General features: G+C 64.8%; 98 protein-coding genes, 1 tRNA gene and 1 pseudogene (1 of these 100 running past the window's edge). 40 read left to right on the forward strand and 60 right to left on the reverse strand.

Features of this window, described 5'->3' with window-relative positions; translation table 11 throughout:
- Positions 1–540, reverse strand: the 5' portion of a protein-coding gene (locus J2R76_RS26445; protein WP_057015392.1) for an ABC transporter permease. 285 nt of this gene lie to the left of the window's left edge; the window shows 540 of its 825 coding nt (coding positions 1–540); its start codon is at positions 538–540; its stop codon lies off the left edge, out of view.
- A complete protein-coding gene (locus J2R76_RS26450; RefSeq protein WP_076824748.1) occupies positions 537–1,343 on the reverse strand; it encodes an ABC transporter ATP-binding protein in 807 nt (268 codons plus the stop codon). The genes J2R76_RS26445 and J2R76_RS26450 overlap by 4 nt, the downstream gene beginning before the upstream one ends.
- A gap of 141 nt (positions 1,344–1,484) precedes the next feature.
- Here J2R76_RS26450 and J2R76_RS26455 point away from each other — a divergent pair, with 141 nt between their 5' ends.
- The gene (locus J2R76_RS26455; protein ID WP_076824632.1) at positions 1,485–2,804 is read left to right on the forward strand and encodes an ActS/PrrB/RegB family redox-sensitive histidine kinase; all 1,320 of its coding nucleotides are present in this window, start codon (positions 1,485–1,487) and stop codon (positions 2,802–2,804) included.
- Between the two features lie 134 nt (positions 2,805–2,938).
- Positions 2,939–3,493, forward strand: coding sequence for an ActR/PrrA/RegA family redox response regulator transcription factor (locus tag J2R76_RS26460; RefSeq protein ID WP_016845514.1), 555 nt, complete (start codon positions 2,939–2,941; stop codon positions 3,491–3,493).
- 326 nt (positions 3,494–3,819) lie between these two features.
- Here J2R76_RS26460 and J2R76_RS26465 read toward each other — a convergent pair whose 3' ends face one another.
- Positions 3,820–4,305: an MmcB family DNA repair protein gene (locus tag J2R76_RS26465; RefSeq protein ID WP_076824630.1), complete on the reverse strand. Its 486-nt coding sequence runs from the start codon at positions 4,303–4,305 to the stop codon at positions 3,820–3,822.
- Between the two features lie 217 nt (positions 4,306–4,522).
- Here J2R76_RS26465 and J2R76_RS26470 point away from each other — a divergent pair, with 217 nt between their 5' ends.
- Positions 4,523–6,223, forward strand: a complete 1,701-nt coding sequence (locus tag J2R76_RS26470; RefSeq protein ID WP_076824628.1) for an alpha-amylase family protein — start codon at positions 4,523–4,525, stop codon at positions 6,221–6,223.
- On the opposite strand, the gene J2R76_RS26475 is transcribed toward J2R76_RS26470, so the two are convergent.
- Complete coding sequence (locus J2R76_RS26475; RefSeq protein WP_076824626.1) at positions 6,211–7,818, reverse strand: alpha-amylase family glycosyl hydrolase; 1,608 nt, start codon at positions 7,816–7,818, stop codon at positions 6,211–6,213. The genes J2R76_RS26470 and J2R76_RS26475 overlap by 13 nt on opposite strands.
- Positions 7,819–7,938: 120 nt before the next feature.
- The gene (locus J2R76_RS26480) at positions 7,939–8,751 is read right to left on the reverse strand and encodes an RMD1 family protein (RefSeq protein WP_057015413.1); all 813 of its coding nucleotides are present in this window, start codon (positions 8,749–8,751) and stop codon (positions 7,939–7,941) included.
- 175 nt (positions 8,752–8,926) lie between these two features.
- On the opposite strand from J2R76_RS26480, the gene J2R76_RS26485 reads away from it, so the two are divergent.
- Positions 8,927–9,595: an MBL fold metallo-hydrolase gene (locus J2R76_RS26485; protein ID WP_076824624.1), complete on the forward strand. Its 669-nt coding sequence runs from the start codon at positions 8,927–8,929 to the stop codon at positions 9,593–9,595.
- On the opposite strand, the gene J2R76_RS26490 is transcribed toward J2R76_RS26485, so the two are convergent.
- A complete protein-coding gene (locus tag J2R76_RS26490; protein WP_057015412.1) occupies positions 9,596–10,771 on the reverse strand; it encodes a PHB depolymerase family esterase in 1,176 nt (391 codons plus the stop codon).
- A gap of 210 nt (positions 10,772–10,981) precedes the next feature.
- Complete coding sequence (locus J2R76_RS26495; RefSeq protein WP_076824622.1) at positions 10,982–12,388, reverse strand: MFS transporter; 1,407 nt, start codon at positions 12,386–12,388, stop codon at positions 10,982–10,984.
- 272 nt (positions 12,389–12,660) lie between these two features.
- On the opposite strand from J2R76_RS26495, the gene J2R76_RS26500 reads away from it, so the two are divergent.
- A complete protein-coding gene (locus J2R76_RS26500) occupies positions 12,661–13,902 on the forward strand; it encodes an LLM class flavin-dependent oxidoreductase (RefSeq protein ID WP_076824620.1) in 1,242 nt (413 codons plus the stop codon).
- A gap of 481 nt (positions 13,903–14,383) precedes the next feature.
- Here J2R76_RS26500 and J2R76_RS26505 read toward each other — a convergent pair whose 3' ends face one another.
- The gene (locus tag J2R76_RS26505; RefSeq protein WP_076824619.1) at positions 14,384–15,226 is read right to left on the reverse strand and encodes an SDR family NAD(P)-dependent oxidoreductase; all 843 of its coding nucleotides are present in this window, start codon (positions 15,224–15,226) and stop codon (positions 14,384–14,386) included.
- Between the two features lie 179 nt (positions 15,227–15,405).
- On the opposite strand from J2R76_RS26505, the gene J2R76_RS26510 reads away from it, so the two are divergent.
- Positions 15,406–16,368, forward strand: coding sequence for a sensor histidine kinase (locus J2R76_RS26510; RefSeq protein ID WP_057015384.1), 963 nt, complete (start codon positions 15,406–15,408; stop codon positions 16,366–16,368).
- Between the two features lie 204 nt (positions 16,369–16,572).
- The gene (locus J2R76_RS26515; RefSeq protein WP_057015383.1) at positions 16,573–18,345 is read left to right on the forward strand and encodes a bifunctional diguanylate cyclase/phosphodiesterase; all 1,773 of its coding nucleotides are present in this window, start codon (positions 16,573–16,575) and stop codon (positions 18,343–18,345) included.
- Between the two features lie 167 nt (positions 18,346–18,512).
- Here the strand turns inward: J2R76_RS26515 and J2R76_RS26520 are convergent, their stop codons facing one another.
- Positions 18,513–19,151 (reverse strand): carboxymuconolactone decarboxylase family protein, encoded by a 639-nt coding sequence (locus J2R76_RS26520; protein ID WP_076824616.1) that lies wholly within the window; start codon positions 19,149–19,151, stop codon positions 18,513–18,515.
- 219 nt (positions 19,152–19,370) lie between these two features.
- On the opposite strand from J2R76_RS26520, the gene J2R76_RS26525 reads away from it, so the two are divergent.
- Entirely contained in the window at positions 19,371–19,775 is a 405-nt protein-coding gene (locus J2R76_RS26525) for a YccF domain-containing protein (RefSeq protein ID WP_016843571.1), read from the forward strand.
- A gap of 180 nt (positions 19,776–19,955) precedes the next feature.
- Here the strand turns inward: J2R76_RS26525 and J2R76_RS26530 are convergent, their stop codons facing one another.
- The 3 genes from J2R76_RS26530 to J2R76_RS26540 all read right to left on the reverse strand — a co-directional run bounded on the left by J2R76_RS26530 (position 19,956) and on the right by J2R76_RS26540 (position 22,539).
- Complete coding sequence (locus J2R76_RS26530) at positions 19,956–20,213, reverse strand: GCG_CRPN prefix-to-repeats domain-containing protein (protein ID WP_156436045.1); 258 nt, start codon at positions 20,211–20,213, stop codon at positions 19,956–19,958.
- A gap of 110 nt (positions 20,214–20,323) precedes the next feature.
- Positions 20,324–21,364 carry an alpha/beta hydrolase gene (locus J2R76_RS26535; protein ID WP_253625176.1) on the reverse strand — a complete coding sequence of 347 codons (1,041 nt, stop codon included), beginning with the start codon at positions 21,362–21,364 and terminating at the stop codon, positions 20,324–20,326.
- A 95-nt stretch (positions 21,365–21,459) separates the two neighbouring features.
- Positions 21,460–22,539 (reverse strand): LLM class flavin-dependent oxidoreductase, encoded by a 1,080-nt coding sequence (locus J2R76_RS26540; protein ID WP_076824612.1) that lies wholly within the window; start codon positions 22,537–22,539, stop codon positions 21,460–21,462.
- A gap of 130 nt (positions 22,540–22,669) precedes the next feature.
- On the opposite strand from J2R76_RS26540, the gene J2R76_RS26545 reads away from it, so the two are divergent.
- Positions 22,670–22,746: transfer RNA gene (locus tag J2R76_RS26545), tRNA-Arg, on the forward strand.
- A 53-nt stretch (positions 22,747–22,799) separates the two neighbouring features.
- On the opposite strand, the gene J2R76_RS26550 is transcribed toward J2R76_RS26545, so the two are convergent.
- The 3 genes from J2R76_RS26550 to J2R76_RS26560 all read right to left on the reverse strand — a co-directional run bounded on the left by J2R76_RS26550 (position 22,800) and on the right by J2R76_RS26560 (position 30,280).
- A complete protein-coding gene (locus J2R76_RS26550) occupies positions 22,800–23,120 on the reverse strand; it encodes a hypothetical protein (RefSeq protein ID WP_076824610.1) in 321 nt (106 codons plus the stop codon).
- Positions 23,121–23,191: 71 nt separating this feature from the next.
- Positions 23,192–28,015, reverse strand: a complete 4,824-nt coding sequence (locus J2R76_RS26555; protein ID WP_253625177.1) for an NAD-glutamate dehydrogenase — start codon at positions 28,013–28,015, stop codon at positions 23,192–23,194.
- 321 nt (positions 28,016–28,336) lie between these two features.
- The gene (locus tag J2R76_RS26560; RefSeq protein WP_076824606.1) at positions 28,337–30,280 is read right to left on the reverse strand and encodes a sigma-54-dependent Fis family transcriptional regulator; all 1,944 of its coding nucleotides are present in this window, start codon (positions 30,278–30,280) and stop codon (positions 28,337–28,339) included.
- Between the two features lie 284 nt (positions 30,281–30,564).
- Here J2R76_RS26560 and J2R76_RS26565 point away from each other — a divergent pair, with 284 nt between their 5' ends.
- Positions 30,565–32,373 carry an NAD(P)/FAD-dependent oxidoreductase gene (locus J2R76_RS26565; protein WP_076824604.1) on the forward strand — a complete coding sequence of 603 codons (1,809 nt, stop codon included), beginning with the start codon at positions 30,565–30,567 and terminating at the stop codon, positions 32,371–32,373.
- Between the two features lie 191 nt (positions 32,374–32,564).
- On the opposite strand, the gene J2R76_RS26570 is transcribed toward J2R76_RS26565, so the two are convergent.
- From J2R76_RS26570 to J2R76_RS26600, 7 genes are all read right to left on the reverse strand, one after another.
- Positions 32,565–32,984: a CBS domain-containing protein gene (locus J2R76_RS26570; RefSeq protein WP_057015376.1), complete on the reverse strand. Its 420-nt coding sequence runs from the start codon at positions 32,982–32,984 to the stop codon at positions 32,565–32,567.
- Positions 32,985–33,235: 251 nt separating this feature from the next.
- Positions 33,236–33,706, reverse strand: coding sequence for an aminoacyl-tRNA deacylase (locus J2R76_RS26575; protein ID WP_200844595.1), 471 nt, complete (start codon positions 33,704–33,706; stop codon positions 33,236–33,238).
- A 120-nt stretch (positions 33,707–33,826) separates the two neighbouring features.
- A complete protein-coding gene (locus J2R76_RS26580; protein ID WP_076824600.1) occupies positions 33,827–34,639 on the reverse strand; it encodes a pentapeptide repeat-containing protein in 813 nt (270 codons plus the stop codon).
- A gap of 289 nt (positions 34,640–34,928) precedes the next feature.
- The gene (locus J2R76_RS26585) at positions 34,929–35,486 is read right to left on the reverse strand and encodes a hypothetical protein (RefSeq protein WP_076824598.1); all 558 of its coding nucleotides are present in this window, start codon (positions 35,484–35,486) and stop codon (positions 34,929–34,931) included.
- Between the two features lie 189 nt (positions 35,487–35,675).
- Positions 35,676–37,469 carry a DUF1963 domain-containing protein gene (locus tag J2R76_RS26590; RefSeq protein ID WP_253625178.1) on the reverse strand — a complete coding sequence of 598 codons (1,794 nt, stop codon included), beginning with the start codon at positions 37,467–37,469 and terminating at the stop codon, positions 35,676–35,678.
- A gap of 232 nt (positions 37,470–37,701) precedes the next feature.
- Positions 37,702–38,940, reverse strand: coding sequence for a CaiB/BaiF CoA-transferase family protein (locus J2R76_RS26595; RefSeq protein WP_076824594.1), 1,239 nt, complete (start codon positions 38,938–38,940; stop codon positions 37,702–37,704).
- Positions 38,927–39,628, reverse strand: a complete 702-nt coding sequence (locus tag J2R76_RS26600) for a haloacid dehalogenase type II (RefSeq protein WP_076824592.1) — start codon at positions 39,626–39,628, stop codon at positions 38,927–38,929. Before J2R76_RS26600 ends, J2R76_RS26595 begins: the two co-directional genes overlap by 14 nt.
- A gap of 94 nt (positions 39,629–39,722) precedes the next feature.
- Here J2R76_RS26600 and J2R76_RS26605 point away from each other — a divergent pair, with 94 nt between their 5' ends.
- Positions 39,723–40,625, forward strand: a complete 903-nt coding sequence (locus J2R76_RS26605; RefSeq protein WP_076824590.1) for a LysR family transcriptional regulator — start codon at positions 39,723–39,725, stop codon at positions 40,623–40,625.
- Here J2R76_RS26605 and J2R76_RS26610 read toward each other — a convergent pair.
- A complete protein-coding gene (locus J2R76_RS26610; protein ID WP_076824588.1) occupies positions 40,622–42,031 on the reverse strand; it encodes an MFS transporter in 1,410 nt (469 codons plus the stop codon). The two genes, J2R76_RS26605 and J2R76_RS26610, sit on opposite strands and share 4 nt — an antisense overlap.
- Positions 42,032–42,329: 298 nt before the next feature.
- Between J2R76_RS26610 and J2R76_RS26615 the strand changes: the two genes are divergently transcribed.
- Entirely contained in the window at positions 42,330–43,481 is a 1,152-nt protein-coding gene (locus J2R76_RS26615; protein ID WP_076824586.1) for a YXWGXW repeat-containing protein, read from the forward strand.
- A gap of 113 nt (positions 43,482–43,594) precedes the next feature.
- Here the strand turns inward: J2R76_RS26615 and J2R76_RS26620 are convergent, their stop codons facing one another.
- From J2R76_RS26620 to bioB, 4 genes are all read right to left on the reverse strand, one after another.
- Positions 43,595–44,857 carry an adenosylmethionine--8-amino-7-oxononanoate transaminase gene (locus tag J2R76_RS26620; RefSeq protein WP_057015366.1) on the reverse strand — a complete coding sequence of 421 codons (1,263 nt, stop codon included), beginning with the start codon at positions 44,855–44,857 and terminating at the stop codon, positions 43,595–43,597.
- On the reverse strand, positions 44,854–45,486 hold the full coding sequence (gene bioD / locus J2R76_RS26625; RefSeq protein ID WP_076824584.1) for a dethiobiotin synthase: 633 nt from the start codon (positions 45,484–45,486) through the stop codon (positions 44,854–44,856). Before bioD ends, J2R76_RS26620 begins: the two co-directional genes overlap by 4 nt.
- Complete coding sequence (locus J2R76_RS26630) at positions 45,483–46,637, reverse strand: 8-amino-7-oxononanoate synthase (protein ID WP_076824582.1); 1,155 nt, start codon at positions 46,635–46,637, stop codon at positions 45,483–45,485. The genes bioD and J2R76_RS26630 overlap by 4 nt, the downstream gene beginning before the upstream one ends.
- A gap of 65 nt (positions 46,638–46,702) precedes the next feature.
- Entirely contained in the window at positions 46,703–47,698 is a 996-nt protein-coding gene (bioB, locus tag J2R76_RS26635; protein WP_168856606.1) for a biotin synthase BioB, read from the reverse strand.
- A gap of 124 nt (positions 47,699–47,822) precedes the next feature.
- Here bioB and J2R76_RS26640 point away from each other — a divergent pair, with 124 nt between their 5' ends.
- On the forward strand, positions 47,823–48,461 hold the full coding sequence (locus J2R76_RS26640; protein ID WP_168856607.1) for a GntR family transcriptional regulator: 639 nt from the start codon (positions 47,823–47,825) through the stop codon (positions 48,459–48,461).
- A 229-nt stretch (positions 48,462–48,690) separates the two neighbouring features.
- On the opposite strand, the gene greA is transcribed toward J2R76_RS26640, so the two are convergent.
- The 4 genes from greA to J2R76_RS26660 all read right to left on the reverse strand — a co-directional run bounded on the left by greA (position 48,691) and on the right by J2R76_RS26660 (position 55,080).
- Positions 48,691–49,173: a transcription elongation factor GreA gene (gene greA / locus J2R76_RS26645; protein ID WP_076824576.1), complete on the reverse strand. Its 483-nt coding sequence runs from the start codon at positions 49,171–49,173 to the stop codon at positions 48,691–48,693.
- An 80-nt stretch (positions 49,174–49,253) separates the two neighbouring features.
- Positions 49,254–52,400 (reverse strand): efflux RND transporter permease subunit, encoded by a 3,147-nt coding sequence (locus J2R76_RS26650; protein WP_253625179.1) that lies wholly within the window; start codon positions 52,398–52,400, stop codon positions 49,254–49,256.
- Complete coding sequence (locus J2R76_RS26655) at positions 52,397–53,632, reverse strand: efflux RND transporter periplasmic adaptor subunit (RefSeq protein ID WP_375166536.1); 1,236 nt, start codon at positions 53,630–53,632, stop codon at positions 52,397–52,399. The genes J2R76_RS26650 and J2R76_RS26655 overlap by 4 nt, the downstream gene beginning before the upstream one ends.
- Positions 53,633–53,943: 311 nt before the next feature.
- A complete protein-coding gene (locus tag J2R76_RS26660; RefSeq protein ID WP_253625180.1) occupies positions 53,944–55,080 on the reverse strand; it encodes a hypothetical protein in 1,137 nt (378 codons plus the stop codon).
- A gap of 657 nt (positions 55,081–55,737) precedes the next feature.
- Here J2R76_RS26660 and J2R76_RS26665 point away from each other — a divergent pair.
- From J2R76_RS26665 to J2R76_RS26675, 3 genes are all read left to right on the forward strand, one after another.
- Entirely contained in the window at positions 55,738–56,850 is a 1,113-nt protein-coding gene (locus J2R76_RS26665; RefSeq protein WP_057015357.1) for a helix-turn-helix transcriptional regulator, read from the forward strand.
- A 153-nt stretch (positions 56,851–57,003) separates the two neighbouring features.
- Positions 57,004–57,309 carry a hypothetical protein gene (locus J2R76_RS26670; protein WP_253625181.1) on the forward strand — a complete coding sequence of 102 codons (306 nt, stop codon included), beginning with the start codon at positions 57,004–57,006 and terminating at the stop codon, positions 57,307–57,309.
- Between the two features lie 3 nt (positions 57,310–57,312).
- Entirely contained in the window at positions 57,313–57,834 is a 522-nt protein-coding gene (locus J2R76_RS26675; protein WP_253625182.1) for a DUF1697 domain-containing protein, read from the forward strand.
- A 139-nt stretch (positions 57,835–57,973) separates the two neighbouring features.
- On the opposite strand, the gene J2R76_RS26680 is transcribed toward J2R76_RS26675, so the two are convergent.
- The 13 genes and pseudogenes from J2R76_RS26680 to J2R76_RS26740 form a co-directional block, all read right to left on the reverse strand.
- Entirely contained in the window at positions 57,974–59,197 is a 1,224-nt protein-coding gene (locus tag J2R76_RS26680; protein WP_253625183.1) for a threonine ammonia-lyase, read from the reverse strand.
- 318 nt (positions 59,198–59,515) lie between these two features.
- A complete protein-coding gene (locus J2R76_RS26685; protein ID WP_225162097.1) occupies positions 59,516–59,671 on the reverse strand; it encodes a response regulator in 156 nt (51 codons plus the stop codon).
- Between the two features lie 54 nt (positions 59,672–59,725).
- Positions 59,726–60,136 carry an aminoacyl-tRNA deacylase gene (locus tag J2R76_RS26690; protein ID WP_253625184.1) on the reverse strand — a complete coding sequence of 137 codons (411 nt, stop codon included), beginning with the start codon at positions 60,134–60,136 and terminating at the stop codon, positions 59,726–59,728.
- Positions 60,137–60,260: 124 nt separating this feature from the next.
- Positions 60,261–61,787, reverse strand: a complete 1,527-nt coding sequence (gene bchE, locus J2R76_RS26695) for a magnesium-protoporphyrin IX monomethyl ester anaerobic oxidative cyclase (protein WP_253625185.1) — start codon at positions 61,785–61,787, stop codon at positions 60,261–60,263.
- A gap of 113 nt (positions 61,788–61,900) precedes the next feature.
- A complete protein-coding gene (locus J2R76_RS26700) occupies positions 61,901–62,641 on the reverse strand; it encodes a di-trans,poly-cis-decaprenylcistransferase (protein WP_057015350.1) in 741 nt (246 codons plus the stop codon).
- A gap of 29 nt (positions 62,642–62,670) precedes the next feature.
- Complete coding sequence (locus tag J2R76_RS26705; RefSeq protein ID WP_057015410.1) at positions 62,671–63,093, reverse strand: transcriptional regulator; 423 nt, start codon at positions 63,091–63,093, stop codon at positions 62,671–62,673.
- Entirely contained in the window at positions 63,080–63,697 is a 618-nt protein-coding gene (locus tag J2R76_RS26710) for a hypothetical protein (protein ID WP_057015349.1), read from the reverse strand. The genes J2R76_RS26705 and J2R76_RS26710 overlap by 14 nt, the downstream gene beginning before the upstream one ends.
- A gap of 128 nt (positions 63,698–63,825) precedes the next feature.
- Positions 63,826–64,182 carry a DUF1428 domain-containing protein gene (locus J2R76_RS26715; RefSeq protein WP_028335567.1) on the reverse strand — a complete coding sequence of 119 codons (357 nt, stop codon included), beginning with the start codon at positions 64,180–64,182 and terminating at the stop codon, positions 63,826–63,828.
- 144 nt (positions 64,183–64,326) lie between these two features.
- Positions 64,327–65,064, reverse strand: coding sequence for a thioredoxin family protein (locus J2R76_RS26720; RefSeq protein WP_076824560.1), 738 nt, complete (start codon positions 65,062–65,064; stop codon positions 64,327–64,329).
- 18 nt (positions 65,065–65,082) lie between these two features.
- Positions 65,083–65,445: pseudogene (locus J2R76_RS26725) on the reverse strand (SRPBCC domain-containing protein); the annotation flags it as partial.
- A complete protein-coding gene (locus J2R76_RS26730; RefSeq protein ID WP_076824558.1) occupies positions 65,430–65,885 on the reverse strand; it encodes a helix-turn-helix transcriptional regulator in 456 nt (151 codons plus the stop codon). The gene J2R76_RS26730 and the pseudogene J2R76_RS26725, both read right to left, overlap by 16 nt.
- 130 nt (positions 65,886–66,015) lie before the next feature.
- Complete coding sequence (locus J2R76_RS26735; RefSeq protein WP_076824556.1) at positions 66,016–66,303, reverse strand: DUF3551 domain-containing protein; 288 nt, start codon at positions 66,301–66,303, stop codon at positions 66,016–66,018.
- A 171-nt stretch (positions 66,304–66,474) separates the two neighbouring features.
- On the reverse strand, positions 66,475–67,446 hold the full coding sequence (locus tag J2R76_RS26740; protein ID WP_057015345.1) for a tripartite tricarboxylate transporter substrate binding protein: 972 nt from the start codon (positions 67,444–67,446) through the stop codon (positions 66,475–66,477).
- A 204-nt stretch (positions 67,447–67,650) separates the two neighbouring features.
- Between J2R76_RS26740 and J2R76_RS26745 the strand changes: the two genes are divergently transcribed.
- Together J2R76_RS26745 and J2R76_RS26750 are read left to right on the forward strand one after the other, a co-directional pair.
- Positions 67,651–68,070, forward strand: a complete 420-nt coding sequence (locus J2R76_RS26745; protein ID WP_057015344.1) for a VOC family protein — start codon at positions 67,651–67,653, stop codon at positions 68,068–68,070.
- 208 nt (positions 68,071–68,278) lie between these two features.
- Positions 68,279–69,859 carry an AMP-binding protein gene (locus J2R76_RS26750; RefSeq protein WP_253625186.1) on the forward strand — a complete coding sequence of 527 codons (1,581 nt, stop codon included), beginning with the start codon at positions 68,279–68,281 and terminating at the stop codon, positions 69,857–69,859.
- Between the two features lie 102 nt (positions 69,860–69,961).
- On the opposite strand, the gene J2R76_RS26755 is transcribed toward J2R76_RS26750, so the two are convergent.
- The 4 genes from J2R76_RS26755 to J2R76_RS26770 form a co-directional block, all read right to left on the reverse strand.
- The gene (locus tag J2R76_RS26755) at positions 69,962–71,251 is read right to left on the reverse strand and encodes a cytochrome P450 (RefSeq protein WP_076824552.1); all 1,290 of its coding nucleotides are present in this window, start codon (positions 71,249–71,251) and stop codon (positions 69,962–69,964) included.
- 151 nt (positions 71,252–71,402) lie between these two features.
- On the reverse strand, positions 71,403–72,500 hold the full coding sequence (locus tag J2R76_RS26760) for an HD-GYP domain-containing protein (RefSeq protein WP_076824550.1): 1,098 nt from the start codon (positions 72,498–72,500) through the stop codon (positions 71,403–71,405).
- A 291-nt stretch (positions 72,501–72,791) separates the two neighbouring features.
- Positions 72,792–75,077: a molybdopterin cofactor-binding domain-containing protein gene (locus tag J2R76_RS26765; protein WP_253625187.1), complete on the reverse strand. Its 2,286-nt coding sequence runs from the start codon at positions 75,075–75,077 to the stop codon at positions 72,792–72,794.
- Positions 75,074–75,565 carry a (2Fe-2S)-binding protein gene (locus J2R76_RS26770; protein WP_026192016.1) on the reverse strand — a complete coding sequence of 164 codons (492 nt, stop codon included), beginning with the start codon at positions 75,563–75,565 and terminating at the stop codon, positions 75,074–75,076. Before J2R76_RS26770 ends, J2R76_RS26765 begins: the two co-directional genes overlap by 4 nt.
- Before the next feature lie 309 nt (positions 75,566–75,874).
- Between J2R76_RS26770 and J2R76_RS26775 the strand changes: the two genes are divergently transcribed.
- From J2R76_RS26775 to J2R76_RS26785, 3 genes are all read left to right on the forward strand, one after another.
- The gene (locus J2R76_RS26775) at positions 75,875–76,663 is read left to right on the forward strand and encodes an alpha/beta fold hydrolase (RefSeq protein ID WP_057015340.1); all 789 of its coding nucleotides are present in this window, start codon (positions 75,875–75,877) and stop codon (positions 76,661–76,663) included.
- Positions 76,660–76,995 carry a hypothetical protein gene (locus tag J2R76_RS26780; RefSeq protein ID WP_057015339.1) on the forward strand — a complete coding sequence of 112 codons (336 nt, stop codon included), beginning with the start codon at positions 76,660–76,662 and terminating at the stop codon, positions 76,993–76,995. The genes J2R76_RS26775 and J2R76_RS26780 overlap by 4 nt, the downstream gene beginning before the upstream one ends.
- Before the next feature lie 134 nt (positions 76,996–77,129).
- The gene (locus J2R76_RS26785) at positions 77,130–77,804 is read left to right on the forward strand and encodes a dienelactone hydrolase family protein (protein WP_253625188.1); all 675 of its coding nucleotides are present in this window, start codon (positions 77,130–77,132) and stop codon (positions 77,802–77,804) included.
- A gap of 131 nt (positions 77,805–77,935) precedes the next feature.
- Here the strand turns inward: J2R76_RS26785 and J2R76_RS26790 are convergent, their stop codons facing one another.
- The 3 genes from J2R76_RS26790 to J2R76_RS26800 all read right to left on the reverse strand — a co-directional run bounded on the left by J2R76_RS26790 (position 77,936) and on the right by J2R76_RS26800 (position 79,970).
- A complete protein-coding gene (locus tag J2R76_RS26790) occupies positions 77,936–78,691 on the reverse strand; it encodes a polysaccharide biosynthesis/export family protein (RefSeq protein ID WP_168856621.1) in 756 nt (251 codons plus the stop codon).
- Positions 78,692–78,865: 174 nt separating this feature from the next.
- Positions 78,866–79,522 (reverse strand): peptide-methionine (S)-S-oxide reductase MsrA, encoded by a 657-nt coding sequence (msrA, locus tag J2R76_RS26795; protein WP_057015336.1) that lies wholly within the window; start codon positions 79,520–79,522, stop codon positions 78,866–78,868.
- Between the two features lie 130 nt (positions 79,523–79,652).
- Positions 79,653–79,970: a hypothetical protein gene (locus J2R76_RS26800; RefSeq protein WP_016842666.1), complete on the reverse strand. Its 318-nt coding sequence runs from the start codon at positions 79,968–79,970 to the stop codon at positions 79,653–79,655.
- A gap of 373 nt (positions 79,971–80,343) precedes the next feature.
- On the opposite strand from J2R76_RS26800, the gene rpsT reads away from it, so the two are divergent.
- From rpsT to J2R76_RS26845, 9 genes are all read left to right on the forward strand, one after another.
- The gene (gene rpsT / locus J2R76_RS26805; protein WP_057015335.1) at positions 80,344–80,610 is read left to right on the forward strand and encodes a 30S ribosomal protein S20; all 267 of its coding nucleotides are present in this window, start codon (positions 80,344–80,346) and stop codon (positions 80,608–80,610) included.
- 1,228 nt (positions 80,611–81,838) lie between these two features.
- Positions 81,839–83,269, forward strand: a complete 1,431-nt coding sequence (gene dnaA / locus J2R76_RS26810; protein ID WP_253625189.1) for a chromosomal replication initiator protein DnaA — start codon at positions 81,839–81,841, stop codon at positions 83,267–83,269.
- Positions 83,270–83,533: 264 nt separating this feature from the next.
- Positions 83,534–84,652 carry a DNA polymerase III subunit beta gene (gene dnaN, locus J2R76_RS26815; protein WP_074126563.1) on the forward strand — a complete coding sequence of 373 codons (1,119 nt, stop codon included), beginning with the start codon at positions 83,534–83,536 and terminating at the stop codon, positions 84,650–84,652.
- Positions 84,653–84,698: 46 nt separating this feature from the next.
- Complete coding sequence (locus J2R76_RS26820) at positions 84,699–84,986, forward strand: GIY-YIG nuclease family protein (protein ID WP_168856622.1); 288 nt, start codon at positions 84,699–84,701, stop codon at positions 84,984–84,986.
- A 46-nt stretch (positions 84,987–85,032) separates the two neighbouring features.
- The gene (recF, locus tag J2R76_RS26825) at positions 85,033–86,169 is read left to right on the forward strand and encodes a DNA replication/repair protein RecF (RefSeq protein ID WP_057015331.1); all 1,137 of its coding nucleotides are present in this window, start codon (positions 85,033–85,035) and stop codon (positions 86,167–86,169) included.
- Positions 86,170–86,654: 485 nt separating this feature from the next.
- The gene (gyrB, locus tag J2R76_RS26830) at positions 86,655–89,090 is read left to right on the forward strand and encodes a DNA topoisomerase (ATP-hydrolyzing) subunit B (RefSeq protein WP_057015330.1); all 2,436 of its coding nucleotides are present in this window, start codon (positions 86,655–86,657) and stop codon (positions 89,088–89,090) included.
- A gap of 163 nt (positions 89,091–89,253) precedes the next feature.
- Positions 89,254–90,546, forward strand: coding sequence for a UDP-N-acetylglucosamine 1-carboxyvinyltransferase (gene murA / locus J2R76_RS26835; protein WP_253625190.1), 1,293 nt, complete (start codon positions 89,254–89,256; stop codon positions 90,544–90,546).
- Between the two features lie 57 nt (positions 90,547–90,603).
- Positions 90,604–92,001, forward strand: a complete 1,398-nt coding sequence (locus J2R76_RS26840; RefSeq protein ID WP_168856624.1) for an MATE family efflux transporter — start codon at positions 90,604–90,606, stop codon at positions 91,999–92,001.
- Entirely contained in the window at positions 91,998–92,471 is a 474-nt protein-coding gene (locus J2R76_RS26845) for a DUF2867 domain-containing protein (RefSeq protein ID WP_076824534.1), read from the forward strand. The genes J2R76_RS26840 and J2R76_RS26845 overlap by 4 nt, the downstream gene beginning before the upstream one ends.
- Positions 92,472–92,485: 14 nt before the next feature.
- Here J2R76_RS26845 and J2R76_RS26850 read toward each other — a convergent pair whose 3' ends face one another.
- Positions 92,486–93,625 (reverse strand): aromatic acid exporter family protein, encoded by a 1,140-nt coding sequence (locus J2R76_RS26850; protein WP_076824532.1) that lies wholly within the window; start codon positions 93,623–93,625, stop codon positions 92,486–92,488.
- 162 nt (positions 93,626–93,787) lie between these two features.
- On the opposite strand from J2R76_RS26850, the gene J2R76_RS26855 reads away from it, so the two are divergent.
- Entirely contained in the window at positions 93,788–95,158 is a 1,371-nt protein-coding gene (locus tag J2R76_RS26855) for an MmgE/PrpD family protein (RefSeq protein ID WP_253588327.1), read from the forward strand.
- Positions 95,159–95,431: 273 nt separating this feature from the next.
- On the opposite strand, the gene J2R76_RS26860 is transcribed toward J2R76_RS26855, so the two are convergent.
- From J2R76_RS26860 to J2R76_RS26875, 4 genes are all read right to left on the reverse strand, one after another.
- Complete coding sequence (locus tag J2R76_RS26860) at positions 95,432–95,722, reverse strand: DUF1330 domain-containing protein (RefSeq protein WP_076824530.1); 291 nt, start codon at positions 95,720–95,722, stop codon at positions 95,432–95,434.
- Between the two features lie 130 nt (positions 95,723–95,852).
- Positions 95,853–97,280, reverse strand: a complete 1,428-nt coding sequence (locus J2R76_RS26865) for a serine hydrolase (RefSeq protein ID WP_253625191.1) — start codon at positions 97,278–97,280, stop codon at positions 95,853–95,855.
- 332 nt (positions 97,281–97,612) lie between these two features.
- The gene (locus J2R76_RS26870) at positions 97,613–98,686 is read right to left on the reverse strand and encodes a helix-turn-helix domain-containing protein (RefSeq protein ID WP_253625192.1); all 1,074 of its coding nucleotides are present in this window, start codon (positions 98,684–98,686) and stop codon (positions 97,613–97,615) included.
- 86 nt (positions 98,687–98,772) lie between these two features.
- Complete coding sequence (locus J2R76_RS26875; RefSeq protein WP_253625193.1) at positions 98,773–99,285, reverse strand: GNAT family N-acetyltransferase; 513 nt, start codon at positions 99,283–99,285, stop codon at positions 98,773–98,775.
- Positions 99,286–99,577: 292 nt separating this feature from the next.
- Between J2R76_RS26875 and J2R76_RS26880 the strand changes: the two genes are divergently transcribed.
- The 3 genes from J2R76_RS26880 (at position 99,578) to J2R76_RS26890 (ending at position 102,576) form a co-directional block, all read left to right on the forward strand.
- Positions 99,578–100,495 (forward strand): pirin family protein, encoded by a 918-nt coding sequence (locus J2R76_RS26880; protein WP_028335539.1) that lies wholly within the window; start codon positions 99,578–99,580, stop codon positions 100,493–100,495.
- Between the two features lie 99 nt (positions 100,496–100,594).
- A complete protein-coding gene (locus J2R76_RS26885) occupies positions 100,595–101,509 on the forward strand; it encodes a phosphoribosylaminoimidazolesuccinocarboxamide synthase (RefSeq protein WP_253625194.1) in 915 nt (304 codons plus the stop codon).
- A gap of 260 nt (positions 101,510–101,769) precedes the next feature.
- On the forward strand, positions 101,770–102,576 hold the full coding sequence (locus tag J2R76_RS26890; RefSeq protein WP_253625195.1) for a crotonase/enoyl-CoA hydratase family protein: 807 nt from the start codon (positions 101,770–101,772) through the stop codon (positions 102,574–102,576).
- Positions 102,577–102,774: 198 nt separating this feature from the next.
- Here the strand turns inward: J2R76_RS26890 and J2R76_RS26895 are convergent, their stop codons facing one another.
- The 3 genes from J2R76_RS26895 to J2R76_RS26905 all read right to left on the reverse strand — a co-directional run bounded on the left by J2R76_RS26895 (position 102,775) and on the right by J2R76_RS26905 (position 105,405).
- Positions 102,775–103,080, reverse strand: coding sequence for an FAD-dependent oxidoreductase (locus tag J2R76_RS26895; RefSeq protein WP_253625196.1), 306 nt, complete (start codon positions 103,078–103,080; stop codon positions 102,775–102,777).
- A 263-nt stretch (positions 103,081–103,343) separates the two neighbouring features.
- Entirely contained in the window at positions 103,344–104,840 is a 1,497-nt protein-coding gene (locus tag J2R76_RS26900; RefSeq protein ID WP_057015317.1) for an NAD-dependent succinate-semialdehyde dehydrogenase, read from the reverse strand.
- Positions 104,841–105,081: 241 nt separating this feature from the next.
- Positions 105,082–105,405 carry a hypothetical protein gene (locus J2R76_RS26905; RefSeq protein WP_092080983.1) on the reverse strand — a complete coding sequence of 108 codons (324 nt, stop codon included), beginning with the start codon at positions 105,403–105,405 and terminating at the stop codon, positions 105,082–105,084.
- 345 nt (positions 105,406–105,750) lie between these two features.
- Between J2R76_RS26905 and J2R76_RS26910 the strand changes: the two genes are divergently transcribed.
- Both J2R76_RS26910 and J2R76_RS26915 read left to right on the forward strand, forming a co-directional pair.
- The gene (locus J2R76_RS26910; protein ID WP_038382584.1) at positions 105,751–106,944 is read left to right on the forward strand and encodes a serine hydrolase; all 1,194 of its coding nucleotides are present in this window, start codon (positions 105,751–105,753) and stop codon (positions 106,942–106,944) included.
- Positions 106,945–107,233: 289 nt separating this feature from the next.
- A complete protein-coding gene (locus tag J2R76_RS26915; protein WP_076824517.1) occupies positions 107,234–108,973 on the forward strand; it encodes an AMP-binding protein in 1,740 nt (579 codons plus the stop codon).
- A 170-nt stretch (positions 108,974–109,143) separates the two neighbouring features.
- Here J2R76_RS26915 and J2R76_RS26920 read toward each other — a convergent pair whose 3' ends face one another.
- A complete protein-coding gene (locus J2R76_RS26920) occupies positions 109,144–110,145 on the reverse strand; it encodes an adenosine kinase (RefSeq protein ID WP_168856634.1) in 1,002 nt (333 codons plus the stop codon).
- 244 nt (positions 110,146–110,389) lie between these two features.
- On the opposite strand from J2R76_RS26920, the gene murJ reads away from it, so the two are divergent.
- The 4 genes from murJ (at position 110,390) to J2R76_RS26940 (ending at position 114,401) form a co-directional block, all read left to right on the forward strand.
- Positions 110,390–111,928, forward strand: a complete 1,539-nt coding sequence (gene murJ, locus J2R76_RS26925; RefSeq protein WP_253625197.1) for a murein biosynthesis integral membrane protein MurJ — start codon at positions 110,390–110,392, stop codon at positions 111,926–111,928.
- Positions 111,929–111,993: 65 nt separating this feature from the next.
- Positions 111,994–113,046 carry a tryptophan--tRNA ligase gene (trpS, locus tag J2R76_RS26930; RefSeq protein WP_076824511.1) on the forward strand — a complete coding sequence of 351 codons (1,053 nt, stop codon included), beginning with the start codon at positions 111,994–111,996 and terminating at the stop codon, positions 113,044–113,046.
- An 88-nt stretch (positions 113,047–113,134) separates the two neighbouring features.
- Complete coding sequence (locus J2R76_RS26935; RefSeq protein ID WP_028335525.1) at positions 113,135–113,629, forward strand: universal stress protein; 495 nt, start codon at positions 113,135–113,137, stop codon at positions 113,627–113,629.
- Positions 113,630–113,831: 202 nt separating this feature from the next.
- Positions 113,832–114,401, forward strand: coding sequence for a NifU family protein (locus tag J2R76_RS26940; protein WP_028335524.1), 570 nt, complete (start codon positions 113,832–113,834; stop codon positions 114,399–114,401).
- Positions 114,402–114,405 lie beyond the last annotated feature (4 nt).

Here is a 114,405-nt window from a genome sequence, read left to right on the forward strand (position 1 = left end):
CGCCCCTAACCCGTTGCGCAGCACGAGGCCCGAGGCGAACACGCCGACCGACCAACTCGTGAAGATCAGATTGCAGAAGAACGCGATCAGCGGCAGCCCGATGGCGTAGAAGTTGAAGCCGAAAAAGAACAGCGCCAGCAGCGTCATCGGGATCACGCCGATGGCGAGCCGGATCAGGCTCATGATCATCAGCGAGAGCAGGAATTCGATCGGCTTCAGCGGGCTCATCATCAGGTTGCCGAGGTTGCGTGCCCACATCTCCTCCAGGAACGAGATCGAGAAGCCGAGCTGCCCCCGGAACAGGATGTCCCACAGGATCACGGCACCGATCAGCGTGCCGCCCGCCTTGGCGAAGAAGCCGGATGCCTGCGAGATGTAATTCTGCAGGAAGCCCCAGGTGATGATCTGCAGTGCCGGCCAGTAGACCAACTCCAGGAGCCGCGGCCATGACGACATCAGGAGATACCAATAGCGCAGCACCATCGCGTTGATGCGTTGCAGTGAAATGGTGTGCTGGTGCTGGCTGACGAGTTCGCTCATGGTGTGTCCTCTGGCGCGCCCTCCCGCACCCGGCCGCGCGCCACGTCGAGAAACACCTCTTCCAGCGTGTCGCGGTTGTAGCGCGCCATGATCCGGTCGGGGCTGTCGTCGTCCTCGATCTTGCCGCGCTTCATGATGATGACGCGGTCGCAGAGGCGCTCGACCTCCAGCATGTTGTGTGACGCCAGCAGGATGGTCGCGTTATGGGTCTTGCGATAGGTCTCGAGATGCTGCCGCACCCAGTCGGCGGTATCCGGGTCGAGCGAGGCGGTCGGCTCGTCGAGCAGCAAGAGGTCCGGCTCGTTGATCAGCGCCTTCGCCAGCGCCACGCGGGTCTTCTGCCCGGCGGAGAGCTTGCCGTTGGAGCGGTCGAGGAATTCCTTGAGATCGAGATCGTCGGCGAGCTGGTCGATCCGCTCACGCAAACGCTGCACGGCATAGAGGCGCCCGAAAATGGTCAGGTTCTGCCGCACCGTGAGCCGCATCGGCATGTCGACGTAGGGGCTTTCGAAGTTCATCCGGCCGAGCACGTCGTAGCGCTGCTCGGGGATTCGTGCACCGAGCACCTCGACGCTGCCCGAGGTCGGCAGCACCAGGCCCATGATCATCGCGATCGTCGTGGTCTTGCCGGCGCCGTTGCCGCCGAGCAGGCCGGTGATGCTGCCGCGCGCGATGCGGAACGAGATGTCGTCGACCGCGCGGGTGGTCTTGTAGACCTTGACCAGATGCGCAACGTCGATCGCGGCCGACTCGCCTTGTTCAGCCGCCGGAGCTTGCCTCTGACCTGTCCCGACCTGTTGCATATGGCCGTCATTGAGCCATTGCGACAATAAGCGCAAGGCTCGGCGGTAATTAAAGGCTTGGCGGTAATTAAAGGCTCGCCCCGCATCGTTGCGCTAAGTCGCGAATTTGTGCGCCGCCCACGGCACAGCTAAGGTCCCGGGATGACCGACGTCGCTTCCGATTTCCGCCAACCCCGCCGCTACGTCCGCCTCGATACGATCCTGCGGCTGCGCTGGCTCGCCGCGCTCGGCCAGCTCGTCGCCATCTTCATCGTGGCGCAGGGACTGGAATTCGACGTTCCGATCGTCCCATGCGTCACCATCGTGACGTTCTCGGCGCTGCTCAATCTGGCGCTGCAGATCGCCTTCAACCCGATGCAGCGGCTGGAGCCGGCCTATGCCGCCGCCCTGCTCGCCTTCAACATCGTCGAGCTCGGCGGGCTCCTGTACTTCACCGGCGGATTGCAGAACCCGTTCTCGTTCCTGTTCCTGGCACCGGTCCTGATCTCGGCCACCGTGCTGCCGATCCGGCTGACGATAGCGCTCGGCTGCCTTGCGGTCGCCTGCGCCTCGGCGCTGTTCTTCTACCATCTGCCGCTGCCTTGGGACGCCGACGATCCCTTGGTGCTGCCGCCGATCTATTTGATCGGCGTCTGGCTTTCGATCCTGCTCGCGATCGGTGTCACCAGTCTTTACGCATTCCAGGTGACGGAGGAAGCGCGCCAGCTCTCCGATGCGCTGGCCGCGACCGAACTGGTACTGACACGCGAACAGCACCTGACTCAGCTCGACGGCCTCGCCGCCGCCGCCGCGCATGAGCTCGGAACGCCGCTGTCGACGATCTTCCTGATCTCGCGCGAGCTCGAGAAGACGGTGCATGACGCGGCGATCGCCGGCGACCTCAAGACCCTGCGTGAGCAGGCGCAGCGCTGCCGCGACATCCTGAGCAAGATCGCGCAATTGTCATCGAGCGGTGCGCCGTTCGACACCATGAAGCTGTCGACCTTGATCGAGGAGGCGGTGGCGCCGCATCGCGATTTCGGCATCAACATCAAGGTGCGGCTTGCTGTCGCAGCAACGCCTGAACCGGTCGCCGCGCGCAATCCGGCGATCCTCTATGGCGTCGGAAACATTCTCGAAAATGCGGTCGATTTCGCGCACCAGACCGTCGAGGTGAACGCGTGGTGGAACGCCGAGACCGTTGAAGTCGTCGTCTCCGACGACGGTCCGGGCATCGCGCCCGACATGCTGAAGCGGATCGGCGAGCCGTATCTGTCGCGTCGCCGAGGTGCGGATGAGGCCCAAAACCCACGTGGGGGCCTCGGTCTGGGCGTTTTCATCGCAAGGACGCTGCTGGAACGCACTGGCGCCAAGGTGTCGTTTACCAATCGCACCTTTCCCGATCACGGCGCCGTGGTGCAGATCGTCTGGCCGCGCGAGCGCTTCGAGGAAGCCGCGCCTGGCGACGAAACCGAATCCTAAGAACGATTCTTAATCGCGACCCTGGCATTACGGATGCATTGCTCTTTCCGGACAAGCACGCGACTTTCGGCTGCCTTGGCAGCGCCGCAGTAGGACCCCATATAATAGGGGTCTGCCACAGGGAAAAATGGATCGTGAACGCCATCACTGAACTGAATGACCATGCCGACCGCTCGCTCCTCATCGTCGAGGACGACAAGCCGTTCCTGGAACGCCTGTCGCGCGCGATGGAGACGCGGGGTTTCGCGGTGAAGTCATGCGACACGGTATCTGATGGTCTCGCCGAGATCGGCCGCGCCGCGCCCGCTTTCGCAGTCGTCGATCTTCGCCTCGGCGACGGCAACGGCCTCGACGTCGTTTCGGCGTTGAAGCGCAAGCGCCCCGAGGCGCGCGCGATCGTGCTGACCGGCTACGGCAACATCGCCACCGCCGTCACCGCGGTGAAGATGGGCGCCGTCGATTATCTCTCGAAGCCCGCCGACGCCGATGACGTCGTCGCCGCGCTGCTCGCGACCGGCACCGAGAAGTCCGAGCTGCCGGCCAATCCGATGTCGGCGGACCGCGTGCGCTGGGAGCACATCCAGCGCATCTACGAGATGTGCAACCGCAACGTCTCGGAGACCGCGCGCCGCCTCAACATGCACCGCCGCACCTTGCAGCGCATCCTCGCCAAGCGCGCCCCGCGGTAAGCGATACTTCATTTGCTTTCGCGATGGCCGGGCTCCTCCCGGCCATTTGCTTTTGTAGGGTGGGCAGCTTCGTAGGATGGGTGGAGCGAAGCGATACCCATCCTCTCTCCCGGTGTCCCGAAGCTGATGGGTTTCGCTTCGATCTACCCATCCTACGGAATCCAACAAGCTGTCCGTCACCCTGAGGAGCGCGCCCTTGCGCGCGTCTCGAAGGGTCGACGGCCACCAGCCCGGCCGAACCATCCTTCGAGGCTCGCTCCGCTCGCGCCCCCGGCGACAAAGGCGAGGCCTTTGCGCGGGATGACGGGGCAACAGCATGTTATTCGCTAAAACTCGGCGTGCCCCTGCGGATCGACCAGCCGGTTGATGCGCTGCGCCGCGGCCATGGCAAAGCGCACCGTCATCGCCTTGCGGGTGGCCGCCGGCAGCCGATGCTCCGGCGCCTCGCAATGCAGATGCGCGCCATAGGCGTCGGCGATGATCAAACCGGTGTCGACGGGAAAGATCTCGCACGGCAGATCCTGCGTGAAGGCGAAGAACAGCCGGTCGCAATGCATCCGGTAATCCTGCCATTTCTGGTCGGCGCGCAGATCCTCGACCGATGACTTGATCTCAACGATCCAGATCTCGCCGCGCTCGTTCAGCGCGACCAGATCGGCTCTTCGGCCGGACGGCAGCGGCAATTCGCTGATGCAGGAAAATCCCAGCGATCTCAGAAGCCTCGCCGTGCCGCGCGCGATCGCAAGCGCAGTCTCCGACTGGCGTCGGTCGGGCGCGGGCACAAGCGCGATCTGGCGGGCGGATGAGTCCATAGAGCGAAGATTAGCCGATTCCACGAGCGCATGATCCGGAAAAGTGGAAGCCGGCTTTCCGCGGAGATCATGCTCCCACCGATAGAGCGCGGCAGCGTCAGGCCGGCACGGAGCGTTGTCCGGCTCCGTTGCGGGACGGCGCTCCACAGGAACCCGTCGCCGCCTCACCGCTTATCCTCCCGGCCGCCGCCACAGGTGGACTGGTGAGGATTGCCTGGTGATCGACGACCTCTGGTACAAGAACGGAGTGATCTACTGCCTGTCGGTTGGCACCTACATGGATGCCAACGGCGATGGCATCGGTGATTTCAGCGGTCTGCTCCGGCGCCTGGACTATTTGCACGGGCTCGGCATCACCGCGATCTGGCTGATGCCATTTCAGCCTTCGCCCAACAGGGACGACGGCTACGACATCTCGGATTATTACGACGTCGATCCGCGCTACGGCACGCTGGGCGATTTCGTTGAATTTACCCATGGCTGCCAGCAGCGCGGCATCCGCGTCATCATCGACCTCGTCGTCAATCACACCTCGGATCAGCACGACTGGTTTCGATCGGCGCGCAGCTCGAAGGACTCGCCGTACCGCGATTGGTATGTCTGGTCGGACAGGAAGCCCGCCAATGCCAACACCGGCATGGTGTTTCCCGGCGTTCAGAAATCGACCTGGACGCGCGACAAGCAAGCCGGCGCCTGGTACTTTCACCGCTTCTACGATTTCCAGCCGGACCTCAACACATCGAACCCGCATGTGCAGGCCGAGATCCTCAAGATCATGGGGTTCTGGATTCAGCTCGGCGTCTCGGGCTTCCGCATGGACGCCGTGCCCTTCGTGATCGCGACCAAGGGCGCCTCCAGGCGCAAGCCGGTCGAGCAGTACGACATGCTGCGATCGTTTCGGGAATTCCTGCAATGGCGCCAGGGCAACGCGATCATCCTCGCTGAAGCCAACGTATTGCCCGAGACGGACATGGAATATTTCGGGCGTGACGGCGACCGGATGCACATGATGTTCAACTTCCATGTCAATCAGCATCTGTTCTACGCGCTGGCGTCGGCGGATACGAAGCCGTTGGCGAAGGCACTGACGGCGACCAAGCCACGGCCCGCGACCGCACAATGGGGCTTGTTCCTGCGCAATCATGATGAACTCGACCTCGGCCGCCTGTCGAAGCCGCAGCGCGAAACGGTGTTCGAGGCATTCGGTGCCGACAAGAGCATGCAGCTCTACGACCGGGGCATCCGGCGACGGCTTGCGCCCATGCTGGGCGGCGACCGCCGACGCATCGAGCTCGCTTACAGCGTGATGTGCACGCTTCCCGGCACGCCCGTGATCCGCTACGGCGATGAGCTCGGCATGGGCGACAATCTCGACCTGCCCGAACGCGGTTGCGCGCGCACACCGATGCAATGGTCGACCGAGCCACACGCCGGCTTCACCGAGAGCGATCGGCCATGTGTGCCCGTCATCGACAATGGACCGTATGGCTATGAGCACGTCAACGCGGCCAAGCAACGGCGCGACCCCAATTCGATGCTGAACTGGACCGAGCGCATCGTCCGCATGCGCAAGGAAGTCCCCGAGGTCGGCTGGGGAGATTTCAAGGTTATCGCAAGCCGCAATCCCGCCATCCTGATCATCCGCTACGACTGGCGTAACAACTCGGTGCTGTTCGTGCACAACTTCGCGGAAAAGCCGCTCGAGATATCGTTCAACGTCGGTCTGCCCGACGACGCCGGCAAACTCCTCGTCAATCTCCTGACCGAGGACCACAGCCGCGCCGACGAGGCCGGTCGCCACAAGCTTCTGATCGAGGCCTACGGCTATCGCTGGTATCGGGTCGGTGGGCTCGACTATCTGCTCAAGCGCAGCGACATCGATACCATGGAGCCCCGCACCCGGCGTCAATCGTCCTGATGTGGTCCGAGGATCACGCCCTCATTGGGGCGCAGATCGAGCACGCCTTCGACCTTCTCGCCCTGCCGGTCCATCAAGGTCGACAGCAGGACCTCATTGCTGAAGCCGATCGCGCTCGAGGAGACCGACGCGGCGGCCGCGCCGAAGTTCAGCGCGATCACGGCGACGCCCTCAGTGCTGCGCCGCCGGTAGAGCAGCACATCACCGTGCGCCGCCACCGGCTCATAGCTGCCATGGACGAGCTGCGGCAGCCTTCGCCGCAGCGCGATCAGCGCCTTGTAGAGATTGAGGATCGACGTCCTCTCGGCTTCGAGACTTGCGACATTGTCGCTGGCAAAATCCTGCGCCAGCGGCAGCCACGGCGGAGCCGTCGAGAAGCCGGCATGGCGCTCGGCGCTCCATTGCATCGGAGTGCGGCAGCCGTCACGGCCGACGCCGATATCCGGCACGTTCTTCTCGAAGGGGTCGCGCACCTGATCCGGCGCAATCGCAACCTGACGCATGCCGATCTCGTCGCCGTAATAGAGCGTAGGCGTGCCGCGCAGCGTCAGCAGCAGCATCGCGGCGACCGGCGCCTGCGCCGGCCCCACCCGGCTCGCCACCCGCGGCCGATCGTGGTTGCCGAGCACCCAGTTCGGCCATGCCCCCGGCGGCAGCGCCTTTTCGTAGTCGGCGATGATCATCTCGACCGATCGCGCGCTCCACAAGGTCGACAGCAGCGCAAAGTTGAACGGCATCTGCGCGCCGCGCAGATCGTTGCCGTAATAGGCGACCAGCCGATGCAGCGGCAGATAGATCTCGCCGATCAGCACGCGGTTGTCGAATTCCTCGGTGACGCCGCGCATCTCGGTGATGACGGTGTGCACCTCGAGCTGATCGGTCGAATATTGCGTCAGCAGCTTCTCGTGCGGCGGTCGGCCCGCGCGATAATGCGGGTTTGTCGGGTTATCGCGGAAGTCGGCATCCTTGATCAGGTGCCAGATCACGTCGACGCGAAAACCGTCGACACCCTTGCGCAGCCAGAAGCGCATCACGTCGTAGATCGCGTCCCTGACCTCGCGATTGCGCCAGTTGAGATCGGGCTGCTGCGCGAGGAAGGCGTGATAATAGTATTGGCCTGAGGCCTCGTCATACGCCCAGGCGCTGCCGCCGAACTCGGACAGCCAGTTGTTGGGCGGGCCGCCGTCCGGCGCCGGATCGCGCCAGATGTACCAGTCGCGCTTAGGGTTATCGCGCGAGCTCTTCGCCTCGATGAACCATTGGTGCTGGTCGGATGTGTGGTTCGGCACCAGATCGAGGATCAGCTTGAGGCCGGAATCGTGCGCGGCCGCGACCAGCGCGTCGAAATCCTCCATCGTCCCGAACAGCGGGTCGATGCCGGTGTAATCGGAGATATCGTAACCGAAATCGGCCATCGGCGACGGGAAGATCGGCGACAGCCAGACCGCGTCGACGCCAAGCCGCGTCAGATAGGGCAGCCGCGTGATGATCCCCTTGAGATCGCCGACGCCGTCACCGTCGCTATCCGCGAACGAGCGCGGATAGACCTGATAGAAAATGCCGCGCCGCCACCAGTCCCTGCTGTCCTGATCCATCCCGTCCCCCCAAGCTCGCAGCCCGGCCCAGGCCGCTCCGCGCCCGGAGTGGCCGATCGGCTCAGGGATGACGCACAATTCGGGACGGAAAGATGGCCGGATTCGGCCGCTGTAGCCCGTTCAATGCCGGGCCATCGCCAGCTGATAGATGGTGATCAGCACCTCGAACAGGATCAGGAAGACGATGATCAGCTCCAGCCGCAGCGAGCGGCTGGTGTCGATGATGTCGGTCAGCACCTGCGCGGTTTCGGCGACGACTGCGAGCTTGCGGTTCAGCGACTCCGCACGCTCCTTCAATTCATACTCGTCCTCGAGCCGTGCGTAGAGGCGCTCGAGCTGCGGCTTGTCCCAGAGGATATCGGGCTTCTCCGACACTTCCACCGGCCCGGCCACGCGATGCCGCACCAGCAGCGCGTTGCCGATGTGCTTGAGGATCGCAACGCGGCCGCGATGGACGCGGCCGCCCTTGGCGAGCTCACGCGCAAGCGGCTCGGTCGTGTCGAAGACTGCCCGGACCTCGCGCTCGTGCCGCGCCAGCACCACGCTTTTCGCCAACGCCTCGCCGACCAGGATCAGCCGCTCCGGCGAGAGGCCCTGCAGATAGATCGGGCCGCCCGGCGGAATCTGATCCTCCTTCTCGGCGGCGAGCTCGATGATTGCGATCTCCTCCTCGCGCCGCGTGAACAGGCCGGTCATGCGCGACTGCAGGCTGCGCAGGAATTCATCCTCCTCCAGCGCATTGAGGCCGATCAGCACGACGACGCCGTAGCGGAACAGGATCGCCACGCCGTTTTCATTGACGCGAAACGCCAGCGGCGTCGTGGCCAGCACGTCGCCGCGCTCGAGGCCCGACGTGTTGATGCGATCCGCGACGAAGAAGGCGCGCGCGGTGGTCCGGGGTCCGCCGAGCGGTGATTTGGAAGCCTGGGTCATGAAGTTCCGGACTGCGAGGACTTGAATCATGATCGAGAGCAGCCGCGTACCGGCCCGCTCACGAACTTCTTCTGCTGGAGGTGACCTTATCACGGTCCGTTTTGGGATCACACGCCGGGGCAGCCGCATTTCCAGCGCGTGTTGACGGCGTTTCCCGGAAGCCTATGGTGCCCCCATGAACGAGACAACCGACACCAAACCGAAGGCCGGCGCGATCATCGTGCCGGTGACGCTGTTCGAGCAGAACTGCACCATCATCTGGCACGAGCCCACCAAGAAGGCCGTGGTGATCGACCCGGGCGGCGACGTGCCGAAGATCCAGGCCGCGATCAAGCAGACCGGCGTGACGGTCGAGAAGATCTGGCTGACCCACGGTCATATCGACCATGTCGGCGGCGCCGCCGAACTGCGCGACGCGCTGCAGGTCAAGATCGAGGGCCCGCATATCGCCGACAAATATCTGCTCGACAATGTCGTCTCGAGCGGCGCGCGCTTCGGCATGACCGGGGTGCGCAATTTCGGGCCTGACCGCTGGCTCGATGAGGGCGATCAGGTCTCGATCGGCGACCTCACCTTCGACATCCTGCACTGCCCCGGCCACTCACCGGGCAGCGTGGTGTTCTTCAACAAGGAGCTGCGCTTCGCCCATGTCGGCGACGTGCTGTTCGCCGGCTCGGTCGGACGCACCGATTTGCCCGGGGGCAGCCACCCGACCCTGATCCAGTCGATCAAGGACAAGCTGCTGCCGCTCGGCGACGATGTCGGCTTCATCTGCGGCCATGGCGCCGGATCGAACATCGGCCAGGAGCGGATGACGAATCCGTTCCTGACCGGCGAGATGTAGCTACTTCATCAGCCCCGCGGCGGTGAGCGCCCGCGTGATGACGCCGCCGACATCGACACCCTTGCTCCGTCGCTTGCGCGGCCGATCGCTCTTGCGGCCGGATGCCACCTCCGGCTCGGCCGCGGGCACCGGTACCGTCATCGAGACCGTGTCAGCGCGCTCGCGCGGAATTCCGGTCGGCGCGATATGCGGCTGACGGACCTTGTCGGTCAGGCCGAAGAAGCTCGCGATGTGATAGGAGGAGGAGATCCCGGCCTCGATCAGGAACGCGCCCTCCACGCCATAGCGCTCGTCATTGTCGGCAAGCCCGAGCGGCGTGCCATGCGCCATGTCGGCGATGGTGTAGGACTCGACCAGCGTTTCGCCGTCGGCGTTCCACCACACCTCGCGCGGATGGCCGTCGACATCCGCCTTCGACATCGCGGCAAGCGGCAGGCCGTGCACGTCGAGCCACTGCCGCACGATTGCATCGGCATTGCCGGGATGCACGGTGCGGTCGGCACTGCCGTGCCACACCGAAATCTTCGGCCAGGCGCCGCCATGCGTCGACGCGTTGCGCACCAGACCGCCGAGCTCGGGCGCGGAGAGCGCGCTGCCATGCATCATCGCGTGCAGCGCTTCGCGCAGATCGGTGGCGACGCCGAACGGCAGGCCGGCGATGATGGCGCCGGCCGCGAACACATCCGGATAGGTCGCGAGCATGACCGAGGCCATCGCGCCGCCGGCGGACAGACCCGTCACATAGATGCGGCGCGGGTCGATCTCATGCGTGCCGACCAGATGCGCGATCATCTGCCTGATCGACGCGGCCTCGCCCTGCCCGCGCGCGATGTCTTGCGGGTTGAACCAGTTGAAGCAGGTGTTGCCGTTGTTCAACGCCTGCTGCTCCGGCATCAGCAGTGCGAAGCCGTAATGCGCCGCAAGCGCCGACCAGCCGGCACCGAGATCGTAGGACGCTGCAGTCTGGCCGCAGCCATGCAGCACCACGACGAGCGCGGGTGACCGCGCCAGCTGCGCGGGCACGAACGAGAACATCTTCAGATCGCCGGGGTTGACGCCGAATTCGGTCGTCTCGACGAGCGGCGTCGGCACGGCCGGCGCGAGTGCGCCAAGGCCGCTGAACGCGTTCATCTTCGGCAGATGACGCAGAAATTCGACGTTGTTGATCAGGGACAACAGCAACTCCTGAGGTGATTTGGTCTTCTGTGTCACCCGATCAGATAATTGCTGCACTGCAAAATGAAAAGGCCGTGTGCTGTCTTTCCCTGCGGAATTTGTGAGAATCGGCGTTAATGCGTGATCGCGCTGCGAGCCGGCCGAAATAGTTGCCATAGCACCTTGTTTGAGCACCAACTTTTCAGGAATGCGCGCCGCGTGGCGCCGGATTCACGCCGTGGCGCGGCGCATCCATGACAGAAATGCGGCTGAAATTGCGATCGACAGCACAAACAATGCGCATGCCGCAAACAGCGCCAGACGTGCTGACATCGTACTCTCGATTGCGAAGAAGACTGCGCCGATCGCGGCAACGCCGGCCGCGTTGCCGATCTGCGTCGTCGTGCCGTACATGCCGGAGCCGGCACCGGCGCTGGCGGGCCGCACGCTCGCGAGCACCGCGCTCGACAATGGCGCCATGACAAGCCCCTGGCCGTAGCCGAAGATCATCAGCGCCAGCGCGAGCAGCAGTGCCGACGGTGCCGCGACCACCTCAATTGTCGCGACGAGCACGGCGAGACCGACGATCTGCAGCGCACAGCCCTCGATCAGCACCAGCGTGCCGCGATGCCTTGCGCGCACGCCGCTGTGACGCGAGGCAACCACGAAGGTCAGCGCCAGCGGCACGAACACCAGCCCGGCCTGTAGCGGCGGAATCTGCAAGCCCTTCTGCATGAACATGGTCATGATCAGGTAGAACGACAGGTTGGCGAAGAAGAAGAAAAACACCGCGACCAGGCCGCGCATGAAGGCGCGATCCGACAGCAGCGACAGATCGATCAGCGGCATGCCGCCGCGGCGCGCGACGGACCGCTCGAGCCGCACGAAGGTCGCGATCACAGCGATGCCCACGGCCATCACCAGCCAGACCCATGCCGTCCAGTTGAGATCATGGCCAAACAGCAGCGGACCGATCAGGCACAGCAGGCCCGCGAACAGCACGATCGCGCCCGGGATATCGAGCCGCGTGCCGGCCCGGCGCGGCACCGTCGGCATGATCTTCAATGCCGCCGCGATGATGACGACGCCGCACGGCACGTTGACGAAAAACACCGCGCGCCAGCCGAGCCCGGCGAGGTCGAGCGTCACCAACACGCCGCCGAGCATGAAGCCGGCGGCGCCGGCGAGCCCCAGCACGATGCCGTAGATGCCGAACGCCCGCGCGCGGGCGGCGCCCGAGAACAACAGATGCAGCGTCGCCAGCACCTGCGGCACCATCAGCGCCGCGGTCGCACCCTGCGCCAGCCGGGCGATGATCAGCTCTGGTCCGGACTGCGCGAGACCACACCACAGCGAGGTCACCGAGAATCCGGCGACGCCGGCGATGAACACGTTCCTGGTGCCATGGATGTCGCCAAGCCGGCCGCCGGTGACCACCAGCGTGGCATAGGCGATCAGGTAGATCGCGATCACGGCCTCGATCTCTGCCGGCGTCGCGTGCAGCTCCGCCGCGATCGTCGGGATCGCGACGTTGACGATGAAGGCATCGACCCCGAACATGAATTGCGCCGACACTACGATCGCCAGCACCCACCAGCGGCGGGACGTGTCCGCTCGCGTCGAAACGATCTGGTGCATGTCCTGTCCTGCCCGAAATGACGTTATAGCGGACATCAGCAGATTCCGGTCATCGCTTCGATTACCTGCGAGGTAAGCCCGGGATCACAGACGCTCGAGCCCCGGCTGCCAATTTGCGTTGACGCGCTAGGAAACATTCCGGACGGCGGCAATCGCCGCCGATTTGCGCAACAACCATGCGACCGCCGCAACCCCCGAGCATTGCCTTGCCCCGGGCCACCCCGTAGGTTGGCGGAAAGCCCCCGATAACAATAGTCCGGAGAGAACGACCCATGGCGCGCCTCAAGTTCGGAGCCTTCCTCGCCCCGCATCACCCGATCGGCGAGCATCCGATGCTGCAATTCCGCCGCGACCTCGATTTCGTCGAGCAGCTCGACGCGCTCGGTTACGACGAATTCTGGTGCGGCGAGCACCACTCCTCGGGCTGGGAGACCATCGCCTCGCCGGAAATGTTCCTGGCCGCCGCCGGCGAGCGCACCAAGCGCATCAAGCTCGGCACCGGCGTGGTCTCGCTGCCCTATCACCACCCCTTCAACGTCGCGCAGCGCATGGTGCAGCTCGACCATATGACCGGCGGCCGCGCCATCTTCGGCTCCGGCCCCGGCGCGCTCGCTTCCGACGCCCACACGCTCGGCATCGACCCGATGACCCAGCGCGATCGCCAGGACGAGGCGATCGCGGTGATCCGCCGCCTGTTCAACGGCGAGCGCGTCACCGCCAAGACTGACTGGTTCGAGATGCACGACGCCGCGTTGCAGATCCTGCCGCTGCAGGAGGACATGCCGTTCGTGGTGGCCTCGCAGATCTCGCCGTCGGGCATGACGCTCGCCGGCAAATACGGCATCGGCATCATCTCGCTGGGCTCGATGTCGACCCAGGGCTTGATGGCGCTGCCGCAGCAATGGCAGTTCGCCGAGGATGCCGCCAAGAAGGCCGGCACCACGGTGAGCCGCGCCAACTGGCGCGTGCTGCTGTCCTGGCACATCGCCGAGACCCGCGAGCAGGCGCGGCGCGAGGCCGGTGCCGGGCTGATGCGCTGGCACAACGAATATAACGTCGGCACCCTGATGCGGCCGGGCCTGACCGCGTTCTCCTCGCCCGATGAGGCCGTCGACAAGACCGCGTTCGTCGAAGGCGCCGCGTCCACCATCGGCACGCCGGATGATCTGATCAAGATGATCAAGAACCTGGTCGATGTGTCGGGCGGCGTCGGCTCGATCATCGGCTTCGCGCACGACTGGGCCAATCCGGAAAATACCCGCCGCAGCTGGGACATGGTCGCGCGCTATGTCGTGCCCGAGATCAATGGCTATATCGACGGCCTGCGCAAGTCGCGCCAGTTCCTGATCGACAACCGCGCCGTGTTCGAGCGCGCCGGCCAGGCTGTCATGGCCAAGATCATGCAGAACGACAAGGCCGCCGCCGCCCTCCAGCAAACCGGCCCCGGCCGCGTCGCGATCCCCGCCGTGAACGCACCGGATCTTACTAAGGCCGCGGCGAAACAGAAGGCGTGATTTGTGATCCTTCCTGGAGGAAGAAAAAGCGCTGGAGGAAGAAAGAACGCCAGCTCGCGCCACACCCACCGCCGTCGTCCCGGCGCAGGCTGGGACCCATACGCCGCGGCGGGTGTTGTGAAAGGGGCTCGTCCTTCCAGCATTGGGCAACAATCACCATTCGTGGTTATGGGTCCCGGCCTGCGCCGGGACGACGGTGGGGATGGTTTGCGCTTCAAACGCCAAACAATGCGGCGTCATCACCCGCACATGCCGCGTGCGAGTGAGACCATTCGGGTGTGTCAAGGTCGTAAGCCCGATGACCGCGCGCAACCAACTCTTCGATCGCGGACGATTTCCCCGTTCCAGACATGCCCGTGATCAAGACGCGCTTCATGCATTTTCCTCGCCCTGAGGGAATCGGCAGCGCACGCTATGGATTACTCCCGCCTTCGCCAATGCTTCTGCGGACAAGTCGCTCCACTCGCAATGACGGATGCTGCTACCCCGCGCCCTGATCGAACGCCTTGCGCAGCGCGACGTAGCCCGCCTGCTGCTGGCTCCAGTTGCGGCCGCCGGTGATGGCGCCGTCGATGACGAGGTCATGGCCGTTGATGAAACTCGATTCGTCGCTCGCCAGGAACACCGCGGCATGCGCGATGTCGTCGGGCAGTCCGGCGCGCGGGATCGGCTGCGCCGCCTTGTAGACCTCGCGCATCACGGCCGCGGTCTTCTCCGCCGCTTCCGTCGACAGCCCGAGCGCCTTGCCGAAAATGCCGGTAGCGATCGCGCCGGGCGAGATCGAGTTGACGCGGATGCCGGACTCGCCGAGCTCCATCGCCACGCATTTGGTGAAATGAATGACCGCGGCCTTCGCGGCGCCATAGACCATCGACGACGAGAAGCCGGCGAGCCGTCCGGCGATGCTGCCATTGTTGATGATGCTGCCGGAGCCCTGTTTGCGCATGTAGGGCGCGGCATGCTTCATGCCGAGCATGACGCTGCGCACCAGCGTCGCCATCGCGGCATCGAACCGCTCGACGTCGAGGCCTTCGATGCCCCCGGTCTGCGCCGGGCCGCCGGCATTGTTGAACAGGCAGTCGATCCGGCCGAACTTCTCAACCGCAAGCGCGATCAGCGCCTGCATCTGTTCCTCGACCGTGACGTCGGTCTGACGGAACACGCAGGTCTCGCCGAGCTGTTGCGCCAGTGCCTCGCCCTCCGGCGCGCGGCGTCCGGCAATCACCACCTTCGCGCCCTCCGCGACAAAGATCTCCGCCGTGCGCAGCCCGATGCCGCTGGTCGCCCCTGTGATCACCGCGACCTTGCCGTTCAGCCGTCCCATGTCGGTCCCCTCAACTTACGTATGATGTTGCGGATATTCCCCAGCTCCTGCTGCCAATACAAGTACTTGCAAGCCGCCACGGTCGCGAGGTCCGCCTGTGGCCAGAAGGCCACTACTGCGGTTTTTCGGTCGCAGCGGCCTTATTTTGGGTCGCCTGTTCACGTGAACTGGAACGACCGATGGCGAAGTGGATCGACGATTTCAGGGCGTGTTGGCGGGGCGATGCCCAGCCGTCGGTGCGGCTTGCGGTCGCCTTCGCGGTGCTTTGTCTCGTTTTGGCCACGGCCGCGCGCTTCGGGCTCGCCCAGATCCGGCCGGATGTGTTCTTCACGCCCTATTTCCCGGCGGTGTTCTTTGCCACCGCCCTTGGCGGTTTCCGGATCGGGATCGCGACCGCGCTGGCGAGCGGCCTGCTCGGCGTCGTGCTCAATTTCAGCGGCGCGCACGCCGATCCGGCACGCTTTGCGCTGCTGATGATCTTCTGGGTTGTGTGCGGCATCGCGATCTGGGGCGTCGAGCATTACCGTTCCCTGGTCGCACAGCAGCGCGAAGTTTCCAAACGGCTGATCGAGGAAGAGCAGTACCGCAAGGTGGTGGTCGACGAATTGCAGCACCGGCTGAAGAACAAGTCCTCGACCATTCACGCCGTGCTGCATCAGGCGCTGCAGGACCGGCCCGATGTCTGGCAGCGCATCGACCATCGCATCCGCGCGCTCTCGGCAACCGACGATCTGATCGCGCGGGTCGACGGCTATGGCTGCGATATCAAGGATTTGCTGCGCTCGGAACTCGGGCCCTACGGCCACGTGCGGTTCAACCTCAATGGCGAGCAGCTGTTCCTGCCCGCCAAGCTCGCCGTCTCGCTGGCGCTGATCTTCCATGAGCTCGCAACCAACGCCGGAAAATACGGCGCCTTCTCCTCGCCGCGCGGATTTTTACAAGTGTCATGGACGGTCGACGACGGACGTCTCAACGTGATCTGGGACGAGACCGAGGGACCAGTGGTCGAGACGATCGGCGAAGCCGGCTTCGGCACCAAGCTGCTCAAGTCGGCGCTGCGGCCGTTCGACGGCAAGACCGAGATCAGTTACCTGAAGACCGGTGTTCACTGCACCATGCAGTGCAAGCTTCCGAGCTGTTGATAAGTCGGCTTTCCGGCACACGCGCATGTGTTGATGCAACCGCGCGCAGCGCAATCGCTTTCACCAGCGGTCGCGGCCGACATTGATACTCTGTTAATGACGATTGCCGCGACGGCTTGCGAAAGCCGTCGCGGTCTCATTCTGTCACGGCATTTCGCAGGTCCGCTTAACCAAAACTACAACGGACTTTGCCAAGGTCGGCGCATGCACAGTCTCACCAGACACGATTTTCAGGCGGGCGCGGCAGTGCCCGGCCAAGACGATATTTCCGGCAATGAATTGCGTATCCTGCGCGACCTTCTCCAACTCCTTCCGGCGGGAGTGACCGTCCAGGACGAGCAGGGCCAGATCATCCTGGTGAATGAAGCAGCCGCGAGCCAGCTGCAGCTGGCCGCCAGCGCGAGCCAGCCGTCCCCGGTCGACGAGCGCCACGCCGCCAACCTGGACCTGCTGCGCAGCGGCCGTCCGGTGGTGCTCGAGGAAACGCTCTCCTGCGGCGCATCCAAATACGTGTTCCTGACCTCGCACCGGCCCGTCCGGATCGCCGGTCGCAATCTCCTGATCTCGACCTCGACCGACATCAGCGAGCAGAAGGCGTTCGAGGACCAGCTGTTCCGCTCGGCCTATTACGACGAGCTGACCGGCCTGCCGACCCGCCGGGTGATCGAGCACCGCGTCAACGGCTTGATCCGCGACGATTCGCAAGGCCATTTCGCGCTCGCCTTCCTCGACGTCGACAACTTCAAGCACATCAACGACTATTACGGCCACGCGATCGGCGATGCGCTGCTCGTTGAGCTGTCGAAGCGACTCGGCCACGCGCTGCGCGACACCGATATCCTGTCGCGCATCTCCGGCGATGAATTCCTGCTGCTGCTCAACCCGATCAGCGGCAATGACGAAGTCGCCGAATTCATCCATGTCATGCAGGAGCGGCTGAAGGCGCCGTTCTTCATCGAGGACTCCGAGATCTTCGCCTCGACCTCGATCGGCGTCAGCCTCTATCCGATGCATGGCCGGAGCTACGAGGCGCTGCGCCAGAATGCCGATATCGCGATGTACCGCGTCAAGAACAACGGCAAGGGCTCGACCGCGTTCTTCGACAACAGCATGGAGCGCGAGGCGCTGGCGCGGATGAAGATCGAGCAGTCGCTGCGGCTGGCGATCCTGGAAAAGCGTTTCTGCTGCGCGTTCCAGGCCAAGGTCGATATCCGCACCCAGGAGGTGAAGGGCATCGAGGCGCTGGTGCGGCTGCGCGACGACGAGGGCGTGATCCAGGCGCCGGGCACCTTCATCGATCTCGCGGTCGAGCTCGGCCTGATCGACGAGCTGACGTTCCTGGTGCTGGCGGAGATCGTCAAGTCGATCGACCTGATCAACGACACGTTCGGTCCGACGGCGACGATCAGCATCAATGTCGCCGCCAAGCAGGCCTCCAACCTCGAATTCATGCGCCGGTTCGCGCGCGCGCTCGAGGAGACCGGCTTCCCCAAACGCTTCATGATCGAGGTAACCGAGGACGCGTTCGTGACGCGGTCGCATTTCCAGGACCAGATCCTGCCGATCCTGCGCGGCATCGGCGTCGGCATCTCGATCGACGATTTCGGCATCGGCTATTCGTCGCTGTCGGCGCTCGCCGATATCACCGCCGACGAGATCAAGATCGACCGCTCCTTCATCACCGACATCCATCAGCGGCCGCGCAGCCAGGGCATCTTGCGCGCAATCGAATCGCTGAGCGAGGCGCTCGGCATGACCGTGATCGCCGAGGGTATCGAGTCCTACGAGGAACTCACCTATCTGCAGGCCGCGACCAAGATCCGCTATGCCCAGGGCTATTACTTCGCCAAACCGATCTTCCTCGAGGATTTGAAGCCGGCGACGCCGGTCGCCAGCGAAACGCGCGCCAGCATGGCCGCGCGCCCCGCCCAGGAAGGCCGCCAGGGCTATTCGCGCGCCAGCGGTTTCCGGCGGTAAGCGCGCGATGTGACTGCGCTCCCTCTCCCGCTTGCGGCGGAGGGTTGGGGTAGGGGTTTCACCACGAGTCAAAACTGGGGAGAGAGCCCCCACCCGCCGCGCGCTGCGCGCACGTCGACCTCGCCCGCAGGCGGGAGAGGTAAGAACGCGAGACCACTGCAGACGCCCTACTTCTCCAGCACCGCCAACGGCTGCACGCCGTTATTCGCGGGACCGGCCTGCATCGTGATCAGCATCATCGAGACCATGTCGTAATAGCCCATGATGGCGATGATATCCGTGATGCCGCGCTCGCCGAATCTATCCAGCGCCGCCTTGTAGACAGCGTCGCTGACCTTCTTGTCGCGATAGAGCGCGATGCCGAGATCGTACAGCGCGGCCTCGTCGTCCTTCATGCTCTCGGGCCGCGTGCCCTTGGCGATCGCGTCCGCGATTTTCGGATCGAGCCCGCCCTTGATCGCCAGCGGATGGTGCGCGGACCATTCATATTGCGCGGTCCAGTGCCGCGCCGTGATCAGGATCGCCATTTCGCTGAGCCGCGCCGGCAGCGAGGTATTCCACCGCAGATACTCCGACAGGTTCGACAGCTTTGGTGCCAGATCGGGATTGCGGATATAGGCGCGGTAGGGCGGCGCGGTGAATTTGCCATTGCGCGGCGGCGCGCTGATCATGTCGGCCCAGGCCTTTTGCGCCGGCGACAGCTCCTCCGCCTTCAGCGGCGCGAAGCGCACGGCGTCCTCAGCCCGCACGGCCGACACCGACAATGCCAGCGCCGCCAAGATCCCTGCTCCGAATATTGTTCTCATTGTTGTTCTCCCTTTTCGGTGCAGGCGTCTTTGCGCCCTGCCCGGTCGCGCGAGATTAATTGCCGTCGCGATGGATGCAATGAGATGCCAGCTGTCGTTCGGTGCCAGCCGCCGGTGAAGCGCCTCGTCACGGCAGGCGCGCGGTTAGGCCACACCTACCGCAGCCCCGGGCGGCGGCGTATATAAAGAGCAGTCCCAAGCGGCGCGAAGGTGTCAGCCATGCAGCCTGTATCTATCCTCCTGAACATCCTCTGGATCCTGATCGGCGGCGCGTGGATGGCGTTCGGCTGGCTGGTCGCCGCCGTGATCATGGCGGTGACCATTATCGGGCTGCCCTGGGCGCGCGCCGCCTTCAACATCGCCGTCTACACGCTGCTCCCGTTCGGCTCGCGTGCGGTGCGCCGCGATGAGGTGACCGGCACGTCCGACATCGGTACCGGACCGCTCGGCGTGATCGGCAATCTGATCTGGTTCATCCTGGCCGGCTGGTGGCTCGCGATCGGCCATGTGATCACCGCGATCCTGCTGGCGGTGACCATCATCGGCATCCCGTTCGCCTGGGCGCATCTCAAGCTTGCCGGCATCGCGCTGTGGCCGATCGGCAAGGTGATCGTGCCGGCGTGACGCTGGTCAGGCCGTCGACGGCTAGTGTCCCGAATCCGAAGTTCGCATCATTTGCCGCACCTTCGGAGCGAACTTCGGATTCGATAAGGACACTAGCAAACTTATGATTCTAGTGCTTTATGAATGCGAAGTTCGTGAAAGTGGCTGCCGCGAAATCGCACGAACTTCGCATTCAGCACACTAGAGCCAATCCTTCGTGGTCTGGCTGCAAGCCTGGTAGTCGCGCCGCCAGACGAAGCCAGCGCCACCACACGGCGGGCGCGGGCGCGAGGTGGCGGGACACTCATTCCTGACCCGCGCGGCGGTGCCCCAGCCGTCGATCACGCAGGCACCTCGTGAGGTCCTGTGGCAACCGTCACCGCATCCCTCTGCGGCGTTGGCCGGGGTCAAGCCGAGGAAGGCACCGGCTGTCAGAAGCGTGATCAAACCTGCTCTCATGATGTTCTCCATCGAGCTGTCGGTCGTGCTGCTCCATTCGCGGCACAAGCGTAGGCGATCTCTGTGCCGCTTGCCACCGTCTCCGCGCACAAATTCTGGTGTCGGGGGGCTCAGCGCGCTGCTTCGCAGCCGGGGATGTCGAATACGGCGGTCAGGCCGCAGGGCGAATTGAGCATCTTGCCGCCGGCATGGCCGACGCCGGGCACATCCCACACGCTGTGGTTTGGCGCGCCGCCGTCGCGGGCCTGCATCACGGCGGCATAGGAATGCCCGCACGCGTAACGGTACGGCCCCTCGGCTTCCGCCATGCAGGATTTGTCGAGCGCGGGATGATTGGGGTTGGTGTCGAGCGTTCCGAGCAGATAGATCACGCGGCGCGCGACATAGGCCTGCTCCAGCGCAGCCGGCGAAGGCTCGGTAAGATAGGGCGGGCGGTCGTCCATACCGAATTTCCAGCTGTTGTAGCCATGGCAGTTCGCCGCGATCGCGGGCTCCGGCCGCTCCTTGGTGAAATAGGCGTAGGAGGACGGATTGGCGACCACATAGCGCACGCCGATGCCCTCGCGCAGCAGCAGCTGATCGCCCTTCACCGCGATCGCATAGCGCTGCACCACCTGGCCGCCGCCGGAATGACCGAACACGACGACCTGCTGCAGGTTCGGAAACAGCTTGCGGTCGCCGAGCTTCGCCAGGATGGCATCGAGCGCCTCGAACGAGCTCGCCGCGCTCGGCGCGAGCGCAGGCTCGCCGCCCTGCCAGCCATAGAGGCTCCAGCGCAGCGTCTCCGCCGGCAGCTTGAAGGCCTCGACGTCGGACTCGATCAGGAATTGCGGCGCGATCATCAGCGCATGCTCGCCGGCATCGCCGGCCGCGGCCTGCGCGCTCAGCGCCGCGCGAAAATAGTCGTCGGCATTGCGCAGCACGCCATGCAGCACGAGCACCGCGCGCGTAACATCCGGCAGCGGGTTGGACCAGTCGGCCGAGAGGTAGAGCGGAAAGCTCGCTTTGCCGACGGCAATCCGCGCATTGGCGATCTCCTTGACCGGTTTCCGGTCGCGCTCGGTCTGTGCCTGCGTCGCGGACGCCGCGGGTCCGTGCGCCGCCGCCACGACGAGCAATGCCGCGGCCGCAAGCCAGGCCCGGTGATGCATGGTTCGACTCCGTTGCTGCCGCGAGCTCGGCTGGATCATGGCGCGTCCGGCGCAGATTCACCCGTGAATTTTCGGAAAGCTTCCGCACCCGCACCTCAGGCCACGAGCCGTCCATGATTGTTGGCGGCGAGGATCGGGCGGATCAGGCGGCCGAACCGCTCGGCCTCCTCGTCGTGCAGATAACCGGACAGGCAGAAGGAGTGGCAACCGGCATCGATGAACTGCTGCAAGGTCGCGGCGCATTGCGCGGGATCGCCGACCACCGCGATGCCGGCGCCGGGCCGCACCTTGGTGATGCCGGTCCACAGATGCGGCATCAGGAGATCGCCGTAGTCGCGCGCGAGCTGCTGCACGCGCTGGTTGGCCTCCGAGCGATTGTAAAGCGTCTTCATCTCCTGCTTCTGCCGCTCGGTGGCGTGGCGCACCAGCTGGTCGGCCGCCTCCCAGGCATCCGTCTCGTTCTCGCGGCAGATCACCTGCAACCGCATGCCGAAGCCGATCGCATCCCCGCGGTCATGCGCCCGCGCCATCCGCCGGATCTCGGCGATATTCTCCGCGATGCGTTCCGGCAGGTCGCCCCAGAACAGATGAACATCGGAATGCTTCGCCGACACCTCCCAGGCCTGCCGCGAGCCACCGCCGAGATAGAATTTCGGGAACGGCTGCTGCAGCGGCCGCGGCCTGATATGCGCGCCGGAGATCGTGTGAAACCTGCCCTGGAAATGCACCGGGCCGCGCGTCGTCCACAGCGCCTTGAGGATCGAGACCTCCTCCTCCATCAGCGCGTAGCGTTCCTCTTTGGCATAGCGCACGCCCTCGGCCTCGACCTCGCTCTCGTTCTGGCCGGCGATCAGATTGATGCAGATCCGCCCGCCCGACATCTGGTCGAAGGTCGAGATCATCTTTGCCATCAGCACCGGGTTGATATAGCCGGGCCGCGCCGCAATCAGCGGCTTGATCCGGCTGGAGCGCGCCGCCATGAAGGCGCCCGTGATCCAGGCCTCCCAGCACACCGAGCCTACCGGGATCAGCAGATACTCGAAGCCGGCGTCCTCAGCGGCCGCGACCACGCGCTCGCAGAGTTCCGGCGAACCGGCGATCTGGGCCTCCATCAGCCCATAGGCCGTGGTGTCGCCATGCGTGGGCAGATACCAGCCGAATTCCAGCGGACGCATGGGCAAACTCCCTCGAAAGACGGCCTTTTTTCGCGGCCTGTCATATTGTCGGGAGGCAGTTTACAGCCCTTAACCAGTTGGACAACGCCGTTGCCGACGCGGAGCCAATCAGCTAAATGAACCCCTGCACGCACCCGTAGCTCAGCTGGATAGAGCGTTGCCCTCCGAAGGCAAAGGTCACACGTTCGAATCGTGTCGGGTGCGCCATTTCCGCTTCGTTGCCGCCGATCAACCGTAGCCTTTGCTGCGATTCCCCCAGCTTAGGGGATTCTTTCCATAACGTTGGGCCGGTTTTTCTCGAGCCAGGCGACGGCCTCGGGTCCATCGACGACACACTCGAAGGTTTCCCAGGTTGGGTCTTCCAAAGACTCCAATTGCAGTCGCTTCGCCGCATACTCAATGAGGTCGTGGAGGCGTTCGTATCCTCGTCTGTGCTCGAGGGAATCTGCAATCGCAGTGCTGGTCCATCCTCGTTGAGCCAAATCGATAATGCTCGGAGCGTCAGCCTCGCTGAACCACGGTGTGGCATCGAACTCGATGCAGCGAACATTGTCGGCGGTATGACAAGTGGCGTGGATCATTGGATTCCTCCGTTTACCGGCTAGCTACCTGCGCCAGCATCGCGCTTCTCACATCGCTGCCTCGCACGCCCTCAGGCCTTGACCAAGTCCCCCAGCAGGTTCGCCGCCACCGTCAGCTTGGCGAGGGTCAGGCCGCTGGCAGCGATCTCCTCCACCGAGCGGCGGATACGCGTCGCCTCGGGGTGAGCCGCGAGCCAGGTCTCGACGGCCTGCTGGCCAGACTGGCCGGTTGCCAGCATATCGGCGGCCAGTCTCCTTTCGGCGCCGGCGATCTGCTCGACGGCGCGATCGATGGCCATGCGTTCGAAATAATCGTTGGCCGGCACACTGCGTGCGGCGGCGATGATGCGGTCGAGACGGAAATTCGCCTCGGCGGCGTAGAAGGTCGCAGCGGCATCGCCGATGGGGCGCGTGGTGCGCTCGGCAACCGTCACGATGTCGGGAGCCGAGACCAAAGCGTCAAGATCGGCGAGCTCTCCGGCGAGGCCGGCCGGGACACCGGCGTCGGCGAGTTCCTGCCGCCGCTTGACGCGCGCGGCTTGCAAGTCCGGCGGCAAGGCAGTGTCGAGCCCGGCGACGATCTGGCGGATCGCCGGGCCGAAGCGCGCGACGACGGCCTCCAACCCGTCCTTGAAATCGGCATTGCGCACGTACCAGACCATGCGGGAGAGCAGGAGATCCTGCACTGAAGCGTAGAGGGATAGCTGCAGCTGCCCGTCGATGCAGGCGTCGAGCGCGTCGATCGCATCATTGAGCCACTTCAGGCCGTAGCATTCATCGACCGCCACATAGGCCATGACGATGGTCGGGATATCGGCGTCGGTCTCGTCGATCAAGCGCACGACGCAGGCCGGGCCGCCGCGATTGATCACCGCATTGGCGAGACTGGTCGCGATGATCTCCCGCCGCAGCCGATGCAATCCGGCGGCGGTCGGGAATTTGTCCTGAACCTCGCGCGGAAAATACTGGGAGAGTTCGCGGGCGAGATAGGGGTCATCGGGCACGCTGGTGACGAGCAGGTCATCGTAGAGGGTCAGCTTGGCGTAGGCGAGCAGCACGGCAAGCTCCGGCCGCGCGAGGGACTGGCCGCGCCGTGTGCGCTCGGTGAGCGCGGCGTCGTCGGGCAAGAACTCCACAGCGCGACTGAGCAAGCCGCGCTGTTCGAGCGACTGCATCAGGCGAGTGAGGAAACCGGTCTCGGCCACACCCTTGCGCTCGGCCAGCGACAGCGCCAGCGTCTGCAGATAGTTGTTGCGCAGCACCAGCACGCCGACCTCGTCGGTCATCGCGGCAAGCAGGCTGTTGCGGTCAGTGGGACTGAGGCGTCCCTCGCGTTCGGGACGCGCCAGCGCGATCTTGATGTTGACCTCGACGTCGGACGTGTTCACGCCGGCCGAATTGTCGATGGCGTCGGTGTTGAGCTTGACGCCCTTCTGCGCCGCTTCGATGCGACCGCGCTGGGTAACGCCGAGGTTGGCCCCTTCGCCGATCACCCGGGCGCGCACGTCGCCACCCGCGATGCGGATCGGATCGTTGGCGCGGTCCCCGACCTGGTCGTCGCTTTCCCCGGAGGAGCGGACATAGGTGCCGATGCCGCCAAACCACAACAGGTCCGCGCGAGCCTTCAGGATCGCCGTCATCACCTCGAAAGGCGTGGCTTGCGGCTTGTCGAGATCGAGCAGCGTGCGCACTTCCGGCGCAAGCGGGATCGCCTTGAGCGAGCGCGAGAACACGCCGCCGCCCTGCGAGATCAGCGACTTGTTGTAGTCCTGCCAACTCGATCGCGGCAGATCGAACAGGCGCTTGCGCTCGGCGAAGCTGGTCGATGGATCGGGTGAAGGATCGATGAAGATGTCGCGATGATCGAAAGCCGCCACTAGCCTTGTCGCCGGCGAGAGCAGCATGCCATTGCCGAAAACGTCGCCCGACATGTCGCCGACGCCGACCGCGGTGAACGGCATGGTCTGAATGTCGGTGCCGAGCTCGCGGAAGTGGCGCTTGACCGCCGTCCAGGCGCCGCGCGCCGTGATCCCCATCTTCTTGTGATCGTAACCCTGGCTGCCGCCAGATGCGAAGGCATCGCCGAGCCAATGGTTCTTCTCGGCCGAGATCGCGTTGGCAACATCGGAGAAGGTGGCGGTGCCCTTGTCGGCGGCGACGACGAGGTAGGGGTCGTCGCCGTCGTGGCGCACGGTGGATTCGGGCGGCACGACGATGTCGCCGTCGAGATTATCGGTGAGTTCGAGCAGCGAGCGAACGAAGATGCGATAGCTTTCGGTGCCCTCCGCGAGCCAGGCGTCGCGCTTGGAAGGCGGCGGCAGGCGCTTGGGCACGAAGCCGCCCTTGGCTCCGACCGGCACGATCACGGCGTTCTTGACCTGCTGCGCTTTCACCAGGCCGAGGATCTCGGTGCGGAAATCCTGCGGCCGGTCGGACCAGCGCAAGCCACCGCGCGCAACCTTGCCGAAGCGCAGGTGGATACCTTCGACACGAGGGGAATAGACGAAGATCTCGTAGAGCGGTCGTGGAGCGGGCAAGTCGTCGATCCGGCGCGCCTCGAACTTGAAGGAGATCACCGGACGCGGGTGTCCATCCTCGCCGATCTGCCACAGATTGGTGCGAACGGTAGCCTGCACCAGATTGGTGAAGCGGCGCAGGATGCGGTCTTCATCGAGCGAGGCGACGGATTTGAGCTGTTCCTCGACCTCGGCAAGCAAAGCCGCCTCGCGCGCCGCGCGCTCGGCCTCCGTCAAGGCGAGGCGCGGATCAAGGCGGGTCTGGAACATCGCGACCAGACTGGCCGTGATCGCGGCGTTCTTGCGCAAGGTCTCCCACATGTAATCCTGGGTGAACGGAGCGCGGATCTGGTGCAAATAACGCGACAGCGCCCGAATGGTCGAGACTTCCCGCCAACTTAGGGCGGTGCGCAGGATCAGGCCGTTATATCCGTCAGATTCGGCGCGATCGGTCACCACCGCCATGATCGAGGCTTCCAGGCGATGGCTGAATTCCGGGTTGATCTCGATGGGCTGGCCGTCACTGGTCTCGATCGTCATGTCGTGCAGCCAGACCGGCGCAGGCCTGGTACCGGGCACGACCTGATAGGTGCGTTCGTTGACCACACGCAGGCCGTGATTTTCGATCACCGGCACGCGGTAGGACAACGACAGTGGTACGGCGTCCGAAAACACCTTCAGGCCGAAGCGCCTCGGATCGTCGCCTTCGATGCGGTAAACCGAAATCGTCACCGGGCGCGCCGGCGTCAACTTTTCGACGGTCGTGATATCGGCGATCGCCTGTTCCGCGCCGAACACCTCGGTATAGCCGCCGCTGAAGGCCTGGGCATATCGGTTGGTGAGCATGCGCGCCCGCATGCCATCGGTCGACGCGGTAAGCGCGGCCTTCAGCTTGTCGGCCCAGGTCGCGGCAATGGCGCTGATCCCGGCTTCGAGCAGGGCGCGGTCGACGACGGGCGTTTTGCCTTCATAGCGTCCGATGATGAAGTGGACGCGCGCAAGCGCCCCTTCCGGGAATGACACGTAGGAGGCGGACAGCTTCCCTTTGTAGGCCTGCGCCAAAAAGGCTCCGACGCGCGTGCGGACGTCGGTGTCGTATTTGTCGCGCGGAATGAAGGTGAGGATGGAGACAAAGCGATCGAACTTGTCGACCCGCGGCAGCGCCCGGACGCGCGGACGCTCGTAGAGGATCAGGATCTCGATGACGAAGTTGTAGAGCGTGTCGACGTCGATCTGGAACAGCTCGTCGCGCGGATAATCTTCGAGAATATGCATCAGCGCCTTGCCGGAATGACCGTTCGGGTCGAAGCCCGCGCGCTGCAGCACCCGCGAAACCTTGTGGCGAACATAAGGGATCTGCCGTACCGAGCGAGTATAGGCGCCCGAGGTGAAAAGGCCGACGACGCGCAACTCGCCTTCGAGCCGGCCGTCGGGCGAGTAGAGTTTGATGCCCACATAATCCATCCGGGTGCGGCGATGGACGCGGCTGGAGACATTGGCCTTGATGACGATCAGCAGGGTCGGCTCGTGCATGAACTCGCGGATTTCCGGTGTCATCACCACCATTTCGCTGCCGCGACGCAGGACCTTCACGTCCGGATCGCGCAGAATGCCGAGGCCTTCGCCGGTTGTAATGTCGTCCGACGCGTCGCTGTCGGGCGAGAAGCGATATTTGCGCACGCCGAGGAAAGTGAAATTGTCCGCGCAGAGCCATTGCAGGAACTGATTGGCTTCGGCGAGTTCGTCGATCGGCAGCGGCGGCGGATTGGAAGAGAACGTCTTGATCGCTTCCTCGACACTGTCACGCATGACGCGCCAGTCGGCAACGCAGGCGCGGACATTGTTCAACGTCCTGGTCAGGCCGTCGATCAGCTTCTGGCGATCGGAATCCGCATCCAGGCGGGTGATGTGGAGATGAATCAGGCTTTCGCGCGCGCCCTTTGCTCCGTCCGGCAGTGCTTCCCCGTAGAATCGCAGCAGCTTGCCTCCATCGTCGCGCTCCACCGCGATGATCGGGTGAGCGACCAGGGTGACCTCGAGGCCCTGCTCGGCGAGCTCCGCCATGGTGGAATCGAACAGGAAAGGCATGTTGTCGTTGAGAATTTCGAGCACGGAAATCTCGCGTCCGTTCGGCAACGTCGGATTGACGACGCGGATATCGGCGCTGCCGGCCGTGCGCCGCTGCACGTGCTCCCAGGCCTGCTCCGCCAGCAGGGCAAGCGAGGCGGCATCGTAATTGGCGAGATCCTCGATATTGGTGTAGCCGAACAAGGGCTCGGCAAAGGCCCGGGGGCTCTTGCCCGCTGGCACGCTGCCCGCTGCATCGCGGATCAGGGCTGCCCGGGCCTTGTCGTCACGCCACGCCATAATGTCCTCCATTTGCCGTGCCGTCCGATCGCAGCCGCGACCATCCGCTTGATTCTGGAGTGCATCTCTTCGTGCGTCGCGATCGAATGCTACGCGAAATCCTAGCTTCGACGGCTGCCGACGACAATACTACGATCCCGCAGCGAACGGCGCACGCTGTCGTGAGGCGTGCTGAATTTCGCTTGCGACAGCGGGTGGGCCGAAGACGGTGGCCGAACGACTGGGGCAGGAAAAATCACATGCAATTTCAATTATGTAATGGGTTCGCGCCACCGTTCGGCAGGGATGTCGTATCAGACGGTGGCAGTCAGCGACGGCGGGCAGCGACTGCGCTCAGGTCAGGTCTTTCGGCATCGTGATGCCGAAGCGGAGAATCTGGCGATGGATGGTCGAACGATCGACGCCGCGTTCGCGTGCCACCTGCGAGACATTCCAGCGATTGTTGCGCAACGCCGCAAGTAGCGCATCGGCTTGCCGCGACGTCGCCGCTCTGCCACGTACCGGCTTTCCGGAGATATCCTCACCCAGGGGATGAGCGATCCGGTCCGGCAGATCGGCAAGATCGATCGTGCCGTCGTTCGACAGCGCGCAACCATGATCGAGCGCATTGATCAGCTCGCGGATGTTGCCGGGCCATTGGTACTTGAGCAGCGCGCTGCGCGCGCTTGCCGTCAGCGCATAGTTGGCCTTGTGCTCCGTCGAAAGCCGATGCAGGGATTGATCGATCAGCCACTCGATATCGGTGCGCTGACGCAGCGGAGGCAGCGCAAGCACCGCGCCGTTGAGGCGGAAATAGAGATCCTCGCGGAACTGCCCCGCCTTCACAAGCGCGACGAGGTCGCGATGGGTGGCAGCGATGACGCGGACATTGAGCGGGACCGGCCGGGTGCGGCCGACCGGGGTCACCTCGCGCTCGGCGAGCACGCGCAACAGGCGCGTCTGCGACGAGATCGGCATGTCGCCGATCTCGTCAAGGAACAGGGTGCCGCCGTCGGCTTCGAGCACGAGGCCCTTCTTGCCCTTGGCCGCCGCTCCGGTGAAGGCGCCTGCCTCGTGGCCGAACAGCTCGCTCTCGATCAGGCTTTCCGGCAGCGCGGCGCAGTTGACGGCGACGAACGGTCTGCCTGCCCGCGCACTGACCGAATGCAGCGCCTTCGTCAGGTGCTCCTTGCCGGTGCCGGTTTCGCCGGTGATGAGCAAGCCCATCTGGGTGTTGATGAGCTTGGCGGCGCGCGTCACCACGTGATGCATCGCGGGATCGCCGCGGAACAGGTTCCGTAGTGGCGCCGGAAGCGCCGACTCACTGCGGGAGGACGCCGGCGCCGCCAGCTTGTTCGGGGGCGGCAAGGTCTGCGCGAACAGCGTCGTGCCGCTGTTGGCTAGTCGTAGCGTGCGTTGGCCGGTGGGGCGCGAATGGGCGAAGCGCGGCAGATCGTCGATGGTGCATTCGAAGATGTCGGACACGCCGAAGCCGTCGGCCCGCAGGCGAAGGTCCGGACGCTTGGCCAGTTCGCGGGCGAGCAGCTGCCTTGCGCGATTGTTGAAGCCGATGATGTGGCCGCTGCTATCGACGGCCATCACATAGTCCGGATCGACATCGGCGAATTCCGCGGAGCCGGACAGCTTGATGATCCATTCCTGCCGGAAACGGTTCAGCAGATTCGCATTCTCGATCTTGTGAGCAAACGACTTGACCAGTTGCAGCGCCAGGAACTGGCTGGCCTTCGGTTCCGGCGAGCGCAGCGCGGAGATATCCAAGACCGCAGCGAGCTTGCCGCTGGGATCGAAGACCGGCGCGGCCGTGCAGGTCAGCGGAATATGGGTGGCGTCAAAATGGTCGGATTGATGCACCGTCAGGGCTTCTTCGGTCGCGATGCAGGTGCCGACTGCGCAAGTGCCGGCATGCGGCTCGTTCCAGTCGGCGCCGAGATAGAGGCCGGCCCTGCGAAGCGTGTTGTTGAATGTCGGGTCGCCGATGAAATCCACCGTGATGCCCCTGGCATCGGTGAGCAGCAGCACATAGCCGAGTCCGGCGATCTGACGATACAGCATCTCGACGCCGAAGCGCGCCGTGTGCAGGAACTCGTCCATGGCGTCGCGATGCTCGCGCAGCCGCCCGGACGTTACGATATGAGCGTCGCGCAGCACCAACGGATCGAGCTTGTGTTCGGAGACGCATCGCACCCACGACTGATGGATGATTGCGTCACGCGCGCTGCTCTGGCCGTCCGCAACGCGAACCAGCTCGTCGATGTGCGCAGCCCGCTCCGTCGTCACGGCTGATGCTCCTGGATGTTTCCCCGCACGTTGTTGCGTCGAGTGTCACTCGGATTGTGCCGCCGATCAAGTTTGTTGCGTGCAACACCTGTTGCATGACGCAACAAGTGAGGCGGCCTGGCGCCGACAGCTAACGCGAGGAAATGCCGAGCGTTTTTCGAGATTCGCCGCAATGGCATGAGGCTTGCTGACACGGTGGTCGAGGCAAGATTCGACCTCGCTAACAAACGCGCCGGACCCACGACGCAAAGGCGATCGACGCCGGCATATGGGAGAATGAAACCATGCTCACGAAGGCCCCGGACGGAAAGATCACCGCGCTGCTCGACGAGTTCAACGTCGCATTGTCGTCGGGTGACATCGAACGCGCGATCGCGCTGTTCCAGACCGATTGCTACTGGCGCGATCTGGTCACCTTCACCTGGAACATCAAAACCATGGAAGGCAAGGATCAGATCCGCGACATGCTTCAAGCGCGGCTTGCGGATAGCAAACCGTCGGGATGGCGCATTGCCGATGGCGAAGCCGCGAGCGAGGCCGGCGGCATCATCGAGAGCTGGATCGAATTCGAGACCGATGTCGCGCGCGGCTATGGTCACCTGCGCATGAAGGATGGACGCATCTGGACCTTGCTCACCACCATGGCCGAGATCAAGGGACATGAGGAAAAGTCCGGCTCCACCCGTCCGCTCGGCGCCAAGCACGGCCATGGCAAGGACCGTAAGAGCTGGCGCGAGGAACGTGACCAGGAAATCACCGAGCTGGGTCATGCAAAACAACCCTATGCGCTGATCATCGGCGGTGGCCAGGGCGGCATCGCGCTTGGCGCGCGGCTGCGGCAATTGAACGTGCCAACCATCATCATCGAGAAGAACGAACGCGCCGGCGATTCCTGGCGCAAGCGATACAAGTCGCTCTGCCTGCACGATCCGGTCTGGTACGACCATCTGCCCTATATCGACTTCCCGAAAAACTGGCCGGTGTTCGCGCCGAAGGACAAGATCGGCGACTGGCTGGAGATGTACACGAAGGTCATGGAGCTCAACTACTGGAGCTCGACCACGGCGAAGTCGGCCAAGTATGACGAGAAGGCCGGGGAATGGACCGTCGTGGTCGAGCGCGACGGCAAGGAGATCACGCTCAAGCCGAAGCAGCTCGTGCTGGCGACCGGCATGTCGGGCAAGGCGAACTGGCCCACCTACAAGGGGCAGGACATCTTCAAGGGTGAGCAGCAGCATTCCTCGACCCACCCGGGGCCGGAGAAATATCGCGGCAAGAAGGTGGTGGTGATCGGCTCCAACAACTCCGCCCACGATATTTGCGCGGCGCTATGGGAAGGTGGCGCCGACGTCACCATGGTGCAGCGCTCGTCCACGCATATCGTGAAATCCGACACGCTGATGGATATCGGGCTCGGCGCGCTCTATTCGGAGCAGGCGGTGGCGAGCGGGATGACCACGCGCAAGGCCGATTTGATCTTCGCCTCGTTGCCCTACAAGATCATGCACGAATTCCAGATCCCGCTCTACGAGCAGATGCGCGAGCGCGACAAGGATTTCTACGCCGCGCTGGAGAAAGTCGGCTTCATGCATGATTGGGGCGACGACGGCTCCGGCCTGTTCATGAAGTACCTGCGCCGCGGTTCGGGCTATTACATCGACGTCGGCGCCTGCGATCTCGTGATCGACGGTTCGATCAAGCTCAAGAGCGGCAAGGGCGCTGCGGTGCGGGAACTGACCGAAACCGGCGTCAGGTTCGTGGACGGCAGCGAACTCCCCGCCGATCTCGTCGTCTATGCCACCGGCTATGGCTCGATGAACGGTTGGGCCGCCGACCTGATCTCGAAGAACGTCGCCGACAAGGTCGGCAAGGTCTGGGGTCTTGGTTCCGATACCACCAAGGACCCCGGCCCGTGGGAGGGCGAGCAGCGCAACATGTGGAAGCCGACCCAGCAGGAGGCACTTTGGTTCCACGGCGGCAATCTGCACCAGTCGCGGCATTACTCCCAGTATCTGGCGCTGCAACTGAAGGCGCGGATGGAAGGCATCCCAACCCCGGTCTACGGCTTGCAGAAGGTTCATCACCTCGGTTGATCGACCGGGCGATAACGAGGTGTCGGGCGGATCGTCGTGCGATCCGCCCCCCGACAGATCGGATGGAGATCGAACTGTGCCGATCGCCGTCCAGCTTCGGGCCGATGCCTGCGAGACAGCCGGCACCGATTGCCTTCCCGGTTGACCACGATACTGGCCGGTCTGCCAGCTTCCCGCAGACCGGCCTCGCCTCAATGATGAGCCGACACGCTCTTCATGCATTGGGACAAGAGATCGGCACCGGCAAAGTGGCCTACATCGCCCAGGCTGATCATGCCAACCATCCGCTTGCTCTTGTTGATCACAGGCAGTCTGCGAATCTTCAGCGTTTCCATGTGATGTATAGCTTTCGTCAGATCGTCGTCTTCCCGGCAGCAGTGGATGCCTTCGGTCATCACATCCCGCGCTGTGGTGCGCGCAGAGTTGAAGTCCTTGCTCGCGAGACCTTTGCAGACGAGGTCGCGATCCGTCACCATCCCGATCAGACGATCGTCTTGCCCGATCGGAATGCAGCCGATGTCGTGCCCTTGCATCAATTTCGCGATTTCGGTGATTGGCGTGTCGGGGCTCACCCAATCGACGCCCTTGTGCATCACGTCCTTGACTTTCATGGAGGACCTCCCGTCCAAGGCAGCACCCCCTCGCTCGCAATTATACAACAGAGCTGGCGCGACTGCATGCGTGCTGCGCCTTAAGGCACGATGAAACCGGGTCGAAGCGTTATCGCGCTCGAGCCCCTTGCTTGAGCATGATCTCCGCGCAAGCGCGTTCCTCCCTTGCCTCGGGGAAGAGCCGCTTCGCACCCCTCCGGATCATGCTCCAGTCGGGGCGCACAGATAGATGGTCCCGCTGTCACGCCGCCTCAGTCATGCGCACTGAAGCTGCCATGCAGGGAACCGGCGGTCAGGCGTGCGAATTGCGCACGACCGAGATGAAGCAACGTCTCATGATCGCCGGCTTCGATATAGATCTCGGGCTGCATCCGGATGCTGTCATCAACGATAACGTCGAGCCCGTAGCAGCTACCGGCGGCGGGAACCGCCCCGTGCGTACAGTCCGTGAACAGCCGATCGATCTCGCCTTCAGCGGCCATGGCGATATCGTCACCGAATCTCGCCCTGAGATCCGCCAGCCTGAGGTGATGCGATGCCGGCAGCACGGCGAGCAGGTACCCGTCGTTGCGGCGCAGCACAATGGCCTTGGCCAAGCGATCGCCCGAGACGTGACAAGCCTGGGCGGTAAGGGCTGACGACATCGTCAGTACGTGCGGGATTTCGTCGTACTCGATGTTTTCTGCAGCGAGATAATTGTGCAGTTTGGAAGAAATGGTCATGGCGTCACCTCCGGTGCGACATGCAACCATCCACCGTGGTCCTGCCCGCCGCACGATGAGCGGCTGCGTGGTTCTCAAGACAGAACATAGGTCTTGTCGCAGGACACTGCAATTCGATCCCTAACGGGGGCGCCGCGCCAAGTTCAAGTTCCGGGCCTTGTCCAGATTGCGGGCCTCGGCCAGCGCCGCCGCGCTCGGCAACAGGGCCGACGCAAGGTCGGCCTCGGTGAAATCTGCGCCGGCGACATTGGCGTCGGATAGGTCGGCTCCCGCAAGGTCAGCTCTATGGAGGCTGCAGTTCGCCAAATTGGCATTCTGCAGTTGCGCAAATTCGAGATCGGCGCGCGAGAGATTGGCGCCGCTTAAATCCGCGTTCCGCAGATCGGCGGATTTGAGCACGCCACGCATCAGGCCCATCGATTGGTTGCGCATATCAGCGCTCAGATCGGCGCCCGCAAGCCTGGCCCCGATCAGGCTGGCACCGGAAAGATCGGCGGTTATCCGAGCGCCGCTCAAGTCGGCGCCGCCAAGCTTGGCGCGTTGCATCTGCGTGCCGAGCAGCGATGCCTTGACGAGGGACGCCCCTGTCAAGTCTGCGTCGATTAGCCAGGCCTGGTTCAAGATAGCCCGATCGAAGCGGGCGCCTTTCAGATTGGTCTGGTTGAGCTTTACGAGATGAAGGTTGCCGCCGGAGAAGTCGAGGCCCGAGAGATCGAGGTGCGACAGTCGCTTTCCATCCAAATCTGCAGTGCGTCCGTCCCCTTGAGGGATCGATTTGAGGAGCGCATCGACCTCGGCGCGCGTCATCTCCGACGCCGTCATTTCCGGACTGTTGAGGTCGACACTCCGCAGCATGTCCTGCGACACGGCGTCAGTCGAATCAACCAGCACCGCCGCTATTGACACAAAGGCAAATGCGAGACGAAACGACATCGCCGTCTCTCCGCCGCTCAGAAACCCGGTATTGTCTCTTGTATTCTCCGGGTTGGCCGCGCCGTCAGGTTAGCTGGCCGGCTCCGGCCTATGCCAGAGTATGAAACCGGATATCGATCCTGGCAATGCCAGTGACCGTCTCAGCCGGAGCAGGACGAGGCGAACCAAGCCAGGCGCGGAATATGGTCGGGCACCTTCATGCCGCCGGAGGAATGGCGCCGGCTCAACCCGAGGCCTTGTCCCGATTGACGGGACGCCGCCAACACCTCGCGATGCATCACCGAGCCAGTTAACGCAGGATCAGCCGGCCGCGCTCGTCAACTAGCGCCGGAAAACGGGCCGCGAGAGTAGCGGTGAGCGGCGCATTCTGCTCGGCCACTTGAAACGTCATTCGGCCGAGCCGGTAGCCCGCCCCGAAGGCGGCGGCGAGATTGTCGGACGAGACCACGACAACGGATTTAGGCTTGCTCGTGTCGGTGAACGTCACCAGCGTCGGATAGTCCTTCGGGCGCAGGACGCCGGATGGCTTGGCTTTGACAGCCGCGCTCATGGTTCTCGCGTTGTCGCCGGACGGAAGTGGCGGCGCCAGCTCGCGATAACCGAGAACCTGGACGACGATATGCGTCATGCTGCTCAGATAGCTGTAATTTCGATCGTAGTTCGTCGCGAACAGAACCTTTCCGTCGCCAAGATCCACAAATGGGGCTTCGCCGTGCATGGTGAAGCCACCACCCCAGTCGGAACCACCGGCGCCCGGCATCGGGATCAGGAATTCCCGCTCAAGGCGCAGTTCCATCACTGAAGAGCCGGACTTCAACCCGCCGGGGGTTTCGACCTCGATGGTCATCCGGTAGCGCAAAGATGCCTGCGGCGTACTGCATCGGACCAACAGCCACGCCAATGCAATGGCCATGACGGCAAGAATGACAGGCCGTTTCAAAAGGACACCTTTGCGCAGCCAGCAATCGGATATTGGCCGTCTTTCGCTTCGCTGATCATTTGGCTGCCACCGGCAACCGCCTTTGCGGCGGATCTGTCAATTCGATACATCCACCCGCACATGTTTGAAGTCGTACCGTTCAAGATCGGAGCGGGAGATCGAGACGACGAGGTCGCTGACGTCGCCGCATCTGAAATGCGTGAGATTGTTGCTCGGAAATTGCAGCAGCATGACCGAGTTCGGCTTGTCTTCGATAAAGTCCGCGCACCAGCCGCGCGGGGCGCCGCCGATCTGGAGCGTGGCTTGCTCGGCGTCGAACGCCCAGTCGGTCTCAAGCGGATGCCGGGCCGCCGGGATCACTGCATCGGGATCGTCGGCGTAAAGCTGCTTGGCGATTTCGGAGCGCAACACCCTGTACCCCGTCGACCAAAACTCCGGCAGCGCCTGATCGGCCGCACGCTCATCGAGCAGCCGATAGAGCGCGGTCCACTCGTCGGGCACGAACGCGGCCTCGCTCTGGCGATCGCGGATCCTGCGCATGACCGCTTCCAGCTCTGCGACGAGCGCCTCGGCCTTCTGCTGCCTGCTCCGTGCGATGGCGGGCCTCTGGCCCTCGCTTGCCTCGGCCGTTCCGAACCTGCGCAATTGCTCATGCGCCCAGTCGCGCTCGCTCTCCGCGCGCCCGCGGGCGTCTGCCCAGCTTTCGGGCGGCGGCAGCCCGCGACCATGCGCCATCGTCGTCTCGAGCGCCGCGGCGTTGTCGATCCAGAACGCGTAGTACAGTTTGCGAATCCCGCGAACCCGCGCCGCATAGGCTTCCCAGTCCTGCGGAAACTTCTCCCTGTATTCCAGCCAGCCGGCGAGATCGGCTGAAACGCCCCTGTCGGGCGACGGCATCCGTACGTCGGCCTGAATATCTCGTTCAAGGTCCTGAATGAGCCGAACCAGCCCGGCATATCTGCGCCCTTGCTCGGTATCGGGCGGAAACAGAGGCGCTTTCGATTTCACCCAGATCGGCGCCAGAAAACCCTCGCCATTGGCGAGCTCGATTTCCGACTTGTCGAGCGCCGCAACGAAGCTGCCGCCACGCTGCAAGGTGATCTCGTTGTGCAGCTCCCTGATGCGCAGGACCAGTTCGGCGTGGGACAGCCAGCTTTGCAACGAGAATGGCTGCTCCGCTTCGGAACGTGCCAACGCCTCGCGCAGCCGTTCCGCTGTTTCAGCGAGTTGCTCGAACGCAGTCACCAGCTCCTTGCGCGGCTGCTTGAGCCGCGCTTCCTGCTGCCGCGCCGCGTCGGTCAGACGCGCCGCCCACGCCCTCGATTGGGCAAGCACCTCCTGCACGAGCAGTTCGAGCGTTCTCCAATCGATCGGCTGAAGCTCCCACGATGCGATGGCGAAAACTGCATCGGCAGAAGGATTGCGCCGCAGCCGGTTTGGAACGCAGCTTTCGCCGTCGACGGGATGCACGAAGTCGAGCGGCCATCTGGGCGGCGGTGCCAGCAGCCCGTCATACTTGTCATCGACCCAATACAGACCCGTGGCGCTCTTCTGCCAGGCGCGTTCGTTGCGACGTTGCGGTCCGAGCGTCGGTTGATGGATCACTTTCACGTCGATACGGCCGGACACGGCTGCGAAAAATGCCAGCCACCCCGCCCTCGGACCGACGCCGCCCCACAGGCTGGGCGGCAAGGACGCGCAATTGATCTGGCAAAGAAACTGATACGGCTGGCCGTCCCTGCTGGGCCATTGGAAGGGATCAGGAAGTTCTGGATTGCCGCCGATCCAACCGATCTCGGCTGCCGCCGGACAAGCCGGAATCGCAGCGCGCAGCCAGACTGCATTCTGGTCATGCGCGGCCGGGTCCTCATCCGAGGCCTTGGCAAGCATCTCCAGATTGTACGTTAGGAACTTGGCAATAAAGTCCTTCATCGCGCGCCGCTCCTCAACCTGGGCCGGAATATTGGCGTCGATTCAGGATTGCGTCATCCAAATTCTGTATCTTGGAAAGCGAGTTCTTAATTCCTGCGGACGGGCGCGCTTGATCAGGTAAAGGCCAGGACTGTGCTACGCGCCATTTCGCCGCACGTTGGGCGGCGCGGCGCGACCGCAGCGGCGCCGCTCACATCGACGATCGCACGAACGTCCGTCCAAAGTCGCCGAACGCGCCATCGACCGCTGACCTCTCGAGCCGATCGTCGCTCCAGCCGAGCCATTCCGTAAACACCTCGCCTGTGTGTTCGCCGAGCATCGGCGGCGGCGTGGAAGGTGGCGGCGGTTCGTCGCCGAACCGCGTCGGCCTCGCGATGAACTTCACATCTCCCGCCGCCGGATGGCTGATGGTCTGGACCATTCCCCGCTGCGTGAGTTGAGGCGTTTCGCAGACCTCGCCGACCGACTTGATCGCGCCGCACGGAATGCCCGCCGCGCCGAGCGCCTGCAGCCAGTCGGCGCGACTTCGCCGGGCAAAGATCGGCGAAAGGATCGCGACGAGCTCGTTGCGGCTCGCCGCACGCTTCGGAGCGGTTGCGAAGCGGATGTCCTCGCGCAGCTTCGGACGGCCGACGACGCCGCAAAACGCCGCCCAGAACTTGTCGTTCGCGACCCCGACATTGATCCAGCCGTCACTCGCCTCGAACGGTTCATACGGGCTGATGGTCGGATGGACATTGCCGCGGCGCTTCGGGCTTTGTCCCGAGGCGAAGTACATGCCGGCGTTGAACGTCAGCAGCGACGCCATGGCGTCGAGCATGGAGACGTCGACCCGGCCGCCCTCGCCGGTGCGGCTCTTGCGCATCAGCGCGGCCAACACCGAATGCGACGCATAAAGGCCCGTGACGAGGTCCGCGATCGACGTGCCGACCTTGGTCGGCGGTCCGTCCGGATCGCCGGTGATGTCCATCACGCCGGATTCGCCCTGCAGAATCAGATCGTAGCCGGGGCGCGCGGCGTCGGCACCGGTGCGACCGAATCCCGAAATGCTGCACAGGATGATGTCGGCCTTTCGGGCGCGCAGCGCGTCGAAGCCGAGCCCCCATTTGTCCAGGGTGCCGGGGCGGAAGTTCTCGATGACGACGTCTGCGACGGATGCAAGATCGAGCACCGCGTCGCGCCCAGCCGGCGACTTCAGATCGATGGCGCAGCTTCGCTTGTTGCGGTTCACCGACAGAAAATACGCACTCTCGCCGCCGACGAAGGGGGGTCCGTAACGGCGGCTTTCGTCGCCTTGACGCGGATCCTCGATCTTGACGATGTCGGCGCCGAGATCGCCGAGCTGCATCGTGGCAAACGGGCCAGAGACCACCCGGCAGAGGTCGAGGACCCTGATGCCCGACAGCGGCTCGCGATCAGACGATCGCATCGGCGAGGTCCTTCATCGACGGCACCAGGATATCGGGCTGATGCGGCGTGATGCCGAACGGGCGGCTGCGCCGATCGATGAAGGCCGTCCGCATGCCGGCGGACTTGGCGCCGATGCAGTCGAAGGCATGATTGGCCACGAACAGCACCTGCGCGGGCTTCACGCCCATGATCTCGGCCGCTTTCGTATAGGTCGCGACATGCGGCTTGAACGAATTGGCTTCGGCCACCGAGATCACGCGATCGAACGGGACCTTGTGGTACTGCTTCGCGGTCTCGAGCATGTCCGGATCGCCGTTCGAGAGCACGACGAGCTTGTACTTGCGTTGCAGCCGCGCGAGTGCGTCCGGCACCTCTGGAAACGGCAACAGCTTCTCGATCTCGCCCACGAGGTAGCGCACATCGTCCATCGTATAGTCGATCTTCGCGCGGTCCATGACGTGGGCAACCGCGCGGTGCCCGATCTCGCGATAGGGCGTGTGCTCGCGATGCAGCAGCGCATCGATCATCGAGTTCTCGAAATGCGTGCGACGCCACCACGTGACGAAGGAATTCGGATCGCCCTTCCAGCCCTTCTTCTCGAGGAACGGCGCCGCGATCCTGGTCAGGCCGCCCTGCATGTCGACGACCGTGCCGTACTGGTCGAACATGCAGATCTTCACGTCGCGCTTGATCGTCTCAAAGCTCATTGGTGCCTCCTTGGTCCTGATCGATTGATACGCGCTGCGCCATCATGGATGAAATGGATTTGTTATCTCTCGTCATTCACGATATGAATGATGAATGAACCTTCGATCCATCGACCTCAATCTGCTCGTCGCGCTGGACGCATTGCTGACCGAGCGTCACGTCACCAAGGCGGCAGACCGGGTCGGCCTCAGCCAACCCGCGATGAGCAATGCGCTTAACCGGCTGCGCGCGATGTTCAAGGACGAACTCCTGGTGCGGACCACAACCGGGATGAAGCCGACGCCCCGCGCCACCGAACTGGCGGAGCCGCTGCGCCAGGTTCTGCGTCAGGTCGAGCGCGTGATGGCGAGCGACGCCGGCTTCGATCCAGACCGGACCGAACGCACCTTCACGATCAGGATGTCGGACATTCTCGCATGCCTGCTGCTGCCGCGGCTCGCCGCAACGCGGCCGCCGGAGGGCCGAATTTCCTACAACACGATCCATCTGCCGCCCGCCCTGACGATCGATGCGCTGGAGCGGGACGAGATCGACGTCGCGGTGAGCATGGGGCTCGAGCATTCCGCATCGATCCGTTCGGAAACGCTGCTGCGAGACCGCATGGTCTGCCTGATGCGACGCGGACACCAGATCAAGCGCGCACGGCTGACTTTTGAGCGCTTCATCGCGCGGGAGCACATGAAGGTCTCGATGAGCCCGACCGATCTTCGCTTCGTCGACGACGTGCTCGCCGAACGCGGCCATCGAAGACGCATCGCCCTGAACGTGCCGCATTGGCTGGTCGTGCCCCATGTCTTGAAGAAGACCGATCTGCTCGCGGTGATGCCGAGGCACCTCGCGACCGTGCTGATGGACGATGATCTGAGGATGGAGGAACTGCCGTTCGAATCCGCGCCGTTTGACTGGATGTTGTACTGGCACCGCAGATACGATCAGAGCAACGCCAACGGCTGGCTCCGCGACCGGATCAGGGCGGCGTGCTCCGACCTGAACTAGGCGCCGAGGTCCGCCGGCCTCCGCGCCATGGGCGATTGACGTGCTGCCTCGGCGTCCGTGACGGCCGATGCGTCCTCTAAAGAGCGCCCCTTGGTCTCGAAACCGAACACGAGGAAGACCACGGCCTGGAAGACGAGGATGCCGGCCAGGGTCGTCAGCACGCCGGTCAGCCCCTGCCAGGCGAAGATCGCAACCACGACGTATTGAACCAGCGCGGTCGCGATGCGTCCGGATGTGGCGCAGATCGCCGTGCCGCGAAGCCGATACCGCGTCGGAAACAGTTCGGGGACGTGCATCGCGAACCCGGTCGCCAGCATCACGTAGATCGCCGTGATCAGCAGGAAGCCCACACCCGCGAGCGCAACACCATCCGGCATGTATGGATAGGCGATACCGAGCGCCGCTGCCGCAATCGACGAACAGACGATCGACAGCCTGCGTCCGAGCCGGTCCGCCAGCACGAGCCCGATCAGCGATCCGACCGGGCCGCCCAGCGCCATCACCGTGGTGTAGCCCAGCGAGGAAACCACGCTGTGGCCGCCCTTGACCATGAAGGTCGGCAGCCAGCCGATGAACCCGTAGAGGCTGAAGCCGACGACGATGTGCAACAGGCTGCCGAGCAGCGTGCGCGCGAGATACGGCGGCTGGAACAGACGCCAGACCGCGCCGGGAGACTCCTGCACCGGCGCGCGGGCAGCGACGGCAGGCAGTGTCGCCTTGCGCGCGGCCTCGACTTCGATCGCCGACAGGATCTTCTCGGCTTCATCGGCGCGTCCGTTGGCGGCGAGCCAGCGCGGCGATTCCGGCATCGACTTGCGCAGAATCCAGACGACCATCGCAAGGCAACCGACAAGGCCGAACATGTAGCGCCATCCAAGCGTCGGGATCACCCACAGGCCGACCATGGAGGATACGAACAGCGAGAAATTGGTGATCACGGCCAGCAGCCCGATCCAGCGTCCACGCGAGGAAGCCGGCACGAATTCCGTCAACGTCGCGTAGCCGACCACGATCTCTGCGCCGAGGCCAATGCCGATGATGAAACGCAGGCCGATCAGGACCATCATGTTCGGCGCGAAGGCCGCGGCGATCGAGGCGAGGCCAAAGATCGCGAGGTTCATCTGATAGGAGAAGCGGCGGCCGAACCGATCGCCGAGGATGCCGGAGCACCACGCGCCGATCGTCATCCCGACGAAGGTCGCGGAGACGAATGCGGCGTTGAGCTCGAGCGTCGACCAGCCTGCCTTGAGCACGGCGCCCAGCACGCCGCCGGCCAGATAGATATCGAACGCGTCGAGGAACATGCCGGCGCCGATCAGGGCCAGGATGCGCCAGTGGAATCCGCAGATCGGTAGCCTGTCGAGGCGCGCGCCCGCGTTGATGTCGATGTCGGCGGATCGCGCCATGCCAAACCTCCCTGCCCGGCCTTTGGCAGCCGGATGCTCCGGGCACCGATTGATGACGCGCAGGGGGTCGTCGTCCAATTCAAATCGAAAATTCGACTATTTGGCGCAGTGATGAAGCTGACGCGACCGCACCGTCGCGTTCCATCCTGACACCGAGCTGACTTGCATTCGCCGTCGTTAACGATCCCGCCGTCGCGCGAACTCGAAATCACGGTGTCAGCACAAACATTCACAACGGGTTCATGTCGCCGCCACTATTCGACTCCAACGCTGGGGGAAGAAGATTGGAGTATGTGCCATGCGCCGCATCGCCGGACTGCCTTTCGCCTTGGCTCTCAGCCTCTGCTGTCTCTCACCGCTCGCGCCAGCACGCGGGCAGCTTGCCATCGGCATCACCGTCAATGCGGCGCCGCCGCCATTGCCGGTCTATGTCCAGCCGCCGATCCCCGCGCCCGGCTACATCTGGACTCCGGGCTATTGGGCATGGAACGACGACACCGGTTACTACTGGGTGCCCGGCACATGGGTGCTTCCGCCTGCGCCCGAATTGCTGTGGACCCCCGGCTATTGGGGCTGGAGCGACGGCGCCTACGCCTTCCACGCCGGATATTGGGGCGCGACCGTCGGCTTCTACGGCGGCATCTCTTATGGCTTCGGCTACACCGGCGTCGGCTATGAGGGCGGCTACTGGCGCGGCGGCAGCTTCTTCTACAACAGCTCCGTCAACAACATCTCGAACGTCTCGGTCACCAACGTCTACAACAAGACCGTCGTCAACAACACGACCAACGTCAGCTACAACGGCGGCACCGGCGGCACCACGGTGAAGCCGACGCCGCAGCAGCTCGCGGCCCAGAGCGGGCACCACATGGCCGCGACCGGCGAGCAGACGCGACACGCGGAAGCGGCGATGAAGAATCCGGCGCTGACGCTCACCAACAACCATGGTCATCCGGCGGTCGCGGCGACCGCGCACGCAGCACGGTTCAGCGGCGCCGGCGTGGTGGCCGCGCGCCCGGGCAAGCCGATCGCGGCGCCGCCGCCCCGACATGCGCAACCCACGGCCGCACACGCCTTGCCAACGGGACATGCTCTCCCGACGGGGAATGCTCCGCCGCCAGGACATGCCCTGCCGACAGCAAATGCTTCGCCGGCCGGACACGCTCTACCGACGGGGAACGCTTTGCCGCCGGGACACGCCTTGCCGACTGCGCATACTCTCCCCGGTGCCGGCGCACATCCCGCACCCGCGCCGCACGTCGCTCCGCCGGCGTCAAGACCGCAGCTCGTGCAGCATGCACCGCCGCAGCCACGCGCGGTCGCGCATCCACCGGCGCCGCGCGTCGCGCAAGCGGTTGTGCATCGGCCCGCGCCCCCGCATGTGTCACGACCGGCGCCGCGGCCTCATCCCGCTGCGAGGCCGCATCCGGCGGCACGCCAGCACTCATGATCGGGCTCATCGGCGTGCCTGCAAGGGCACGCCGATGTCGTATGAGACCCCATCGCGCGCACCACGACCGCGATGCGATCATCATCCCTGACTTTTGGGCGCGAAGCGCGCCGTCAAGCCAGCGCGTCGGCCGCACAGCTGATCCCGTCGTAGATCTCCTCGAGATCCGCCTCGGTGACGCAATAGGGCGGCATGACGTAGATCGTGTTGCCGAGCGGCCGCAGCAGCAGATTGCGGCGTTCGAAGAAGGCCTGAAGCTTTGGGCCGATGCCGGCGAGATAGCCCGCATCGCTCGCCTTCAGATCAAGTGCGGTGACGGTCCCGGTGCGGCGGACGTTCTCGAAGCGCGCGTCGGCACGGAACGCGGCGAGCAGACGCTCCTGCATCGCAGCCACCGCGGAGACGCGCGCGCCTGCACCGTGTTGCCAGAGCTCGAGGTTTGCTTTTGCAGCAGCGCAGGCGACCGGGTTTGCCGTGTAGGAGCTGGAGTGGAAGAAGGTGCGCGAACGATCACTGGAATAATGTGCGTCGTAGATCTCCGCACGGCACAGCGTCACCGCGAGCGGCAGCGAACCGCCGGTGAGGCCCTTCGAATAGCAGGCGATATCGGGCCTGACGTCCGCCTGCTCGCAGGCGAACAAGGTGCCGGTGCGGCCCCAGCCGGTCATCACCTCGTCGGCGATGAACAACACGCCAGCGGCTGCGCAGATGCGTTTCATTTCCTTCAGCACCCAGGGCGGATACATCAGCATCCCGCCCGCACCCAGGATCAGCGGTTCGACAATGAACACTGCCGCGGATTCCTTCCTGCACGCGGCTTCGAGCGCGTCGAGCGTCGTCTGTTCATAGCCAGGCGCCGGAAACGGGATCGACGCGACGTCGAACAGCAGCGGCTCGTAAGCCCTGTTGAAGACGCCGCGCGCGCCGACCGACATCGTCCCGACCGTGTCGCCATGGTAGGAGTTTTCCATCACGATGATCTGCGTGCGCGTCGCGCCGATATTGTGCCAGTAGCCGAGCGCCATCTTCAGCGCCACCTCGACGCTGGTCGAGCCAGAGTCGGAGAAGAACACGTAATCGAGCCCGTCGGGCGCCAGCTTCAACAGCTGCGCGGCGACCTGCTCGGCCGGATCGTGGGTATGGCCCGCGAAGATGATCTGGTTGAGCTGCTCCGCCTGGTCCTGGATCGCGCGCACGATGTGCGGATGGCAATGGCCGTGGGTCACGACCCACCAGGATGCGATCGCATCGATGATGCGGCGATCATCCGCGGTGTAGAGATAGGCGCCCTCCCCACGCACGATCCTCGTCATCTCGCCGTGCAGCGCGTGCTGGGTGAACGGGTGCCAGATCGGCGACTTCCGAGCGGATGTCATGGATTGAAATCTTCCCGCCGGAACGACGCCTTGAACGCTGCCTGCAGCGTGTCTGCCGCAAGCGGAGCAAGCCAGGGCAACCGGCCTAGCCGGCGCACCTGCCCGATCTCGCAGATCGCGCGCTCGCTCTCGGGATTGCTCTCGCCGATGAATGCGATCCCGTGAATGTCGATCCCGCGCGTGCGCAGCGCCTCGACCGACAACAGCGAGTGATTGATGGTGCCGAGCGCGGTGCGGGCGCACAGCACGACCGGAAGGCGCCATCGCGCGAAGATATCGATATAGAGCGTGTTGCCGTCGAGCGGCACCATCAGCCCGCCGGCGCCCTCGATCACCAGCGGACGGTCCCCGGCATCGGGCACGCCGAGCGCGGCAGCGTCGATGCGCACGCCGTCGAGTGCGGCAGACTGATGCGGCGAAGCCGGCGTTCGAAGCCGGTAACGTTCCTGCACGATGCGATCCGCCGGGAGCCCGCCAAGCCGTGCGACCAGTTGCGCATCGGTTTCCTCCTCGAGGCCGGCCTGAACCGGCTTCCAGTAGCGCGCGCCGAGGAAGCCGGCGAGGCCCGCGCAGAACACCGTCTTCCCGATCCCGGTATCGGTGCCGGTGATCACGATCCGGCTCGTCATCGCGACCAGCCTTTGGTCTCGTCGACCAGCGCGTCGAGCAGCGCGCGCACGTCGTCCTCGTCGACATTAAGGGTCAGCGCAATCCGCAACCGGGCAGAGCCTGCCGGCACGGTCGGCGGCCTGATGCCTCTGATATCGAAGCCGCGCGCCTGCAGCGCAGACGCCAGCTGCATCGCACGCGCATTGTCGCCGACGATATAGGGCACGATCTGCGAGCGCGACGGGCTGCGCCAACCGCGCAGGTCGAGCTCGCGATGCGTGAACGCGACCAGTTTTGCCAGGCGCTGCTGATGCAGGGGCTCCTGCTGCAGGATCAGCAGCGCCTCGCGCACGGCGACGGCCACAAGTGGCGACGGTGCAGTGGCGAAGATGAACGGGCGGCAGCGATTGACCATGAAGTCGCGCAGCACGGTCGAAGCGGTGACCAGCGCGCCGGCGGCGCCCAGCGCCTTGCCGCAGGTATGAACGATCACGAGGTTCTCGCGCCCCTCATAGGACGCCGTCAGCCCACGCCCCTGCTCGCCATAGACGCCGGTGCCATGCGCCTCGTCCACCATCAGGAACGCGTCGTGCCGGTCCGCGATGGCGACGAGGTCGTCGAGCGGCGCGACGTCGCCATCCATGCTGTAGACGCTTTCGACCACGATCCAGGCCCGGCCCGTGCCGCCCTCGGCACGCCAGCCGCGAATGGTGTCTTCGACCGACTGGGGATCATTGTGCGCGCTGATCCGGAATTCGGCCCGGCCGGCCCGCGCGCCTTCATGGATGCTGGCGTGCACGAGAGAATCGAGCACCAGGAGATCGCCGCGCTGCGGCAGCGTCGTCAGCACGGCGAAATTGGCGACATAGCCGCCGCCGAAGAACAGCGCCGTCTCGGCTCCAAAGAACGCGGCGGCTTCGGCCTCTAGCCGTTCGTGCTCCTCGCAATTGCCGCGCAGCAGCCGCGACCCACCGGCGCCGATCGGTGTGCCGGCCCCGAGCGCGGCCGAGACCGCATTCTTGATGCGCGGCGCGTTCGCGAGCGCCAGATAGTCGTTCGAGACGAAATCGATGCCCGCGCGCGGCTTGAGACCGCGCAGCCGATCGTCCTTGCTCAGGGCGTGCAAGGCCGCGGCGTAATCAGCGACCTTGGCCGCATGGATTGCGCTCATGCTTCTCTCTCAGATTTGTAGTTGGTCGCGCGGCGAATCCCGCCGCGCGCGTGCCGGAGGTGCGCTCAGGCGAGGGCGGAGTTGATGCCGAGCCGGTCCAGCAGATCGGCGTCGCGATCGCGCTGCGGGTTCCTGGTGGTCAGCAGCACATCGCCGATGAAGATCGAATTCGCGCCGGCGAGGAAGCACAGCGCCTGCAGCTCGTCGGTCATATATTGCCGTCCGGCCGACAGCCGCACCACGCTCTTCGGCATCATGATCCGCGCGGTGGCAACCAGACGCACCAGCGCGATCGGATCGGGCCGTTCCGCGGTGTCGTTGACCGGCACGCCCTTGACCTCGTTCCACAGATTGATCGGAACGCTCTCCGGATGGCTGGGAAGATTGGCAAGCAGCATCAGCATGCCGAGCCGGTCATCGACCTGTTCACCCATGCCGATAATGCCGCCGCAGCAGACCTTGATGCCGGCGTCGCGCACATGCGCGAGCGTATCGATGCGATCCTGCAGGGTGCGGGTGGTGATGATCTTGTCGTAGAACTCGGGCGAGGTGTCGACGTTGTGGTTGTAGAAATCGAGGCCGGCGTCGGAGAGACGCTCGGCCTGCTTTGGCGTCAGCATGCCGAGCGTGACGCAGGTTTCCATGCCGAGGCCCTTCACCGCGCTGACCATGTCGCAGACCTGATCGAGATCGCGGTCCTTCGGGCTGCGCCAGGCCGCGGCCATGCAGAAGCGGGTTGCGCCGGCGTCCTTGGCGCGCTGCGCGACCGCGACCACTTCGTCCCGCGGCATCAGGCGAGTGGCCTTCAGGCCGGTGTCGTAATGCGCGCTTTGCGAGCAGTAGCCGCAGTCTTCCGGGCAGCCGCCGGTCTTGATGCTGAGCAGGCTCGCGGTTTCGACATGGTTCGGATTGAAGTTGGCGCGATGCACGCCTTGCGCCTGAAACATCAAATCCGCGAACGGCAAATTGTAGAGTGCTTCAGCCTCGGTACGGTCCCAGGTCTTGCGGGGCGCTGCACTGGTGCCGCTGTCGGTCCGTTCGATTTCCACGACATCAACCATATGGCTTGCTTTCTCGTTTGCTGTGGATCATAGATAATCTGGTATATTATCTATGATCTGTGGACTTAGAACGATGCTAGCCGAGCCCGAACGCGCGCGCACCCGTTTTTACGATAGATAATCTATGACGAGCGAAGGCGAGAACACGACCACCGCGGGGCGCATCGCCGAAGCGATCGGCGAGCGCATCATCAACGGCGAATTGCTGCCGGACGCGCCGCTGCGGCAGGATCATGTCGCGCGCGAATTCCATTCGAGCCACGTGCCGGTGCGCGAGGCCTTCAGGCAATTGGAGGCGCAGCATCTCGTTGTTGCGGTGCCGCGACGCGGGGTGCGGGTCGCGCCGCTCGACACCAGGTCGGTGAAGGAAATCGCCGAGATGCGCGCCGCGCTCGAGGTGGTGGCGTTGCGCAATGCCGCCCCCAGGCTCACATCGGCCCATCTGGCACGGATCGAACTCGCCATGATCGAAGGCGACAATGCCGAGACGGTGCAGGATTTCGAGATGGCCAATCGCGCCTTTCACCATGCGCTGGTGGCGCCGTGCGCGATGCCGCGGCTGCTTGCCAGCCTCGACGGCCTGCAGCTTGCGAATTCGCGACTGGTGTTCGCGATGGCGCGCAACGCCGGCTGGCGGCCGCGGCCGAGCCAGGATCATCGCGTGATCCTGCAGGCGCTGCGCGCACGCAACATCGAACAGGCCTGCAGCCTGCTGGCGCGGCATATTCAGACCATCGAGCGGCTTGCCCTGCCGGCAGCGTGATCACTTTGCTCCGAATCGAGCGGCGGACTCCGGTTCACCTCGCCCCGCGTGCGGGGAGAGGTCGGAACGCATCGGCAGATGCGTTCCGGGTGAGAGGGGGAGTCTCCGCGAGAGTATCTGTCTCCGCGTGTGCGGAGGCAGCCCCTCACCCCCAACCCTCTCCCCGTAAGAACGGGGCGAGGGGACGCGCCGCCTTTGCGACCGCCATTCAATCTAATGCCATCACTCTCTAAGCGATCGCGACGATCTCCAGCTCCTGATCGCCCGAGCCTGCGACGTCGCCCAGGGCTTTGCCCATCAGCGACCTCGCTACCGGCGAGACAAAGGAAATCGAGCCTGCCTTTGGGTCGGCTTCGTCCTCGCCGACAATGCGATAGGTCTGCACCCGCCCGTCGGCGCGGCTGAAAGTCACCGTGCTACCGAAGGCAACGGTTTCGGTGGAAGCAGGGTCAGGCACGACCTGCGCGGTGCGGAGCCGCTCCGTGAGATAGCGCGCGTCGCGCAACGGAACCGCCGACTGCCGCCGCCGCTCGTTGACGTCGTCGAGCTGCTGCGCGGCCTCAAGGGCCTCGCGTGCCGCCTGGAGCTCACGCTCCAGCGCCTTGCGTCCTGCTTCGGTCACCAGGTTGGGATGCGGCGAAATGGGGCGGTCCGGCAACAGCGTTTCGGACGCGGTCTCGGCACTTTCTTCCTTGGTGAAGGCAACGCTCAATCCAGAACTCCATCGATGAGGCCAGTAGCATAGACCCGCCCCCACGCGCCTCCCTAATGCGCGAAGGGATTAGGCAGGATCTAATGCGAGGCAGGCTGTTCCGCCTTGCTCCGTCTGCCGAAGCGGTTCTTTACACCCTCGCGCCAGCCCTGGAAGGTGACGAACAGCATCGGCACCAGGAAGATGCCGACCGAGCTTGCGGCGAGCATGCCGCCGAACACCGCGGTGCCGACCGCACGGCGGCTGATTTCCGCGGCACCGGTCGCGACCACCAGCGGCACCAGGCCGAGGATGAAGGCAATTGATGTCATCATGACGGCGCGGAAGCGCATTTGCGCGCCCATCGTCGCGGCCTCCGCGATCGGCTTGCCGGCCTCGCGCTGCTCCTTGGCGAACTCGACGATCAGGATGCCGTTCTTGGCGGCGAGCGCGATCAGCACCACGAGGCCGATCTGACCGTAGAGATCGAGGTTGAGGCCCGCGAGCTTGATCGCAAGATAGGAACCGAACACGCCGACCGTGACCGATAGCAGCACGGGAATCGGGATCGTCCAGCTCTCATACAGCGCGACCAGGAACAGATAGGCAAACAGCACCGCGAGGCCGAGAATGATGCCGGTCTGGCCGGAGGCCGCCTGCTCCTGATAGGCCGTGCCGGTCCACTCGTAGGAATAGCCGGAAGGCAGCGTCGACTTGGAGAGCTCGGCCATCGTCGCGATCGCGGTGCCCGAGGACACGCCCGCCGCCGGGCTGCCGTTCACGGTGACCGAACGATAATTGTTGTAGCGCGTGATCACCTGCGGTCCGGTCACGATGCGCAGGCTTGCGATCGAGCGGATCGGCACCATCTCGCCGCCGCTGTTGCGCACATAGATCTGCCAGATGTCGGGAATGTCGCGGCGATCGGTGGCATCGCCCTGCACATTGACCTGCCAGGTGCGGCCGAACAGGTTGAAGTTGTTGACGTAGATGCCGCCGAGCGTGGCCTGCAGCGCGGTGAAGACGTCGGCCATGTTGAGGCCGAGCGCCTGCGCCTTGGCGCGATCGATGTCGAGATAGACCGACGGGTTGGTCGCGGTGAAGGTCGAGAACACGCGGGCCAGATTCGGATTGCGGTTCGCAGCACCGATCAGCCCGCCCATCACGCTGCTGAGCGAGGCCGGATCCTGCCCTTCGAGCGCCTCGAGCTGATATTCGAAACCGCCGGAGGTCGAAAGCCCGATGATCGGCGGCAGGTTGAATGGCAGCACCGAGGCCTGACGGATCTGCGATCCCCCGACGAAGGTCTGCCCGATCGCAGCCTGCACCGAGTCGGTGACAGCCTTGCGATCGGCGAACGCCTTCATGCGCGCCACCATGAATGCCGAATTCGGCTCGCTGGCACCGTCGAGCAGCGAGAAACCGATGATCGACAGCACATGGTCGATCGCCGGATTCTTCTTCAACAGCGCCTCGACCTGCTTGGTGACCTCGCTGGTGCGTGCCACCGACGCGCCGTCGGGCAATTGCACCGCGATGAAGAAGGCGCCCTGATCCTCCTCGGGCAGGAAGCCGGTCGGCGTGATCTTCGACACGCCGAACACCGCGCCGGCAAACACCAGCACCGCAACCAGTGACAGCACCGCCACACGAACCAGCCGTTGCACCACGCCGGCGTAGCGGTCACGTACCCAGTCGATGCTGCCGAGCACCCGTCCCATGATGCCGCGGCGCGGCCCGCCATGACGCAGGAACACGGCGCACAGTGCCGGCGACAAGGTCAGCGCATTCAGCGCCGAGATCACCATCGCGGCGCTGATCGTCACCGCGAACTGGCGGAACAGCGTGCCGGAAATGCCGGGGATGAACGCGATCGGCACGAACACCGAGAGCAGCACCAGCGAGATCGCGATGATCGGCGCCGTGATCTGCGCCATCGCCTTCTTGGTGGCGTCGGCCGGCGATAGCTCCGGCTCCTCCTCCATGACGCGCTCGACGTTCTCGACCACGACGATGGCGTCGTCGACCACGATGCCGATCGCCAGCACCATCGCCAGCAGCGAGACTGTATTGGCCGAGTAGCCCAGCGCCAGCAGCACCGCGAACGCGCCGATCAGGCTGACCGGAACCGCGACCGCCGGGATCACCGTGGCGCGCAGATTGCCGAGGAACAGGAACACCACGATCACGACGAGCACGAAGGCTTCGCCGAGCGTCTTCATCACCTCCTTGATCGTATCGGACACGAAGGTGGTGGAGTCGTACTGTACGAGATAGGTCAGCCCCGGCGGAAACCGCTCCGACAGCCGCGCAAGCGTGGCCTGCACCGCCTTGGCCGTGGTCACGGCATTGGCGCCAGGCGCGAGATAGATGCCCATCGGCACGCCGGGATTGCCGTCGATCCGCGACTCCGAATCCATGTTCTGCGCGCCGATCTCGACACGAGCAACGTCCCGGATCCGCAGCACCGAGCCATCCGGATTGGCCCGCAGCACGATGTCGCCGAACTGCTTGGATGTCGTCAGGCGGCCCTGCGTCTGCACATTGAACTGGAACTGCTGGTCATTGCTGATCGGACGCGCGCCGATGCGGCCGACCGGCGCCTGCACACTTTGCGCCCTGATCGCGGCGATCACGTCCGACGGCGCCAGGTTGAGGCTGGTCAGGCGCTGGGTGTCGAACCAGATCCGCATCGAGTAGTTCAGCTTCGCGAACAGCGAGGCCTGTCCGACACCAGGCGTGCGCGAGATCGCGTCCAGCACGTTGATGATGGCGTAGTTGGTGATGAACAGCGGATCCTGATCACCGCTCTTGCTGTACAGCACGATGAATTGCAGCACCGCCGAGGATTTCTTCTGCACGGTCAGGCCCTGCGCCTGCACCTCGGTCGGCAATTGCGCGAGCGCACTCTGCACGCGGTTGTTGACGTTGACGGTGTTGATATCAGGATCGGTGCCGAGCGCGAACGAGACCGTCAGCGTGTAGCTGCCGTCATTGCCGCTGGTCGACTTCATATAGAGCATCTTGTCGACGCCCACGACCTGCGCTTCCAGCGGCTGGGCGACGCTCGATTCCACCACTTCGGCCGATGCGCCGGGGAATACGGCGGAGACCGTGACCTGCGGCGGCACGATGTCCGGAAACTGCGCGACCGGAATCTGCATCAGCGCCAGCGCGCCCGCGATCGTGATCACGAACGCGATGACGATCGCAAGCCGCGGACGATCGACGAAGACGGCAGAAATCATGGGTTATTACCCGTCGATTTCGGCGCGCTGCTCGCGGCGCCATCCGCCGAAACCTTCATGCTCGACTGGATCAGCGCGCTGACGGGCCCCGGCGCCACCACCTCGCCCGGCTTGACCTTCTGCAACCCCTCGACGACGACCTTGTCGCCGAGCGAGATGCCGCTCGTCACCGCCGCAATCGTTGCGGTCGATTGCCCAAGCTGGATCCGCCTTTGCTCGGCCTTGTTGTCCGCGCCGACGACATAGACATATTCGCCCTGCTGGTCCGACAGCACTGCCGAACGCGGGATAGCCAGCACCTCGACCGGCTGCACGCCTTCGAGGAGAACGGTCACGAACTCATTGTCGGTGAGTTCGCGGAGCGAGCCGCCAGCCGCGACGGAAGTATATGTCGGCGGATTGGGGATGGTGCCGCGCAGGGAGATGGTATCGGTGTTCTGCGCGATCGTGTTGTTGACGAAGTTCAGTTCGCCGGTCTTGTCGAAGAGCCGGCCGTCCGGCAACCGCAGGCGGATGACGACGGCCTTGAAGCCGCCGCGCGTCGCATAACGGTCGCGCAGATCGAGCGCCTCGCGCACCGGCACGGGAAAGGTGACATACATCGGGTCCTGGCTGACGATTGTCGTCAGGGTTCCCGAGCTCGGCGTCACGACGTTGCCCTCGGTGACCGCGGTGCGTCCGATCCTGCCGTCGATCGGCGAGTGGATCATGGTGTAGTCGAGATTGATCTGGGACAGGTCGACCTGCGCCTGCGCGGCCTGCACCTGCGCCTCGAGGCTCTGCTGGTTGGCGACCGCCGCATCAACATTGGATTGCTGGCCGGCCGGGCCGCCCATCAGGGCCTTGGCGCGATCGGTGGTCAGCTTGGCGTTGACCAGCGTCGCCTGCAATTGGGCGACCTGTGCCTTCTTCGATGCGAGATCGGCTTCGAACGGTCCGCGCTCGAGTTGATACAAGAGATCACCGGCCTTGACCTCGGAGCCCTCGACAAAGTTCCGCTTGTCCAGGAACGCGGTCACACGCGCCACCACGTTGACGCGGTTGGGGGCTTCGATGCGTCCGAGAAATTCATTGGTTTCGGTGATCGGCCGCTTCACCGCCTCGAACACGCCCACGGCAGGAGGCCCGGGCGGCCCCGCCTGGGCATGGGCCGCCGATACTCCCGCCGCCATTAGTCCCGCCGATACGAGAAACCCTGCCAAGCCACCGAGCATGCGTTCCGTACCACTCATGCAGTCCAACCCTTCGGCTACCAACAGACGCTACGAGACGGATATGACGTCGAGTTCCCTCAGACCCGAAGGTCAGGATGGGCAGTGCGTTGCAGCAGATCATAACGCGGCCAATCCGACAATGCTGTAAGCTGATCGCGATCGTTGCGCCGATCCCGACGACAGCCAGCTTTGTGAAGCGCTGCGACGCCACCATGACACAGCCATTGCGGCCGCGCGGACCGGCTCAGTGCATGCCGCCGTCGCCGAAAGCTCCCGTCAATGTGATCCCACACGAGCGCACTCTCGGTACCCTCGAGGTCAGGCTGCGCTCACAACGCGATGGCGTTCTTCAAGCGAGAGGTGTCTTGATAGGCTGGCGACGCCAGACGTTCGGATAGCCACGGCCGCGCGCGCTTGCCGCTGACCTCGTGCACACCGTCGAAGATGTCCATGTCGATCAAATGCGGATGGCCTGACGATGCGTAGACCGACTGCATTTGAGAAAACTTTTCATCCCGCCCAAGTTCCAGCGCGTTTGCACCGTCACGGCTCCCGATCTCGACGAACAGCGGACACGGGCAGAGCAAGTACGCCAGCTCCGCGCCGGTGTACTTGGCGCGGCCGTTGCTGAAATGAATGTAAGCCGCAAGTTCGACGCCGAGATTCTTGGTGATCACGGATGACGTCAGAAACCTCTTCTCGTCGCGCATATATCCGGACACAACAGTCGGCCGCATCCGCCCCGTCGCGGCTTCCAGATGCAGCGCGAGAAAGGCGCCCCAGGACACCCCGTAGACGCCGACATTCAAACCCGACACGCCGGTGAGCTTCCTGCAAACGATTTCGCCGGCGTCGAGCGATGCGCATGACACGTTGTGGGCGGAGATGCCGTGAGATGCCAGCATCGCGGCGATGTTGTTCTGGCTCTCCTGATTTCCGATCTGGACGATGTAAGGACACCAGACGACGTAACCGTCCCGACATAGCCGTTTGCCGAGCGCGTTCATGTAGTCCTTGTCGGCATCGTCGAAGCAGCGCTCCGGCGTGCTCGCCATGCCGTGGCCGAGCAGGATCAATCCCTTGAATTCTCCGTCGGGAATTCCAAGACATCCGCGCACCGGCACGCCGCATTCCAGATCGAACTCGACCTTCACGACCGAGAAGCCATCCGCGGGCGCGCGCCAGAGAACCCGGATCTCGTCGTGCGACGGCCGATAAAGCCGCCGCGCGCGGAAGAGAGATCGCATCTCTCCGCGAATCTCCGAACCGGTTGCCACCGCGCGCAGCCTGCCGCTTGCCGCGATATCGAACAACGACCGGCAGAACTGATCGTAGCCAAGGGTCGGCAAGTCGACATTCGCGCATGATCCCTGGCAATGGCCCAGCACCAGCCTGTCGCTGCCGGCCCGCGACGAGGGGCCGACCAGCGTCATCAACAATCCGGAAAGAGCCCTGCGACTGATCATCGACTCTCCCCGAGCCGACGATGGCTCGTATGAATGTCAGAGGTGGCCGCTCAAAGCGCGATCAGACCCGGTTTAAATCGTCATCGCGCCTTAGGCCGCCCGTTAGGCATGATCCTTTTCGAAAAACCGCTTCGCACTTTTCCGGATCATGCCCTAGCTGGCGCCACGGATTGCGCGGATACAAATTAAAGGATGTTCATGCTCGAACGATCGCGTGCAACGTTGCAAATGTGTGACGCCGGCGGGCTTGGCGCAGCGCCAGTCATGCCAATCCGGTTTCGGGATGCTTCGGAATGTTTCCATCTGTCACGTAGCTTCGATTTTGCCGCGCGCGGCGATGATCGTCAGGCCCTGATTATCGAGTCTTCATCAAGTCTCTATCAAGTCATGGGGCCGCCCCGCCGACCTGGCATCGAGCTTCGCCTTCGTCGTCCGTGCGCCGGCGGCCGCGCGCCGGATCGCAGCCGAGCGAGCGAGACCCCGGCCGCCGCGCGAAAATCGCGAAGAAGAGGCGGCGAAAACGTCGGAATTCCCCCTGATGCGCGTGAACGCGCACCGGAATAACCCGGACTCGTGGCTCGGGCTGAATTGCTTTACGCAATATTTCCGAGGTCGCCGGGTTTATCTATTGGGCAACAACGGTTTTTGGGATGGCCGATGGCGAACGACCTGCACGAGCATCTGATTGAACTGGCCTATGAGGCCGCGGTCGTCCCCGAATTGTGGCCGAATGTCCTGCATCAGGTCGGCGCGATCGCGCGTGCGCGCGGTATCGTGCTGTTGACGGCGGCCCCGCACGACGTCCGCTGGGTCGCGTCCCCCGACATGCACGACGACACGGTGGCCTATGTCGAAGGCGGCTGGCACGAGCGCAACGGGCGATTGCCGCGCCTGCTCGCGGCCAACCATGCCGGCTTCCTGCGCGACATCGATGTGTTCGATACGCCCGAGGAGGTGCAGCAGGATTTCCAGATCCGCGAATTCTTCCGCCCGCGCGGGCTCGGATGGGGCGCCGGTACTGCGATCCCGGTGCCGAGCGGCGACGTGCTGATCTACAGCGTCGAGCGCGAATACCAGCACGGGCCGATCGAGCGCGAAGCGATCGAGCAGCTCGACGCGCTGCGGCCGCATCTGGCGCGTGCCGCGCTGCTGTCGGCGCGGCTCGGGATGGAGCGCGCCAGGGCGGCAACCGAATCGCTGGCGATGCTCGGCCTGCCCGCGGCAGTGCTGCGGCGCGGCGGCCGTCTGATGACGGCCAACACGCTGTTCGACCGCTTGGTGCCCGACGTGATGCAGGATCGCGGCGAGCGCCTGACGCTGGCGGCGACCACTGCCGACACGCTGTTCGCCCAGGCGCTGGCCGCGCTTGATCAGGGACTGATCAGCGTGGAGGTGCGCTCGGTGCCGATCGCGGCGCAGGAGGATCGGCCGCCGCTGATCGTGCATCTGGTCCCGATCCACGGCGCGGCGCGTGACCTGTTCGACCGCGCGGCGGCGATCGTGATCGTGACGCCGGTGGTGCCGGCCGAGGTGCCGACCGCGGAAGTGCTGCAGGGCCTGTTCGACCTGACGCCGGCGGAGGCGCGCGTGGCGCGCGGCATTGGCGAAGGACGCACCGTCGAGGCAATCGCGGGCGCTTTCGGCATCTCCCGCGAAACGGTACGCAACCAGCTCAAGGCGGTGCTGGCCAAGACCGGACTGGGCCGGCAGGTGGAGCTGGCCAGACTGCTCGCCGGCGCGAAGGTGCCGCCGGGGTCGTCAGGAGACTAGCGCACGCCGCGCAAGCCTCGGTACAGGGGTCGATGCGATCCTCCGGGAATTCGCAAAACGATCGCATGTTCAAACGGCACCGGTTACGCTAGGGGTAGCTCCCGTCCCTCCGTGCGCCCGCCCGGCGCATGTCCAGTCAATGAGTGCATCTGAATGGCCGAAGCCGACCTCGACGCCGTCATCCGGCAAACCGCAAAAGCGCAGACCAAGGCCGTGATGGCGGCTGCCAAGAAGCGCCAAGCCGCCTGGGTCGCGCGCGCGGCCAAGGCCAAGGACAAGGAGACCAAGGCGCGCTTCCGCTTCCTGGCCAAGAGCACGATGCTGAACGCAACCGCGACCGCCAAGCGGTTGCAGAATTCGGCCGAGAACGCCGCCGACGCCTATGCGCGCGCCATGAAGAAGGCGATGGAAGAGCCGCCGCCGGCCAAGAAGCCCGCGAAGAGGAAAACCGACGGCTAGTCGATGCCGCGTTACGTCGTCCTGCTGCGCGCGGTCAATGTCGGCGGCACCGGCAAGCTGCCGATGACCGAGTTGAAGGCGATGTGCGTCGACGAGGGATTTGCCGACGCGCAGACCTATATCGCCAGCGGCAATGTCGTGTTCTCCTCGAAGCTCGGCGCGGCCAAGGTCAAGGCTGCGCTGGAGCGACGGCTGCAGGCCTATGCCGGCCAGCCGGTCGGCGTCGCCGTCCGCAGCGCGGACGAGATCGCCGCGGTGCTGAAGGCCAATCCGTTTCCGAAAGCGCCGCCGAACTATACTGTCGCGATCTTCCTCGACGAGCCGCCGCCGAAGGACGCCTTGAAGGACATCAAGGGCCAGCAGGACGAACAGGTGCGGCTCGGCAAGCGCGAGATCTATGTCGCCTATGGCAGCGGCATGGGCCGCTCGAAGCTGAAGATCCCCGCCGCCGCCAAGGGCACCGCGCGCAACATCAACACCATCGCGAAGCTCGCCGAGCTGGCGGCGGGTGACAACGAGGGTTAGTTCGCCCATTGAAATCCGTCATCCTGAGGAGCGCGCACTTGCGCGCGTCTCGAAGGATGCACGGCCCGGCTGGTGGCCGATTCATCCTTCGAGGCTCGCTCCGCTCGCGCCTCAGGATGACGGTCAAGCAGTCTGACAGCTAACTCTCCCGCACCGCGAATCCTTCGGCGCTGAGCCTTGCCAGCACCTCCTCCAGATGGGCGCGGTCGCGGGTTTCGATCACGAGCTCGAGCAGCGTCGCCTTCGCCGGAAGATCGGAGAAGGTGCGCTGATGCGAGACCTCGATGATGTTGGCGCCGGCATCGGCAAGCAGGATCGACACCGCCGCGAGCTGTCCGGGCCGGTCGACGATGTCGAGCGCCAGTTGCGTCAGTCGTCCCTCGCGCGCGAGCTCGCGGGTCAGGACCGAGGCAATCAGCCTGGTGTCGATATTGCCGCCGGTCAGCACCAGGCCGACTGAGCTGCCCGCAAAGCGCTCCGGAGCTGCGAGCACCGCCGCGAGACCGGCGGCGCCGGCGCCTTCGACCACCGTCTTTTCGATCGAGATCAGGGTCGCGACCGCGCGCTCGATCTGGTCCTCGCTGACCAGGATGATGTCGTCAACGAGCTCGCGCACGATTTTCGTGGTGATCTGCCCGGGCGCCTTGACCGCAATGCCCTCGGCGAGGGTGTCGCCGCGCATCGGCAGCTGCTCGCCTTTGACCGCATTGTACATTGACGGATAGAGCTGGGCCTGCACGCCGACGACCTGGATCGACGGCTTCAGTGCCTTCGCGGCCGTGGCGATGCCCGAGATCAGCCCGCCGCCGCCGATCGGCACCACCAGGATATCGAGCTCCGGCACCGTCGCGAGCATTTCAAGTCCGATCGTGCCTTGCCCTGCAATGATCAGCGGATCGTCATAGGGATGGATCAGGATCAGTCCCTTCTGCGCAGCATGCGAGCCAACGAACGCGAAGCATTCTTCCAGCGTCTGCCCGGTGATGATGACCTCGGCGCCGTGCCGCCTGGTGTTCTCGATCTTCACCATCGGCGTCCCGATCGGCATCACGATGGTGGCGGGGATGCCGAGCCGCTTGGCGTGATAGGCCACGCCCTGGGCGTGATTGCCGGCAGACATCGCGATCACGCCGCGCTTGCGCTCCTCTGGCGACAGCGCCTGCAGGCGATTCAGCGCGCCGCGCTCCTTGAACGTCGCGGTGAACTGCAGGTTCTCGAATTTGAGGAACAGGCGGCAGCCGCAGATCTCGCCCAGCGTGCGGCTCTCGTTGCAGGCCGTGACCATGACCGCATCCCGGATCACATCCGCGGCACGGCGTATGTCGGCAAGGGTGATGGCGGCGGTATGGGCAGGCTGCGGCATCGGGTTTCGCTTTGGTCCGTTTCGTCAGACGGAACCTAGCGGGTTTCGGCGCCGAACACGACCGCGCTTTAGCGTGCGGTCAACACCCGTTCCTCCGGCCTCGCCGGCCCGGTCAGTTAAACCTCATCACATTTCGGGCATACCAGCGCGGTGCGGAAATGCTTGTCGAGCACAATGGTTCGCGTCCTGCCGCACTGGCAGCGCATCGGCTTATCCATGGAAGACCGGCCCGGGTTCGAGATGCAAGGAAAGCGTGCGCCCGGCTACCCCGGTCCGGTTAACCCAATATGACTTGAGGCCGGATAATTTGTCGCGCGGCTAGAAGAGACCAGCGCTGAGATCGAGGCCGTAGCTTGCCCTGAGCGCCGCGACGAACAGGACCGCGGAGGCAAGCAGCAGGACATGCCGGGCGATGCTGCTCCGAAGCGAATTGGCCGGAAACGCGCGCGCGATCGATTGAGCCAAAGCAGTCATTTGCGACCTCCGGAGCCACGTCCCGAAGGTAGGTCGCGGGCAGCGCAGTGAGGTTCAATGCGGCTCGCGGATCGGCCGGCGGCGCGCCAATGTGCTCTGTTCGGGATCACTCGGTGCCCGCACCCGATTCTTGAAGCGGTGACCGACCACGATCAGCCTGCCCTCGGCGCGGATTAGGGTATCGGCCGATGGCGCGGACGGCAGATTGTCTTGCGTGACCGCTTCCAGTGCACGCAGGAACTCGCGACCGGCCGATGTGATCTCCCAGCCTTCGACGTCACGGAGCACATAGCCATGGCTAAAGATGTCGAGTTCGGGGACCCGCGACGCCAGACGTTTGATCCGCGCATGCCAATCGTCGCCGCTCGATGAGAGCACGGCGAGATCGTGCTTAAGTGAATTGATTGTGGCTTTGCCGCGGACGTGACTGGCCAATATTTTTAAGATCGCAACCTGTATGCTCAACTCGACGCCTCGACCGCCACGGTTCTTTTTGTTCTGCGCAGCCGACCTGGAAATTATCGCGCTGATGACTGAGGCGTCCAGTCATCAGCGCCAGATATCCAGAACCCGACAAGACGGTATCGACTTACGCCGCGCGTGATGGGCCGACGCGGCGCTCGGGCCGGTGCGACGACATCGATTCCTCCTCCATATCCTGCGGCGCGCCCCAAAATTCCTGCACGGTGGGCCCGTTCTTCAGCCTCTTGTCGCGCAGGAAGCCGAGGATTTCGTGCGGCCAGACCCGGCGGCCCATCTGCGTGTACCAGCGCATCGCGTGACGAAGTCCGGCGTCGCGGTGGAGCAGCACGCGGAGCAGCGCCTTCGGGCGGCACTGCAGCACCATCTCGGTGAACTTGAACCAGAGCAGCACGCGCCATGGCGGCATGTGCCGGGTCGCCAGCACCTGATGCTTGTAGTCCCAGAGCCTGCGATCGGTCTGGATGACGCGCCGCTCCGCCGCGAGACGGAAATACGGCGTCCAGCGATGCGGCGTGACGTAGAGCATCTGGATCTGGTCGGGATCATAGGACAACAGCTGCCTGAGACCACGCCAATGATCGCGATCGGTCTCCTCCTCGAAGCCGACCACCCACGTCGCCATCGACAGGATGCCGTGCTGGCGCATCAAACGGATGGCTTCGCGATCGATCGTGGTGGTCGCGCCCTTGCGGATCAGCTCCAGCGTCTTCTCGTCGGTGTTCTCCATGCCGAGCAGGAAGCGCTGCCAGCCCGCCTTCCTGTAGAGATGCAGGATATCGGCGTCGCGCACGATGTCGTCGGCGCGGGTCGAGCCGACCAGGATCAGATCGACATCCTCCGCGATCAGGGCCTCGAGAAAGGCCCGCCACGCCTTCTTCGAGACGGTCGGATTCTCGTCGGCGAAATTGATCACCTTGACGCCGTGCTCGCGATGGAGCCGCGCCAGCTCCTTCGCAAAGCGCACGGGATCGCGGTGCCGCCACCGCGTCCAGAAGCCGCGCTGGCCGCAGTAATTGCACAGATGCGGACAGCCGCGCGAGAACTGCACGACGACGGCGCACAGGCCGCCCCAATAGCTGTAGCGCGCGTGATCGATCAATTCCCAGCCGACGCGATAGGCATCGAGATCACGGATGACAGGCGCAGGCGGCATCACGCGCGGCCCGTAATCGTCGCGAAATGCGATGCCGTTGATGATGCGGAGATCCTCGCCGGCCTCCAGCGCCCGCATCAGACGCCGCGCCGTCTCTTCGCCCTCGCCGCGCACGATCGCGGTGACGTAGCGCTCCTCGCGCAGGATGTCGCGCCAGTGATAGGTCGGAAACACGCCGCCATAGACGATCCGCACACCGGGCACGGCCTTGACGATCGCCTGCGCCACCTCGGCGATGACCGGATGGCCCGACGTCGAGCCGGAATGGCCGAACAGCACCGCATCCGGTGCAAATCTCGATGCCTCCGCCACGATGGCTTGGACCGGCATCGGCCCGAACTCGGCATCGATAAGACCGACGTCGTGGCCGTCATCGATCAGGGGGCCGCCGATCGACAACAGGCCAAGTGGCGGCAGATGGTCGTCGGGGATCCGGCTGCCGATCGCCGGGTGCGGCACGTTGATGAGAAGAATGCGCATGGATGATCGCTCCCGCTTTGGTTGGCGTGATCGTTCGTCCCCGCATCTTGAGAGAGAGAGCCCAACCCCCCGGCCGGGCTTTAGGAAGAGAGCAGTTGGCGCGGCTTGACGCGTTAGAGGTTCGGCACCTCCGCCGGCGCGATCGCGGTCAGTCCGCCGAAGCGGCGCTCGCGGCGATGGAAGGAGCCGAGTGCGTCGGCGAGATCGTCGGCATCGAATTCGGGCCACATCCGCTCGGTGAAATGCAGCTCGGCATAAGCGCCCTCCCAGAGCAGGAAGTCCGACAGCCGCTTCTCGCCCGAGGTGCGGATGATCAGGTCGACGTCGCGCAGCCCGGCCTCGCCGGTAATGAGATCGGAGAACGTCTCGCGGCTGAGCTCGCCGGCGCCGGCCGCGCGCGCGGCGGCGTTCAGGATGGCGTCGCGCGCCGAATAATCGATCGCGATGCGCAGATGCAGCGTGGTGCCGCCGGCGGTCTCGGCCTCGGCGCGCGTGATCGCGGCGGCGATTCCGTCGGGCAGCCGGTCGCGGCGGCCGATCACGGTGAGGCGAACGCCGTTGCGCACGAGCGCAGCGATCTCGTTGGCGAGATAGAAGCGCAGCAGGCCCATCAGTGCCGCGACCTCGGCCTTCGGACGGCGCCAATTATCGCTCGAGAAGGCGTAGAGCGTCAGCGTGCCGACGCCCTGGTCCGGCGCGGCCTCGACGATGCGGCGGATCGCCTCGACGCCGGCCTCGTGTCCGCGCAGCCGTGACAGGCCGCGCCGCGTTGCCCAGCGGCCATTGCCATCCATGATGATGCCGACATGGAGCCTGAAGGCGGCTTCCGGCTTGAGCGCGACGTTACTTTGCATCACAAAGTCTCCGGACAAAATGAGATGGTTCAAACCGGCTGGATACCGAGGCGGCCAGCTGCGCGGTCGTCCTTGCCGGCGGCCTTTTCTGCCGTGCCGGCGGCCCTCTCGGCCGTGCCGGCGGCCTTGGCCGCGTCACGCACCAGCTGCTCGAGCACGGCGAGATAGTCGAGGAAGCGGCGACGACCGCTCTTGGTCAGGCGGCAGGTGGTGTGCGGACGATTGCCTTCATAGCCCTTGATGACGTCGACGAGACCGGCCTCCTGCAGCACCTGGAGGTGCCGGCTGAGGTTGCCGTCGGTCAGGCCGCAGAGCTGCTTGAGATCGGCAAAGGCGAGCCCCTTCGGATGCGCCATCAGCGAGGTCAGCAGGCCGAGCCGCGCCTTCTCGTGGATGACGCGGTCGAGGCCGTCATAGGCGAACGGCGCGGTGGTCAGGTCAGTCTTCGGCATCATGGCCTCCGGAAGCGAAATAGAGCAGCGCTGCGAGCAGCAACTGGCCGATCGCGAATGGCAGTCCCATGGTCCAGGGCGACAGCGCGTGGCTCTGGCTTGCGATCAAGAGCACCGTGAAGCCCGACAGGAAATACCAGGCGCCGCCGAGCGCGATCGTGCGCGGCAGCAGGCGGACCGAAGCGAACACGCCGAGGCTGACCAGCACCTGCCACAGGCCGGGCAGCATCCACAACGTCTCGGGCGCGAACTTCCATTGCAGGATCGCGAGCAGCACGCCGGCGATCGCCGCGGGAACGAACTGCTCGATCGCCTGCTGGACCATCGCGTCCGCAAGGCCGGAATGATGCCGCCGCGAGCGCGCCTGCATCTCGATCCAGATCAGCACGGCGGAGACCAACGCGGCCGCCGCCCAGCCTGCGAGGAACGCGATCGGATGAGCGGTGGGATCGGCGAGCCAGAGATATTGCGCAAGCGCCGTGACCAGCGCGATGCCGCTCGTGGCGGCGACGGTTGCCGGACCGTAGCCGCGGAACGCCGTTCCGGCCGCAATCTGGCTGCGGATGGCGAGGATATCGGCCAACGCCTTGTCGAGGTCACGCATGATTCGCCCGAACTTTGTATTGCAAAGTATACGGGATCACCAAGTAAACGCAAGCGGCATCGCGCGGCTTGCCGAGCGTGATATTTAACAGCCGGTTACTGCGCGGATTGCGGCGAAACCGTGCCGCGTCAGACCTTCACCAGGCTGGCGAAGCCGCCATAGATCATCCGCTTGCCGTCGAACGGCACGTCACCCATGCTCATCGATGCCAGGCGCGGATCGGCCATCACCTTGGCGTTGATCCGGTCGCGCTGGGCGCGCGACTTGTAGGTGATCCAGGCAAACACGACGGTTTCGCCGGCCTTCAGTTTCACGCTCTGCGGAAACGAGGTCAGCTTGCCCGGCTTGACGTCGTCGGCGACCCATTCGCGATAATCCAGTGCGCCATACTCGCGCCAGACCTTGCCGGCCTTCTTCGAGAGTTGCGCATAGGCTTTGAGTTTCTTCTTCGGCACGGCGACGATGAATCCATCGACGTAAGGCATTGGGCGGTTTCCTGCTGTTTGGGCTCCCTGTCATTGCGAGCGCCAGCGAAGCAATCCATCTCTCCAAACGCTGAAGATGGATTGCTTCGTCGCTTCCACGCAAAATTGCCCTGCAATTTTGTCGCGAGCCCCTCGCAATGACGATCAGCTGTGACAGCAGGATGCCTGAACCGGCGCCGGTTGGTACTGGTCACGTAGCCGCACCCAATCCATCGGATAGGGCAATCCTTCCTCGTGGCGGCCGAGTGGCGTCAGGTCGAGATAGTGATAGGCGGCATTCATCATGTCGAGGCCGCGCGCGAAGGTCGAGTAAGTGTGGAACACGCTCCCTGTCTCATCGCGGAAGAACACGCTGATGCCGGGCAGTTCGGGACCATAGAGCGGCGTCGTTCCATAATTGTATTTCGCGTTCCCCGCATCGATCTGCGCTTGCGTGAACGACACGCCGTAATCGTAGTTGAAGTCGCTCTCTCCCGAGGAGACCCAGTCGAAGGTCCAGCCCATCCGCGCCTTGAATGCGTCGAGCTTGACGAGCGGCGCCCGCGAGATCGCGATCATCGTGGTGTCGCGCGCGGCGAGATGCGGAACCATGCGCTCGAAACCGTCGGCCCAGAACGAGCAGTTCTTGCACGCCGCGTCCCACTCCGGCGCGAACATCACATGCTGCACCACGAGTTGCGGCCTGCCCATGAAGAGATCGCCGAGCGTCATTTTGCCGCCCGGCCCGTCGAACACATAGTCCTTGTCGACCTTGACCCAGGGCAGTTCGCGGCGCTGCCGGCTGAGCGCTTCGCGGGCCTGGGTCAGTTCCTTCTCACCGGCCATCAGCGCCTTGCGGGCTGCGATCCATTCTTCACGCGAGACGATCATGTGCTGTTGCATGGGATGCTCCTTTGCAGGTCAGGCGTCGACGAAGCTTTCCAGATTGCCGAGGAATGCGGTCCAGCCGCGCTGGTGGTTGTCGCGGGCGGTCTCATCGACGAACTGCGCGTGATGGAAGGTGAGCAACGTACCGCCGGCATCGGGCTTGATCGATATCGTTACCTCGGATTCGCGTTCGGGCGTCGAATGCCAGGCCCAGCTGAACACCAGCTTCTCGTTCGGCACCACCTCACGATAGACGCCGCCGACCTCGTGATATTCGCCGTTGGTGCCGATGAATCCGATGCGATAGCGTCCGCCGACGCGGACATCGAGCTCCGCACGCGTCGTGGCCGGCTTGACCCCACCCGGTCCGAACCACTGCGCTAGATTTTCCGGCTCGGTCCACGCGGCGTAGACTTTTTCCGGCCGCGCGCGGAGGCGTCGCGTGAGGGTGAGGCTTGGGCGCGCGGCGAGGCCGGCGTCGGCGGCGACTGCGGATTGGTTTGCCATGGTTCTTCCTCCACAAAGGCGGCAAGGCGATCGAGATTGTCGGACCAGAATTGCGCATAGCGATTGAGCCAGTTCATCGCCTGCTCCATCGGCCGTGCGGTGAGCCGGCACGCCACCGTGCGGCCGGTCTTTTCGCGCGCGACGAGACCCGCATCGGTGAGCACGTCGAGATGCTTCATGATCGCCGGCAGCGACATCGCGAATGGCTGCGCCAGCTCGCTCACCGACAGGCTTTCCTGGTCGCCGAGCCGCGCCAGCAGCGCGCGACGGGTGGGATCGGAAAGCGCCGCAAAGGTGCGGTCCAGCGTCTCATCCTGATACTTAACCATGTGGTTTAGTATAGGCGCAAACGGCGTGACGTCAAGTGCGCGGCTTCACGATCACGTCAGCATGGACCCGACGCGAGGGACGAACGTCAGGAACAGTGGCGACAGACCGCCTTGCGGTGATGCCGCAACGCTAGTCGGGATAAACGGTCCGGTGCCGACGCTGATAGCGGCCCGGTGGTGGCGGCGGCGGTTCGCTGAACAGAAAGCGCGGATTCTCGCCGCAATAGAGATAGCGGCCGGACACGCTCGCGAGGCATTGCTGGTAGGTCCGGTAAGCGCATTCGCCGGGATAACCCAGGCTCGGGCCCTGCGCGCACCATGGGTAGTCATAAGGATCGGCGGAAGCGGGCGTGATACTCGCCGCGCCTGCGAGCGTCATCGTTCCCAGAACAAGCATTGCCAATCCCGATGCGCGCATGATCCGGCTCCTCGGACGCCGCAGTTAGCCAGGTGCGGCATCTTTGATAAGGTTCCTGAAGGTCATTTTATTCCGCGTCAAGGCCGACGAAACCGGCTTCGGCCAGGGACCGGCTGTACCACGCGGGCCACGTTTGTCCCGCGCGATCCAGCATCGCGCCTCTTGCGAGGCCTACTCGACCTTGAGGCCGGCGAACTCGACCACCTTCTTCCACTTGTCGGTTTCGGCCTTGATGTCGTTGCCGAAGGCTTCCGGCGTCTGGATCAGCGGATCGCCGCCGAGCTCGACCAGGCGCTTCTTCATGTCGGGTTCGGCGAGTACGGCGTTGATCTCGGTGTTGAGCCTGGCGATAACTTCCTTCGGCATGTTCTTCGGCGCGCCCATGCCGAACAGCGCGCTCGCCTCGTAGCCCTTTACGGTTTCGGCAACCGACGGAACATCGGGCAGTTGCGAGGATCGCTCCGTTGACGTCACAGCCAGCGCGCGCAGCGCGCCGGAGCGGATGTGCTGGATGATCGAGGGCATGTTGTCGAAGATCACCTGCACCTGGCCGCCGAGCATGTCGGTGATCGCGGGCGCGGCGCCGCGATACGGCACATGCTGCATCTTGCAGCCGGTCATCGCCATGAACATCTCGCCGGAGAGATGCACCGAGGTGCCGTTGCCGGAAGAGGCCATGTTCACCTTGCCGGGATTGGCCTTCACATATTCGATGAACTCGGCGACGGTCTTGGCCGGTACGTCCTTGTTGACGGTCATCACGTTCGGCACGCGATTGAAGGAAGCAACCGGCGCGACGTCGCGCACGAAGTTGAACTTCAGATTGGCGTAAAGCGAGGCATTGATGTAATTGGCCGGATTGACCAGCAGCACGGTGTAGCCGTCCGGCTCGGCGTTGATCGCTGCCTCGGTGCCGATATTGTTGCCGGCGCCCGGCTTGTTCTCGATCACGAATTGCTGCCCGAGCCTCTCCGACAGCCGCTGCCCGACCAGGCGCGCGATGATGTCGGTGGCGCCGCCCGGCGGATAACCCACGATCCAGCGCACCGGCCGCGCCGGATAGTCGGCAGCGGAAGCGCGGCCGATCGCGAATGTCGAAATCCCCGACCCGATCAGGCCCAGCGCGGTACGGCGTGAAATCATGAAGTTTCTCCCAATCCAGCAGGGTTTGGCGCCCTGCCCGTTTCTGTTGCGTTGCGTGCGGCGCGGTTTTAACAAACAATGCCTGAAGCGACCAGTGCGACACGTGCGCCGCCGACCGCGACGAAAGACTAAGCTTCGGCTCTGATCGCACCAGAACCGGCGACCACATCGCTCGAAAGCACTCTGGACCGAAGAGGATCGATCATGTCCGTCAAGGTGAATGGGCTCGACCATCTCGTGATCAACGTCACCGATGTCGTGCGCTCGGTTGCCTGGTACAGCAGGATCCTCGGCATGGAGGTGAAGGTGTTCGACCCGGGCAAGGGCAAGACACCGCGCACCTCGCTGGTGTTCGGCAACCAGAAGATCAATGTGCGGCCGCGCGATGCCGACAAGGTGGACTGGTTCACCGCCGATCACGAGGCGGCCGGCAGCGACGATCTCTGCTTCCTCACTTCGAGCACGCCCGAGGAAGTGGTCGCACATCTGAAGGCCAATGGCGTCAGAATCGAGGAAGGCCCGGTGGCCAAGCAGGGCGCGCGCGGCACGCTGCGCTCGGTCTATTGCCGCGACCCCGACGGCAGCCTGATCGAGATCTCGTCGTACGAGAAGAACGCGACGTAGCTTTCGTTCGTCCTTGCGAACCGGCGCGGCGTGCGAATGCGCGCCCGATGACGGATGCCGCGAATAAATCGATCTCTTCCGTGCGGCGGAACAGATTGCTTCAGCGCAAAACCGCTTTGCAGATCCCGATTTGCTCTCGGCGCACGCCGATGGCAGAACTGCTCCAACCAAGATCAATGGCGGCCGGCAAGGCCGCGCGGGAGGACATATGAGCAATTCAAAAGCAGTGCCGGGCGTCGTGGGACCGTTTGCGGGGCTCGACGTGCCTTGGCTGCTGCGGATGCGCGCCGAAGTGCGCCGCGACCATCCATTCCTGATCTGGGCGCCGTTCGACACGGCGGCACGGCGCTGGAGCTACGGCGAATTCCATGAGCGCGTCGGCGCGCTGGCTGCGGGCCTTGCGAAGCGCGGCATCCGGCAGGGCGACTATGTCCTGATCCATCTCGACAATTGCGTCGAAGCGATCATGTCGTGGTTCGCCTGCGTCGAGCTCGGCGCCATCGCCGTCACCACCAACACCCGCTCGGCCGCCGCCGAGATCGAATATTTCGGCGGCCATTGCGGCGCGGTCGCCGCGATCACCCAGCCGGCCTATGCCGAGCTGATATCAGCCAACTGCAAGGGCCTGCGCTGGATCGCGGTGACCTCGCACGACGCCGGGCAAGCGCCGGCACAAACGCCCGCGCACGGCGACAGTTTTGACGCGCTGTTTGCCGACAGCGCCGACCGGCCGCGTCGCCCAACCGATCCGCTCGCCCCCTGCAGTGTACAATACACCTCCGGCACCACGTCGCGGCCGAAGGCGGTGCTGTGGACCCACGCCAACGCGCTGTGGGGCGCCAAGATCAACGCCGCGCATCAGGATCTGCACGCCTTTGACGTGCACCAGACCTATCTGCCGCTGTTTCACACCAACGCGCTGGCCTATTCGATGCTGGCGAGCCTGTGGGTCGGGGGCACCTGCGTGATCCAGCCACGCTTCTCGGCGAGCCGCTTCTGGCCGGTGGCGCTCGAGCATGGCTCGACCTGGACCTCGACGATCCCGTTCTGCATGAAGGCGCTGCTGGAGCACGAGGTGCCGAAGAAGCACAAATTCCGGCTCTGGGGCACTGCCGTGAACGAGCCGCCGGCATTCGCGATGTTCGGCATCAAGATCATCGGCTGGTGGGGCATGACCGAGACCATCACCCACGGCATCATCGGCGAGGTCGATCAGCCCAACACGCCGATGTCGATCGGCCGCGCCGCGCCGGAATACGAAATCCGCATCGTCAATGACGACGGCGCGCCGACCGGCGTCGGCGAGACCGGCAACCTCCTGATCAAGGGCATCCCGGGCCTGTCGCTGTTCGCCGAATATCTGCACAACGAAAAGGCCACGCGGGAAAGCTTCGACGAGCTCGGCTACTTCATCACCGGCGACCGCGTCACGATGCTGGAGCGCGGCTACGTCAAGTTCGGCGACCGCTCCAAGGACATGCTGAAGGTCGGCGGCGAGAATGTCGCGGCCTCCGAGATCGAACAGGTGATCGCGGTGGTGCCGGGCGTACGCGAAGCCGCCGTGGTGGCGAAGAAGCATCCGATGCTGGACGAGGTGCCGGTCGTCTTCATCATCCCGCAGGCCGGCGTCGCCAAGCTGCCCGTCGACCTCCACGACAACGTCATGGCCGCTTGTCGCGCAGGCCTCGCCGACTTCAAGTTGCCGCGCGAAATCCGTTTCGTCGACGAGATGCCGCGGTCGACGCTGGAGAAGGTCGCGAAGGCGGAGCTCAGGAAGATGGTGGAGTGAGGCGGACTTGATCGCGTCATTCCGGGGCGATGCGTTAGTATCGAACCCGGAATCTCGAGATTCCGGGCCTGGTCCTTCGAACCATCCCGGAAGGACAAGTACTCAATTCACCTCGAACCGGATCGGCAGCTTCTTCGGGCCGTTGACGAAATAGGCCTGCGTCATCTTCACCTCGCCGTCGAGCGACAGCGACTTCAGGTGCGGCAGCAGCTCCTCGAACAGGATGCGCATCTCGAGCTTGGCGAGGTACTGACCGAGACAGAGATGCGCGCCATAGCCGAACGCGACATGGCGGTTGGGCTTGCGGTCGCTGCGGAAGCGATCGGGGTCCTCGAACACCTCCTCGTCGCGATTGCCCGAGGCGTAGCACAGCATCAGCCAGTCGCCCTTGGCGATCTTGCGGCCGCCGAGCTCGGTATCCGCGGTGGCCGAGCGCATGAAATGCTTGACCGGCGTCATCCAGCGGATCGACTCGTCGACCAGGCCCGGAATCAGGTCCGGATTGGCCTTCACCTTGGCGAATTCCGCGGGGTCCCTGGCCAGCGCCCAGATCGCGCCGGCGGTCGAGGATGAGGTGGTGTCGTGGCCCGCCGTCGCGACGATCATGTAATAGCTGGTCTGATCGTGCTCCGGCATGTACTCGCCGCCGATCTTCGCGTTGGCGATGACGGTGGCGAGATCGTCGCGCGGGTGCTGGCGGCGATCCTCGGTGATCTTGCGGAAGTAGGCGGAAAAGTCGGCGATGATCGCCTGCAACATCGCGGAGACCTGCTCCGCGCTCAGCGCGTCGCGGACGCGCGCGGTGTCGGGATCCTGCGGCCCGAACAGTTCCTGCGTCAGCTTGAGCATGCGCGGCTCGTCCGCCTCGGGCACGCCGAGGATCTCCATGATGACGTGCAGCGGATAGCCGAGCGCGACATCCTCGACGAAGTCGCAGGCGCCGCCCCTCGCGAGCATGCGTTGCACCGTGGCGCGCGCGATCTCGCGGACGCGGGCCTCGAACTTGCCGAGATTGGCCGGCATGAACCAGCCTTGCGTCAGCGCGCGATATTTCGGGTGATCGGGCGCGTCCATCTGCACCAGCGAGCGCACCAAATTGGGCCCGCCCGTGATCTTGCGAACGCGCTCCTCGAGCGCCTGCGTCGTCAGGGTGGTCGGCCGATCGGCGTTGTGGAACAGCTCGTTCTGCCGGCTGATCGCCTGGATATGCGCGTGCTTGGTCACCACCCAGAACGGGTCGAACTTCTCGGGCCGCGCGATGCCGAGCGGGTTGTTGGCGCGCAGCCAACGATAGCTGTCGTGGATGCGGTCGTCCGCATAGGCGACGGGATCGACGAGGGTTGCCGCGATGTCGGCGGGGATGTCGAAATCCCCGGTCGTTGCCGTATCCATGATCGTCCTCACCCGTCGGAGCATCGGTCCTGCCGATGATCACCGGAATCTAGGCGGAGGTAAGGAGCACGACTTGCGTTGATTGGCTAGAGCCGTCGCCTCAGCCGGCATTGCGACGACGAAGCGACGTAGCAATGATGGGGTTGAGGACTCAATAGTGCCCGAACGCCACCGGGCGGAACGCCTGCAGCAATTGCTGGTCGAGCTTGCCGCCCATCTCCTCCATCATGGAGAACGCCTTGGCGTGGGTGAACTGCAGGCGGTAGGCGCGCTTCTCGACCAAAGCGGCATAGACGTCGACGATCGTGGTGACGCGGACGATGTCGCTGATCTGGTTGCCGCTGAGGCCGTTCGGATAGCCGGTGCCGTCGAGGAATTCGTGGTGATGCAGGATCACGTCGAGCATTTCCGGCGGGAAGCCGCCCTGCGCGGACAGCGCCTCGTAGCCGCGGCGCGGATGCTCGCGCATCTCGGCCATTTCCTCCACCGTCAAGGCCCCGGGCTTGTCGAGCAGCGCGACCGGGACGAAGGCCTTGCCGACGTCGTGCAGCAGCGCGGCGCGGGCGAGCCGGCGCTGATCGTCCTCACGCATGCCGAGGTGCTGCGCGAACGCAACCGCAAAACCGGTCACGAACAGGCAATGGCGATAGGTCTCCTGGTGATGGCAGCCGACCGTGGTCAGCCATTCGCGCAGCGAGTTGTGCTTGATCGCCTTGAGGATCTTGTTCTCGGCGGCGACGATGTCCTCGAACTTGAGCGGCTCCCCGGCGCGCATCCGCTCGAACATCTTGACCATCACGCCGTGCGCGGCTTCGACGCCGCGGTTGAGCGCCTTGCCGCGATCGGTCTCGTCATAGCCGCTGTCGTCGGGGAATGCGGCGCGGATGCGCTGCAGGATGCCGCGCGCATCGAACGGCCGCGAGATCGTGTCGGTGGCGCCGAGCGCCCAGGCCTGCATCGAGGCGTGATGCAAGGCGTCCGCCAGCACGAACAGCCGCGGCATCTCGCGATAGGCGTCGGCCTGCAGCTTGGCGCGGACGAGTTGCACGGCTTCGGGCGAGCGCAGATTGATGTCGACGACGATGCCGGAGAGATCGCGGGCCGGCTGCTCGGGAATGTCAGAGGTCGGAACGGTATCGACCTCGCCCACCGAGCGCAGGATGTTGGCGAGCTCGTTGCTCTGATCGCTTCGATCTGACGCCAGCAGGAGGCGGCGCTTCGAAGTCTGGTTGTTGGCTAAGGCTGTCATGAAATCCCCGTCGCGGTAACGACTGACGCCGGGACGCTACCTGACGATGCGTTCCCTCCGACTTAATGGGGATGCTGAACGGCGCTTAAGCGCAATGGGTACAATTTGAGGGATCGCCGAATCCGCCAGCAAAATCAGGCCGGCCGGAAATCGATGCAGTTGCGCAGATCGGCAGCGAATCATGAATTTTTGCGGCGTCGAAGTTGATGCCGTCACTGCCCGGCCGACACGCGAAGCAAAGAAAAACGCCGGAGAACTCGTGCTCTCCGGCGTTCTTGTTCGTTCAGGCCGTTACGCCTTCATCGCAGCCTTGACGGCTTCCGCGGTGATCGGCAGGCCGCGAACGCGGGCACCGACCGCGTTGAAGACGGCGTTGCCGATCGCCGGCGCCACCACCGTCACCGCGGGCTCGCCGACGCCGGTCGCCTTCTCGCCATTGGCGATGACGTTGACCGCGACTTCCGGCAGCTGGCTCATCCGAAGCGGCGTGTAGCTGTCGAAGTTGGTCTGCTCGATGCCGCCGTCCTTCAACGTCGCCTTCTCGAACAGCGCCAGCGACATGCCCCACAGCGCCGCGCCCTCGACCTGGGCCCGGATGCCGTCGGGATTCACCTGCGTACCAACGTCGGTCGCAACCGTCAGCTTCTTCACCGTCACCTCGCCCGACGGGGCGACCGCGACATGGGCGACGCAGGCGGTCCAGCTCGCCGTGGCGCGCTCCTGCGACGACACGCAGGCCACCCCCATGCCTTCGCCCTTGGGCAGCTGCTTGGTGCCGTAGCCGGCAAGGCCCATCGCAGCAAGCAAGGTGTTGCGGAGACGCTGCGCGCCGCCGTCATTCTTGCCCTTGCCGTCGAGCAACGAGATGCGCAGCTGCGCCGGGTCCTTGCCGGTCGCATGCGCAATCTCGTCGATCATGCTTTCGACCGCCCAGAACGTCCAGCCCGGCGCCACCGAGCGGAGCTGACCAGACGGGGTGGCGTTGTGCGCCATCTCGTTCTTGATCGCCCGCACATAGTGGTTGGGCACGGTGTAGAAGAAGTCCGCTCCGTTCACGGTGAAGGAGTCGAGCGGACCCTTCTTGTCGACCGACGGTGTGAGGAAATCGGGGATTCCCCAACGCGCGGTCGGCCAGGCCGAGACCACGTCGTGGCTCATCGCGACGATCTTGCCGTCGCCGTCCATGCCGGCCTTCACCTTCTGGTAGGTCAGCGGACGCGAGAAATCCATCGTCATGTCGTTTTCGCGCGTGTAGATGACCTTGACCGGCTTGCCGACGGCCTTCGCCGCCTGCACCGCGGGCACCATCATGTCGGCGTCGAGACGCCGGCCGAAACCGCCGCCCAGCCACATCTGGTGCATCACCACGAACTTCGGATCGATCCCGGCGGCGCCGGCCGCAATCGCGCCGGAGCGCGTCGCGAACTGGTTGCCGGAATAGATGTGCAGGATGTCGCCCTTGAACTCCGCGGTGGCGTTCATCGGCTCCATCGGCGCGTGGATGTTGATGTTGGTGGTGTATTCCGCCTCCAGCACCCTGGCCGCCGATCCGAAGGCCGCCTTGGGATCACCGTCCTTGACGAAGAACTGGCCGGAATCGTCCAGTCCCTGAAGCCGCTTGGCCTCGGCGAGCAGCGATTCGCTCGACAGCTTCGCGTTCGGACCGCCGTCATAGCTGATCTTCAGCGCCGCCGCGGCCTTCTTCGCCTGCGCATAGGTGTTGGCGACCGCGACGACCCAGCCGGTCGTGGTTGTGGTCTTGTCGTCGAGGGTGACGGCCTTGATGAAGCCGGGCAGCTTCTTGGCCGCGCTATCGTCGACCGACTTCACGGTGGCGCCGTAACGCACCGGTGGGGTAACCAGCGCGCCGTAGACCATGCCCGGCACCATCACGTCGATGCCGTACTTGGCCGTGCCGTTGGTCTTCGACGGGATGTCGAGTTGCGGCACCGAGACGCCGATCATCGTGTACTGGTCGGGCGTCTTGAGCTTGATCGCCTTCAGATCATCCGCCGTGAAGGTCTTGGTCGCCTTGCCGCTCTTCACCACTTCGGCGAACGACATCGACTTCTTCGACTTCGCATGGCTGATCCTGGAGTCACGTACCACCAGCTCGCCGGCCGGCACGCCCATGGAGGCCGCCGCCGCCTCGGTCAATGCAATGCGGCCGGCTGCGCCGGCGCGGCTCATCGCGTCGAAGTTCATCATCGTCGACCAGCTGCCGCCGGTGATCTGCGCGCCCAGCACGGGATCGTTGAACTTCGGATCGTTGGAGGCGAGTTGAACCCGCATGTCCTTCCAGTTCGCGCCGAGCTCTTCGGCCACGATCTGCGCCATGGTCGAGGCGACGTGCTGGCCCATGTCGGCCTTGCCGCAGGTCACGGTGACGAGACCGTCGGGCGCGATCGAATACCAGACGCTCGGCTCGAAGTTGGCGGGCGCGGGTGCCGCGAGCGCCTGATCGATGCCGGACCCAGCGTAGCCGAGCACGAGGCCGGTTGCAGCGGTGCCGACCAGGAAGGAACGGCGGCTGAGATCGGTCGTCTCTGGCGCGAGGTTTTTCACGTGCTTGTTCATGTGGCCCTCCGCTCGGATCCGGTGGCCGATGCGGTGCGCATGTCGGACGCAGCGCGCATGATCGCCTTCTGGATTCGTGAATAGGTCATGCAACGGCAGAGGTTGCCGTCCATATGCGCGACCACTTCTTCCTTGGTCGGGTTGGTGTTCTTCGACAGCAGTGCCGCCGCCTGCATGATCTGGCCGGACTGGCAGTAGCCGCATTGCGGCACCTGCTCGGCGACCCAGGCCTTCTGCAAGGGATGATCGCCCTTGGCGGAGAGGCCTTCGATGGTAGTGATCTTCTTGCCGACGGCGTCGGCGACCGAGGTCTGGCAGGACCGCACCGCTTCGCCGTTGACGTGAACCGTGCAGGCGCCACACAGACCGGCGCCGCAACCGAATTTGGTGCCCGTCATCTGCAATTGCTCGCGGATGACCCAAAGCAGCGGCGTGTCATTGGCCGCCTCGACGGACATATTCCGTCCGTTGATATTGAGATTTGGCATCTCTCTCCCCTTCCGGTGTAGGAAGCCGCTTACGGCGGCAACTCACTGTTGGGTCTTGGCCGGCGCCCACCGGGTAAGCGACAGTTGCCGAAACAATGATCCGGTTCCCGGCTGGAGGCAATCCAATTTGGAATTGCTCGAAAAGAATAAATTTCCGAAGATGCCTGTTGTGCGATGCGGCAACGGCATGACGCTTTTTGGAATGCCAGCGTTCGTGTCTAATCGCCAGGCGCTTGCTCAAAGCGTCGGCAGCAAGCACCGGCAACGCCGTCCGATGACAGCGGCAAGAGAAACACAAGGAGCCCGTCAATGGCCAAGCTCAACCGCAACGGCGTCGAGATCTACTACGAGGTTCACGGCAATGGCCCGCCGCTGATCCTGACCCACGGCTATTCCTCGACCTCGGCGATGTGGCAGGGCCAGATCGAGGCGCTGTCGCAACGGCACAAGCTGATCCTGTGGGACATGCGCGGGCACGGCCAGTCCGACTATCCCGACGATTCCGATGCCTATAGCGAAGCGCTGACGGTCGGCGACATCGCCGCTCTGCTCGACGCCGCCGGCGCCGACAAGGCGATCGTCGGCGGGCTGTCGCTCGGCGGCTACATGTCGCTCGCCTTTCATCGCGCCCATCCGGAGCGGGTGCGGGCGCTGCTGATCATCGACACCGGTCCGGGCTTCAAGAAGGACGACGCCCGTGAGGTCTGGAACAAGCGCGCCCGCGAGACCGGCGACCGCTTCGACCGCGAAGGGCTCGAGGTGCTTAGATCGTTGAGCGCCGAGCGCGCGTCGGTCACCCATCGCAACGCCAGGGGCCTCGCGCTCGCCGCGCGCGGCATGCTGGCACAGCGCGATGCACGGGTGATCGAATCGCTGCCCGGGATCCAGGTGCCAGCACTGGTTGTGGTCGGCGCCGACGACACGCCGTTCCTGGCGGCGTCCGACTACATGGCGGCAAAAATCCCCGGGGCGCGGAAGGCGGTGATTCCGAACGCCGGCCATGCCGTCAACATCGACCAGCCGCAGGCCTTCATCGCCGCGGTGCTGCCGTTCCTGGATGGCCTTGAAGCCGGCGCGCCGGGAAAGCCCGCGCCATGAAGACAATCGCCGTTGCCTTGTTGCTGACTGCGGCGACGACAGGGGCGAGCGCGCAGAAGCTGCCGTTCGTCACAGCCCCGTCCACTTTCACTGCGACGTTGTCGAACACCACGCCGCTGGTGTTCGGCATGGGCGTTGCGGACGCGCAGCGCGCGCTCGGCACGCCTTTCACCTATGTCAGCGGACGGCCCGGCAACGAGATCTTCCTGACCTTCCGCGACCTCGGCGGCAGCGGGCTGTTTCCGCACCACGACCGCCTCTTCCTGCAATTCCGCAAACACCGGCTGACCGGCTGGAAGGCCGACTGGGGCGAGAACTGGATGTGGCGCTAGAGCATGGTCCGGAAAAGTGCGAAGCGGTTTTCCGAAACGGCCATGTTCAAACGAAGAGCCAAAGCGCGACGACGATGTCATCGCGCCTCATCATCGAGAGCTTCATGCACCCCCCAAACTGACAAGGATGGACCATGGGACAAGACATCAAACTCAAAGCTTCGGACGGATTTGAACTCGGCGCCTACCGCGCCGATCCTGCCGGCGCGCCGAAGGGCGCGGTCGTCGTGATCCAGGAGATTTTTGGCGTCAATCACCACATCCGCTCGGTCTGCGACCGGCTGGCGAAGGAAGGCTATGTCGCGGTTGCACCTTCGATCTTCGACCGCATCACGCCGAACTTCCAGAGCGGCTATTCCCCCGACGAGATCGCCGAGGCGCGGAAGTTCGTCGCCAATCCGGACTGGGCCGCGATGCTGCGCGACAGCCAGGCGGCGATCGACGCGGCGAAGCCGGCCGGTCCGGTCGGCATCATCGGCTTCTGCCTCGGCGGCAGCGTCGCCTATGCTGCCGCCACCAAGCTGGCCGGGCTGTCAGCCGCGGTCGGCTATTACGGCGGCGCCGTCGTGCGCTTCGCCGACGACAAGCCGGCGGTACCGACGCAGCTGCATTTTGGCGAGAAGGATGCCGGCATTCCCTTGGGCGATGTCGAGACCATCAAGTCGAAGCGGCCCGAGGTCGAGGTCTTCATCTATCCCGGCGCGCAGCACGGCTTCCATTGCGACGAGCGCGCCAGCTACGACAAGCCAAGTGCCGACATCGCCTGGCCGCGCAGCATGGAGTTTTTCGCAAAGCATTTGAAGAAGTGACGCTGTGAGCGTCACTCCGGGGCGATGCGCAGCATCGAACCACAGATGCGCAATTGCGCATCGGGGAATCTCGAGATTCCGGGTCTGGTGCTAACGCACCATCCCGGAATGACAAAGGACGCTGTCCTTCTTCAGAACCAGCGCTCGCCGACGAACACCGTATCGCCCGGGCTCATCGGCGTGCCCAGCGGCACCACAAAGCGCCCGGAGCCGGACGCATCGGTGTGGGTCAGCGTCACGCTGTCGCGGCGGGCACGCGGCGAGAAGCCGCCGGCAATCGCGACCGCGCTCTCGACCGTCATGTTCGGCACGTAGGGATATTGGCCGGGGGCCTGGACTTCGCCGAGGATGAAGAACGGACGATAGGACTCGATCTCGACCGCCACCGAAGGCTCGCGGATATAGCCGTTGCGCAGCCGTGCCGAGATTTCGCCGGCAAGCCCGGCCGGCGTGCGGCCGCGTGCCGGCACCGAGCCGATCAGCGGCATGGTGATCGCGCCCGCGGCGTCGATCGCATAGGAATTGGTCAGGCCTTCCTGGCCGTAGACCACCACGCGAAGCTTGTCGCCGGGGCCAAGGTGATAGCCGTTGTCGTAACCGGCGGGGGGTCCACCCGGGGAGGCGGCGGCATAGACGACCGGGGCGGCGGCCGGTGCGGCATAGCCATAACCAGGGGACGTGCTGGCGAAGGCGGAACGCAATGCGCTGATCGCACCGCCGCCGCCTGCATCGGCAACCGGAGCGGGTGCGTAGGCCGGGCCGTAGGTGACGGCATCGACGCCTTGCGGGCCGACGGCGACGGGACCGGACGTGCTCATGCAACCAGACAGCGCGAGCGCAGCCACAACGGCAGTGATCGGCAATCGTAACGCGCGTGCAACCGGCACCGGACCTATCCCTCAACGGCGAGACAGGCCCAGTCTTGCACCACTTATGGTTAACAAAGGGTTTTCGAGGATCGAGCGGGAGGCCGGAACAGCCGGCCTCCCATTGGCTTGGAGCCGTGCCCGGGAAGAGCGCAAAACCGGCTTTCCAGAGCGAGCTCTTTCTCAACAAGACGATCAGGCGGTGACGCCGACGCCGATCGGGCAGGACACGCCGGTGCCGCCGAGCCCGCAATAGCCCGCCGGATTCTTGGCGAGGTATTGCTGGTGATAGTCCTCGGCGAAGTAGAATTCACCGGCTGGCGCGACCTCGGTGGTGATGGCGCCGAGGCCCTTGGCGGCAAGCGCCTTCTGATACATCGCCTGCGACTCATCGGCGGCTTTGCGCTGCGCGTCGCTGAACGTGTAGATCGCGGAGCGATATTGCGTGCCGATGTCGTTGCCCTGGCGCATGCCCTGCGTCGGGTTGTGGTTCTCCCAGAACGTCTTCAGCAGCCTCTCGTAGGAGATCTTCTTCGGGTCGAACACGACCAGCACCACTTCGGTGTGGCCGGTGCGCCCCGAGCATACTTCCTCATAGGTCGGGTTCGGCGTGTGGCCGCCGGCATAGCCGACCGCGGTGGTGTAGATCCCCTCGCCGAGTTCCCAGAACTTGCGCTCCGCGCCCCAGAAGCAGCCGAGCCCGAACACCGCCTGCTCGAGGCCTTGCGGATAAGGCGGCTGCAACTTGCTGCCATTGACGAAATGGGTGATCGCGGTCGGGATCGGCGTCGCGCGGCCCGGCAACGCCTCGGCGGCGCTTGGCAACGCAGTGGTCTTGCGCATGAACAACATGGACACCTCCAGGCGGGACATCGGCCGACGCGGCAACGGCCTGCGGGCCGGCTGTCACCTATATATGTCCTTACGCGGATGATGGCAGCCCCGTTACGGGGCGGTGCAGCCAAGGAGGGCTGCCGACAAGTCAGTCGCGCGCGTAGCCGATCAGGGGCTTACGCGGCCGGAACAGGATCATCAGCAGGATGCCGGCAATGCCGAGCACCGCGAATACCGGCTGCTCCAGAAGCAGGCGGATCACGTCATTCCAGAGCCAGGGCGCGAAGCGATCCACCCAGGCATGGAATGCCTGCTGGCTCGACTGGTGGATGTCGTTCCAGAACTGGCCGAATTGGGTGAACCGCAGGCTCTGGTCGGCGACGTAGCGGGCCCCGTCATAGACCATGAAGATGAAGCTGCCGGCCAGCAGCAGAAGGCCGATCAGACGGAAAAAGCCGCGGATCATGCGTCACCCTAACTCCCAGTCGCGCCCCACGCGTCGTCAGGCCTTACCGGGCGCCCCCCGGAAATTCAACCTCTTCAGCGGCTTATCCGGCCCCCGCAGGGACGATTTCGGGCCCTTTTGGGGTCCCGAAAGCGTTGACGCTTAAGCCCGCGCCATCTATAAGACCGACCGATGGCGGCGGGCGCAATCCTGCCGCCGCTGTTCTTTGGACAGTGTCGCATGCGGAGGCAGCATTTTGCGCTCTTCGCATGGCCGCCTCAAGGACACCCAAGAAAACCACCTTGGACAAATACATCAGAGTTGAGATTTGAACCGGCCGGTGCGCGCAAGCCCGACCACCGAGCGATCACCGCCGAAGGACAGTTAGAGAACCATGGCCAACACCACCTCCGCCAAGAAGGCGACCCGCAAGATTGCCCGCCGCACCATCGTCAACAAGTCGCGCCGCACGCAGATGCGTGGCGCGGTGCGCACCGTCGAGGAAGCGATCAAGAGCGGCGACCGCGAGGCGGCACTGAAGGCGATGAGCCGCGCTGAGCCCGAGCTGATGAAGGCAGCACAGCGCAACATCATTCACAAGAACCTCGCGAGCCGTAAGGTGTCGCGCCTCACGCAGAGCATCGCCAAGCTCGCGAAGTAACGGCTTGCCACCAGAGCTGACTGGAAAACACATTTGTCACGAAGCCCGGCTCGCGCCGGGCTTTTTGTTTTTGTCTCGACTTTTGTCGTGGAAGTTTCATAGCGCGAGAACACTTCGCGTTGCCGCGCAACGAACTGCGTGTCATGTTTCGTCGCGTCCGTAGTTCTACCGGCTCGACATGCTAAACGCGCCGCACTCGCCCACAGATTGTTCTTCGCTAAGCTAGATAGATGGAATAGCGCGCGAGCATTTCGCGGACGAAACTTGCGAAGCGGGGTTACCCTGCAAAAGTAATCGAGAAAAATGACGTCTCGCGAATTACTTATGCACATAGCGCCGAACAGCGATTGGAAAAATGACCGGCGCGAGACCAAATGTAAATTTTCTATGAAAAATTTTTGGTATTGCACCGTCGTTTGTGACACGCGTGAATCTGTGCGCTGATTCAAAAACTTGCTTTCGCAACTCAGCATCGGCAACGCCGCAACAGTCGCGAAGAGTCTCGATCCCCGTCGAATCCACGGATTGTCAGAAAATCAGCTTGGTGTATTTATTTCTTGTTCGCGACGCCCACGGCTCTCCAGATCAGCGCGGTTTGAGACCCAGGGGCGGACGCACAAATCGGCGGCGGTGTGTGCGTTAGCGACGCTTTCCAAGCGAAGCTAGATTGACAACTCATAGCGATATGAGGACAGACGACCTGTGTCAAAAATTCTCCGGCGATGTCCCCGGCAATTTGGGGGATCGAACAAGAGAGACCAGGACGTCAGTCGGAATCTGGCAGCGGGAACGCGGAGCGAGTGAACGGGTTGACGACGACACGGCGGCGGCGAAGCGCCGGGCATTTCGGTGTTCGGTAGCAGCAGTTCGAATTTGAAGACACGAGCAAGCTGACAACTTGCCGCGATACGTCGCGGCGGGAGGGGGAGGTCATATGGCTTACGGTATCATCACTGCAGTCGAACCAACGACAGCCGAAGCGCAAATTTCCAGTGGTGCCGTAATCAACCCCTCGGACGTCAGCTCCCACCCGAAGCGTCCGTCGAGTACGCGCTGACCTCGCGGGGCGCATCTTCTCCAAACAGCTGATCTGTCGGGTGGCGCATGGACGCCACACGAGAGAGCTTTGTCCGGAGCAGACCGCGCCCGCTAGAGGTCGCGCCGCGGCAGGAAAACCTGCACGGCGCTTTCGCAACGATTATCTCTCAGACTTGGAAGTACGAAGGCTATGACGAACACGGAACAGGATCGCTGGTCGCGGGTGAAGGGACGTTTGCGGACGAGCGTTGGCGAGGACGTCTACACGAGCTGGTTCGCTCGGATGGATCTGGAGAGCGTGCACGACGAGAGTGTGCACCTGTCGGTTCCGACCCGGTTCCTCAAGAGCTGGATCCAGGCGCACTATGCCGAACGCGTGCTCTCCTGCTGGCAGGCCGAGATGCCCGAAGTGCATCGCATCGACCTCACCGTGCGCTCGGCGATCCGCGCGACGGCTCCGGTGAAGGAAACGGTTGCGCCCATCGAAGTGCGCCGCATCGAGCGCACCGACGGCAGGCTCGTGCCTGAACTGCGCTCGGTTGCGACCGCGCCGGTGTCCGCGAGCCACGACGCGCTTGGCGGCTCGCCGCTCGATCCGCGCCTGACCTTCGCCAGCTTCGTCGTCGGCCGTTCCAACACGCTGGCTCATGCGGCGGCCCGCCAGGTCGCGGAAGGTCGCCGCGGCGATCCCGTGATGTTCAACCCGCTCTACATTCATGCCGGCGTCGGCCTCGGCAAGACGCATCTGCTGCAGGCGGTGACCTGGGCCGGCAATTCCGGCGGCGAGCGCAAGGTGCTGTATCTCACCGCCGAGAAGTTCATGTACGGCTTCGTCGCGGCGCTGAAGACGCAGACGGCGCTGGCCTTTAAGGAGGCCCTGCGCGGCATCGACGTGCTGGTCATCGACGATCTGCAGTTCCTGCAGGGCAAGTCGACCCAGGCCGAGTTCTGCCACACGCTGAACGCGCTGATCGATGCCGGCCGCCAGGTCGTGATCGCTGCCGACCGTCCGCCGTCGGATCTGGAAAGCCTCGACGACCGCGTGCGCTCGCGACTTGCGGGCGGCCTCGTGGTCGAGATGGGCTCGCTCGGCGAGGAGCTGCGGCTCGGCATCCTGAAGTCGCGCGTCGCCGCCGCCCGCGCCCACCATGCGAGCTTCGATGTACCGGAGGAAGTGCTCGACTATCTGGCGCGCACCATCACCCATAACGGCCGCGACCTTGAAGGCGCGATCAATCGCCTGCTGGCGCACTCCAAGCTCAACAACCAGCCGGTGACGCTGGAGATGGCCGAGCGCGAGGTGCGCGACCTGATCCGCCCGCAGGAGCCGAAGCGGATCAAGATCGAGGACATCCAGCGCGTAGTCGCCCGGCAGTACAATGTCAGCCGCTCCGACTTGCTGTCGTCCCGCCGCACCGCCAATGTGGTGCGCCCGCGCCAGGTCGCGATGTATCTGGCGAAGACGCTGACCTTGCGCTCGCTGCCGGAGATCGGCCGGCGCTTCGGCGGCCGCGACCACACCACGGTGTTGCACGCCGTGCGCAAGATTGAGGCACTGGTCGCCAAGGACACGGCGCTGTCGGAGGAAGTCGAATCGCTGAAGCGCCAGCTGCAGGAATAGGGCCGCTTCATCCGGCCGGATCGTTCCATAGCCCTCCCCTCGCCAAAGGGGAGGGCCAAACTTTTTTCCGACCCAAAACGTGGGGAACGGGGCTCGTTTCACGCCCGTATCCCTTGCACCGGCCGCCCATCCGCGCCACCTTGCGGTCCCCCCGTGGGTTTGATCAAATCCGGTATTGATCCGGCTTTTCGGGTTTCCAATGCCGCGGTGCTGCCCTGAACGGCCGCCCGGCTTTTCCATCTGAGGGATCTGGCGGGTATTGCAATGAAGGTCACCGTCGAGCGCGCGCAACTCCTGAAATCGCTGGGTCACGTTCACCGCGTGGTCGAGCGCCGCAACACCATCCCGATCCTCGGCAACGTGTTGATCCGCGCCGAGGGCGCCAAATTGTCGCTGAAGGCGACCGACCTCGACCTCGAGGTGACGGAGACCTTGGCCGCCGAGACCGGAACCGCCGGCTCGACCACGGTGCCCGCGCACATGTTCTACGACATCGTCCGCAAGCTGCCCGACGGCTCGCAGATCGTGCTGGAAGCCGACGGCGACCGCTCGGTGCTGGCCGTGCGTGCCGGCCGCTCGCGCTTCACGCTGCAGACGCTGCCCGAGAGCGACTTCCCGGGCCTTGCCGCCGGCGACATGACGCATTCGTTCTCGCTGCCGGCGTCCGACATCAAGCGCCTGATCGACCGCACCCAGTTCGCGATCTCGACCGAAGAGACCCGCTACTACCTCAACGGCATCTATCTGCACGCGGCCGGCAGCGCCAAGGCGGCGACCCTGCGCGGCGTTGCGACCGACGGTCACCGGCTGGCGCAGATCGACCTCGCGCTGCCCAAGGGCGCAACCGGCATGCCCGGCGTGATCGTCCCGCGCAAGACGGTCGGCGAGGTGCAGCGGCTGATCGAGGGCGACGACGCCGAGATCTCGATCGAGCTGTCGGACGGCAAGATCCGCTTTACGCTCGGCAACGTGGTGCTGACCTCGAAGCTGATCGACGGCACCTTCCCGGACTACGGCCGCGTCATTCCGCAGAACAACGACAAGGAACTCGTCGTCGACAAGAAGGATTTCGAGGCCGCCGTCGACCGCGTCTCGACGATTTCCAGCGAACGCGGCCGCGCGGTGAAGCTCGCACTGTCCGCGGGCAAGCTGGTGCTCTCGGTCACCAACCCGGATTCCGGCAGCGCCACCGAGGAGCTCGAGGTCGAGTACGCCTCCGACGCGCTCGATATCGGCTTCAACTCGCGCTATCTGCTCGACATCGCCGCCCAGATCGAGGGTGAGGTCGCAGTGCTGAAGCTCGCCGATCCCGGCTCGCCGACCCTTGTGCAGGACCGCGACAGCAAGGGCGCGCTCTATGTGCTGATGCCGATGCGGGTGTAACCCCTCGTCATGGCCGGGCCTGACCCGGCCATCCATCAAACAAGAAATGACCTATTGGGTGTACATCCTCGCGAGCAAGCCCGGTGGAACGCTGTATATCGGCGTTACCAACGATCTCGTTCGCCGAATCTACGAGCATCGTGAGGGGCTGGCAGAGAGCTTCAGCAAGCGTTATGGCGTGAAGACATTGGTCTATTTCGAGCCCCACGAGACGATCGCTGCCGCCCTGCAGCGCGAGAAGAATATCAAGCATTGGTCACGCGAGTGGAAAATCGACCTGATCGTCGCAGGCAATCCCGAGTGGCGCGATCTATATGATGAAATTGTCCGCTGACGCGGACGATGGATTGCCGGGTCAAGCCCGGCAATGACAAGGAACCATGACCCCGTCCCGCATTCACCGCCTGTCGCTGACGCATTTCCGCAATTACCGGACGGCGACGCTGCAGGTCGCCGGCGACATGGTGGTGCTGGTCGGGCCGAACGGCGCCGGCAAGACCAATTGTATGGAAGCGGTCTCGTTTCTGTCGCCGGGCCGCGGCCTGCGCCGCGCGACGCTGGAGGACATCGCCGACAACCAGGGCGACGGCTCCTGGGCGGTCTCGGCCGAAGTCGAGGGCGCGCTCGGCCTTGCGACGCTCGGCACCGGTATCGATCCGCCGACCGGTGACGCCGGCAGCGCGAGGCGCTGCCGCATCGACCGCGAACCGGTGGGGTCCGCAACCGCGTTCGGCGATCATCTGCGCATCGTGTGGCTGACGCCGGCGATGGACGGCCTGTTCATGGGCGCCGCCTCGGAACGGCGGCGCTTCTTCGACCGCCTGGTGCTGGCGATCGATTCCGAGCATTCCAGCCGCGTCTCCGCGCTGGAGCGATCGCTGCGCTCGCGCAACCGGCTGCTCGAGGTGCGCAACTATGACGACCATTGGTGTGATGCGATCGAGCGCGAGACCGCCGAGCTTGCGGTCGCGGTCGCCGCATCACGCGGCCAGACCGCCGCCAAGCTCGCCGTGATGCTGCGCGAGCGCGGCGCGGCCTCGGCCTTCCCCTCCGCCGAGATCATGCTCGACGGCTGGATGGAGAATGCGCTGCTGCAGGAGCCTGCAACGGCGGTGGAGGACCGCTACCGCGAGATCCTGCGCGCCAGCCGGCCGCGCGATGCCGCCGCCGGGCGCACGCTCGACGGCCCGCATCTGACCGATCTGCAGGTGGTCTACGCGCCGAAGAACATGCCGGCGCGTGACGCCTCGACCGGCGAGCAGAAGGCGCTCTTGATCGGGCTGGTGCTGGCGCACGCCACGATGGTCGCGGAGATGACCGGCATCGTGCCGCTGCTGCTGCTCGACGAGGTCGTCGCCCATCTCGATCCGAACCGCCGCAAGGCGCTGTTCGACGAGCTCGCCAAGCTCGGCGCGCAGGTCTGGATGACCGGCGCCGATCCCGCGGCGTTCGTCGATATCGGCCCGCGAGGAGAGATTTTCGACGTCGAATCCGGCCGCGCCACGCGGCGCGGCTGATTGGCTAGTCTAGGGCAATCTGAAGCGATGGCGCCGTCGCAGAGCGCATTGCCAAAATATCGAAAACAACCCCATGCAAAGTGGCCAGCGGCGGCAGGCGTTCGACCAAGCAGCTTGACACGTCGGGCAACTCAGGAACAATATTCTAATATTCCGAAATTACGCGAGCATCCCTCGCCCCGGTTCGCCCTGCCCAGCGGGGAGAAGCGAACCTCCGAAGTCGCTCCAATTCAGCTTGGTCTCATCATGTTTCTGGCGGCGCAGAATCGGCCTCGATAGGGGCTCCGAATCCGCCACCGAATCGGGCTTTTCAAAGCCCTCGGAATCCGCCTTTGAAAGCCTTGAAACAGGCCTAAAAAATCCTATTTATTCAATAGTTTGTAGATGGAGACTTTGCGCTAGGCGCAACCCCTCTTTCATGGCACAAATAGCGGAATCAGCGCCTCATATTGCGCGGCTGATTCGGATATCCTCGAAGGCCTCACATGACTGAACCTGCCCGGCAGACCCCTGCCGAATCTGAGCATCCCGTTCCGGCCGAATATGGCGCGGAATCGATCCGGGTGCTGAAGGGCCTCGACGCCGTCCGCAAGCGCCCCGGCATGTATATCGGCGACACCGACGACGGTTCCGGCCTGCACCACATGGTCTACGAGGTCGTCGACAATGCGATCGACGAGGCGCTGGCGGGCCACGCCAGCCGCGTCCTGGTCACCCTCAACGCCGACAATTCCGTCACCGTGTACGACGACGGACGCGGCATACCGGTCGGCATCCACAAGGAAGAGGGCGTCTCGGCAGCCGAGGTCATCATGACCCAACTGCACGCCGGCGGAAAATTCGACCAGAACTCCTACAAGGTTTCCGGCGGCCTGCACGGCGTCGGCGTCTCCGTCGTCAACGCGCTCTCCAGCAAGCTCGCGCTGCGGATCTGGCGCGACGACAAGGAGCACTACATCGAATTCGCGCACGGCGATGCCGTGGCGCCGCTCAAAGTGGTCGGCGATGCCCCAGGCAAGCGCGGCACCGAGGTCACCTTCCTCGCCTCGGTCGAGACCTTCAAGAACATCGAGTATGATTTCGCGACGCTCGAGCACCGGCTGCGCGAGCTCGCCTTCCTCAATTCCGGCGTCAACATCGTGCTCTCCGACATGCGTCACGCGGTCGAGAAGCGCGAGGAGATGCACTATTCCGGCGGCGTCGAGGAATTCGTCAAATATCTCGACCGCAACAAGAAGGCGATCGTGCCGGCACCGATCATGGTGCGTTCGGAAGCCAACGGCATCGGCGTCGAGGCGGCGCTGTGGTGGAACGACAGCTACCACGAGAACGTGCTGTGCTTCACCAACAACATCCCGCAGCGCGACGGCGGCACCCATCTGGCCGGCTTCCGCGGCGCGCTGACGCGCCAGGTCAACGGCTATGCCGAGGCCAACGCGAAGAAGGAAAAGATCGCGCTGACCGGCGACGATTGCCGCGAAGGCCTCACCGCGGTGCTGTCGGTGAAGGTGCCCGATCCGAAATTCTCGTCGCAGACCAAGGACAAGCTGGTATCCTCGGAGGTTCGACCGGTGGTCGAGAACGTCCTGAACGAGGCGCTGGCCGCCTGGTTCGAGGAGAATCCGAAGGAAGCCAAGGAGATCGTCGGCAAGGTGATCCAGGCCGCCGCGGCCCGCGAGGCTGCGCGCAAGGCCCGCGAGCTGACCCGCAAGAATCCGCTCAGCGTCTCCTCGCTGCCCGGCAAGCTCGCCGACTGCCAGGAGAAGGACCCGGCCAAATCCGAACTGTTCATCGTCGAGGGCGACTCGGCAGGCGGCAGCGCCAAGCAGGGCCGTAACCGCGAATTCCAGGCGGTGCTGCCGCTGCGCGGCAAGATCCTCAATGTCGAGCGCGTCCGTCCCGACAAGATGCTGTCGTCCGAGCAGATCGGCACGCTGATCACCGCGCTCGGCACCGGCATCAGCGACGATTTCTCGGTCGACAAGCTGCGCTATCACAAGATCATCGTGATGACCGACGCCGACGTCGACGGCGCCCATATCCGCACGCTGCTGCTGACCTTCTTCTATCGTCAGATGCGCTCGATCATCGATGGCGGTTATCTCTATATCGCACAGCCGCCGCTCTATAAGGTCTCGCGCGGCAAGTCCGAGCAATACCTGAAGGACGAGCGCGCCCTCGAGGACTACCTGATCTCGACCGGGCTCGACGAATGCGTCTTCAAGCCGGCCTCCGGCGACGACCGCTCGGGCCGTGATCTGCTGTCGCTGGTCGAAGACGCCCGGGTGATCCGCTCGGTGCTGCGCAACCTGCATAGCCGCTATAATCGCGCCGTCATCGAGCAGGCCGCGATCGCGGGCGTGCTCAATCCCAGGATCACGAGCGATATCGCCACCGCCAATTCGGCGGCCGAATACATCGCCAAGCGGCTGGACGCCGTGGCCGAAGAGGTCGAGCGCGGCTGGATCGGCACCTTCACGGAAGGCCAGGGGTTCCAGTTCGAGCGCACCGTGCGCGGGGTCAGGGAATTCGCCGTGATCGACGACGCGTTTCTCGGCTCGGCCGACGCCCGCAAGCTCGATGAATACGCGACCGAACTGCAAGAGATCTACGTGCGCGCGGGCAAGCTGCGGCGCAAGGATGCCGAGCAGATCATCCACGGCCCGATCGACCTGTTCGAGGCCGTGACCGACGCCGCCCGCAAGGGCATCTCGCTGCAGCGCTACAAAGGTCTCGGCGAGATGAACCCGGAGCAGCTCTGGGAGACCACGCTGGACACCGAGGCGCGCTCGCTGCTGCAGGTGAAGATCAAGGAGGTCGACGAGGCCGACGATATCTTCACCAAGCTGATGGGCGACGTGGTCGAGCCGCGCCGTGAGTTCATCCAGGACAATTCGCTCAGCGCAACCATCGACATCTAGGTTCCGCGCACGGCCAAGCGGGTGTGCGCTTTTCGGCGCCGTCGCGGCGCTACCTTTCGTGTGGAAGCAGCGCCGCCAGTTGTGTTACGGTGCCGGACGGCCGTTGATTCCGTTGTGGAATTTCCAATGGCCAGTCTAAATGATGCGTTAGGGGACATTCCGCGTGCCGCCGATCCAATACATCGTCGAAGGCGGCCGCCGCCTTTCGGGCACCATCGAGCCGTCGGGCAACAAGAACTCCGCGCTGCCGATCATCGCCGCGGCACTGCTCACCGAGCACCCGGTCACGCTGACCAACGTGCCGCGCATCCGCGACACCGAAACGCTGGTCGAATTGTGCCGCTCGGTCGGCGCCACCGCCGAATGGACCGAGCGCAACACGCTGCAGATTCATGCCAGGGAGATCCGCGCCGCCGATCTCGATCCGGCGCTATGCGCGCGCATCCGCGCCTCGATCCTGCTCGCAGGCCCGCTGCTCGCCCGCTGCGGCGAGGTCGCGCTGCCGCCGCCCGGCGGCGACGTGATCGGCCGCCGGCGGCTCGACACGCACTTCCTGGCCTTCGAGCAGCTCGGGGCCACTGTCACCGCGACGCACCGGCTGGAATTCCGCGCCGCGCGGCTGAAAGGCGCCGACGTGTTCCTCGACGAGCCCAGCGTCACCGCGACGGAGAACGCGCTGGTCGCCGCGGTCGCCGCCCGCGGCACCACCTATCTGCGCAACGCGGCCTCCGAGCCGCATGTGCAGGACCTCGCCAATTTCCTGATCGCGCTCGGCGCCAGGATCGAAGGCGTCGGCACCAACACCATCGTCGTGCACGGGCCGGCAACGCTCGGCAGCACGACTTTCGCGATCCAGCCCGACCATATCGAGGTCGGATCGCTGATCGGGCTCGCCGCGGTGACCCGCTCGCCGCTGCGCATCGCGCGCGCCGGCGTCGAGCATCTGCGCTCGATCCGGATGGGTTTTGAGCGGCTCGGCATCGTCTGCGGCGTCGAGGGCGACGACCTCGTCGTCCCGTCCGGCCAGACCATGAAAATCCAGGACGATTTCGGCGGCCATGTGCCGAAGCTCGAGGACCAGCCCTGGCCGGCCTTCCCGGCCGACCTGATGTCGATCGCGATCGTCACCGCGACGCAGTGCGACGGCGTCATCCTGATGCACGAGAAGATGTTCGAATCCCGGATGTTCTTCGTCGACAACCTGATCGCGATGGGTGGCCGCATCGTGCTGTGCGACCCGCACCGCGCGATCGTCGCGGGCCCCAGCCGGCTGCGCGGCGCGCCGATGAACTCGCCCGACATTCGGGCCGGTATGGCGATGCTGCTGGCCGCCGTGTGTGCCGAGGGCACCTCCACCATCAACAACGCCGACCAGATCGAGCGCGGCTATGAGCGGATCGATGAGCGGCTCAACGCCCTCGGCGCCAAGATCAGGCGGATACCCGCGCGATCGTGATTCCCTGCGGCAGCTTGGCCATCCTTCCGGCCGGTTTGCCGTGCTAAGCGTGCCGTCATGACCTGCATCGACAAGATCGACCCGGCCGCGCCGAACGCGGCCGTTGTCGTCCCTCGCAACCTGCTCACGGCCGAGCTCGCGGAAACGCTGAAGCTCGCGGTGCCGCTCGCGCTGACGCAGCTCGGGCAGATCGCGATGATGACGACCGATCTCGCCTTCATCGGCCGGCTCGGCAGCGAAAACGTCGCCGCCGCTGCGCTGGCGCACACCGTGTATTTCGTCAGCTTCACCATCGGCATGGGCATGATGTCGGCGGTCTCGCCCCTGGCCGCGCAGGCGTTCGGCGCGCGCAACCCGCGCGTGATGCGGCGCGCGCTCCGCGTCGGCCTATGGGCCGGCTTCTTCATGGTGCTGCCGCTGATGGCGCTGCCGTTCCAGGGCGAGCGCATCCTGCTTATGCTCGGCCAGACCCAGGCCACCGCGCATCTGGCGCAGCAATATCTGTTCGGTCTCGCCTGGGGCATCCTGCCGGCGCTGTGGTTCATCGCGCTCCGCGGCTTCATGAGCGCGGTGAACCGGCCGGAGCCGGTGCTATGGATCACGCTCGCGGCGATCCCGGCCAATGCGCTGATGGTCTACCTGTTGCTCTACGGCAAATGGGGCATGCCCGAACTCGGCATGTTCGGCGCCGGGCTTGCGACCACGATCGTCAATCTCGGCACCTTCCTTGCCGGCGTGTGGTTCGCGGCGCGCCGCCGCCCGTTCCGCAAGTACCACGTATTCAGCCGCGTCTGGCGCATCGACTGGCCGCTGATGGGCAAGCTGGTCGCCGTCGGCGCGCCGATCTCGATCGCTTTCCTGCTGGAGTACGGCCTGTTCGGCGCGGCCGGCCTGCTGATGGGGCTGATCAGCACCACGGCGCTAGCCGCGCACCAGATCGCGCTGCAGATCGCGGCGATCCTGTTCATGGTGCCGTTCGGCGTCAGCATGGCCGCTACCGTGCGGGTCGGCCAGGCCGTCGGCCGCCGCGATACCGACGCGGTGCAGCGCGCCGGCTTTGTCGCGATCGCGCTCAGCGGCATCTTCATGAGCATCATGACGTTCGCGGTGATCCTGGCCCGCTTCGAGATCGCGGCGCTGTTCCTCGGCGAGGCCTCCGATACCACCGCGCAGCTCACCGCGGCGCTGCTGTTGATTGGCGCGACCTTCTTCATCGCCGACGGCATCCAGACCACCACCGCGGGCGCGCTGCGCGGCATGAACGACACCCAGGTGCCGCTGCTGTTTGCCGTCATCAGCTATTGGCTGATCGGCTTCGCGTCGGCCTCCGCGCTCGCCTTCTGGGTCAAGCTCGACGCCGCCGGTGTCTGGATCGGGCTGTCGCTCGGGACGGCGGTCTATGCGACCCTCCTTGTCTTGCGTTTCCGCCTGCTGGCACGCAGACTGGGCAAATGAGGGTCGACGAGGTCACGCCGAACGTGGATTCCGCCGCGCTGCTCGCCGGCGCGCAGTTCGTCGACGCGTTCCGCATCGCGACCGCGCGCCCCGACCTCGATGCGCGGCACGCCGCCGAGGCGATGGTGGCGCGGCAGCCGCGCTGGATCGAATGGCTGCTTGCCCTGCGTAATTTCATCGTCGCGCCGCTTGGCCTGAAAACCTCGGGCGCAGCCGACGGCGCGACACGCGATATGATCGGCATCTTTCCGGTGGTCAGCGAGACGCCGGAGCGGCTGGTCGCGGGATTCAACGACAAGCATCTCGACTTCCGGCTCGTCGTCGACGTCGCCTCCGCGGGAGCTGTGCGCAGCATTACCGCGACCACGCTGGTGCTCACCCACAACTGGTTCGGGCGCGCCTATCTCGCGGTGATCCTGCCGTTCCATCGCCTGATCGTGCCCGCGATGCTGCGCAAGGCCGGACGCTGAAGTAGTACTCGATCTCAAGCCGCGCTCTTCTCCGGCGTGTCGGCGACGATCTTCTCGGAGGCGTCGGCGTTGGTGCACCAATTGCCGTGGCAGCGCTTGAGGTCGTTGAGATTCTGCCGCATCTGGTCGAGCGAGAAGCCGAGCGCGTAGAAGCGCTCGGCGGCATCGACCGGCAGGCCGCGGATCAGGCCATCCCTGCGCACCGCGGCGACCTCCTCGCTATAGGCGTGCAGCGCCGCATCGACCGGCGCCATGTCGGCCGGGCCGCTGCCGGCGCGCAGAGCGGTCGCGACCGCCACCATGTAAGTCACGATCGCCTTGCTGACGTCTGCCAATGGGCGCGCCAGCCTCGCCTGGATATCGGCCGGCAGCGGCACCACGCAGGCCCGCCCGATCATCACGACGTCGTGCCGCAGCCGCTGGATTGTCCGCAGCAACGGGCCGGTGTCCGGTCCCGACGACAGATGCATGGAGCGCTCGCGCTCGGCCTCGAGGCCGGTCGCGTGCAGATTGGTCACCGCGGTGCCGATGCCGTCCTGGATCCGGTGCAGCGCGTCGTTGTCGAGGCCGCGGGTCAGGCCGGCGAGCAATTCGGCGAACGCCGCCGACAGCAGTTCCAGCAGCTTCGATCCGTTGACCCTGATCTGGCTGATCGCGCGCGACGGCAGCACCAGGAACGAGATCAGAAGCCCGGTGAGCGCGCCGACCGTCACCTCGAGGACGCGGTCGATCGCGGAGTCCAGCGGGTTGGAGTGATGCATCGTCGGCAGCAGCAACACGATCACCGCCGTCACCGTCGCCGAGTTCAGGCTCGGATTGAGCGCGGCGATGAAGGCCAGCGGCACGATCGCCAGCACCAGCAGCGCCAGCAGGCTGCCCTCGCCGGAATGCGGGATCAACACCGCGATCGCGCCGCCATAGACGGCGCCGCCGATAGTGCCGAGCATGTAGTCGCGGCTGGCCTTCAGCGAGCGGCCGACGCTCATCTGGGTCACGATCAGCGAGGTCAGCACCGCCCAGAGCGGCAGCATCAGGTTGAGCGCCAGCGCGATGGTATAGGCCGCCACGCCGGCGGACGCGATCCGGACCGCCAGCGCCAGCTGCGTCTTGCGAGCCCAGAGCTGGTCGAACATGCGTTTTGCGAAGGTCCTCATGCACCGTGATCCGCAATCAAAGGAAAGGCCCGTGTTACATGACTTGAAGCTAACCGACCTGAAGCTAACCGATTTGGAGCATGGCAGCTGCCCGCGGCGGCAAGGTGGCTTGAAAGGCCTGACCTGCCCGCCTACCCTGCGCCGCAAAATTGAGGAAACACGATGGCCCACGAAACCGCAACGCTCGCCGCCTACGTCGCCGACCTGAAATATTCCGACATTCCGCCGGAGGTGCTGGAGCGCGCCAAGGTTTTGACGCTGGATTTCCTCGGCAGCACCATCCGCGCCCGGCGCGATGCGGAATCGACGCCGTCGCTGATGAAGATGCTGGAGGCGCTGGCGCTCGACGGCAAGGGCGAGGCCACCGTATTCGGCGACACCAAGACCTGGACCCCGGCGGTCGCGGCGCTGCTCAACGGCGCGCTCGGCCATTCGCTCGACTTCGACGACACCCATGCCGATTCCTCGCTGCATCCGAGCGCACCGGTGGTGCCCGCCGCGTTTGCGGTCGGCGAGATGGTCGGCGCCTCCGGCCGCGACGTGCTGACCGCGATCGTCGCCGGCTATGAAGTGTGCTGCCGGCTCGGCAACGCGCTCGACCCGACCTCGCATTACGCCCGCGGCTTCCATCCGACCGCGACCGCCGGCACCTATGGCGCTGCCGCGGCGGCGGCCAAGCTGTTCGGCCTGTCGAAGGAGCAGATCGTTTCCGCGTTCGGCGTCTCCGGCAGCCAGGCCGCGGGCTCGCTGCAATTTTTGGTCAACGGCGCCTGGAACAAGCGCTACCAGGTCGGCGCCGCCGCGATGAACGGCGTGATCGCCGCGACCCTGGCGCGCAACGACTTCATCGGCTCGAGCGAGTCGGTCGAAGGCAAGCACGGCCTTCTGGTCGGCTATACCGATGACGCTCATCCGGACAAGGCGGTGGCGGACTTGGGCCACACCTATGAGACGCTGAAGATCGGCGTGAAGCCGTATCCGAGCTGCCGCTACACCCACGCCGCGATCGACGCGCTGATCGCGATGCGGCGCGAGCACAATCTGACGCCGGACCAGATCAGGAAGGTCGAGATCGGTCTGCACCGCAACGGCATCACGCTGACCGGCGACGCCGCCACCAAGCGCCACCCGACCTCGGTGGTCGGCGGCCAGTTCTCGATGTTCTTCACCGGCGCGATCGCGCTCGACCAGGGCCATTTCGGCTGGGACGATTACGACCGGCTGGGCGACAAGGCCATCGACGCGCTCGCCGACAAGTTCGACGTGGTGCAGGACGACCGGCTCGAGGTCGGCCGCACCCATCCGTTCGGCGCCCGCGTCTCGATCACGACAGATGACGGCACCCATGAGCGCCTCTACGCCGATCCCTCCGGCGAGCCGACCTCGTTCCCCGACGCAAAGGCGATGCAGCAGAAATTCCTGACGCTGGCTCGCCCGGTGCTCGACAAGCGCGCCGACCAGCTCGCCGACGCCATCCTGACGCTGGAGCGCTTCGATCGCGTGGAGAAGGCGACGCAGCTGGGAAGGCAGTAAGCAGGCCGTCGAGGCGCAGGCTGCACGCCACGCCCACAGCTGTCGTCCTGGCGAAAGCCAGGACCGATAACCACCGCATTTGATCATGAAGGGGATCGTGGCCCCAGCGTCGCACAACAAGTCTCATTTGGGGTAATGGGTCCCGGCCTTCGCCGGGACGACGACGGCGGGGATGCGTCGTAATTCAAGAAGTCAAACAGCGCGGTGTCATCGCCCGCGTGGCGAAATGGATTCCGGGCTCATGCTTCGCATGCCCTGGAATGACGGTGCGTCCTACTCCGCTCCATCGATAATCACAAAATCCCCCTCTGAATATTTCTGCCGGATCACCTTCGCGGCCTGATATTCCGGGCAGGTGTAGCATTCCATCGCGGTGGCGCGGTCCCTGAATTCGATGACGAAGTTGCGCTGGCGCGTTGCGCCTTCCATCACCTCATAGGGGCCATTGCGCACGATGAAATTGGCGCCGTATCTGACGAATACCGGCATCGCGGCGGCGAGATATTCGGGATAGCGGGCTTCGTCGTGAACCGTGACGTGCACGATCCAATAGGCTTTCGGCATGATGGTCTCCGGCTGACGCGTGCTTCAAGAAACTGTGGCGCACCTCCTCATCGAGATGCGCCACCGCATCAGAAAATTCCGGAGGCCGAGATTCAATTCACGATCGCGCGGGTGTTATGTGACGTGGCGGTCAATTGCCGCCCGCGAGCCGCGGGCTTGCAGACGTCGCTGTGACGATGTCACGGACCAGATCGAACACACCGTCCGCCTCGGGCGGCATGTTCGGCGAGCGGCCGAGGCGGACGATGACGAGCCGCTGCGACGGCACGATGATCACATATTGCCCGATCGTGCCCTTGGCGAAGAAGGCATCGCGCGGCCAGCCGTGCTCGACACGGAAGCGAGCGCCAAAGCTGTCGCCGAGATTGGTCCAGAAGCCCGCGCCATAGCCGACCCAGGCATTCGGCGTCGGCGATGCCGAGTATTTCACCCAGCCCTCGGGCAGGATACGCTTGCCGCCGGCCACGCCGTCATTGAGATAGAGCTGACCCAAGCGCGCCCAGTCGCGCGCGCTCGCCATTATCGCGCCCGATCCTTCCGGCGTGCCCGCAGCATCGAATTGCATCACGACATTGCGCATGCCGAGCGGTCCGAACAGCTCCTCACGCGCGAAGCGCATCACATCAGCCGCATGCCCGCCGGCGGCGTTGCGGATCAGGTGCGAGAGGATCAGGTAGTTGCCGTCGTGATAGTTCCAGACCCGGCCGGGCGCGCTCTCCAGCGGAGCGCTCTCGGCGAAGGCGGCCATATCCGATTCCATGAACTTCATGCGGTTGACCGGCTCGAGCACGGATGCCAGCGACGCCTGCAGCGAACTGCCGAGTGCGAGGCCCGCGGTGTGGCGCAACAGCTCGTCGACCGTGATCGCGTGGCGCGGATCGTCAGGATTCCGCCAGGCCGCGATTGGGACCGGCTGGTCGCGCGTCAGCCTGCCCTCGCGCACGAGGATTCCGATCAGCGCCGAGATCACCGATTTGGTCGCGGAGAAACCGAGCAGCGGCGTGTCGGTGCCAACGCCGGCGGCGTAGCGCTCGGCGACGATGCGGCCGTCCTTCATCACGACGACAGCGCGGGTGCGGCGGAACGGCGGCTCGGCCGGCTCGGCAAAGGCGCGGTCGAGCGCAGCCGCAAGCTGCGGGGTTTGCGGCGGGACGAGCTCCGGACCCGCGATCTCGGGCAGCAGCGCGGCCTGCGGCCTCAAAGGCGGCAACGCAGTCTCGCCCAGCGTCTCGTCATGTTCGAGCGTGCAGTCCATGCTCTCGCGATAGACCGCATGGCTGCGGCCAAGCCCGAACAGCGTCACGGTGACGTCCTTGCGATCGAGATCGACCTCGGTGTCCATCGCCCAAGTGATCAGGCCGGCCCCCGGCATCGCGTCAGTGGTCTCGGTCAGGTTTCGCCTGGGGTCGAGCCCGCTGACGAAGGTCTCCGAGCAGATCACGTTGGCGACAAAGCCGGTCGCGACCTCAGGCACATCGCGGGCGCGGGCGGCGGACAGCGCCAACGCACCGAAGGCGGTGGTGGCGGCGAGAATGAGAAAGAGCTTTCGACGGGTCACGGGATCCTCCGGCATGGCGCAACGGGCGCGTGGCCGGATCGGGCCGCCGGGGACGGGAGAGCGCTCGCCGGATTTGGAAATCGGGCTGGTCGAGGATTGGAGGCGACTGGTCGATTCTGGAATTCTACAGCGATTACAAGGGCCTGTAATCGCGACGCCTCTTACCTCCTCCCCTTGTGGGAGAAGGTGGCGCGGACGAAGTCCGCGACGGATGAGGGGTCTCTCTCTATCCGAGGAGACAAACCCCTCAGCCGGCTTCGATGCTACCGCATCGAATCCACCTTCTCCCACAAGGGGAGAGGGTGCAGCGGTATCCGCCGCAAGCAGGACATCTACACCGCGCTTGCCTTCAGCTTCCGGTACTCCGTCGGCGTCACGCCAGTGGTCGCCTTGAAGGCGCGGTTGAAGGGGCCGAGCGACTGGAAGCCGGCGTCCATGGCGATGGTGATGACCGGGACTTCGGCCTGGGAAGGATCGGCGAGCGCCGCCTTGGCCTCCTCGATCCGGTGGTTGTTCAAGAAGACATTGAAGTTGCGGTAGCCGAGCCGCTGGTTGATCAGCCGTCGGAGACGATATTCAGGGATTTTCAACCGGGTCGCCAGCGCGCCGATGGTGACGTTGTCATGGCGGTAGATCCGCTCGTCCGCCATCAGCCGCATCAGGGCATCGACCAGCTTGCGGTCGGCCGCCTCCTCGGCCGCGGCCGGCTTCGTCGGCACGACGGCCTCCGCCGGCACCGTGAACAGGTCGGCGCCGTCGACGCGCATCATCGCCCAGGTGATTGCGGCCACGATGGCGGTGAGCACGGCCGCGTTCACCAGGTTGGCCCATTCCACGGTCACGCGGCTGCCGGCATAGGCAATCTGCAGCAGCGCGTTCATTCCGCCGTACAGCGCAGAGGCGGCGACGATGAAGACGCGGACACGTCGGCGACGCTCGACCAGATCCGCCGACCACGATCCGATGGTTTGCGACACCGCGAGCGCAACGAAGGCGAGCGTGAGCGAATTGACCATGATGATCGCGATCTGCGCGTGACCGGCGGGTGCAATCCACATGCAACTGACGAAGCTGTAGGCCACGACCGCGGCCCAGATCAGGCCGTGCCACCAGCGCAGCTGAAACGCGTCATCGAACAGCGCGCGCGTGAACAGCCAGAACACCACGATATCGCCGGTCGAGAGCGCGATCAGTGGCGCATGCCAGTCCGAGACCGGCGGCCCGGCACCGATCGACGCGGTCACCGCATGCGCGGCCGAACCGAGCGCGAAGGCGGCCGCAAGGCGCCCGGCAAGCGCCTTGCGAAAATCAGTGAGCAGCAAGGCGGCAAGCACCAGCAGCAGCGCCACGCTGGCGCTGCGCAGGCAGAGTTCAAGTGCAGGCCAATTTGAAGCAGCCGATGTCATCGCCGGACAATCGTCGGTCGGACGTGGTTTTTCAAGATGGCCGGCGCTGCCAGCGTTGACGCGACGTCACCCAGATATCGACGACATCACCCTCGAGCTCCCTCGTTCACGGCACCGAGTCGCCGCGCCACCGCCTGCGAGGCGACGTTGGCCGGATCGATGCAATGGATGATGCGGTCGACCGTGAAGTTCGCGAACACAAAGTCGATCGCGGCACGCGCCGCTTCCACCGCATAGCCCTTGCCGCGATGCTCTTTGGCGATGCCCCAGCCGACCTCGAAGCCGGGCCATTCCGGCGGATAATACGGGCCGACGCGGCCGATGTAGCGGCTGGAAGATTTCTCCTCCACCGCGAACATGCCGAAGCCGTGCAGCGCCCAGTGGCCCGAGATGACGGCGGCATTGCGCCAGCCCTTCAGCTCAGACGTGACCGGCTGGTGATCCGGCGTGATGAAGCGCGCCGTCTCGGGATCGGACAGCATCCGCGTGTTCGCAGTAATATCCGATGCGCGCCACGGCCGCAGGATGAGCCGCGCGGTCTCGATCACGGGACCGTCGACCTGCAGCAGACTTGCGCCTGGCTTGATCAGAGAAACCATGACTGCCTCCGGTTTCCAAGTTTGAACTTGCTGCCATCGAGAGCAGGTGCAAGCCACAAGTAATTCGTCGTCCCTGCGAAAGCAGGACCCATAACCACCGATGTGTGTTGCTAGCGAAAGCTGGGGCCCCAGCCTTCGCAAGACTAGCATCGGTGGTTATAGGCCCCGGCTCGCGCGGAGCCTGTCATCGGGCGGCGCTTCGCGCCAACCCGTTGGCTTGGCCGGGACGACGGATAGAGAGTATGATCACGGCAAAAGAGTATCATCGCTACACTACTGTAAGGAGTCCGACATGAGCTGGCAGCCCTCGACCGATCCCGAACTCGGCGATCCCAAGACCTGCGACGCGCTGGATCTGATCATCGTGCCGCGCACCCGCGATCTCGGCGACGGCTTTGCCGTGCGCCGCGCGCTGCCGCATGGCAAGCGGCAGATGGTCGGACCCTTCATCTTCTTCGACCATTTCGGGCCGGTGCAGTATCTCGCCGGCAAGGGCATGGACGTGCGGCCGCATCCGCACATCGGGCTCGCCACCGTCACCTATCTGTTCGACGGCAGCATCATGCACCGCGACAGCGAGGGCAACATCCAGGAGATCCAGCCCGGCGCGATGAACCTGATGACCGCGGGCCGCGGCATCGCGCATTCCGAGCGCACCCCCGACGTGCAGCGCCGCGACGGCCAGAAGATGTTGGGCCTGCAAAGCTGGATCGCGCTGCCGGCGGGCAAGGAGGAGATCGCGCCGTCGTTCCAGCATTATGGCGCCGGCGACCTGCCGATGATCTCCGAGCGCGACTTCACCGCGCGCATCATCGCGGGCTCGGCATTCGGCATCACCTCGCCGGTCAGCATGGTCTCGCCCTGGTTCTACACCGAGGTGACCGCGAAGGCCGGCACCTCGGTGCCGCTCGACCCCGACCATGAGGAGCGCGCGATCTATCTCGTCGACGGCGAGGTCGAGATCGCGGGCGACCGCCACGAGGGGCCGCGGCTCCTGATCTTCCGGCCCGGCGACCGCATCACCGTCAAGACGCTGCGGCCGACCCGAATGATGTTCCTCGGCGGCGACGCCCTGGAGGGGCCGCGCCATATCTGGTGGAATTTCGTCTCGTCATCCAAGGAGCGGATCGAGCAGGCCAAACAGGACTGGAAAACCGGCCGTTTCGCGCAGGTTCCGCACGAACACGAGTTCATTCCGCTGCCGGAGTGAGCTAATTCCTGTGATAATCTCGAACGCCCGCACGGCCGCGTGCGGGCGCTCGTCTTTGCAAGCCACCTATTTTGAAAAGCCACCTAGAAAGATCACGCCATGACCGCGATGCTATCCAGCGATTTGCCCCTGTCCCGGATCGGCCGCGGCAAGGTGCGCGATATCTACGCCGTCGGCGACGATCGTGTGCTGCTGCTGACCACCGATCGCATCTCGGCATTCGACGTGGTGATGGCGGAAACCATACCGATGAAGGGCGCGGTGCTGACCCAGATCAGCGCCTGGTGGTTCCGGCAGCTCGAGGGCTCCGTGCCGCATCACATGATCAGCGCCGATGCCGACGAGATCATCCGCGCGGTGCCTGAACTGAAGGACCATCGCGCCGACATCCTCGGCCGCGCGATGCTGTGCAAGCGCACCACGGTGTTTCCGATCGAATGCGTGATCCGCGGCTACATCTCCGGCTCGGCCTGGAAGGAATACGCGGCCGAGGGCACGCTTGCCGGCGAGAAGCTGTCGGCCGGCCTGGTCGAGAGCCAGAAGCTCGAACCCGCGATCTTCAGCCCGGCGACCAAGGCCGAGGCCGGCCATGACGAGAACATCACGGTTAAGCGGGTGCGCGAGATCGTCGGTGCCGACGTCGCCGCGACGCTGGAGAAGATGGCGCGCGACGTCTATGGCTACGGCGAGCAGACCAGCCGCGCCCGCGGCATCATCATCGCCGACACCAAGTTCGAGTTCGGCCGCGACAAGGACCGCCGCATCATCCTGATCGACGAGGTGATGACGCCGGATTCGTCGCGCTTCTGGGCGGTCGATGCCTACAAGCCCGGCCAGCCGCAGCCGAGCTTCGACAAGCAGCCACTGCGCGACTATCTTGACGTCGAGCGCCGCGCCGGCCGCTGGAACGGCGATGCGCCCGCTCCGCCGCTGCCAGCGAGCGTGGTGGATGCGACGAGCAAGCGGTATCTGGAAGCGTATCGCCGCGTGACGGGAAGCGAGCTGAAGGTTTAGCTGCACCGTCGGCGCGTTCGCTCTTTCACCGTCACCTTGAGGAGGCCGCAACGCGGCCGTCTCGAAGGGTCGACGGCCCGGCTGGTGGCCGATTCATCCTTTGAGGCTGGCTCCGCTCGCACCTCGGGATGACGGGGAATGAGCGGTGCACGCTTCGCTTTGCCCACCCTGCGGAATTGCGCTGTCTGTCGTGGGATTGCAACGAACTCACCTCTGATGCCACTCTCCGGGCACAACAAGAACAGCCCAGGGAGCGCCCCATGTCCGATGCCGATACCGTGCTCGTCGAGCGCGACGGTCCTGTCACCATCATCTCGATCAACCGTCCGCACAACCGCAACGCCGTCGATGGCGCCACCGCGCGCAAGCTGTATGACGCGTTTCTCGCCTTCGATGCGGATGCGAGCGCATCCGTCGCCGTGTTCACCGGCACCGGCGGCTATTTCTGCGCCGGCGCCGATCTGAAGGCGGTGGCGGCGGGCGATCCCGAGAAGAAGCGCGAGGTCGGCGGCCACAACACGATCGCGCCGATGGGACCGAGCCGGCTGCGGCTTTCGAAGCCGGTGGTCGCCGCGATCGAAGGCTTTGCGGTCGCCGGCGGCATGGAGCTCGCGCTGTGGGCCGACATGCGCGTCGTGGCCGAGGACGCAACCTTCGGCGTGTTCTGCCGCCGCTTCGGCGTGCCGCTGATCGATCTCGGCACCATCCGCCTGCCGCGACTGATCGGCCATTCGCAGGCGATCGACCTGATCCTCACCGGACGCCCGGTTGCCGGGCCCGAGGCGCATCGCATGGGGCTCGCGAACCGGCTGGTGCCGAAGGGCGAGACGCGCGCGTACGCCATCTCGCTCGCCAAGGACATCGCGAGATTCCCGCAGAACTGCCTGCGCGCCGACCGGCTGTCGGCGCTGCGGCAGTGGGACCTCGACGAGGAAGAGGCGATCAGAAACGAGATGCGCGGCGGGCTCGACGTGATAGCGTCAGGCGAAACGCTGTCGGGCGCGGCGCGCTTTGCCTCCGGCGTCGGCCGTCACGGCGCCTTCGGCAGTGAGGGCGGGCACGGCTAGATCACGTCTCGCTAGCCTTCTCCTTTTCCTGAAAGGGGGAAGGTCGGGATAGGGTGAGCCGCAGGCGATGCCGTATGCGGAGAGAGCTGATCCCACCCGCTTGCTCTGACGAGCAATGCGACCTCCCCTTTTCAGGGGAAGGTAATGCGGAGAGACTCCGGATTTCGCTTCGCTTCATTCGGGCTACGAAGGCGAGAACTACAGCGACCCGCGGCTTTCGCTCGCCGCAAGCTGACCCATCAGCGCCTTGTCGTCATAGCGCGCGAGCGAAAGGCTGCGGGCGAAGACTGGCACGGGCGCGCCGACCACAGCGCGGGCGCAGAGGTCGCCGGTGGCGCGGGCGCCCATCGTGCCGTAGCCCGACAGCGCGGTGGCGAGGAACACGCTTGGCGTCTTCGCCGCCCCGATCAGTGGCCAATTCTCTCTCGTCATCGGATAGTAGCCGCCGTAATGCACGCGGTCGCGCGGCAGCGCGCCGAGATAGTGCGCGAGCTTTGGCCGCAACCGGCTCGCCGCGCAGCACGACTTCGGGGAAATAGGGATTCAGTTCCGGCTCGCGAACCGGCTCGGTGATCTGTTCCGCGTTGAACGCCCAGCCGAGCTTGATCCACTCGCCGTGATCGCCGCCGTCGGGCCGGCAATGGATGCTGCCCGGCATGCCCCCCACCCCAACCGTCTCCCCGCAAGAACGGGGAGAGGGTGCGCAGCGGCAGTTGCCGTCACGATACGGCCTAATCTCGCTACACTCTCAAAGGTAATGACGGCGATCAGACGCCGGCCATCATCACGTATTTGATCTCGACATATTCCTCCATGCCGTGGCGCGAGCCTTCGCGGCCGAGGCCCGATTCCTTGACGCCGCCGAACGGCGCCACTTCGGTCGTGATCAGGCCGGAGTTGACGCCGACCATGCCCGACTCCAGCGCCTCGGCGACGCGCCAGACGCGGCCGATGTCGCGCGAATAGAAGTAGGAGGCAAGGCCGAACGGTGAGGCATTGCACATCGCGATCACGTCGGCCTCGTCCTTGAAGCGGATCACCGGCGCGAGCGGGCCGAAGGTCTCTTCGTGCGACACCAGCGCGTCCGGCCGCACATCCGACAGCACCGTGGGCTCGAAGAAGCTGCGGCCGAGCGACGAACGCTTGCCGCCGGTGACGATCTTGGCGCCGCCCTTCACCGCATCGGCAATGTGCCGTTCGACCTTCTCGATCGCTTCCATGTTGATCAGCGGCCCCTGCGTCACGCCCTGCTCCGTGCCGTCGCCGATCTTCATCTCCGCGACCTTCTTCGACAGCTTCGCGACGAACGCGTCGTAAATCTTGTCCTGGGCATAGAGACGGTTGGCGCAGACGCAGGTCTGGCCCATGTTGCGATACTTCGAGACGATGGCGCCTTCGACGGCGGCATCGATATCGGCGTCGTCGAACACCACGAACGGCGCGTTGCCGCCGAGCTCGAGGCCGAGCTTCTTCACGCCGACCGACGCCTGCCGGTACAGGATCTTGCCGACCTCGGTCGAGCCGGTGAAGCCGACGAAGCGCACCGCCGGATGCTCGCACAGCACCTTGCCGATCGGCGGCGCATCACCGGTGATGATGTTGAACACGCCCTTCGGCACGCCGGCCTTCTCGGCCAGCGCAACGAGCGCGAGCGCGGACAGCGGCGTCTCGTTGGCGGGCTTCAGCACCACGGTGCAACCGGCCGCCAGCGCCGGCGAAACTTTGCGGGTGATCATCGAGTTCGGGAAATTCCATGGGGTGATGGCGCCGCAGACACCGATCGGCTGCCGGATCGCGAGCAGACGCGCGTCCGGACGCTGGGTCGGGATCGTCTCGCCATAGACGCGACGCGCCTCTTCCGCGAAGAATTCGACATAGGCGGCGCCGATATCGACCTCGCCGAGCGCTTCCGCCAGCGGCTTGCCCTGCTCGGAGGTCAGGATCAGCGCAAGGTCCTCGCGGTTGGCGATGATCAGATCAAACCACTTGCGCAGGATGTTGGAGCGCTGTTTCGCGGTCAGCTTGGCCCAGGCCGGAAACGCGCGCTCGGCGGCCTCGACGGCCTTGGTCGCGTCATCGGCGCTCAGCTGCGGGATCTTGATCAGCTCGACGCCGGTCGCCGGATTGTTGACGGCGAATTCGGGGCTGCCGACCCAGGCGCCATCGATATAGCAGCGGTCGCGCAGCAGCGAGGGGTCCTTCAGGCGGCTCTGCAGGGAGGATGCTGCGGATTGGGTGGCGCGTGCGGCGACGGGCGGGGTCATGGCGTTACTCCTGTCATTTCTGGAATTTCTTGGGGGTGTTCGCCCCGTATATAAGCGGAAAGCCGCTGCGATGCACCGGCGCCGGGCGCGACCCTGCTTGGACGCAAACGCGGCGCGATTGTTGGAGGGTTGCCATTCCGGGGCGGCTCTAAGAGCCGAACCCGGAATCTCGAGATTCTCGGTGCGCAGTTGCGCACCTGAGGGTTCGATGCTGCGCATCGCCCCGGAATGACGGCTCTGATCAGACTGCGCCGCCAGACATATAGGTTTCCCGACGGCCGATCATGCGCTCGGCCGCGGCCTTGGCGTCCGCCTTGGTCGAGGTCGCGCAGGTCCGGTATTCGAGGTCGGCCTGCGCCCGCGCATCGCGGCGGCCGAACCAGGATTTGGCGCCGGTCTGCAGCAGCGCCAGCGCCCGCGCGACATTCTCGACGGCCTCGAAGGAGTGCAGTGCGCCGGTACCTGCGTAGCGGACTTCGTAGAGACCTGGGCTGATCGGCGCTTCGATATTCTCGCCGCGGCCCGGCCGCGGATAGCGCTTCCATTCACTCCATGTCGAAATCATTGCTGCGCCCCCGCAAGGCGGGAAATGACGAATCTTTTCGTCAAATCCGGTCCAATCCGCCGCACCGTTTGTGCAGCGATCTGAATGCGTTAATGCAAATAATCAGGTACGAAAATCATTCCTTGATCACGTTACCGTGGCCACCCGCGAAGGTCACCGGGACTTGCTCGAAGTCCCCTGCAAAATCTGCGCGCGTGGTGAACGCCTCCCGACCAAGGCCGTTCCTGGCGGCCGGCCTTCACGACATCGCGACGTCGTCGCATCGCGCCCGCCTTGCGGGAGCGGAAAAGCGGGAGGATGATCCGCCCACTTCAAAACAATAAACCCCACCGGAGGAAGCCCCCAATGCAGAGCAAGGCTCAGATCGATCAGGTATTGCGCCAGAAAAGCGAGGCAAAGGAAATTCCCGGCGTGGTCGCCATCGCGGCCACCGGCAAGGACGTGATTTATGAAGGCGCGTTCGGCAAGCGCGACCTCTCCAAGAGCGATCCCATGACGGCGGACAGCGTGTTCTGGATCGCCTCGATGACCAAGGCGGTGACTTCGGCGGGCGCGATGCAGCTCGTCGAGCAGGGCAAGCTCTCGCTCGATGAGCCGATCGGCAAGCTGTTGCCCGATCTCGCCGCGGTGCAGGTGCTCGACGGCTTCGACGCCAAGGGCGAACCGCAGCTGCGGCCGGCGAAAAAGCCGATCACGCTGCGCCAGCTCATGACCCACACCGCCGGCTTCGCCTACGACATGTGGGACGGCAACCTCGGCAAATATCTGGAAAAGACCGGCACGCCCGGCATCATCACCTGCCTGAATGCCGCGCTGAAGACGCCGATTATGACCGATCCCGGCACGCGCTGGGAATACGGCACCAATATCGACTTTGTCGGCAAGGCAGTGGAGGCCGCATCCGGCAAGAAGCTCGATGCCTATCTGCGCGACAATATGTTCGCGCCGCTCGGCATGAGCGACACCGCCTTCAAGATCTCCGACGACATGCGCAAGCGGCTGGTCGGCATGCATGCCCGCGGCGAGGACGGCACGCTGGCGGCAATCCCGTTCGAGCTCGAGCAGAATCCTGAATTCCACATGGGTGGCGGCGGCCTGTATTCGACCGCGGCCGACTACATCAAGTTCTGCCAGATGATCCTCAACAAGGGCAAAGGCAACGGCAATCAGGTGCTGAAGGCCGAGACGGTCGCGACCATGGGGCAGAATCACATCGGCGAGCTCACCGTCGGCAAGATGACGACGGCCTTGCCGATGTACACCAACGATGTCGATCTCTATCCCGACATCGTCAAGAAATGGGGCTTGAGCTTCCTCATCAACACCGCCAAGACGCCGGAAGGCCGCAGCGCCGGCAGCCTCGCCTGGGCGGGCCTTGCCAACACCTATTACTGGATCGATCCGTCGCGCGACGTCTGCGGCGTGATCCTGACCCAGCTGTTGCCGTTCGCCGACAAGCACAGCCTGGAAGCCTTCGCAGGCTTCGAGAAGGGCATCTATGCCGGGCTCGACGCCGGCAGCGGGCAAAGGGCGGCGTAAGGCTCGATGAGATAAGTCGTACCAACCGTGACGGGACTCCTCTCCCTCTCCCCGTTCTTACGGGGAGAGGGTTGGGGTGAGGGGCTGCTTCCGCGCAGACGGTCGCAATTGGACTCGCAGAGACTCCCCCTCACCCGGATCGCATCTTCGATGCGATCCGACCTCTCCCCGCACGCGGGGCGAGGTGAAGCGGAACCCGTCGCCGCCACAATCGAAAACCATACCCGCCATAGGTCGGGCCTGTCCCATCGGCGCCAAACGACTAAGATCGCGCAAAAAGCGTGACGACATGAACACGACCACGAGGAGGACGAGCTTGGCACCCACACCCAAGGGAGACAGCAAGGCAGACAGCTATGTCTGCGGCATTTCCGATACGCCGCTGCTCGGTGAAACCATCGGCCGCAGCCTCGACCGCGCACGGGCGCGCTGGGGCACGCGCGAGGCGCTGGTCTCGCCCAGCCACAATGTGCGCTGGACCTGGAACGAGTTCGCCGAGCGCGTCGATGCCTTGGCGGCGGGCTTCATCGCGCTCGGGCTGCAACGCGGCGAGCGGATCGGGATCTGGTCGCTGAACCGGCCGGAATGGACGCTAACGCAATTCGCCGCCGCGAAAGCCGGACTGATCCTCGTCACCATCAATCCGGCCTATCGCCTCAGCGAGCTGGAATTCGCACTCGGCAAGGTCGGCTGCGCCGCGATCGTGACGGCGACCGCATTCAAGACCTCGGCCTATATGGAGATGCTGAACACGCTGCTGCCCGAGCTCGCGAGCTCCGAGCCCGGCCATCTGCGCTCGGCGCGGCTGCCGCAACTGCGCGCCGTGATCCAGATCGGCGGACCGGCGGCGCCGGGCACCATTCTGTTCGATGCGGTATCGCAGATGGGCGGCGATCGCCATCGCGAGCAGCTTGCGGCGCTCGGCGAGAGCCTGCAATTCGACGATCCGGTCAATATTCAATTTACGAGCGGCACCACCGGCTCGCCCAAGGGCGTGACGCTGACCCATCACAACATCCTCAACAACGGCTACTTCACCGGCCTCGCCATGCGGCTGACCGAAGCGGACCGCATCTGCATTCCGGTGCCGCTCTATCACTGCTTCGGCATGGTGATGGGCAACCTCGCCTCGGTCACGCTCGGCACCACCATGGTCTATCCCGGCGAAGGTTTTGATCCGCTGGCGACGCTGACCACGGTCGCGCAGGAGAGATGCACGACGCTGTACGGCGTGCCGACCATGTTCATCGCCGAGCTCGACCATCCCGACTTCGCGCGCTTCGATTTGTCGTCGCTGCGCACCGGCATCATGGCCGGCGCGCCCTGCCCGATCGAGGTGATGAAGCGCGTCAACACCGAGATGAACATGCGCGAGGTGACGATCGCCTATGGGATGACCGAAACCAGCCCGGTGAGTTTCCAGAGCGCGACCGACGATCCCTTGGAGCGCCGCGTCTCGACCGTCGGTCGCATCCATCCGCATGTCGAGGTCAAGGTCGTCGATCTCGACGGCAAGGTGGTGCCGCGCGGCGAACGCGGCGAGCTCTGCACCCGCGGCTACAGCATCATGCTCGGCTATTGGGACGAGAAGGAGAAGACATCAGACGTGCTCGACGCCAATGGCTGGATGCACACCGGCGATCTCGCCGTGATCGACGACGAGGGCTACTGCAACATCGTCGGCCGCATCAAGGACATGGTGATCCGCGGCGGCGAGAACCTCTATCCGAGGGAGATCGAGGAATTCCTCTACCGCCATCCGAAGATCCAGGACGTGCAGATCTTCGGCGTCGCCGACGAGCGCTATGGCGAGGAGCTGTGCGCCTGGGTCAGGATCAGGCAGGGTGAAACGCTCACCGCCGACGAGGTCCGCGCCTTCTGCCATGGCCAGATCGCCCACAACAAGATCCCGCGCTATGTCGAGTTCGTCGAGGAATTCCCGATGACGGTGACGGGGAAAATCCAGAAGTTCGTGATGCGCGACGCGGTCGAGCAGCGGCTCGGGCTCAAGGCGGCGAAGACGGCGTGATCTTTCTTCTCCCTCGCCCCGCTCTTGCGGGGAGAGGGTCGGGGTGAGGGGCCGCCTCCGCAAACTGGATGAAGATGAGTACGCGGAGATTCCCCCTCACCCGGATCGCATCTTGCGATGCGATCCGGCCTCTCCCCGCAGGCGGGGCGAGGCGAGAAAGAGCGGCGCCCTTAAACCAGCAGCCCCTGCTGCTTCGCCAGATCCTGCAGCGACACCAGCGGCCGGGCGCCGATGTGCTGAATCACTTCGGCGGCGGCGAGCGCGCCGAGCCTGCCGGCATTCTCATGGCCGACATTGCGCACGAGACCGACGAGGAAACCGGCGGCGAACAGATCGCCGGCGCCGGTGGTATCGACCAGCCTGTCGATCGGCGAGGCCGGCGCCGCGACGACGCTGTCGCCTGATATCACGACGCAGCCCTTCTCGCTGCGGGTGACGACGCCGAGCTTGGTGTCCTTGCCGAACTGCTTCAGCGCGGTGTCGAAATCCGAGGTCTGGTACAGCGAGTGCAGCTCGGACTCGTTGGCGAATACCAGATCCACCACGCCCTTGCGCATCAGATCGACGAACTCGTCGCGGTAGCGATCGACGCAGAACGAATCCGACAGCGTCAGCGCGACCTGGCGGCCCGCGCCATGCGCGATGTCAGCCGCCTTCACGAACGCGTCCTTGGCGTTCTTCGGATCCCAGAGATAGCCCTCGAGATAGATGATGCTGGCGGCTGCGATCTGGTTCGGATCGATATCGTCCGGCGTCAGATCCTGCGCGGCCCCGAGATAGGTGTTCATGGTGCGCTCGCCGTCCGGCGTCACCAGGATGTAGGAGCAGCCGGTGGCCGGTCCGGTCCTGGCCGGCGCGGTGTCGAACGCCACGCCGGCGGCGCGGATATCATGGACGTAAAGCTTGCCGATCTGGTCGTCCTTGACCTTGCCGACATAGGCGGCGCGGGCACCGAGACTGCCGACGCCGACGATGGTGTTGGCAGCCGAGCCGCCCGACATCTCGGTCGCCACGCCCATGTCGCCGTAGATCGCGGTGGCGCGCGCCTCGTCGATCAGTTGCATCGAGCCCTTGGTCATGCCGTGACGGGCAAGGAACCCCTCGTCGGTCTGCACCAGCACGTCGAAGATCGCGTTACCGATCCCAAGAACGTCGTATTTTGCATCAGCCATAGACCTGCCCTGTGTTAACGCCACCCAACAAGAGTGGCGGCCTATCACGTTACGCCTCGGGGCAGCAAGCGAAGCTGAACCTGCCTGTTCCCCGTCATCCTGAGGAGCGCGCAGCGCGTCTCGAAGGATGAACGGCCCGGCTCTGGCCGATTCATCCTTCGAGGCTCGCTTCGCTCGCATCTCAGGATGACGGGTTTAAGACGGCACCACTGGAAGCTATACCTGCTACTGCTATACAAGCCTCATGTTCCGCTCCTTCCTCACGGTCTCCTCGGGAACGCTGGCCTCGCGACTGCTCGGCTTCGTGCGCGATTCCGCGATCGCGGCGCTGCTGGGCGCGGGACCGGTGGCGGATGCCTTCCTGGCGGCATTCCAGCTTGTGAATGTTGTGCGACGGCTGTTGTCCGAGGGCGGACTGAATGCCGCCCTGGTGCCGGCCTGGCTGAAGGCACGCGATGCCGGCGGCTTGGAGGCGGCAACCGCCTTTGCCGGCCGCGTGCTCGGCACCGTCAGCGCCGCGGTGATCGCATCCGCGCTCGTCATCGGCCTGCTGATGCCGCTGGTGATCGCGGCGATCGCGCCGGGTTTTGTCGGCCGCGACACGCTGCAATTCGCCGTCGACGATGCAAGGCTGATGCTGCCCTATCTCGCCTTCGCCGGCCCGGTCACCGTGATGATGGCGCTGCTCAGCGCCCAGGGGCGCTTCGCGCTGACCGCGTTCTCGCCGCTGTTGTTCAACATCGCGCTGATATCGGTGATGGCCGTGCTGCTGGTGCGGCAGCAGGAGCCGGCGCAGGCCGCGATTGTCATGGCGGCAACGATCGGCATCGCCGGCTTCCTGCAACTGTCGATGCTGGCGCTGCGCGGCGCAAGGCTCGCCTCGCCGCTCCGCGTGTCCTTCGATCCTGACATGCGCGGCTTTCTCGGCCGCGCGATCCCCGGCATGGTCGCGAGTAGCGCGCCGCAATGGCTGATGGTGGCAGGCGCGGTGATCGCATCGACCTCGCCGTCGGCGGTGTCCTGGCTCTATTTCGCCAACCGCCTGCTCGAGCTGCCGCTCGGCATTGTCGGCGTCGCCATGGGCACCGTGCTGATCCCGGAGATGACGCGCGCCGTGCGCAGCGGCGAATCCAGCGCAATCGCGCATGCGGAATCACGTGCCCTCGAGCTCGCGGTCGGGCTGGCGCTGCCGGCGACGCTCGGCCTGATGGTGCTGAGCGAACCGATCGTGCGGATGCTGTTCGAGCACGGCGCGTTCGCCGCCCAGGATAGCGCGGCAACCGCGCAAGCCTTGATCTGGCTGACGCTGGCCTTGCCGGCGCATGTGCTGGTGAAGGCGCTGTCGCCGGCATTCTTTGCGCGCGAGGACACGCTGACGCCGCTGCTCGCGACGCTGAAGGCGGTCGTGGTGACGATCGCGGCGGCCTTTCTGCTCGGGCAGATCTTCGGTGCGAGCGGAATTGCCGCAGGCATCGCGCTCGGCGCCTGGAGCAACGCGCTGGCACTGATCCGCAAGGGGGCCGCGACCTTCGGCTTCTCGATCGATGCCGATGCGCGCCGCCGGCTGCCGCGCATCCTGGCCGCGGCGCTCGCGATGGGCGCCCTGCTCTGGTTCGCGGAGGGCGGGCTGCCGTCGGCCGGTAGCCACGGTTTCGTGCAAGCAGCCTCCCTGCTCGTGCTGATCGCGGCAGGTATCGCCGCTTACGGGCTGTTCTTGCAGCTTTTCGGCGTCACCGGCTGGCGCGAGGCGGTTAACGCCGTCAGGCAAAGGCGCCCCGCCTGACTTGCGCGCGCGGAGCTTAAGTGGCAAACGACGCGGCAAAACTAGCCATTTCCGGGAATTAGACCATGGCGTTCGTTGAACGGGTTTTCTCAGGCGTCCAGCCGACGGGCAATCTGCACCTCGGCAACTACCTCGGCGCCATCGTCAACTTCGTGAAGATGCAGCAGACCCACAACTGCATCTATTGCGTCGTCGACATGCATGCGATCACGCAGGGCGTCGAGGTCTGGGGCGGCCCGGCCGAGCTCGCCCGCAACACCCGCGAGGTCACCGCGGCCTTCATCGCCGCCGGCATCGATGCCAAGAAGCACATCGTGTTCAACCAGAGCCAGATCGCCGGCCATGCCGAGCTGACCTGGATCTTCAACTGCGTCGCGCGGATCGGCTGGCTGAACCGCATGACGCAGTTCAAGGAGAAGGCAGGCAAGGACCGCGAGAACGCCTCGGTCGGCCTCTACGACTATCCGGTGCTGATGGCCGCCGACATCCTGCTCTACCGCGCGACCCATGTGCCGGTCGGCGAGGACCAGAAGCAGCATCTGGAGCTGTCCCGCGACATCGCGCAGAAGTTCAACAACGATTTCGCTGATTCAATTCGTGGTCATGGTTTCGCCGACGGCCTGTTCTTCCCGCAGCCCGAGCCGCTGATCACGGGGCCGGCGACGCGGGTGATGAGCCTGCGCGACGGCACCAAGAAGATGTCGAAGTCGGATGCGTCGGACAATTCGCGCATCAACCTCACCGACGACGCCGACACCATCGCGCAGAAGATCCGCAAGGCGAAGACCGATCCGGAGCCGCTGCCGTCCGAGGAGAAGGGTCTGGAAACCCGCCCCGAGGCCGACAACCTGGTCGGCATCTACGCGGCGCTGGCCGGCATCTCCAAGCAGGAGGTGCTGACGCAGTTCGGCGGCGGGCAGTTCTCCAGCTTCAAGAACGCGCTGGTCGAGGTTTGCGTCGCAAAACTGGCGCCGATCGCCTCCGAGATGAAGAAGCTGGTCGCCGATCCCGGCCATGTCGACGCGGTCCTCGCCGACGGCGCCAACCGCGCCCGCGGCATCGCCGACGAGACCATGCGCATCACCAAGGACATCGTCGGCTTCATCCGCCCGCGCTGACGCGCGAGGCAGGAACTGCGCGCTCCCTCTCCCAAACGGCGAGGGAGTATGGCACCATGGGTTGGTTTGGTTCAGCACCGGGACATGCATGACCACCCAGCGACGCAGCTACGAGTCAGGTCACAAGCCGAAATGCCTCGTCATCGTTGACGACACTGCGGAATGGGACCGCGCGGTCTATTACGCCAGCCGGTGGGCGATCCGGGTCGGCGGCGGCGTCGTGATGCTGCGGGTGATCGAGACCGAGGACCAGAACCAGCAATGGCTCGGGGTCGCCGACATCATGCGCGCGGAGGCCGAGGAAGCCGCCAACGAGGCGCTCGACCGCGCCGCCGGCCGCGCCAACGGCATCGCCGCGATCACCCCGGAGCGGGTGATTCGAGAGGGCGACCCGATCGAACAGATCCTCGACGTGATCGACAAGGACGTCGATATTGCAGCGCTGGTGCTGGCCGCCAACCCGGGCGCCGAGGGGCCCGGGCCGATCATCACCACCATGGCCAAGACCATGGGGGCATTCCCGATCCCGGTAACCATCGTGCCGGGCGGCCTGACCGACGCCGAGATCGACGCCCTGTCCTAACGCGTTACCGGCGCCGGACCCGCTTCCGGGCATGGGTTATGCGCCTGGAACCGCGGTTTTGCGGCTTGATCGCGGGCTTTTTAGTTGCCATCTGACTCCTTGATTTGACGCGTTTTCTTCGCGAACCGGTGTCACTTCGCTCGAAAACGCTATAATGGAACCCAACGCGCCGGCCTTGAACCGGCGACGCCGGAGACAGCAGATGTTCATTCAGACCGAAGCCACGCCGAATCCCGCCACGCTGAAATTCATTCCGGGCCGCATGGTACTCGACAGCGGGACGATGGAATTTTCCTCGCCCGAATCCGCCGCGCGCTCGCCGCTCGCCGAACGGCTGTTCGCCGTATCCGGCGTCACCGGCGTGTTCTACGGCGGCGACTTCATCACCGTGACCAAGGCGGACGGCGACTGGCAGCACCTCAAGCCCGCGATCCTCGGCGCCATCATGGAGCACTACATGTCCGGCGCGCCGCTGCTCGCCGACGGCACCGCGGCCAGCGACGACGCCCGCGATGAGGAGGACGAGTTCTTCGACGAGGCCGACGCCGAGACGGTCGAGCAGATCAAGGACCTGATCGAGACCCGCGTGCGTCCCGCGGTCGCCAATGACGGCGGCGACATCACCTTCCGCGGCTTCAAGGACGGCATCGTCTACCTCAACATGAAGGGCTCCTGCGCCGGCTGCCCGTCATCGACCGCAACCCTGCAACACGGCATCCAGAACCTGCTCCGGCACTTCGTGCCCGACGTGCAGGAAGTCCGGCCGATGTGATGGA

Source organism: Bradyrhizobium sp. USDA 4532 (genome assembly GCF_024171315.1).
In the GTDB taxonomy this organism is placed as follows: domain Bacteria; phylum Pseudomonadota; class Alphaproteobacteria; order Rhizobiales; family Xanthobacteraceae; genus Bradyrhizobium; species Bradyrhizobium australafricanum.

What these genes read in the sequence shown, in the direction of transcription:
- J2R76_RS26450 (WP_076824748.1), bottom strand. Translation starts at nt 1,343, where the DNA reads ATGCAACAGGTCGGGACAGGTCAGAGGCAAGCTCCGGCGGCTGAACAA.
- J2R76_RS26455 (WP_076824632.1), top strand. Translation starts at nt 1,485, where the DNA reads ATGACCGACGTCGCTTCCGATTTCCGCCAACCCCGCCGCTACGTCCGC.
- J2R76_RS26465 (WP_076824630.1), bottom strand. Translation starts at nt 4,305, where the DNA reads ATGGACTCATCCGCCCGCCAGATCGCGCTTGTGCCCGCGCCCGACCGA.
- J2R76_RS26475 (WP_076824626.1), bottom strand. Translation starts at nt 7,818, where the DNA reads ATGGATCAGGACAGCAGGGACTGGTGGCGGCGCGGCATTTTCTATCAG.
- J2R76_RS26480 (WP_057015413.1), bottom strand. Translation starts at nt 8,751, where the DNA reads ATGACCCAGGCTTCCAAATCACCGCTCGGCGGACCCCGGACCACCGCG.
- J2R76_RS26485 (WP_076824624.1), top strand. Translation starts at nt 8,927, where the DNA reads ATGAACGAGACAACCGACACCAAACCGAAGGCCGGCGCGATCATCGTG.
- J2R76_RS26495 (WP_076824622.1), bottom strand. Translation starts at nt 12,388, where the DNA reads ATGCACCAGATCGTTTCGACGCGAGCGGACACGTCCCGCCGCTGGTGG.
- J2R76_RS26500 (WP_076824620.1), top strand. Translation starts at nt 12,661, where the DNA reads ATGGCGCGCCTCAAGTTCGGAGCCTTCCTCGCCCCGCATCACCCGATC.
- J2R76_RS26505 (WP_076824619.1), bottom strand. Translation starts at nt 15,226, where the DNA reads ATGGGACGGCTGAACGGCAAGGTCGCGGTGATCACAGGGGCGACCAGC.
- J2R76_RS26510 (WP_057015384.1), top strand. Translation starts at nt 15,406, where the DNA reads ATGGCGAAGTGGATCGACGATTTCAGGGCGTGTTGGCGGGGCGATGCC.
- J2R76_RS26515 (WP_057015383.1), top strand. Translation starts at nt 16,573, where the DNA reads ATGCACAGTCTCACCAGACACGATTTTCAGGCGGGCGCGGCAGTGCCC.
- J2R76_RS26520 (WP_076824616.1), bottom strand. Translation starts at nt 19,151, where the DNA reads ATGAGAACAATATTCGGAGCAGGGATCTTGGCGGCGCTGGCATTGTCG.
- J2R76_RS26525 (WP_016843571.1), top strand. Translation starts at nt 19,371, where the DNA reads ATGCAGCCTGTATCTATCCTCCTGAACATCCTCTGGATCCTGATCGGC.
- J2R76_RS26530 (WP_156436045.1), bottom strand. Translation starts at nt 20,213, where the DNA reads ATGAGAGCAGGTTTGATCACGCTTCTGACAGCCGGTGCCTTCCTCGGC.
- J2R76_RS26535 (WP_253625176.1), bottom strand. Translation starts at nt 21,364, where the DNA reads ATGCATCACCGGGCCTGGCTTGCGGCCGCGGCATTGCTCGTCGTGGCG.
- J2R76_RS26540 (WP_076824612.1), bottom strand. Translation starts at nt 22,539, where the DNA reads ATGCGTCCGCTGGAATTCGGCTGGTATCTGCCCACGCATGGCGACACC.
- J2R76_RS26550 (WP_076824610.1), bottom strand. Translation starts at nt 23,120, where the DNA reads ATGATCCACGCCACTTGTCATACCGCCGACAATGTTCGCTGCATCGAG.
- J2R76_RS26555 (WP_253625177.1), bottom strand. Translation starts at nt 28,015, where the DNA reads ATGGAGGACATTATGGCGTGGCGTGACGACAAGGCCCGGGCAGCCCTG.
- J2R76_RS26565 (WP_076824604.1), top strand. Translation starts at nt 30,565, where the DNA reads ATGCTCACGAAGGCCCCGGACGGAAAGATCACCGCGCTGCTCGACGAG.
- J2R76_RS26570 (WP_057015376.1), bottom strand. Translation starts at nt 32,984, where the DNA reads ATGAAAGTCAAGGACGTGATGCACAAGGGCGTCGATTGGGTGAGCCCC.
- J2R76_RS26575 (WP_200844595.1), bottom strand. Translation starts at nt 33,706, where the DNA reads ATGACCATTTCTTCCAAACTGCACAATTATCTCGCTGCAGAAAACATC.
- J2R76_RS26580 (WP_076824600.1), bottom strand. Translation starts at nt 34,639, where the DNA reads ATGTCGTTTCGTCTCGCATTTGCCTTTGTGTCAATAGCGGCGGTGCTG.
- J2R76_RS26585 (WP_076824598.1), bottom strand. Translation starts at nt 35,486, where the DNA reads ATGACCATCGAGGTCGAAACCCCCGGCGGGTTGAAGTCCGGCTCTTCA.
- J2R76_RS26590 (WP_253625178.1), bottom strand. Translation starts at nt 37,469, where the DNA reads ATGCTTGCCAAGGCCTCGGATGAGGACCCGGCCGCGCATGACCAGAAT.
- J2R76_RS26595 (WP_076824594.1), bottom strand. Translation starts at nt 38,940, where the DNA reads ATGCGATCGTCTGATCGCGAGCCGCTGTCGGGCATCAGGGTCCTCGAC.
- J2R76_RS26600 (WP_076824592.1), bottom strand. Translation starts at nt 39,628, where the DNA reads ATGAGCTTTGAGACGATCAAGCGCGACGTGAAGATCTGCATGTTCGAC.
- J2R76_RS26605 (WP_076824590.1), top strand. Translation starts at nt 39,723, where the DNA reads ATGAACCTTCGATCCATCGACCTCAATCTGCTCGTCGCGCTGGACGCA.
- J2R76_RS26610 (WP_076824588.1), bottom strand. Translation starts at nt 42,031, where the DNA reads ATGGCGCGATCCGCCGACATCGACATCAACGCGGGCGCGCGCCTCGAC.
- J2R76_RS26615 (WP_076824586.1), top strand. Translation starts at nt 42,330, where the DNA reads ATGCGCCGCATCGCCGGACTGCCTTTCGCCTTGGCTCTCAGCCTCTGC.
- J2R76_RS26620 (WP_057015366.1), bottom strand. Translation starts at nt 44,857, where the DNA reads ATGACATCCGCTCGGAAGTCGCCGATCTGGCACCCGTTCACCCAGCAC.
- bioD (WP_076824584.1), bottom strand. Translation starts at nt 45,486, where the DNA reads ATGACGAGCCGGATCGTGATCACCGGCACCGATACCGGGATCGGGAAG.
- J2R76_RS26630 (WP_076824582.1), bottom strand. Translation starts at nt 46,637, where the DNA reads ATGAGCGCAATCCATGCGGCCAAGGTCGCTGATTACGCCGCGGCCTTG.
- bioB (WP_168856606.1), bottom strand. Translation starts at nt 47,698, where the DNA reads ATGGTTGATGTCGTGGAAATCGAACGGACCGACAGCGGCACCAGTGCA.
- J2R76_RS26640 (WP_168856607.1), top strand. Translation starts at nt 47,823, where the DNA reads ATGACGAGCGAAGGCGAGAACACGACCACCGCGGGGCGCATCGCCGAA.
- J2R76_RS26650 (WP_253625179.1), bottom strand. Translation starts at nt 52,400, where the DNA reads ATGATTTCTGCCGTCTTCGTCGATCGTCCGCGGCTTGCGATCGTCATC.
- J2R76_RS26655 (WP_375166536.1), bottom strand. Translation starts at nt 53,632, where the DNA reads ATGAGTGGTACGGAACGCATGCTCGGTGGCTTGGCAGGGTTTCTCGTA.
- J2R76_RS26660 (WP_253625180.1), bottom strand. Translation starts at nt 55,080, where the DNA reads ATGATCAGTCGCAGGGCTCTTTCCGGATTGTTGATGACGCTGGTCGGC.
- J2R76_RS26665 (WP_057015357.1), top strand. Translation starts at nt 55,738, where the DNA reads ATGGCGAACGACCTGCACGAGCATCTGATTGAACTGGCCTATGAGGCC.
- J2R76_RS26670 (WP_253625181.1), top strand. Translation starts at nt 57,004, where the DNA reads ATGGCCGAAGCCGACCTCGACGCCGTCATCCGGCAAACCGCAAAAGCG.
- J2R76_RS26675 (WP_253625182.1), top strand. Translation starts at nt 57,313, where the DNA reads ATGCCGCGTTACGTCGTCCTGCTGCGCGCGGTCAATGTCGGCGGCACC.
- J2R76_RS26680 (WP_253625183.1), bottom strand. Translation starts at nt 59,197, where the DNA reads ATGCCGCAGCCTGCCCATACCGCCGCCATCACCCTTGCCGACATACGC.
- J2R76_RS26685 (WP_225162097.1), bottom strand. Translation starts at nt 59,671, where the DNA reads ATGACTGCTTTGGCTCAATCGATCGCGCGCGCGTTTCCGGCCAATTCG.
- bchE (WP_253625185.1), bottom strand. Translation starts at nt 61,787, where the DNA reads ATGCGCATTCTTCTCATCAACGTGCCGCACCCGGCGATCGGCAGCCGG.
- J2R76_RS26700 (WP_057015350.1), bottom strand. Translation starts at nt 62,641, where the DNA reads ATGCAAAGTAACGTCGCGCTCAAGCCGGAAGCCGCCTTCAGGCTCCAT.
- J2R76_RS26705 (WP_057015410.1), bottom strand. Translation starts at nt 63,093, where the DNA reads ATGCCGAAGACTGACCTGACCACCGCGCCGTTCGCCTATGACGGCCTC.
- J2R76_RS26710 (WP_057015349.1), bottom strand. Translation starts at nt 63,697, where the DNA reads ATGCGTGACCTCGACAAGGCGTTGGCCGATATCCTCGCCATCCGCAGC.
- J2R76_RS26715 (WP_028335567.1), bottom strand. Translation starts at nt 64,182, where the DNA reads ATGCCTTACGTCGATGGATTCATCGTCGCCGTGCCGAAGAAGAAACTC.
- J2R76_RS26720 (WP_076824560.1), bottom strand. Translation starts at nt 65,064, where the DNA reads ATGCAACAGCACATGATCGTCTCGCGTGAAGAATGGATCGCAGCCCGC.
- J2R76_RS26730 (WP_076824558.1), bottom strand. Translation starts at nt 65,885, where the DNA reads ATGGTTAAGTATCAGGATGAGACGCTGGACCGCACCTTTGCGGCGCTT.
- J2R76_RS26735 (WP_076824556.1), bottom strand. Translation starts at nt 66,303, where the DNA reads ATGCGCGCATCGGGATTGGCAATGCTTGTTCTGGGAACGATGACGCTC.
- J2R76_RS26740 (WP_057015345.1), bottom strand. Translation starts at nt 67,446, where the DNA reads ATGATTTCACGCCGTACCGCGCTGGGCCTGATCGGGTCGGGGATTTCG.
- J2R76_RS26745 (WP_057015344.1), top strand. Translation starts at nt 67,651, where the DNA reads ATGTCCGTCAAGGTGAATGGGCTCGACCATCTCGTGATCAACGTCACC.
- J2R76_RS26750 (WP_253625186.1), top strand. Translation starts at nt 68,279, where the DNA reads ATGAGCAATTCAAAAGCAGTGCCGGGCGTCGTGGGACCGTTTGCGGGG.
- J2R76_RS26755 (WP_076824552.1), bottom strand. Translation starts at nt 71,251, where the DNA reads ATGGATACGGCAACGACCGGGGATTTCGACATCCCCGCCGACATCGCG.
- J2R76_RS26760 (WP_076824550.1), bottom strand. Translation starts at nt 72,500, where the DNA reads ATGACAGCCTTAGCCAACAACCAGACTTCGAAGCGCCGCCTCCTGCTG.
- J2R76_RS26765 (WP_253625187.1), bottom strand. Translation starts at nt 75,077, where the DNA reads ATGAACAAGCACGTGAAAAACCTCGCGCCAGAGACGACCGATCTCAGC.
- J2R76_RS26770 (WP_026192016.1), bottom strand. Translation starts at nt 75,565, where the DNA reads ATGCCAAATCTCAATATCAACGGACGGAATATGTCCGTCGAGGCGGCC.
- J2R76_RS26775 (WP_057015340.1), top strand. Translation starts at nt 75,875, where the DNA reads ATGGCCAAGCTCAACCGCAACGGCGTCGAGATCTACTACGAGGTTCAC.
- J2R76_RS26780 (WP_057015339.1), top strand. Translation starts at nt 76,660, where the DNA reads ATGAAGACAATCGCCGTTGCCTTGTTGCTGACTGCGGCGACGACAGGG.
- J2R76_RS26785 (WP_253625188.1), top strand. Translation starts at nt 77,130, where the DNA reads ATGGGACAAGACATCAAACTCAAAGCTTCGGACGGATTTGAACTCGGC.
- msrA (WP_057015336.1), bottom strand. Translation starts at nt 79,522, where the DNA reads ATGTTGTTCATGCGCAAGACCACTGCGTTGCCAAGCGCCGCCGAGGCG.
- J2R76_RS26800 (WP_016842666.1), bottom strand. Translation starts at nt 79,970, where the DNA reads ATGATCCGCGGCTTTTTCCGTCTGATCGGCCTTCTGCTGCTGGCCGGC.
- rpsT (WP_057015335.1), top strand. Translation starts at nt 80,344, where the DNA reads ATGGCCAACACCACCTCCGCCAAGAAGGCGACCCGCAAGATTGCCCGC.
- dnaA (WP_253625189.1), top strand. Translation starts at nt 81,839, where the DNA reads ATGACGAACACGGAACAGGATCGCTGGTCGCGGGTGAAGGGACGTTTG.
- dnaN (WP_074126563.1), top strand. Translation starts at nt 83,534, where the DNA reads ATGAAGGTCACCGTCGAGCGCGCGCAACTCCTGAAATCGCTGGGTCAC.
- J2R76_RS26820 (WP_168856622.1), top strand. Translation starts at nt 84,699, where the DNA reads ATGACCTATTGGGTGTACATCCTCGCGAGCAAGCCCGGTGGAACGCTG.
- recF (WP_057015331.1), top strand. Translation starts at nt 85,033, where the DNA reads ATGACCCCGTCCCGCATTCACCGCCTGTCGCTGACGCATTTCCGCAAT.
- gyrB (WP_057015330.1), top strand. Translation starts at nt 86,655, where the DNA reads ATGACTGAACCTGCCCGGCAGACCCCTGCCGAATCTGAGCATCCCGTT.
- J2R76_RS26840 (WP_168856624.1), top strand. Translation starts at nt 90,604, where the DNA reads ATGACCTGCATCGACAAGATCGACCCGGCCGCGCCGAACGCGGCCGTT.
- J2R76_RS26845 (WP_076824534.1), top strand. Translation starts at nt 91,998, where the DNA reads ATGAGGGTCGACGAGGTCACGCCGAACGTGGATTCCGCCGCGCTGCTC.
- J2R76_RS26850 (WP_076824532.1), bottom strand. Translation starts at nt 93,625, where the DNA reads ATGAGGACCTTCGCAAAACGCATGTTCGACCAGCTCTGGGCTCGCAAG.
- J2R76_RS26855 (WP_253588327.1), top strand. Translation starts at nt 93,788, where the DNA reads ATGGCCCACGAAACCGCAACGCTCGCCGCCTACGTCGCCGACCTGAAA.
- J2R76_RS26860 (WP_076824530.1), bottom strand. Translation starts at nt 95,722, where the DNA reads ATGCCGAAAGCCTATTGGATCGTGCACGTCACGGTTCACGACGAAGCC.
- J2R76_RS26870 (WP_253625192.1), bottom strand. Translation starts at nt 98,686, where the DNA reads ATGACATCGGCTGCTTCAAATTGGCCTGCACTTGAACTCTGCCTGCGC.
- J2R76_RS26875 (WP_253625193.1), bottom strand. Translation starts at nt 99,285, where the DNA reads ATGGTTTCTCTGATCAAGCCAGGCGCAAGTCTGCTGCAGGTCGACGGT.
- J2R76_RS26880 (WP_028335539.1), top strand. Translation starts at nt 99,578, where the DNA reads ATGAGCTGGCAGCCCTCGACCGATCCCGAACTCGGCGATCCCAAGACC.
- J2R76_RS26885 (WP_253625194.1), top strand. Translation starts at nt 100,595, where the DNA reads ATGACCGCGATGCTATCCAGCGATTTGCCCCTGTCCCGGATCGGCCGC.
- J2R76_RS26890 (WP_253625195.1), top strand. Translation starts at nt 101,770, where the DNA reads ATGTCCGATGCCGATACCGTGCTCGTCGAGCGCGACGGTCCTGTCACC.
- J2R76_RS26900 (WP_057015317.1), bottom strand. Translation starts at nt 104,840, where the DNA reads ATGACCCCGCCCGTCGCCGCACGCGCCACCCAATCCGCAGCATCCTCC.
- J2R76_RS26905 (WP_092080983.1), bottom strand. Translation starts at nt 105,405, where the DNA reads ATGATTTCGACATGGAGTGAATGGAAGCGCTATCCGCGGCCGGGCCGC.
- J2R76_RS26910 (WP_038382584.1), top strand. Translation starts at nt 105,751, where the DNA reads ATGCAGAGCAAGGCTCAGATCGATCAGGTATTGCGCCAGAAAAGCGAG.
- J2R76_RS26915 (WP_076824517.1), top strand. Translation starts at nt 107,234, where the DNA reads ATGAACACGACCACGAGGAGGACGAGCTTGGCACCCACACCCAAGGGA.
- J2R76_RS26920 (WP_168856634.1), bottom strand. Translation starts at nt 110,145, where the DNA reads ATGGCTGATGCAAAATACGACGTTCTTGGGATCGGTAACGCGATCTTC.
- murJ (WP_253625197.1), top strand. Translation starts at nt 110,390, where the DNA reads ATGTTCCGCTCCTTCCTCACGGTCTCCTCGGGAACGCTGGCCTCGCGA.
- trpS (WP_076824511.1), top strand. Translation starts at nt 111,994, where the DNA reads ATGGCGTTCGTTGAACGGGTTTTCTCAGGCGTCCAGCCGACGGGCAAT.
- J2R76_RS26935 (WP_028335525.1), top strand. Translation starts at nt 113,135, where the DNA reads ATGACCACCCAGCGACGCAGCTACGAGTCAGGTCACAAGCCGAAATGC.
- J2R76_RS26940 (WP_028335524.1), top strand. Translation starts at nt 113,832, where the DNA reads ATGTTCATTCAGACCGAAGCCACGCCGAATCCCGCCACGCTGAAATTC.